General features: G+C 70.5%; 105 protein-coding genes (1 of these 105 cut by a window edge). 61 read left to right on the forward strand and 44 right to left on the reverse strand.

The window, feature by feature from the left end; all coding sequences use genetic code 11:
- The 7 genes from KVS71_RS09345 to KVS71_RS09375 all read left to right on the forward strand — a co-directional run.
- Positions 1-471: UDP binding domain-containing protein (locus tag KVS71_RS09345; RefSeq protein ID WP_302676849.1), on the forward strand; the 471-nt coding region annotated here is incomplete at its 5' end.
- Positions 468-1,625, forward strand: a complete 1,158-nt coding sequence (wecB, locus tag KVS71_RS09350; protein ID WP_217584404.1) for a non-hydrolyzing UDP-N-acetylglucosamine 2-epimerase — start codon at positions 468-470, stop codon at positions 1,623-1,625. The genes KVS71_RS09345 and wecB, both read left to right, overlap by 4 nt.
- 97 nt (positions 1,626-1,722) lie before the next feature.
- Entirely contained in the window at positions 1,723-2,892 is a 1,170-nt protein-coding gene (locus KVS71_RS20435; protein ID WP_217584405.1) for a glycosyltransferase family 4 protein, read from the forward strand.
- On the forward strand, positions 2,892-4,688 hold the full coding sequence (locus tag KVS71_RS09360) for an ABC transporter ATP-binding protein (RefSeq protein ID WP_217584406.1): 1,797 nt from the start codon (positions 2,892-2,894) through the stop codon (positions 4,686-4,688). The genes KVS71_RS20435 and KVS71_RS09360 overlap by 1 nt, the downstream gene beginning before the upstream one ends.
- An 11-nt stretch (positions 4,689-4,699) precedes the next feature.
- Positions 4,700-5,809: a glycosyltransferase gene (locus tag KVS71_RS09365; protein ID WP_217584407.1), complete on the forward strand. Its 1,110-nt coding sequence runs from the start codon at positions 4,700-4,702 to the stop codon at positions 5,807-5,809.
- Complete coding sequence (locus KVS71_RS09370; protein WP_217584408.1) at positions 5,797-6,909, forward strand: glycosyltransferase; 1,113 nt, start codon at positions 5,797-5,799, stop codon at positions 6,907-6,909. The genes KVS71_RS09365 and KVS71_RS09370 overlap by 13 nt, the downstream gene beginning before the upstream one ends.
- 90 nt (positions 6,910-6,999) lie before the next feature.
- Positions 7,000-8,016 carry a glycosyltransferase family 4 protein gene (locus KVS71_RS09375; protein ID WP_254635642.1) on the forward strand — a complete coding sequence of 339 codons (1,017 nt, stop codon included), beginning with the start codon at positions 7,000-7,002 and terminating at the stop codon, positions 8,014-8,016.
- A gap of 46 nt (positions 8,017-8,062) precedes the next feature.
- Here the strand turns inward: KVS71_RS09375 and KVS71_RS09380 are convergent, their stop codons facing one another.
- On the reverse strand, positions 8,063-9,271 hold the full coding sequence (locus tag KVS71_RS09380; RefSeq protein ID WP_217584410.1) for a hypothetical protein: 1,209 nt from the start codon (positions 9,269-9,271) through the stop codon (positions 8,063-8,065).
- A gap of 228 nt (positions 9,272-9,499) precedes the next feature.
- Between KVS71_RS09380 and KVS71_RS09385 the strand changes: the two genes are divergently transcribed.
- The 6 genes from KVS71_RS09385 to KVS71_RS09410 all read left to right on the forward strand — a co-directional run bounded on the left by KVS71_RS09385 (position 9,500) and on the right by KVS71_RS09410 (position 13,967).
- A complete protein-coding gene (locus tag KVS71_RS09385; protein WP_368874653.1) occupies positions 9,500-10,015 on the forward strand; it encodes a DapH/DapD/GlmU-related protein in 516 nt (171 codons plus the stop codon).
- Positions 10,016-10,056: 41 nt separating this feature from the next.
- Positions 10,057-10,746, forward strand: a complete 690-nt coding sequence (locus tag KVS71_RS09390; protein ID WP_217584411.1) for a glycosyltransferase family 2 protein — start codon at positions 10,057-10,059, stop codon at positions 10,744-10,746.
- Positions 10,747-10,752: 6 nt separating this feature from the next.
- On the forward strand, positions 10,753-11,106 hold the full coding sequence (locus tag KVS71_RS09395) for a DUF2304 domain-containing protein (RefSeq protein WP_217584412.1): 354 nt from the start codon (positions 10,753-10,755) through the stop codon (positions 11,104-11,106).
- A gap of 161 nt (positions 11,107-11,267) precedes the next feature.
- Positions 11,268-12,404: a UDP-galactopyranose mutase gene (gene glf / locus KVS71_RS09400; protein WP_060921751.1), complete on the forward strand. Its 1,137-nt coding sequence runs from the start codon at positions 11,268-11,270 to the stop codon at positions 12,402-12,404.
- A gap of 10 nt (positions 12,405-12,414) precedes the next feature.
- Positions 12,415-13,233: an ABC transporter permease gene (locus KVS71_RS09405; RefSeq protein WP_060921738.1), complete on the forward strand. Its 819-nt coding sequence runs from the start codon at positions 12,415-12,417 to the stop codon at positions 13,231-13,233.
- On the forward strand, positions 13,233-13,967 hold the full coding sequence (locus tag KVS71_RS09410; RefSeq protein ID WP_060921737.1) for an ABC transporter ATP-binding protein: 735 nt from the start codon (positions 13,233-13,235) through the stop codon (positions 13,965-13,967). The genes KVS71_RS09405 and KVS71_RS09410 overlap by 1 nt, the downstream gene beginning before the upstream one ends.
- A 25-nt stretch (positions 13,968-13,992) precedes the next feature.
- Here the strand turns inward: KVS71_RS09410 and KVS71_RS09415 are convergent, their stop codons facing one another.
- From KVS71_RS09415 to KVS71_RS09425, 3 genes are read right to left on the reverse strand one after another with little or no spacing between them, the layout of a single operon-like run.
- Positions 13,993-14,550: a hypothetical protein gene (locus KVS71_RS09415; RefSeq protein ID WP_060921736.1), complete on the reverse strand. Its 558-nt coding sequence runs from the start codon at positions 14,548-14,550 to the stop codon at positions 13,993-13,995.
- A 1-nt stretch (position 14,551) separates the two neighbouring features.
- On the reverse strand, positions 14,552-15,514 hold the full coding sequence (locus KVS71_RS09420) for a glycosyltransferase (protein ID WP_217584413.1): 963 nt from the start codon (positions 15,512-15,514) through the stop codon (positions 14,552-14,554).
- Complete coding sequence (locus KVS71_RS09425) at positions 15,511-17,421, reverse strand: glycosyltransferase (protein ID WP_217584414.1); 1,911 nt, start codon at positions 17,419-17,421, stop codon at positions 15,511-15,513. The genes KVS71_RS09420 and KVS71_RS09425 overlap by 4 nt, the downstream gene beginning before the upstream one ends.
- Positions 17,422-17,567: 146 nt before the next feature.
- On the opposite strand from KVS71_RS09425, the gene galE reads away from it, so the two are divergent.
- Positions 17,568-18,557: a UDP-glucose 4-epimerase GalE gene (galE, locus tag KVS71_RS09430; protein ID WP_254635633.1), complete on the forward strand. Its 990-nt coding sequence runs from the start codon at positions 17,568-17,570 to the stop codon at positions 18,555-18,557.
- A gap of 10 nt (positions 18,558-18,567) precedes the next feature.
- Here the strand turns inward: galE and KVS71_RS09435 are convergent, their stop codons facing one another.
- Positions 18,568-19,866 (reverse strand): O-antigen ligase, encoded by a 1,299-nt coding sequence (locus KVS71_RS09435; RefSeq protein WP_231919599.1) that lies wholly within the window; start codon positions 19,864-19,866, stop codon positions 18,568-18,570.
- Positions 19,863-21,278 carry an O-antigen ligase gene (locus KVS71_RS09440; protein ID WP_217584415.1) on the reverse strand — a complete coding sequence of 472 codons (1,416 nt, stop codon included), beginning with the start codon at positions 21,276-21,278 and terminating at the stop codon, positions 19,863-19,865. Before KVS71_RS09440 ends, KVS71_RS09435 begins: the two co-directional genes overlap by 4 nt.
- 68 nt (positions 21,279-21,346) lie before the next feature.
- Between KVS71_RS09440 and manA the strand changes: the two genes are divergently transcribed.
- From manA to KVS71_RS09460, 4 genes are all read left to right on the forward strand, one after another.
- Positions 21,347-22,474 carry a mannose-6-phosphate isomerase, class I gene (gene manA / locus KVS71_RS09445; RefSeq protein ID WP_217584416.1) on the forward strand — a complete coding sequence of 376 codons (1,128 nt, stop codon included), beginning with the start codon at positions 21,347-21,349 and terminating at the stop codon, positions 22,472-22,474.
- A 161-nt stretch (positions 22,475-22,635) separates the two neighbouring features.
- On the forward strand, positions 22,636-22,953 hold the full coding sequence (locus tag KVS71_RS09450) for a WhiB family transcriptional regulator (RefSeq protein ID WP_060921730.1): 318 nt from the start codon (positions 22,636-22,638) through the stop codon (positions 22,951-22,953).
- 82 nt (positions 22,954-23,035) lie between these two features.
- Entirely contained in the window at positions 23,036-26,068 is a 3,033-nt protein-coding gene (locus KVS71_RS09455; protein ID WP_217584417.1) for a glycosyltransferase, read from the forward strand.
- On the forward strand, positions 26,065-27,447 hold the full coding sequence (locus KVS71_RS09460; protein ID WP_060921729.1) for a DUF5719 family protein: 1,383 nt from the start codon (positions 26,065-26,067) through the stop codon (positions 27,445-27,447). The genes KVS71_RS09455 and KVS71_RS09460 overlap by 4 nt, the downstream gene beginning before the upstream one ends.
- A 9-nt stretch (positions 27,448-27,456) precedes the next feature.
- Here the strand turns inward: KVS71_RS09460 and KVS71_RS09465 are convergent, their stop codons facing one another.
- A complete protein-coding gene (locus KVS71_RS09465) occupies positions 27,457-27,882 on the reverse strand; it encodes a hypothetical protein (protein ID WP_234024223.1) in 426 nt (141 codons plus the stop codon).
- Between the two features lie 78 nt (positions 27,883-27,960).
- On the opposite strand from KVS71_RS09465, the gene KVS71_RS09470 reads away from it, so the two are divergent.
- Positions 27,961-28,167, forward strand: a complete 207-nt coding sequence (locus KVS71_RS09470; RefSeq protein WP_025103036.1) for a DUF3499 family protein — start codon at positions 27,961-27,963, stop codon at positions 28,165-28,167.
- Positions 28,168-28,196: 29 nt separating this feature from the next.
- Here the strand turns inward: KVS71_RS09470 and KVS71_RS09475 are convergent, their stop codons facing one another.
- Complete coding sequence (locus KVS71_RS09475) at positions 28,197-29,006, reverse strand: RDD family protein (protein ID WP_144880885.1); 810 nt, start codon at positions 29,004-29,006, stop codon at positions 28,197-28,199.
- 16 nt (positions 29,007-29,022) lie between these two features.
- Between KVS71_RS09475 and KVS71_RS09480 the strand changes: the two genes are divergently transcribed.
- Entirely contained in the window at positions 29,023-30,015 is a 993-nt protein-coding gene (locus tag KVS71_RS09480; RefSeq protein ID WP_144880886.1) for a stage II sporulation protein M, read from the forward strand.
- Positions 30,016-30,031: 16 nt separating this feature from the next.
- Here the strand turns inward: KVS71_RS09480 and KVS71_RS09485 are convergent, their stop codons facing one another.
- The 5 genes from KVS71_RS09485 to KVS71_RS09505 all read right to left on the reverse strand — a co-directional run bounded on the left by KVS71_RS09485 (position 30,032) and on the right by KVS71_RS09505 (position 35,511).
- Entirely contained in the window at positions 30,032-31,339 is a 1,308-nt protein-coding gene (locus KVS71_RS09485) for a DUF58 domain-containing protein (protein WP_217584418.1), read from the reverse strand.
- Positions 31,340-32,263, reverse strand: a complete 924-nt coding sequence (locus KVS71_RS09490; RefSeq protein WP_231919692.1) for a MoxR family ATPase — start codon at positions 32,261-32,263, stop codon at positions 31,340-31,342.
- Between the two features lie 97 nt (positions 32,264-32,360).
- Positions 32,361-33,545, reverse strand: a complete 1,185-nt coding sequence (locus tag KVS71_RS09495) for a DUF4350 domain-containing protein (protein ID WP_368874657.1) — start codon at positions 33,543-33,545, stop codon at positions 32,361-32,363.
- Positions 33,542-34,213, reverse strand: a complete 672-nt coding sequence (locus KVS71_RS09500) for a DUF4129 domain-containing protein (RefSeq protein ID WP_217584420.1) — start codon at positions 34,211-34,213, stop codon at positions 33,542-33,544. Before KVS71_RS09500 ends, KVS71_RS09495 begins: the two co-directional genes overlap by 4 nt.
- Complete coding sequence (locus KVS71_RS09505; protein ID WP_368874658.1) at positions 34,180-35,511, reverse strand: glycerophosphoryl diester phosphodiesterase membrane domain-containing protein; 1,332 nt, start codon at positions 35,509-35,511, stop codon at positions 34,180-34,182. The genes KVS71_RS09500 and KVS71_RS09505 overlap by 34 nt, the downstream gene beginning before the upstream one ends.
- A 95-nt stretch (positions 35,512-35,606) precedes the next feature.
- Here KVS71_RS09505 and mtrA point away from each other — a divergent pair, with 95 nt between their 5' ends.
- The 5 genes from mtrA to raiA all read left to right on the forward strand — a co-directional run bounded on the left by mtrA (position 35,607) and on the right by raiA (position 41,216).
- Positions 35,607-36,287 carry an MtrAB system response regulator MtrA gene (gene mtrA / locus KVS71_RS09510; protein ID WP_025103044.1) on the forward strand — a complete coding sequence of 227 codons (681 nt, stop codon included), beginning with the start codon at positions 35,607-35,609 and terminating at the stop codon, positions 36,285-36,287.
- Positions 36,288-36,294: 7 nt separating this feature from the next.
- Positions 36,295-37,974, forward strand: a complete 1,680-nt coding sequence (gene mtrB, locus KVS71_RS09515) for an MtrAB system histidine kinase MtrB (RefSeq protein WP_217584421.1) — start codon at positions 36,295-36,297, stop codon at positions 37,972-37,974.
- Entirely contained in the window at positions 37,971-39,689 is a 1,719-nt protein-coding gene (locus KVS71_RS09520) for an LpqB family beta-propeller domain-containing protein (RefSeq protein WP_254635635.1), read from the forward strand. Before mtrB ends, KVS71_RS09520 begins: the two co-directional genes overlap by 4 nt.
- Before the next feature lie 91 nt (positions 39,690-39,780).
- Positions 39,781-40,428 (forward strand): ComF family protein, encoded by a 648-nt coding sequence (locus KVS71_RS09525; RefSeq protein WP_217584422.1) that lies wholly within the window; start codon positions 39,781-39,783, stop codon positions 40,426-40,428.
- Positions 40,429-40,559: 131 nt separating this feature from the next.
- On the forward strand, positions 40,560-41,216 hold the full coding sequence (gene raiA, locus KVS71_RS09530; RefSeq protein ID WP_025103048.1) for a ribosome-associated translation inhibitor RaiA: 657 nt from the start codon (positions 40,560-40,562) through the stop codon (positions 41,214-41,216).
- 64 nt (positions 41,217-41,280) lie between these two features.
- Here the strand turns inward: raiA and KVS71_RS09535 are convergent, their stop codons facing one another.
- Together KVS71_RS09535 and KVS71_RS09540 are read right to left on the reverse strand one after the other, a co-directional pair.
- A complete protein-coding gene (locus KVS71_RS09535) occupies positions 41,281-42,609 on the reverse strand; it encodes a hypothetical protein (RefSeq protein WP_105949564.1) in 1,329 nt (442 codons plus the stop codon).
- A gap of 80 nt (positions 42,610-42,689) precedes the next feature.
- Positions 42,690-43,322, reverse strand: a complete 633-nt coding sequence (locus KVS71_RS09540) for a PadR family transcriptional regulator (protein ID WP_144880889.1) — start codon at positions 43,320-43,322, stop codon at positions 42,690-42,692.
- Between the two features lie 188 nt (positions 43,323-43,510).
- Here KVS71_RS09540 and secA point away from each other — a divergent pair, with 188 nt between their 5' ends.
- Together secA and KVS71_RS09550 are read left to right on the forward strand one after the other, a co-directional pair.
- Complete coding sequence (secA, locus tag KVS71_RS09545) at positions 43,511-46,315, forward strand: preprotein translocase subunit SecA (protein ID WP_217584423.1); 2,805 nt, start codon at positions 43,511-43,513, stop codon at positions 46,313-46,315.
- Positions 46,316-46,382: 67 nt separating this feature from the next.
- Entirely contained in the window at positions 46,383-47,609 is a 1,227-nt protein-coding gene (locus tag KVS71_RS09550) for a pyridoxal phosphate-dependent aminotransferase (RefSeq protein WP_217584424.1), read from the forward strand.
- Here the strand turns inward: KVS71_RS09550 and KVS71_RS09555 are convergent.
- Positions 47,500-48,783 carry a P-loop NTPase gene (locus tag KVS71_RS09555; RefSeq protein ID WP_217584425.1) on the reverse strand — a complete coding sequence of 428 codons (1,284 nt, stop codon included), beginning with the start codon at positions 48,781-48,783 and terminating at the stop codon, positions 47,500-47,502. The two genes, KVS71_RS09550 and KVS71_RS09555, sit on opposite strands and share 110 nt — an antisense overlap.
- Positions 48,780-49,400: an SAF domain-containing protein gene (locus KVS71_RS09560; RefSeq protein ID WP_060923182.1), complete on the reverse strand. Its 621-nt coding sequence runs from the start codon at positions 49,398-49,400 to the stop codon at positions 48,780-48,782. Before KVS71_RS09560 ends, KVS71_RS09555 begins: the two co-directional genes overlap by 4 nt.
- A gap of 98 nt (positions 49,401-49,498) precedes the next feature.
- Between KVS71_RS09560 and KVS71_RS09565 the strand changes: the two genes are divergently transcribed.
- Positions 49,499-49,777: a helix-turn-helix domain-containing protein gene (locus KVS71_RS09565; protein WP_060923181.1), complete on the forward strand. Its 279-nt coding sequence runs from the start codon at positions 49,499-49,501 to the stop codon at positions 49,775-49,777.
- A 3-nt stretch (positions 49,778-49,780) separates the two neighbouring features.
- Here the strand turns inward: KVS71_RS09565 and KVS71_RS09570 are convergent, their stop codons facing one another.
- The gene (locus KVS71_RS09570) at positions 49,781-50,392 is read right to left on the reverse strand and encodes a hypothetical protein (RefSeq protein WP_060923180.1); all 612 of its coding nucleotides are present in this window, start codon (positions 50,390-50,392) and stop codon (positions 49,781-49,783) included.
- A gap of 185 nt (positions 50,393-50,577) precedes the next feature.
- On the opposite strand from KVS71_RS09570, the gene KVS71_RS09575 reads away from it, so the two are divergent.
- Positions 50,578-50,964 (forward strand): Rv3235 family protein, encoded by a 387-nt coding sequence (locus tag KVS71_RS09575; protein WP_105949566.1) that lies wholly within the window; start codon positions 50,578-50,580, stop codon positions 50,962-50,964.
- 24 nt (positions 50,965-50,988) lie between these two features.
- Entirely contained in the window at positions 50,989-52,473 is a 1,485-nt protein-coding gene (locus KVS71_RS09580) for a sensor histidine kinase (protein WP_060923178.1), read from the forward strand.
- 60 nt (positions 52,474-52,533) lie between these two features.
- Here KVS71_RS09580 and KVS71_RS09585 read toward each other — a convergent pair whose 3' ends face one another.
- Positions 52,534-52,782: a WhiB family transcriptional regulator gene (locus KVS71_RS09585; RefSeq protein WP_017203224.1), complete on the reverse strand. Its 249-nt coding sequence runs from the start codon at positions 52,780-52,782 to the stop codon at positions 52,534-52,536.
- 230 nt (positions 52,783-53,012) lie between these two features.
- Here KVS71_RS09585 and KVS71_RS09590 point away from each other — a divergent pair, with 230 nt between their 5' ends.
- The gene (locus KVS71_RS09590; protein WP_217584426.1) at positions 53,013-53,399 is read left to right on the forward strand and encodes a hypothetical protein; all 387 of its coding nucleotides are present in this window, start codon (positions 53,013-53,015) and stop codon (positions 53,397-53,399) included.
- Between the two features lie 15 nt (positions 53,400-53,414).
- Here the strand turns inward: KVS71_RS09590 and bcp are convergent, their stop codons facing one another.
- The 3 genes from bcp to aroA are packed head-to-tail and all read right to left on the reverse strand — an operon-like array spanning position 53,415 to position 56,288.
- Entirely contained in the window at positions 53,415-53,888 is a 474-nt protein-coding gene (gene bcp, locus KVS71_RS09595; RefSeq protein WP_105949568.1) for a thioredoxin-dependent thiol peroxidase, read from the reverse strand.
- Between the two features lie 9 nt (positions 53,889-53,897).
- Positions 53,898-54,968 (reverse strand): ribosome small subunit-dependent GTPase A, encoded by a 1,071-nt coding sequence (rsgA, locus tag KVS71_RS09600; RefSeq protein ID WP_217584427.1) that lies wholly within the window; start codon positions 54,966-54,968, stop codon positions 53,898-53,900.
- A gap of 3 nt (positions 54,969-54,971) precedes the next feature.
- Positions 54,972-56,288: a 3-phosphoshikimate 1-carboxyvinyltransferase gene (gene aroA, locus KVS71_RS09605; protein ID WP_217584428.1), complete on the reverse strand. Its 1,317-nt coding sequence runs from the start codon at positions 56,286-56,288 to the stop codon at positions 54,972-54,974.
- 66 nt (positions 56,289-56,354) lie between these two features.
- On the opposite strand from aroA, the gene KVS71_RS09610 reads away from it, so the two are divergent.
- From KVS71_RS09610 to KVS71_RS09620, 3 genes are read left to right on the forward strand one after another with little or no spacing between them, the layout of a single operon-like run.
- Positions 56,355-57,017, forward strand: a complete 663-nt coding sequence (locus KVS71_RS09610) for a sigma-70 family RNA polymerase sigma factor (protein WP_025103063.1) — start codon at positions 56,355-56,357, stop codon at positions 57,015-57,017.
- Positions 57,014-57,259: a zf-HC2 domain-containing protein gene (locus KVS71_RS09615; RefSeq protein ID WP_025103064.1), complete on the forward strand. Its 246-nt coding sequence runs from the start codon at positions 57,014-57,016 to the stop codon at positions 57,257-57,259. Before KVS71_RS09610 ends, KVS71_RS09615 begins: the two co-directional genes overlap by 4 nt.
- A gap of 48 nt (positions 57,260-57,307) precedes the next feature.
- The gene (locus tag KVS71_RS09620) at positions 57,308-58,609 is read left to right on the forward strand and encodes a GNAT family N-acetyltransferase (protein ID WP_217584429.1); all 1,302 of its coding nucleotides are present in this window, start codon (positions 57,308-57,310) and stop codon (positions 58,607-58,609) included.
- 63 nt (positions 58,610-58,672) lie between these two features.
- Here KVS71_RS09620 and KVS71_RS09625 read toward each other — a convergent pair whose 3' ends face one another.
- Entirely contained in the window at positions 58,673-62,350 is a 3,678-nt protein-coding gene (locus KVS71_RS09625; RefSeq protein WP_217584430.1) for a multifunctional oxoglutarate decarboxylase/oxoglutarate dehydrogenase thiamine pyrophosphate-binding subunit/dihydrolipoyllysine-residue succinyltransferase subunit, read from the reverse strand.
- A 161-nt stretch (positions 62,351-62,511) separates the two neighbouring features.
- Between KVS71_RS09625 and KVS71_RS09630 the strand changes: the two genes are divergently transcribed.
- The 3 genes from KVS71_RS09630 (at position 62,512) to KVS71_RS09640 (ending at position 66,457) form a co-directional block, all read left to right on the forward strand.
- The gene (locus tag KVS71_RS09630; RefSeq protein WP_060923228.1) at positions 62,512-63,966 is read left to right on the forward strand and encodes a GuaB1 family IMP dehydrogenase-related protein; all 1,455 of its coding nucleotides are present in this window, start codon (positions 62,512-62,514) and stop codon (positions 63,964-63,966) included.
- Between the two features lie 113 nt (positions 63,967-64,079).
- On the forward strand, positions 64,080-65,399 hold the full coding sequence (locus tag KVS71_RS09635) for a hemolysin family protein (RefSeq protein WP_060923227.1): 1,320 nt from the start codon (positions 64,080-64,082) through the stop codon (positions 65,397-65,399).
- Positions 65,396-66,457: a hemolysin family protein gene (locus tag KVS71_RS09640; protein ID WP_025103069.1), complete on the forward strand. Its 1,062-nt coding sequence runs from the start codon at positions 65,396-65,398 to the stop codon at positions 66,455-66,457. Before KVS71_RS09635 ends, KVS71_RS09640 begins: the two co-directional genes overlap by 4 nt.
- Positions 66,458-66,516: 59 nt before the next feature.
- On the opposite strand, the gene KVS71_RS09645 is transcribed toward KVS71_RS09640, so the two are convergent.
- The gene (locus KVS71_RS09645; protein WP_217584431.1) at positions 66,517-67,584 is read right to left on the reverse strand and encodes an NADH:flavin oxidoreductase/NADH oxidase; all 1,068 of its coding nucleotides are present in this window, start codon (positions 67,582-67,584) and stop codon (positions 66,517-66,519) included.
- A gap of 56 nt (positions 67,585-67,640) precedes the next feature.
- Between KVS71_RS09645 and KVS71_RS09650 the strand changes: the two genes are divergently transcribed.
- Genes KVS71_RS09650 through KVS71_RS09670 form a run of 5 tightly spaced genes read left to right on the forward strand, consistent with a single transcriptional unit; the run spans position 67,641 to position 71,897 of the window.
- Positions 67,641-68,471: an ADP/ATP-dependent (S)-NAD(P)H-hydrate dehydratase gene (locus KVS71_RS09650; RefSeq protein ID WP_217584432.1), complete on the forward strand. Its 831-nt coding sequence runs from the start codon at positions 67,641-67,643 to the stop codon at positions 68,469-68,471.
- Positions 68,468-69,706, forward strand: coding sequence for a DUF2029 domain-containing protein (locus tag KVS71_RS09655; RefSeq protein WP_060923550.1), 1,239 nt, complete (start codon positions 68,468-68,470; stop codon positions 69,704-69,706). Before KVS71_RS09650 ends, KVS71_RS09655 begins: the two co-directional genes overlap by 4 nt.
- A gap of 4 nt (positions 69,707-69,710) precedes the next feature.
- A complete protein-coding gene (locus KVS71_RS09660; RefSeq protein WP_060923549.1) occupies positions 69,711-70,043 on the forward strand; it encodes a thiamine-binding protein in 333 nt (110 codons plus the stop codon).
- A gap of 9 nt (positions 70,044-70,052) precedes the next feature.
- Positions 70,053-71,282: an MFS transporter gene (locus KVS71_RS09665; protein ID WP_025103074.1), complete on the forward strand. Its 1,230-nt coding sequence runs from the start codon at positions 70,053-70,055 to the stop codon at positions 71,280-71,282.
- A gap of 9 nt (positions 71,283-71,291) precedes the next feature.
- A complete protein-coding gene (locus tag KVS71_RS09670; RefSeq protein WP_060923548.1) occupies positions 71,292-71,897 on the forward strand; it encodes an NUDIX domain-containing protein in 606 nt (201 codons plus the stop codon).
- 6 nt (positions 71,898-71,903) lie between these two features.
- Here KVS71_RS09670 and KVS71_RS09675 read toward each other — a convergent pair whose 3' ends face one another.
- Both KVS71_RS09675 and KVS71_RS09680 read right to left on the reverse strand, forming a co-directional pair.
- Positions 71,904-73,109, reverse strand: a complete 1,206-nt coding sequence (locus KVS71_RS09675; RefSeq protein ID WP_217584433.1) for a homoserine O-acetyltransferase — start codon at positions 73,107-73,109, stop codon at positions 71,904-71,906.
- 104 nt (positions 73,110-73,213) lie between these two features.
- Positions 73,214-74,536 carry a bifunctional o-acetylhomoserine/o-acetylserine sulfhydrylase gene (locus KVS71_RS09680; RefSeq protein WP_025103077.1) on the reverse strand — a complete coding sequence of 441 codons (1,323 nt, stop codon included), beginning with the start codon at positions 74,534-74,536 and terminating at the stop codon, positions 73,214-73,216.
- A 160-nt stretch (positions 74,537-74,696) separates the two neighbouring features.
- On the opposite strand from KVS71_RS09680, the gene KVS71_RS09685 reads away from it, so the two are divergent.
- Genes KVS71_RS09685 through KVS71_RS09695 form a run of 3 tightly spaced genes read left to right on the forward strand, consistent with a single transcriptional unit; the run spans position 74,697 to position 76,814 of the window.
- Positions 74,697-75,479 carry an SDR family oxidoreductase gene (locus tag KVS71_RS09685; RefSeq protein ID WP_174521450.1) on the forward strand — a complete coding sequence of 261 codons (783 nt, stop codon included), beginning with the start codon at positions 74,697-74,699 and terminating at the stop codon, positions 75,477-75,479.
- Positions 75,476-76,195, forward strand: a complete 720-nt coding sequence (locus tag KVS71_RS09690) for a uracil-DNA glycosylase (RefSeq protein ID WP_025103079.1) — start codon at positions 75,476-75,478, stop codon at positions 76,193-76,195. The genes KVS71_RS09685 and KVS71_RS09690 overlap by 4 nt, the downstream gene beginning before the upstream one ends.
- Before the next feature lie 4 nt (positions 76,196-76,199).
- Positions 76,200-76,814, forward strand: a complete 615-nt coding sequence (locus KVS71_RS09695; RefSeq protein ID WP_025103080.1) for a GNAT family N-acetyltransferase — start codon at positions 76,200-76,202, stop codon at positions 76,812-76,814.
- A gap of 87 nt (positions 76,815-76,901) precedes the next feature.
- Here KVS71_RS09695 and KVS71_RS09700 read toward each other — a convergent pair whose 3' ends face one another.
- The 6 genes from KVS71_RS09700 to KVS71_RS09725 all read right to left on the reverse strand — a co-directional run bounded on the left by KVS71_RS09700 (position 76,902) and on the right by KVS71_RS09725 (position 82,835).
- On the reverse strand, positions 76,902-77,690 hold the full coding sequence (locus tag KVS71_RS09700) for an ABC transporter ATP-binding protein (protein WP_144880900.1): 789 nt from the start codon (positions 77,688-77,690) through the stop codon (positions 76,902-76,904).
- On the reverse strand, positions 77,687-78,478 hold the full coding sequence (locus KVS71_RS09705) for an ABC transporter ATP-binding protein (RefSeq protein ID WP_144880901.1): 792 nt from the start codon (positions 78,476-78,478) through the stop codon (positions 77,687-77,689). The genes KVS71_RS09700 and KVS71_RS09705 overlap by 4 nt, the downstream gene beginning before the upstream one ends.
- Positions 78,475-79,344 (reverse strand): ABC transporter permease, encoded by an 870-nt coding sequence (locus tag KVS71_RS09710; protein ID WP_126893895.1) that lies wholly within the window; start codon positions 79,342-79,344, stop codon positions 78,475-78,477. The genes KVS71_RS09705 and KVS71_RS09710 overlap by 4 nt, the downstream gene beginning before the upstream one ends.
- Positions 79,341-80,291, reverse strand: coding sequence for an ABC transporter permease (locus KVS71_RS09715; RefSeq protein WP_071328318.1), 951 nt, complete (start codon positions 80,289-80,291; stop codon positions 79,341-79,343). Before KVS71_RS09715 ends, KVS71_RS09710 begins: the two co-directional genes overlap by 4 nt.
- A gap of 16 nt (positions 80,292-80,307) precedes the next feature.
- Entirely contained in the window at positions 80,308-81,825 is a 1,518-nt protein-coding gene (locus KVS71_RS09720) for an ABC transporter substrate-binding protein (RefSeq protein ID WP_060922984.1), read from the reverse strand.
- A gap of 92 nt (positions 81,826-81,917) precedes the next feature.
- Entirely contained in the window at positions 81,918-82,835 is a 918-nt protein-coding gene (locus KVS71_RS09725) for an alpha/beta fold hydrolase (protein ID WP_260981386.1), read from the reverse strand.
- Positions 82,836-83,012: 177 nt separating this feature from the next.
- On the opposite strand from KVS71_RS09725, the gene KVS71_RS09730 reads away from it, so the two are divergent.
- From KVS71_RS09730 to KVS71_RS09740, 3 genes are read left to right on the forward strand one after another with little or no spacing between them, the layout of a single operon-like run.
- Positions 83,013-83,489: a carboxymuconolactone decarboxylase family protein gene (locus KVS71_RS09730; protein ID WP_144880903.1), complete on the forward strand. Its 477-nt coding sequence runs from the start codon at positions 83,013-83,015 to the stop codon at positions 83,487-83,489.
- Positions 83,486-84,220: a tyrosine-protein phosphatase gene (locus KVS71_RS09735; protein WP_217584435.1), complete on the forward strand. Its 735-nt coding sequence runs from the start codon at positions 83,486-83,488 to the stop codon at positions 84,218-84,220. Before KVS71_RS09730 ends, KVS71_RS09735 begins: the two co-directional genes overlap by 4 nt.
- A gap of 33 nt (positions 84,221-84,253) precedes the next feature.
- Complete coding sequence (locus tag KVS71_RS09740; RefSeq protein WP_060922980.1) at positions 84,254-84,724, forward strand: SIP domain-containing protein; 471 nt, start codon at positions 84,254-84,256, stop codon at positions 84,722-84,724.
- A 1-nt stretch (position 84,725) separates the two neighbouring features.
- Here the strand turns inward: KVS71_RS09740 and KVS71_RS09745 are convergent, their stop codons facing one another.
- The 4 genes from KVS71_RS09745 to KVS71_RS09760 form a co-directional block, all read right to left on the reverse strand.
- A complete protein-coding gene (locus tag KVS71_RS09745; protein WP_060922979.1) occupies positions 84,726-85,169 on the reverse strand; it encodes a hypothetical protein in 444 nt (147 codons plus the stop codon).
- Positions 85,166-85,969, reverse strand: a complete 804-nt coding sequence (locus tag KVS71_RS09750) for an arginase family protein (protein WP_217584436.1) — start codon at positions 85,967-85,969, stop codon at positions 85,166-85,168. The genes KVS71_RS09745 and KVS71_RS09750 overlap by 4 nt, the downstream gene beginning before the upstream one ends.
- A gap of 62 nt (positions 85,970-86,031) precedes the next feature.
- On the reverse strand, positions 86,032-86,775 hold the full coding sequence (locus tag KVS71_RS09755; protein WP_025103092.1) for a PspA/IM30 family protein: 744 nt from the start codon (positions 86,773-86,775) through the stop codon (positions 86,032-86,034).
- A 59-nt stretch (positions 86,776-86,834) separates the two neighbouring features.
- A complete protein-coding gene (locus KVS71_RS09760; RefSeq protein WP_217584437.1) occupies positions 86,835-88,865 on the reverse strand; it encodes a TPM domain-containing protein in 2,031 nt (676 codons plus the stop codon).
- 122 nt (positions 88,866-88,987) lie between these two features.
- On the opposite strand from KVS71_RS09760, the gene KVS71_RS09765 reads away from it, so the two are divergent.
- From KVS71_RS09765 to KVS71_RS09780, 4 genes are read left to right on the forward strand one after another with little or no spacing between them, the layout of a single operon-like run.
- Entirely contained in the window at positions 88,988-89,827 is an 840-nt protein-coding gene (locus KVS71_RS09765) for a DUF3097 domain-containing protein (RefSeq protein WP_126893903.1), read from the forward strand.
- Positions 89,828-89,868: 41 nt separating this feature from the next.
- A complete protein-coding gene (gene trmB / locus KVS71_RS09770; protein WP_105949585.1) occupies positions 89,869-90,594 on the forward strand; it encodes a tRNA (guanosine(46)-N7)-methyltransferase TrmB in 726 nt (241 codons plus the stop codon).
- On the forward strand, positions 90,591-91,442 hold the full coding sequence (locus tag KVS71_RS09775) for a CPBP family intramembrane glutamic endopeptidase (RefSeq protein WP_060923042.1): 852 nt from the start codon (positions 90,591-90,593) through the stop codon (positions 91,440-91,442). Before trmB ends, KVS71_RS09775 begins: the two co-directional genes overlap by 4 nt.
- Positions 91,443-91,481: 39 nt before the next feature.
- Positions 91,482-92,558, forward strand: coding sequence for a DNA polymerase IV (locus KVS71_RS09780; protein ID WP_105949587.1), 1,077 nt, complete (start codon positions 91,482-91,484; stop codon positions 92,556-92,558).
- Between the two features lies 1 nt (position 92,559).
- On the opposite strand, the gene KVS71_RS09785 is transcribed toward KVS71_RS09780, so the two are convergent.
- The 3 genes from KVS71_RS09785 to KVS71_RS09795 are packed head-to-tail and all read right to left on the reverse strand — an operon-like array spanning position 92,560 to position 94,264.
- Entirely contained in the window at positions 92,560-92,961 is a 402-nt protein-coding gene (locus KVS71_RS09785) for a RidA family protein (RefSeq protein ID WP_060923047.1), read from the reverse strand.
- Between the two features lie 43 nt (positions 92,962-93,004).
- Complete coding sequence (locus KVS71_RS09790) at positions 93,005-93,838, reverse strand: mechanosensitive ion channel family protein (RefSeq protein ID WP_060923043.1); 834 nt, start codon at positions 93,836-93,838, stop codon at positions 93,005-93,007.
- A gap of 39 nt (positions 93,839-93,877) precedes the next feature.
- Positions 93,878-94,264, reverse strand: a complete 387-nt coding sequence (locus tag KVS71_RS09795) for an SHOCT domain-containing protein (protein ID WP_025103101.1) — start codon at positions 94,262-94,264, stop codon at positions 93,878-93,880.
- A 180-nt stretch (positions 94,265-94,444) separates the two neighbouring features.
- On the opposite strand from KVS71_RS09795, the gene KVS71_RS09800 reads away from it, so the two are divergent.
- The 3 genes from KVS71_RS09800 to KVS71_RS09810 all read left to right on the forward strand — a co-directional run bounded on the left by KVS71_RS09800 (position 94,445) and on the right by KVS71_RS09810 (position 99,876).
- Complete coding sequence (locus KVS71_RS09800; protein ID WP_254635638.1) at positions 94,445-96,094, forward strand: SulP family inorganic anion transporter; 1,650 nt, start codon at positions 94,445-94,447, stop codon at positions 96,092-96,094.
- Between the two features lie 126 nt (positions 96,095-96,220).
- A complete protein-coding gene (locus tag KVS71_RS09805; protein WP_217584438.1) occupies positions 96,221-97,201 on the forward strand; it encodes an FUSC family protein in 981 nt (326 codons plus the stop codon).
- An 89-nt stretch (positions 97,202-97,290) separates the two neighbouring features.
- Entirely contained in the window at positions 97,291-99,876 is a 2,586-nt protein-coding gene (locus KVS71_RS09810) for a LuxR C-terminal-related transcriptional regulator (protein ID WP_217584439.1), read from the forward strand.
- A 22-nt stretch (positions 99,877-99,898) separates the two neighbouring features.
- Here KVS71_RS09810 and KVS71_RS09815 read toward each other — a convergent pair whose 3' ends face one another.
- The 4 genes from KVS71_RS09815 to KVS71_RS09830 all read right to left on the reverse strand — a co-directional run bounded on the left by KVS71_RS09815 (position 99,899) and on the right by KVS71_RS09830 (position 105,962).
- Entirely contained in the window at positions 99,899-102,241 is a 2,343-nt protein-coding gene (locus tag KVS71_RS09815; RefSeq protein WP_217584440.1) for an arylsulfatase, read from the reverse strand.
- Between the two features lie 121 nt (positions 102,242-102,362).
- On the reverse strand, positions 102,363-103,034 hold the full coding sequence (locus KVS71_RS09820; RefSeq protein ID WP_060921628.1) for a GAP family protein: 672 nt from the start codon (positions 103,032-103,034) through the stop codon (positions 102,363-102,365).
- Entirely contained in the window at positions 103,035-104,714 is a 1,680-nt protein-coding gene (locus KVS71_RS09825) for a SulP family inorganic anion transporter (RefSeq protein WP_217584441.1), read from the reverse strand. It lies immediately after the preceding gene.
- A 120-nt stretch (positions 104,715-104,834) separates the two neighbouring features.
- Complete coding sequence (locus KVS71_RS09830) at positions 104,835-105,962, reverse strand: AI-2E family transporter (protein WP_217584442.1); 1,128 nt, start codon at positions 105,960-105,962, stop codon at positions 104,835-104,837.
- 130 nt (positions 105,963-106,092) lie between these two features.
- Between KVS71_RS09830 and KVS71_RS09835 the strand changes: the two genes are divergently transcribed.
- Positions 106,093-106,716, forward strand: a complete 624-nt coding sequence (locus KVS71_RS09835) for a hypothetical protein (protein WP_217584443.1) — start codon at positions 106,093-106,095, stop codon at positions 106,714-106,716.
- 154 nt (positions 106,717-106,870) lie between these two features.
- Positions 106,871-109,342 (forward strand): LuxR C-terminal-related transcriptional regulator, encoded by a 2,472-nt coding sequence (locus tag KVS71_RS20440; protein WP_368874659.1) that lies wholly within the window; start codon positions 106,871-106,873, stop codon positions 109,340-109,342.
- Between the two features lie 13 nt (positions 109,343-109,355).
- Here KVS71_RS20440 and KVS71_RS09845 read toward each other — a convergent pair whose 3' ends face one another.
- Entirely contained in the window at positions 109,356-109,784 is a 429-nt protein-coding gene (locus KVS71_RS09845) for a DUF6325 family protein (RefSeq protein ID WP_144880914.1), read from the reverse strand.
- A 141-nt stretch (positions 109,785-109,925) separates the two neighbouring features.
- Between KVS71_RS09845 and KVS71_RS09850 the strand changes: the two genes are divergently transcribed.
- From KVS71_RS09850 to KVS71_RS09865, 4 genes are all read left to right on the forward strand, one after another.
- Positions 109,926-110,360 carry a DUF6325 family protein gene (locus tag KVS71_RS09850; protein ID WP_105950779.1) on the forward strand — a complete coding sequence of 145 codons (435 nt, stop codon included), beginning with the start codon at positions 109,926-109,928 and terminating at the stop codon, positions 110,358-110,360.
- Position 110,361: 1 nt separating this feature from the next.
- On the forward strand, positions 110,362-110,712 hold the full coding sequence (locus KVS71_RS09855; protein WP_060921624.1) for an SHOCT domain-containing protein: 351 nt from the start codon (positions 110,362-110,364) through the stop codon (positions 110,710-110,712).
- Between the two features lie 28 nt (positions 110,713-110,740).
- Positions 110,741-112,087, forward strand: coding sequence for a hypothetical protein (locus KVS71_RS09860; RefSeq protein WP_217584444.1), 1,347 nt, complete (start codon positions 110,741-110,743; stop codon positions 112,085-112,087).
- An 80-nt stretch (positions 112,088-112,167) separates the two neighbouring features.
- Positions 112,168-113,848, forward strand: the 5' portion of a protein-coding gene (locus tag KVS71_RS09865; protein ID WP_105949595.1) for an arylsulfatase. Its footprint extends 653 nt past the window's final position; the window shows 1,681 of its 2,334 coding nt (coding positions 1-1,681); the start codon lies at positions 112,168-112,170; its stop codon lies beyond the right edge, outside the window.

Genomic DNA, 113,848 nt, shown 5'->3' on the forward strand with positions numbered 1-113,848 from the left:
CACTGCATCGCGGTGGACCCCTGGTTCATCGTCAGCGCTGCCAACGGCGGCGCGGCGCTGATCGAAACCGCACGTCGGGTGAACGATGCCAAGCCGAAGTGGGTGCTCGACCGCATCCACCAGGCGATCGAATCCAGTGACCACCCGAAGGTGCTCATCCTCGGGCTCGCGTTCAAGGCCAACGTCGACGACTTGCGCGAGTCGCCGGCCGTGGAGATCACACGGGCGCTGGCCGAGTCTCGGCCGGAGATCGACTTCTCCGTGTCGGAGCCGCATATCGAAGAGCTGCCGACTTCGCTCGTGCAGTACTCGAATCTCACGCTGGTCGAGGACCTGGAGAAGGAGTTCGACGCTGCCGACGTCGTCGTGCTTCTCGTCGACCATGACGCGTACTCGGCGTTCGCCCCTCGCCTGCATTCGGGTAAGACCGTCATCGACACCCGTGGTCTGAGCAAGGGTGTCGCGCCATGAGTGAAGCCGCGAAGAGGCTCATGGTGATCTACGGCACGCGCCCCGAGGCGATCAAGGTCGCTCCGGTCATCCTCGCCGCTCGCGAGGCGGAGGGGATCCAGCCGCAGGTCGTGGTCACCGGACAACACCGCGAGATGCTCGATCAGGTCAATGCGCTGTTCGGCATCGTCCCGGACATCGATCTCGACATCTTCGAGCATGGCCAGACCCTGGTCGACATCTCCTCACGCACACTGAGCGGGGTGGCAGCCGCCATCGAGGAGATGCGCCCGGACGCGGTGCTCGTCCAGGGGGACACGACCACGTCCGCCTTCGCCGCACTTGCCGCCTTCTACGCCCAGGTGCCGGTGGTCCATCTGGAAGCCGGGCTTCGCACGGGCAATATCTACTCGCCGTTCCCGGAAGAGGTCAACCGCAAGATCATCACGCAGGTGGCCAGCCTCAGCCTGGCGCCGACGGGCACGAGCAGGGACAACCTGCTCCGCGAGGGCGTGGATCCGGCATCGGTTCTCGTCACCGGGAACAGTGTCGTCGACGCCCTCCTGCACGTTTCCGCCTCGGACGTTCCCGTGCAGCACCCGGAGCTGGCCGACCTTCTCGCACGGCTCGCGGACGACGACAAGGTGCTGCTCGTGACGACGCATCGTCGGGAGAATCTCGGCGACGCGATGACCGCCATCGGGCGGGCGATCGCACGCATCGCCCGCGCCCACCCGACACTGATCGTCATCATGCCGTTGCACCGCAACCCGAAGGTGCGCGAGCGGGTCCTCCCCGAGATCGAAGGACTCGACAACGTCCACGTGCTCGATCCGCTGGAGTACGGCGACTTCAGCCGGGTACTCCGCCGCGCGGAGGTCGTCCTCACGGATTCCGGGGGAGTGCAGGAAGAGGCGCCGGCACTGGGCAAACCCGTTCTCGTCCTGCGAGAGAACACGGAGCGTCCTGAAGCGGTCGACGCCGGCACGGTGAAGTTGATCGGAACCGACGAGGAGCGGATCGTCGACGAGGTCTCTCGGTTGCTCACCGACAGCGACTCGTACGCGGCGATGGCGAACGCCGTCAACCCCTATGGTGACGGACAGACCGCGGCGCGGACGATCGACGCGATCCGGAGACTCTTCGGCGAGGACGTCGAGATCGAAGAATTCTAGAACGACGAGGCGTCCCCTGTCCGTCCGCTGTGCTCGGCGGGAGCGGATGCGCGAAGTTTATCAATTCCCGTTCGATAGAGAGGCCCGGTGAGGACGAGTGCGTGTAGCGATCGCCAGCCGCATCTTCGCGCCTGAGCCCGCGGCAGCGTCCCTCCGGCTCGCGGCTCTTGCAGAAGCTCTTGTCGATCAAGGGGCGACAGTCAGCGTCCTGACTGTCGTCTCCCCGCGTCAAGATCCGGACGACGCGACCCGACAGTACCGAATCCGCAGGTTCCCCGTGCTGCGGGACAAGAACGGGTATGTCCGCGGGTACCTGCAGTACTTGAGCTTCGACGTCCCCCTGTTCTTCCGCATACTCTTCGGCCGGCGGCAGTCCGTTTATGTGGTCGAGCCGCCACCGACGACGGGCTTCGCGGTTCGGGTCGCCCTCGCTATCCGACGTGCACCGTACGTGTATTACGCCGCGGATCTGTGGTCCGATGCCGCCGAAGCGACGGATGTCCCCGGGCTCGTGCTCCGGGGCGTGCGCAGCGTCGAAAGGGCCGCGATCGAGGGGGCGGCGCGAGTGCTCACGGTCAACGACCGGATGGCAGAGCGGGCAGCGCAGATCGCACCGCGCGCACGGCTGGTCGTCGTGGGGAACGGTGCGGACACGCGCGCGTTCTCCGCGCACGGCGATGCGGTCGACGAGGGCAGATACCTCATCTACGCCGGGACGGCGTCGGAATGGCAAGGGGCGGGTATCTTCATCGCGGCGTTCGCGCAGATCGCACGCGAGATGCCCGACCTTCGGCTCGTCTTCATCGGTCAGGGGAGCGATTGGGACAGTCTGCGACGGCAGGCCTCGGAGCTCGCGGAACCCGAGCGCGTGCTCTTCCTCGATTCGCTTCCTCCCGCGGAAGCTGCGCGATGGATGCGAGGCGCGGTCGCGAGTGTGGCCTCGCTGCGGCCGGATGCCGGCTACAGCGTCGCCTTTCCCACGAAGATCTACGCATCATGGGCCTGTGGTACGCCCGTCGTGTTCGCGGGAGAAGGCCAGGTGAACGACTTCATACGCGATAACGCCGCGCATGCCGCTCTCGGAGTCGCCTGCAGATATGACGTCGACGAGGTCGCCGAGGCCTTCCGACATGCCGTGTCGCGATCGCGCACAGGAGCAGAACGTCACGGGCTGGGTGCCTGGGCGTCATCGAACGTGAGCCTGCAGTCCGTCGCTCGCAAGGCAGCGGACGCAGTCATCGCGGTGGGAGAGGGCAAGACTGACTGATGAAGAGCATCTGGAAAACACTCGTCGATCTGTTCAAGGTCCTGCCCGACGGCGCGACGAGATTCTACATCGGCTACGCGATCGTCACCGGCGCGCTGGCGCTTCTCGACACGCTGGCGCTGGGATTGATCGTGCTCTCGGTGACTCCGCTGGCCAGTGGCGAGCCCATCAAGCTGCCGGTGATCGGCGAGCTGCCCGCCGCCGCCGCGCCGTGGATCTTCGGCATCGTGTGCATACTGTTCCTCCTCAAGAGCGGGCTGGCGATCCTCCTGCACTGGGTCGCGACCCGGCGGTTCGCTGCCTACGAGCTCACCGTCGGCGACGAGCTGTTCCGTTCCTACACGCGTTCTTCCTGGGAGGCGCGAGCCCGCTACAGCACTGCCGAGGTCACGAGGATCGTGGACGGGTCGATGGCGAGCACGAACACGGGATTCATCCTTCCGCTGTCCCAGGTCCCCGTGAACCTGCTCACCTTCATCTCCGTCCTCGGCGTGCTCGTGGTGGCACAACCGCTGACGGCGGCGGTCGCATTCGTCTATCTCCTCGGTTTCTCTCTGTTCATGCTCTTCGTGATCACCCGGCGCGCGCGCGAAGCAGGGCTGGTGCTTCGCCGCTACGTTTTCCGCGTCGCCACCCTGATCACAGAGATGGTTGAAGCGCTGAAGGAGGTCACTCTCCGGAACAAACTCGATGAGATCGGTGGCGTCGTCACGGACTACCGCCGCAACGCGACTCGGGCGCGCGCGAACGCGTCCTTCTTGTCGATCGTCCCGAAGTACGCATTCGAGGCAGCCTTGATCGGCGGCTTCCTCATCGTGGGCGGGACCGCTTTCCTCGCCGGCGGCGCCGAGAACGCGGTGGTGGCGGTTGCCATGTTCGCTGCCACGGGCTTTCGGATGATCCCCGCGATCACGACGCTCCAGAGCTCATTCACGACGGCCTCCATCAACGAGGTGCACGCACGCGATGTGATCAGCGAACTGACCCGTGAGTCTGGTGCGGACCGGTCCAGAGAGACCGCCTCCATCGACTCGGAGACTCTGAAGGCTGCACCGCGGGTGCTCGAGCTTCGCGACGTCTCCTTCAGCTACCCTGGCACCGGCAAGAACGTGCTGGAGCATCTCAATCTCGCGATCCCCTTCGGATCCACACTGGCGATCGTGGGTCCTTCCGGTGCGGGCAAGTCGACCCTCATCGATGTTTTGCTCGGCCTTAGCCAGCCGTCTTCTGGCGAGCTCCACATCGACGGGCAGCCGCTCTCTCATGTGTTGAACCAGTGGAGGGCACATGTGGGATACGTTCCACAGCGGGTAGCTCTCTTCGACGCCTCGGTGGCGCAGAACGTCGCGCTCACCTGGGGGAACGATTTCGACGAGGAGAAGGTGACCCGCTCGCTGGAGCAGGCTCAGCTCGCAGAGCTGGTGACCAGGGGCGCAGGGATACACGAGCTAATCGGAGAGCGCGGATTCTCGCTCTCGGGGGGGCAGCAGCAGCGTCTCGGAATCGCTCGCGCGCTCTACGCGGATCCGCTGGTGATGGTGATGGACGAGGCCACCAGCTCGCTCGACACGGCAACGGAGCGGCGCATCGTCGAGGCGATGCGCGAGCTGCAGGGCGACGTCACATTCATCAGCGTCGCTCATAGACTCGCGACGGTCCGCGACTACGATCGCATCTGCTATCTCAGCGACGGCGGCATCCGCGGTCTCGGCACCTTCGAGGAAGTGGTGGAGCAGGTTCCTGACTTCGCTCATCAGGCCGCTCTCGCGGGCCTCCTCGAACGGGGCGATCGATGACGCGTCGGGCGATGATCTTCCACGTCCCGTATCCCTTGAACCCTGATGCCACGAGCGCGAGCGGGATCCGGCCGATGCGGATGCGGTGGGCTTTCGAAGCTCTCGGCTATGAAGTACTGGAGGTATCCGGGAAACACCCCCAGAGGCGTCGACGCATCACAGAGCTGAAGCGCCTGATTCAGGACGGGAAGCGGATTGATTTCGTGTACTCGGAGGCTTCCACCCAGCCCACCGGGCTCGGCGAGAAGATCACCCCGGCGACCAGTGTCACCCGGGACATCGGGTTTCTGCGCTTCTGTCGTAGAGCTGGGATCGGGGTGGGGTTGTACTACCGCGACGTCTACTGGCGCTTCCCCCAGTTCGGGAGCAGGATGCCGCGATGGTACAGGTCCCTGCTGCTCACGCGTTATCGTGCGGATCTGCGGGGTTATCGTTCGGCGGTGGATGTGTTGTATCTGCAGTCGGTGAGGATGGCGGATCATCTGCCGGTGGCGAACCGGGGTCAGGTGCGGACGTTGCCTCCGGGGGCGGAGCGGGTGGAGGTCGGTTCGCCCGGTTCCGGTCCGTTGTCGTTGTTGTACGTGGGCGGTATGGGTGATGCCTATTACCGTATGCATGAGGCTTTCCGGGGTGTGGGTCTGGCCTCGGATGCGCGGCTGGTGGTGTGCACGCGCGAGTCGGAGTGGCGGGACGTCGAGGCTGGTTACGCGGCGGTGAAGGGTCCTGAGTCGCAGGTCGTGCATCGGTCGGGGAAGCAGTTGGACGAGTTGTATGCGGATGCGCATCTCGGGGTGCTGTTCATGGAGCCCGTCGCGTATCGCGATTTCGTGTTGCCGTTCAAGCTGTTCGAGTACGTGGGGCGGGGTAAGCCGGTCGTGGCGACCGAGGGGACTTTGGTCGGTGACTTCGTGACGGAGCAGGGGATCGGTTGGGCGGTGCCGTATCGGGCGGAGGCCTTGGCGGAGCTGCTGGATCGTCTGAATGCTGATCCGGAGCAGTTGCGGGCGATGCAGGAGCGGGTGCGGGAGTTGAGGGACTCCCACTCGTGGGAGGCTCGCGCACGCCAGGTCGCCGACGACCTCACTCCCTCCGAGGTGGGGGCGAACGGATGGACCCGCTGATGCCCTCGTCGATGATCTTCCACGTGCCGTACCCCTTGAACCCTGATGCCACGAGCGCGAGCGGCATCCGCCCCGTGCGAATGAAACGGGCCTTCGAAGCCCTCGGGTTCGAGGTGTTGTTGGTCTCGGGGCGCTCGCGTGAGCGTCGCCGCCGGATGTCGGAGGTCAAGCGCAGGATTCGCGCGGGCGAGCGACCGGCGTTCGTGTACAGCGAGTCCTCCACGATGCCGTCTGCGCTGACGGACCCGCATCACCTTCCGATTCGACCATTCATGGACGAGCGCTTTCTGCGGTGGTGTCGCCGGCATGGAATGAAGGTCGGGCTCTATTACCGTGACGTCTACTGGCGCTTCCCCGAATATGTGGAGAACGTCGGACGACTTCTCTCAGCGGCGACGAAGACCCTCTATCGTGCGGATCTGCGGGGTTATCGTTCGGCGGTGGATGTGTTGTATCTGCAGTCGGTGAGGATGGCGGATCATCTGCCGGTGGCGAACCGGGGTCAGGTGCGGACGTTGCCTCCGGGGGCGGAGCGGGTGGAGGTCGGTTCGCCCGGTTCCGGTCCGTTGTCGTTGTTGTACGTGGGCGGTATGGGTGATGCCTATTACCGTATGCATGAGGCTTTCCGGGGTGTGGGTCTGGCCTCGGATGCGCGGCTGGTGGTGTGCACGCGCGAGTCGGAGTGGCGGGACGTCGAGGCTGGTTACGCGGCGGTGAAGGGTCCTGAGTCGCAGGTCGTGCATCGGTCGGGGAAGCAGTTGGACGAGTTGTATGCGGATGCGCATCTCGGGGTGCTGTTCATGGAGCCCGTCGCGTATCGCGATTTCGTGTTGCCGTTCAAGCTGTTCGAGTACGTGGGGCGGGGTAAGCCGGTCGTGGCGACCGAGGGGACTTTGGTCGGTGACTTCGTGACGGAGCAGGGGATCGGTTGGGCGGTGCCGTATCGGGCGGAGGCCTTGGCGGAGCTGCTGGATCGTCTGAATGCTGATCCGGAGCAGTTGCGGGCGATGCAGGAGCGGGTGCGGGAGTTGAGGGACTCCCACTCGTGGGAGGCTCGCGCACGCCAGGTCGCCGACGACCTCACCACGGCTCTCGCTTAGGATCGACACGTGAGAGTGTTGGCCGTCACCCCCTGGTTTCCCAGTGAAGTCCGACCGGGCCTCGGGCTCTTCAACCTTCGCGACGTGGAGATGCTCGCGCTCGACCATGAAGTGACGGTCCTCCACCTCCACGACCCCTCGCTGGGGGGTGAGCCCGGCGAATGGGACGCGGCTCCCGGCATCCATGTCGTGCGTATCCCGTATCACTACACCCGCCCCTGGACGATCCCTCGAGCGCTGCGGACACTGCGGCGGTTGGCAACGGAGGCCGACGTGGTGCACACGATGGCCTTCCCCGCACTGCTTCCGATGCAGCTCGCCTCCCTGCCCACGCCCTGGATCCACACCGAGCACTGGTCAGGTCTGTTGAGCCTGCCAACGTCGCTGCGCGGAAGGCTCGGTCATGCGGTGCTGAGGGGTGGCCTACGACGTCCCGATGAGGTCGTCGCGGTGGGCCAGCGCCTCTCCGAGGTCATCGAAGGCATTCGCAAGGAGCCGGTGCCGGTCATCGAGAACTTCGTTCGGCTGGCTTCGCCCGATCACATCGCTGAGCGCTGGGAAGCGGGTTCGGGTTCGCCGCTGCGTCTGGTGGCGGTGGGCGGCCTGGTTCCGTGGAAGGGCCCGATCGAGGCCGTGGACGCTCTCGCGGATCTTCGTTCCCGCGGCGTCGATGCCCGTTTCGATTGGGCGGGCGTCGGACCATTGCGGGACGCGGTCGCCGCGCGGGCGGAAGAACTGGGGGTCAGCGAGCACATGCGCCTCCTCGGCCACGTCTCGCCGGAAGCTCTGGATGATGTTCTCGCCAATGCACATCTGTTCCTGATGGCGACGGAGTACGAGACCTTCGGCATCGCCTACGCGGAAGCGCTGGGGCACGGTCTCTGCGTCGTGGCGACCGGCACAGGAGGACACGTGACTTTCCTCCCGGACTCGGCGTCGCGGGTCGTCGAGGATCGCTCCGGGCCTTCGCTCGCCGACGCCGTCGTTGAACTGATGCGGAACGACGACCGTTGGGCTCCGGTGCAGATCTTTGAGTACGCCAGGCAGAGATTCTCACCGGCGGAGCGTCGTCGCTCGTACCTCGAGATCTATCGACGACTGGGCTGAGAGTCGCGCGAGCCTCGCGGAAAGAGCCGCGTCCTCGTCGTGACGTTCACGCGGGAGGCAGCCACGAGGCACGCAGCGACACGCCGCCCGGTTCGAGCCAGCCGTCGAGGATGCGGTCGCTCGACGGCTTGCGCTCACCGGACGCAATGGACGCGAGCAGCTCGCGGAGGCGGTTCACGGCAGCGTCGCCATCGACTTCGCACCAGCTGAGCGCGTAATCGCGAAGCTCGAGACGGTCCATTCCCGGTGCGTCGTCGATGAAGCGTCGGACATCCTCCGCATCATCCAGAGGCGGGTACACATGATCGTCCGCGAGGAACGGATAGTGCGACTGTTCCCCGGGAAGCCGCAGCTTCGCGGTCGGAATCCCGAGTGCCGACGCCTCCCATGCCACTCCGCTCGCATGCTGGATCATGAAAGGAGCCCCATCCCTCAGGAGCTCGACTGTCGGCCTGGCGCTGAGGGTCCACCCTGACGGAAGCATCTGCGACAGAGACGTACGCTCTGAGCGGGGATGAGGGGCGACGACGAGGGGCGCGACGCCGGCCTCGGCGACGCGGTCGATGATGCGACGGATCATGGCAGGCGGGTTCGGGGAGAGGGCGAGGATTCCCGGATGATCGCGAGCGAGCGGCGGCAGGCCACGCTCGAGGATCTGAGTGGAGGGGTTCCCGACCACGTCGAGTGCGGACCGGGGGACACCGTACTGGGAGACGTAGTGGTCGGCCTCGGCTGGCCCCCGCAGCGTCGCGAAAGCCGTCGGCAGATCGCTGTACTGAGGATTGTCGCCGGCGGGTGCGTGCGGGACGTAGACGACGGGCACCCCCTGGCTCTGGGCCGCGACGATCAGACTGCGCACTGATGGCTCATGCTGCGTGGCGACGACGAGGGAGTCGAAGCCGGAAAGGTCGGCTGCGAAGTACGAGGCGAGACGATATGACGTCAGTGCGACCTGATTGCGCCACGACCTGATCGCGTCCTCTCGGCCGATCCCTTCCAGGACGCGCACGCCCCACTCGGTGACTGCGCGCGTGGCTCGCCGTGAGCGGAGCGCGCTCGATCCCCAGGCGCGATAGGACTCCAGCCGCACAGCGGTTCCGGGCTGGTCGGCGAACACCGGTGCGAGGGTTCGCGCCTGGTTGTGTGTCGTCGACACGACCAGGTGCCGGCCGTGCCGGGTCAGCTTCAGCCGTTGCCAGGGCCGCGCGACACCTGCCGCCAGCGGCGCACGACGTGATCCGGCGGGCCAGGTCACCGCGAGGTCGAGTTTCGGTAGCAGGCACCAGCGAATGGTTGCCGGGTCCGTCGCGTGCACAATTCTCCCGTCCGCCGCGCCTTACACGAACGACTTTAGCCGCGATGAGTGCCATGCCTCGTTCTTGCCGAGGCGATGGACGATAGGCTCTCACTCAAGCATTGTGCGAGTCGCAGGCTCCATCGAGTCCCCTCGTGGCCGCGCTGAGAGCAGGGAGCAGGGATTCGCGTGGGAGAGCTGGTACGCCGCTGGCGGCGATTGCAACGGCTGGTGCGCACACGGTACTGGACATGGAAGGCGACGCGCTGGATCGCCGACCCTGGGACGAACGTGCGAGTGAACGCCCGGAGCAGTTTCTCACCGCACACGCACCTCGGCGACAACGTGCACTTCAACGGGATGTCCGTTCGCGGCAGCGGCCGCGTGGAGATCGGAGACAACTTCCACTCCGGACCTGAGTGCATCATCATGAGCGACATGCACAATTACGAGGGCGACGCATTGCCGTACGACGCGACGGTGGTGCAGCGGCCGGTGAAGATCGGCCGGAACGTCTGGTTTGGCGCACGGGTCATCGTTCTGGGCGGCGTCACGATCGGAGACGGTGCGATCATCCAGGCGGGAAGCGTCGTCGTGTCCGACATTCCGGAGTTGGCGATCGCGGGCGGCCATCCGGCCCGAGTCTTCAGCCATCGAGACGCCGAGCACTACAGGTCCCTCGACGCGAAGCGACGGTACTCCTGACGGGGCCGTCCGGCGACGAGACGGTAGGATCGGGGACCGAGATGAGTACTCAAACCCCCCAATCCCTCGACGACACCTGGCTCGTGGTCGCGCTGTACAACGAAGCCGAGGTGATCGAAGACGTCGTCCGTTCTGCGCGCGAGAGTTTCCCGAACATCGTATGCGTCGACGACGGCAGCACGGACGGCTCTGCGACCCGCGCGCTCGCTGGCGGCGCCGTCGTCGTCCGACACCCGATAAATCTGGGACAGGGCGCGGCTCTGCAGACGGGACTGCAGTTCGCTATGTCGCAGCCCGGTGCGGAGTACTTCGTCACGTTCGACGCCGACGGCCAGCATAGAGTCGATGATGCGATCCGGATGGTAGAGAGGCTGCGGTCCGAGCCGCTCGACATCATCATCGGCTCGCGCTTCCTGGACACGCGGACGGAGATGGCGTGGCTCAAGCGGGTCGTTCTGCGCACAGCCGTCTTCTTCGAACGGCTTTCGACGGGGGTGAAGCTCACCGACGCGCACAACGGACTCCGTGCGCTTAGCCGTACTGCGGCGTCCCGCATCACCATCACGCAAAACCGGATGGCTCATGCGAGCGAGATCATCGCACAGGTCGGTCGAACAGGTTTGCGGTACGACGAGCAACCTGTGCAGATCGTCTACACCGACTATTCGCGGGCGAAGGGCCAGTCGCTGTGGAACTCCGTCAACATCCTCAGTGAGCTGTTCATCAAGTAGGGACCCATGGACCAGTTCGTGATCAAAGCGCTTCTCATCGGAGCCTTCCTTATCTTCGCCTTCGTCCTCCTCCGGCCCAGTGGGTCGGCCAGGGGGCAGGCCCTGAGAACCCTCGCCCTGTTGCTGCTCCTCGTCGCGGCCGTCGTGACCATCGCCTTCCCGCAGATTCTCAGCGTGCTGGCAGCCAGCGTGGGGGTCGGCAGGGGGACGGACCTCGTGCTGTACGGCCTCCTGGTCGTCTTCGTCGGCAACTCGCTCGCTGCAGCTCGTCGGCGGCGCGAGCACGACGTGCAGATCACCGAGTTGGCCCGTCAGATCGCGCTCCAGGACCCGTTGTATCCCACCGAACATCAACGCTGAGGTCAGTCCACGCACCCGAGGCCCTGTCTGAGGGAGCTTTGGCGCGGTAGCGAGCGGATTTCGACACCTGCCCCTCCAAGACCGTCGGCGGAAGTCGGTGTCACCGGAGGAGAACCGCGTCTGGCCGAGGCTCACAGCCAGACGCCGATACGATGGGGAACATGGATCTTCTCGTCGTCGGGTCGGGTTTCTTCGGCCTCACCATCGCCGAGCGCGCCGCGGAAGCGGGCCGCAAGGTGACCGTCATCGACCGCCGCTCGCACATCGGCGGCAACGCCTACAGCGAGGCGGAACCCGAGACCGGGATCGAGGTGCATCGCTACGGCGCGCACCTGTTCCACACGTCGAACGCGACGGTGTGGGAGTACGTCAACCGCTTCACCTCATTCACGAACTACGTGCACCGTGTGTACACGACCCACAAGGGCGTCGTGTTCCCGATGCCGGTGAACCTCGGGACGATCAACCAGTTCTTCCAGGCCGCGTACACGCCGGATCAGGCCCGTGCGCTCGTCAAGGAGCAGGCGGGCGAGTTCGATGCGAAGTCCGCGACGAACTTCGAGGAGAAGGGCATCGCGCTTGTCGGGCGCCCGCTGTTCGAGGCGTTCTTCCGCGACTACACCGCGAAGCAGTGGCAGACCGACCCGCAGAAGCTCTCCGGCGACATCATCAGCCGGCTCCCGGTGCGCTACACGTACGACAACCGCTACTTCAACGACACGTGGGAGGGGCTGCCCACCGACGGCTACACCGCGTGGCTCGAGCGCATGGCCGACCACCCCAACATCGAGGTGAAGCTGGACGTCGACTACTTCGACGAGTCCCAGGCGCTGAACAAGAGGGCCACCGTCGGGCAGGTCCCGGTGGTCTACACCGGCCCCGTCGACCGCTACTTCGACTATGCCGAGGGCGCGCTGAGCTGGCGTACGCTCGACTTCGAGCAGGAGGTGCTCGACGTCCGCGACTTCCAGGGCACGAGCGTCATGAACTACCCGGACATGGACGTGCCGTACACGCGCATCCACGAGTTCAAGCACTTCCACCCGGAGCGCAAGGACGTCTACGAGTCCGACAAGACCGTCATCATGCGGGAGTTCTCCCGCTTCGCCGAGCGCACCGACGAGCCCTACTACCCGGTGAACACCCCGGCCGACCGCGAGGGCCTGTTGGCCTACCGCGAGCTCGCGAAGGGGGAGAAGGACGTCCACTTCGGCGGTCGCCTAGGCACGTACCAGTACCTCGACATGCACATGGCCATCGGGTCGGCGCTGTCGCTCTGGAACAACACTCTCTCCTAGACTCGGAATCGTGAGTCACGCTGCTGTCGGGGCGCCCGGGACGCCCCGGCGCTATCTGCATTCGCTGTGGCTGCTGTCGGCCCGTGACCTCAAGGTCCGGTACGCGACGAGCTTCCTCGGCTACGTGTGGTCTGTTCTCGACCCGCTGGTGATGAGCGCGATCTACTGGTTCGTGTTCACCCAGGTGTTCCGTCGCGACGTGGGGGAGCAGCCGTACATCATCTTCCTCATCAGCGCGCTGCTGCCGTGGGTGTGGTTCAACAGCTCCGTGTCGGACTTCACGCGGGCGTTCAAGAAGGACGCCCGTCTCGTCCGCTCGACATCCATCCCGCGCTCCATCTGGGTGAACCGCATCGTGCTCAGCAAGGGCATGGAGTTCCTGTTCTCACTGCCGGTGCTGGTGCTGTTCATCGTGGTCAACCTCCTGTTCGAGAGCCATCCCGACCAGGTGGTGCAGATCGGCTGGGGCGTGCTCTGGGTGCCGGTGGCGATCCTCATGCAGACGGTGCTGCTCGTCGGCCTCGGCCTGCTGGTCGCGCCGCTGTGCGTGCTCTACACGGACCTCGAGCGCACCACGGCGCTCATCCTCCGGGCGATGTTCTACGCCACCCCGATCATCTACAACGTCACGGACCTGCCCGGTGTCTTCCAGACGCTCGGCGCCTTCAATCCGCTCGCCGGGATCTTCATGCTGTATCGCATGCCGTTCTTCCCGGACCAGTGGAACCCGTTCACGCTCACGGTCAGCGCCGTGATGTGCCTGCTCATCCTCGCGCTCGGCGTCTGGGCGTTCCGGCGTCTCGAGCGCCCCGTGTTGAAGGAGCTGTGATGGACGCCGCGATCGACGTGCAGGGCCTCGGTGTGCGCTTCCGCCGCAACCGTCGCGGACAGCGCAGCTTCAAGGACCTGTTCGCCGGAGCGTCCCGTCGCTCGCGTCCCGGAGAGTTCTGGGCGCTCCGCGACGTCTCGTTCACCGTGCAACCGGGCGAATCGATCGGCGTGGTCGGGCGGAACGGTCAGGGCAAGTCGACGCTGCTCCGCCTTGTGGCTGGCGTGCTGCTGCCCGATGAGGGCTCTGTCAGCGTCAACGGCGGGGTCGCCCCGCTCATCGAGATCACCGGTGGTTTCGTCGGCGATCTGACGGTCAGGGAGAACGTCCGGCTGACGGCAGGACTGCACGGCATGTCGAAGGACGAGGTCGCCCGCCGATACGACGACATCATCGCGTTCGCCGAGCTCGCCGGGTTCGAGGAGACGCCGTACAAGCACCTCTCCAACGGAATGAAGGTGCGTCTGGCGTTCTCCGTCGTCTCCCAGCTCGACGAGCCCATCCTGCTCGTCGACGAGGTCCTCGCGGTCGGCGACAAGGCCTTCAGGGAGAAGTGCTACAAGCGCATCGACGAACTGCTCTCGGACGGCCGCACGCTGTTCTTCGTCAGTCACAACGAGCGCGACCTGCGCCGGTTCTGCACAAGAGGGCTTTATCTGGACCGGGGCACGCTCGCTCTGGACGCCCCGATCACGGATGTCCTGGACCGCTACAACGCGGACTACTCCGTCTGAGACGACGCGCCGACCCGGCGGGGTGTCAGAGGCCGACGAGATCGCGCAGGTCTGCCGCGGCAGCGCGCGCGCTGTCGATGGCCGCTGACACACCGGAGCCGTCCTCGACCGCCGAGCGCAGCGCCGTGAGCTGCTGCGCGTAGGTCTCCACGCCGGAGCGCCAGGAGTCCTGGATGGACGACGGCGGCAGGGCGTCGCCCAGGCGCTGTGCGTCGTCGATCAGCGAGTCGACGACCGGGATGGCGTCCTCGGTGCTCGCACCCGTGACGATGTCGAGGCCGGGCTCGACGGCGCTCAACCAACCGGACACCTTGTCCCGGAAGACCTCGAGCGTCGGGTCATCGACCGGCGGTGCGGACGTCATCGGCGTCGCCCCGTCCGGGGGAGTCTCCGATGAGCCGACAGGCGGTGTCCCGGACCCCTCTGGGCCCGGCATCCCACCGCGGAAGACGGCGAAGAACAGGACCAGCGCGACGACGGCCAGCGCGGCGACGCTCAGCCCGACGATCAGCCACACCCGACCGGTGCGCTGGGGCGCCGGGGGAAGCGGGGCCCACCGCACCTCGGGCTGGGGCTCGTCCATGTCAGGCCTCCAGAGCGCTCATCGGCTCCCAGGTGCGATCGCGACCGATGCGGCCACCGTCCCTGAGCCCGCGGAACAGGTTGCTCGTGCCGCGGACGGTGCGCTCGACGAAGACCAGCCGGATCAGCTCCTTGAAGAACGTCGCGGTCGTCCCGAGGCCGAACAGCACGGGGTTGTAGACGCCGTGCACGCGGTAGTACTGCTTGATGAAGGCACGGTTGCGCATGATGTAGTAGCGGTAGGCATTGCTCGAGGCGTTCATGTGGCGGATGCCCATGTCCCACTGCCGGATCTCGCGCGTGCGGCGGAGCACGAACTCATCGACGATGACCGCCGTGGTCAGGCGAGAGGCCAGCCACCCGTACATCTGGTCGTCCCAGTAGATGAAGAAGCGCGGGTCGGGGAGGCCGATCTGCTGCACGATCGAGCGGTGGATGAACATCCCCTCGAAGCAGCCGCTGTTCATCTCCTTGTAGCCGGAGGAGTCGAAGCCTGCCGGGGCGAACGGGATCGGGATGCCCATGCGCTCCGCGATGCGGTACTGCCAGTAGAACTCGCTGCCGTCGTAGTCGTAGCGCCGTCCCTGGATGCTCTTGAATCGCGGCGCCCAGGCGCCCATCCGGGCGAGACCGTCCGGGAGCACCTCGACGTCGTCGTCCATCATCCAGATCCACTGGGCGCCGAGATCGTACGCCGTGCGCATGCCCTCGCTGAAACCGCCGGAGCCGCCGGTGTTGACGTCGAGACGGCGATAGACGAGGTCGGTGCCGATGTCGTCGCGGAAGGACTCGACGACGTCGGTCGTATCGTCCGAGGAGGCGTTGTCGATCACGATCACGTGGCCCGGCTTCGGGTCCATCGCGGTGATGCTGGTGAGCAGGCCGGTCAGCAGATGCGAGCGGTTGTACGTGACGATGACGATCGCGGCGGAGGAGGGATCGAAGGCAGGGGCGTCGGTGGTCATGCCTTCTCCTCGAAGACCTGCTGCCAGGATTCGGCGGAGACCAGGTCCGGCAGAGCGGCGCGGTACTGGCGCTGGAGCTCCGGCCACCGTCGTCGCAGCTCGGCGTGCAGACGCACGGACTCGCGCAGCATGCGGCGGTACTTGGCGCGGTCGCGCGTGTAGATGTTCTTCCCTGAGCCGTCGGCGGCGCTCACGAGAGCGCTGTCATACAGCGGGAGGCGCCACCAGTGCGCGTCGCCCTTCCCGAACTCCACCTCCGGCTGAGCGACGTTCGCCGGGTCGGGCCGGTGCACCCAGTGCGAGAGCAGTGTCTTCAGCGTGAAGATCCGCAGTCGCAAGCCGGTCGGGCTGTCGAACTCGTTCTTCGGCAGCCGCTTGTAGACCTGGCGGCCGTGGCGGGAATGCAGCACCCGGGCAGGGTCGCGATGGATCACCGTCTCCGGGTACTCGGCGGCAAGGGCGCGCGCGGCCGGCATCGCCGTGGCCAGGTTGCGGCGCATGTGGCCGGGTCCGGAGAGCACGTCGCGCAGAGCCCGGTTGCGCAGCGCCACCGGGTAGTACTGCATCATCATGAGGTGCTTCAGGTCCACGCGGCGGCTGTGCACGATGAGGCGGCCGCCTCGCGGTGCTCCGGAATGCAGGAGCCCGGCGACGATCCGGTTGCGGGCGTGGAAGTAGGCCTGCCAGTCGATCGAGTCGTCCTTGTTCACCCAGGAGACGTGCCAGAGCGCCACACCGGGCATCGATACGGTCGGGAAGCCCGCCTCGCCGGCGCGGAGGCAGAACTCCGCGTCGTCCCACTTGATGAACGCAGGGAGGGAGAGTCCCACCTTGCGGACCGCGTCGAGGGGGATGAGGCACATCCACCACCCGTTGTAGTCGGCGTCCATCCGCATGTGCAGCAGCGGCGACTGGCGCAGGTTGGCGACACCGAAGTCGTGCGGCATCTTCTCCTGGTAGAGGTTGCGCCACATGAAGGGGCCCTCGTCGACGACCTCCGCCCAGCCGTGCAGCTTGGGGCGGTCGAGGAGGTCGAACATGTGTCCGCCGACGAGCACGGGCGTGGTGGCGAACTGACCGAAGACGATGGAGCGCCGCAGCGACTCCGGCTCGATGCGGACGTCGTCGTCCAGCAGCTGCACGAAGTCGCTCTCGGGGCGCTGCAGGGACTCGTGCATCGCACGGGCGAAGCCGCCCGATCCGCCGAGGTTGCCCTGGCGGATGACCTGCAGGGTCTCGCCCAGACGCTCGGCGACCTCGGCGTAACCGTCCTGGTCAGCGACGAGCTGCGTGCCCTGGTCGACGAGGAAGATGCGGTCGACGAACTCCAGCGCATCAGGAGAGGAGGCGAGTGCCCTCAGGGTCTCGACGCAGTAGTCGGGCTTGTTGTATGTCGTGATGCCGAGAGAGGCCTTCCCGGTGCGGGTGGGAGCCTGCTCGGTGGTCCACTCCGCGCCCTCGAGCACGGCGGGCTTCTCGTCGGCCACGATGTCGAACCAGATCCACCCGCCGTCGCTGTACTGGGTGAGGTCGAGGTCGAACGACGTCGTGGCCTCGCCGGTCACCTCACGGGTGGCCACGCGCTGGCGCACACCGCCGCCGTTGGAGCGGTAGACGAGGATGGTCGCCGGCCCCGTGGTCCGTACGGTGAGCTGCACCTCGCGGACGCTCGTCCAGTGCTGCCAGTACGACGCGGGGAACGCGTTGAAGTAGGTGCCGAGGGAGACGCGCCGACCGGCGACGATCCGGGCGCGGTGCCGTCCCAGGATGTTGCCGAGATGCGCGCGGCTGGAGACCCGGACCGGTTCCTCCTCGATCACCGACCACGTTTCCGGATCCGCGTACAGCGGGAGCAGATCGGGGTCGCGATCGAGCGGGAAGACGACGTTCTGAAGGACGTGGGCCACAGGGAGGTTCTCCGTTGTTGATGCCGCGGCCGCTGCCGGAGGGCAGCGCGGGACTCGACGAGCAGTGAGTAGCCTACCGGTGGTCGCCTTCGGATCTGCGGAGAGCCGATCCCCTGCGCTCGGCGTGGCTGGCTAGACTGACCGCGATGAAGGTACTGATCACCGGCGGGGCCGGCTACATCGGATCGACCGTGGCGACGGCGTGCATCGAGGCCGGGATCCAGGTCGTGGTGCTCGACGATCTGTCCACCGGGCTGGCGGCTTTCGGCGAGGGACGCAACCTCTACGTCGGCGACATCGCCGACGCCGCCGTCCTCGACCGGCTGCTGACGGACCACCCCGACATCGATGCCGTCGTGCACTGCGCCGCCCGGATCGTCGTGCCCGAGTCCGTCGCCGATCCGCTCGGCTACTACGACAGCAACGTCGGCAAGACGATCACGCTCCTCCGCCGCCTCCGGGACGCCGGGATCGGGCGCATCGTGTTCAGCTCCTCCGCCTCGATCTACGCGGGGGAGACGGGGGACGGGGTCGACGAGAGCGGGCGGCTCGCCCCCTCGAGCCCCTATGCGACCACCAAGGCGATGGTCGAGCAGATCCTCGCCGACGCCGCAGCGGCCGGCGACTTCCGCGCCATCGCGCTCCGCTACTTCAACCCGATCGGCGCCGACCCGCAGCTGCGGACCGGGCTGCAGAACCCGACTCCGTCGCACGCGCTCGGCAAGATCATGCAGGCGCGGGCGGCGGGGGAGCCGTTCACGATCACCGGCACCGACTGGGCGACCCGCGACGGATCGGGCCTGCGGGACTACATCCACGTCTGGGACCTCGCGCTCGCGCACGTCGCGGCGGTGACCCGGTTCGACGATGTCGCGACGCCGGAGCAGCCGTATCAGGTGATCAACCTGGGCACCGGCGACGGTGTCACGGTCCGCGAGCTGGTACGGGCCTTCGAGAGGGTGACCGGGGACCCGCTGCCCGTCGTCGAGACCGATCGCCGGCCCGGGGACCAGGCCGGCGCCTTCGCGATCGTGGAGCGGGCGCGCGAGGTGCTGGGGTGGCGTGCGGAGCGCTCCGTCGAGGACGGCGTCCGCGACGCCCTCGCCTGGGCGCAGAAGCTCCCCACCGTCCGCTGACGGCACGCCGTCACTCCTGCGGGCGCAGTGTGGGGATGGCGCCGGTATGCGCGGCGTCGATGTTCTCGCGCCACGAGCGGGACTGCCCGGCGCGCAGGGCGCACAGGGCGAGCATGAACCACCCGGCGCCGACGAGGGTGAAGCTCTCGAACATCGAGTCCACCGCGAGCGTCACGAGCGTGATCGGCGTCCAGGCGTAGACGACGGAGCGGCGGACGCTCGCGACCAGCCAGGAGCGGATCAGCGCGATGCCGCCGAGCAGGAGGAACAGCACCAACCCTGCCGCGCCGAGCTGCAGCAGCACGTCGAAGAAGGCGTTCAGTGCGCTCTGATGCCGGTCGTCGAGCTGGAAGTTGATGAACGTGAACGGATACTCTCCTCGGGCCCAGTCGCCGAACCACCCCCATCCGGTGATGGGCTTGACGGCCACGAAGTCGAGGATCATGTTCCACAGCTCGGCCCGCATGGAGAAGTCGGATCCGGCGTCGAGCAGCGCGATGATCTGGTGACGCAGGGCGAACGCGACGGTGAGTGCGAGGGCGACCAGGACGCCCAACGTCCATTGCACGAGGTTCCGACGGGCCGGGGCGGTATGGCGGACGATGGTGAGCGCGACCGTGACGATTCCGACGGCGACGGCCAGCACGAGCACCGTCGGCGAGGACGACAGGAAGGCCAGCCCGCCGGCGAGGGCGACGGAGACCACCGCGAGAGGCGGATCCACGGATTGGGTGCGCCACTCGATCACGAAGGTGATCAGGGCGAGCACGGCGATGAAGCCGAGCATGTTCCGGCTGCCGAACAGCCCCTGGACCGGGCCGCCGGAGGCGAGATTGCCCTGGATGTCCAGGAAGGCGAACGGGAGGTCGAGGAGCACGCCCGAGAGGATCTCCACGCCGAGGGAGATGCCGAGCAGGACGCGGAGGGTGTCGCCCAGCGCGCGGACGGTCTGCAGCGTGTCGCGGATGTGTCCGATGGTGATCGCGAGGAATGCGTAGCCGAAGAGCGAGAGCCAGCCCAGGATCGTGTCGGAGCGGTCGGTCGTCCACACCAGGCTCACGAGCGCCCAGGCGAGGAAGGCCAGCAGCGAGGACGGCGCGATGCGCAGCGGGGACAGCTCCTCTCTCCGCACCCAGAGGATCGCGGCGCCGAGCAGGCACAGGGCCGTGATGATGGTGGCGAGGGTGACGGCCGACGTCATCCGTCCGATCGCGAACGAGCCGAACACGGCGGTCAGTGCCGCCAGCGTGAACGCCCGCGCCATCTCCGCCGAGCCGAGGAGCCGGGCGAACGGGTGCGCCGCCGTCACGGCACCCGCCGCGGCGTCGCGCCGCGTTCGAAGACGAGATCCCGCTCGCCGACGCCCACCAGCGGCACCGACTTGAGCTTGAACGACAGCATCACCAGGAGCAGCCACCCCCACAGCATGATGGGGGTCGACTCGGTGAGCCCCTGCACCAGCAGCACGATGGTGAACAGGCTGGGCAGCAGCGTGAGCGGGGAGTAGGGGCGCCGCGCGTCGAGGTCCCACCGGGGGCGGTCGACGGCGAAGAACCAGGAGCGCCACAGGAGGCTGGCGTAGGCCACGGCCATCAGCACGAGGCCGACGATGCCGAGCTGCAGCAGCACGTCCAGCCACATGTTGTGGGCGTGGAACACGGTGATCCCATGGTCGACGATCCAGCCGTCGAAAGCCGGGTCCGTGGGCACCCACGGGCTGGAGAAGCCGTTGCCGATGACGGGGTGCTCGCCGACCCGTTCGAGCACCGCCGCCCAGATCTTGTCGGAGCGGCCGGTGAGGTCGGCGCTGCGGCCGAGGAGGCCGAGCAGGGGCTCGCGCAGCAGCCACACGGCGAGACCGCCGAGGACCGTGGAGCCGATCGCGACGACGTAGATCCGGGTGCGTGCGGTCGGCGAGCCCGCTCGACGCATCAGCAGGGCGACGACGAGGACCACGGCGGCCGCGGCGGCGCACACGAGCGCGGTCGCCGACGCGGTGCGGACGAGGAAGTATGCCGCGAGGAGCATCCACAGCGCGAGCGTGGTCCGCCAGCGGGCTCGAGCGGCGAAGAGCACGCCGAAGGTGATCAGCGCGAACAGCGACACGATGCCGAGCAGGTTCGCGTTGCCCAGGATGCCCTGGATGCGTCCGCCGTCGAAGAGGTTGTCGCGGACCCAGTACCACTGGGGGTCGATCTTCCCGTCGGGGATGTCCGCGAAGTTCGGCAGCAGGGGACCATGGAGAACCAGCGACACCCACAGCTCGAGGGCGAGGGAGAGGCCGAGGATCCATTTGAAGGCCGACGACAGGGCGCGCACGATCTCGTGCCAGGTCAGCACGTGTGCGATGAACAGACCGTTCACCGTGACGGCCGCCAGGAGCACACCCGTGGCGACGGTGGGGACGCGCCACTGCGACCAGGCGACCGAGAGGAGGGCGAGTGCCGTGTAGCCGATGGCCGCCCACGGCAGCCGACGCCAGCGGAACGACTGCGGGCGCTTCCTGGCGAGCATCGGGACGCCGATCGCGAGGGTGGCTGCGCTGAAGAGGGCGAGCACGATCGCCGCCCCGATCTCGCCGACGAGGTTGTACACCGCCGAATGCGCGAAGGCCACAAACAGGACGGCGATGACGTATCCGCGCAGCAGGAGATGCCCCGTGGACTCGCGCTCTGGCGCGGTGGGCGGGGCTGCCACCGGGTGCTTGGTGTACTGGGCCATCGCGACTCAGGCTACCTCGACGGGCCCGGATCCGACCTGTCCGTGGCGCCGGGCTCTACGCTGGGGGCATGCTGCGCAGCCTCACCAACGTGCCCCGCGACTACGCCTGGGGATCGTCCTCCCTCCTCGCCGAGCTCGAAGGCCGCACCCCGACGGGCGCGCCGGAGGCCGAGGTGTGGTTCGGCGATCACCCCGGCGATCCCGCCGACCTCGCGGACGGCGGAACGCTGGACGAGGTGACCGGGGGCTCGCTGCCGTACCTGCTGAAGCTCCTCGCCGCTGCGCGGCCCTTGTCGATCCAGGTGCACCCGACCAGGGAGCAGGCGGAGGAGGGCTGGGCGCGGGAGAGCGCCCTGCCGCTGGACGACCCGCGGCGGAACTACCGCGACGCCAACCACAAGCCGGAGCTCATCGTCGCCCTGAGCGACCGCTTCGAGTCGCTCAGCGGCCTGCGTCCGGTCGCGGACACCCTGCGAATTCTCGGCTCCCTCGACGACGCCCCAGGCGTGCGGGCCCTGCGGGAGCGGCTCTCGGGCGAGGGCGACCCGCTCGGGGACGCGATCGGCTGGCTGCTCGGAGGGCAGGCGCAGGGCCACGTCGACGAGATCATCTCCGCCGTCGTCGGCGCCGCCGCCGGGGAGGCGGGGGAGGAGGAGCCGGCTCTGCGGGCCGTGGCCGCGATCGCCGAGACCTCGCCGGGCGACCCGGGGGCGGTCGTCGCCCTGCTCATGAACCACGTGGTGCTGCGCCGCGGCGAAGGCGTCTTCCTGCGGGCCGGACTGCTGCACGCATACCTCTCCGGCCTCGGCGTGGAGATTATGGCGGCGAGCGACAACGTGCTCCGCGGTGGTCTGACCCCCAAGCGCATCGATGTCCCCGAGCTGCTCGCCGTGCTGGACACCACCCCCGGCGAGGTCCCGGTGCTGCGGCAGACGGGCGACGAAGCCGTGACGACGTACCCGGTTCCCGTGCCCGACTTCGCCCTCCGACGGGTCCGGATCGATGGCGCGGCGGTCACCCTGGACGTCTCCGGCCCGACCATGGTGCTGGCCACGGCCGGCTCCGTCCACGTGACCGCGGAGTCCGGCGCGGAGACCGCCGTCCCGGTCGGCACGGCGGCGTTCGCCGACGCCGACGAGCGCTCCCTCACGCTCTCCGGTGCGGGTGAGGTCTTCGTCGCGACCCCCGGCCGCTGAGCCGTCGTCCCCGGGGCCGCGACACGCCGAGGAACGTCCAAGAACCTTCAAGAATCGCTTGAGGGTTTACGATCCGCGACTTGACCCGAGCGAATGACACGGGTGTAATTAGGTGAGCACGGCCCGCCAGGGGGGCGGTTTCTGAAGGGTTGGAGGTCGAGATGACGGGTTACCGTTCCGATGTGCCGGAGAACTGGTTCGTCGATCCAGTCAACCTCGGTGTCCCCGGGGTCCGTCGGTCCGACCAGGACGACGACAACGCCCTCGCCTGGCAGAGCGATGCGCTCTGCTCGCAGACCGACCCCGAGGCGTTCTTCCCGGAGAAGGGCGGCTCGACGCGGGACGCCAAGCGCATCTGCACGGCGTGCGACGTCCGTGGCGAGTGCCTCGAGTACGCGCTGGCCAACGACGAGCGCTTCGGCATCTGGGGCGGTCTCTCCGAGCGCGAGCGGCGCAAGCTCAAGCGTCGCGCCAGCTGACCCGACTTCGCGGCGCGGCTTCCCGGGCGCGCCGGGAGCGGTGCGCATCCCGGCGTGACGCCCCGCATAGGCTGACCACGTCATGCCAGCCCGAGTTCATGCCCTCATCGTCGCGCGCCCCGGCCCCTCCGCCCGCGCCCAGCTCCTCCGCACGCTCGACGCCGTGCGCTCCCAGACGCTCCCGCCCGCGGCCGTCACACTGATCATCTGCGGCGACGCCACCACCGCACGGGAGAGCGAAGCCGTCGCCGCCACCGTCGAGGGCATCATCGAGGCGCGCGCGTCGACCTCGTTCGCCGAGGCCCTCGATCTGGCGCGCCCGCGCGTCCTCGACGGATCGGCGATCTGGATCCTCGCGCAGGACACCGCCCCGCACCCGCGTGCGCTGGAGCGTCTCACCGGCATGCTGGAGCGGTCGCCGTCCGCCGCGATCATCGCGCCGAAACTCGTCGCCACCGACAATGAGCGCGAGATCGTCTCCTTGGGCGTGAGCATGACCACGTTCGGCCGCTCGGTCGAGCTGGCGGCGGGGGAGTTGGACCAGGGCCAGCACGACCGGATGGACGACGCCCTCGGCGCCGACATCCGGGGCCTGCTCATCCGCGGAGAGGTGCGCGAGGCGCTTCGCCCCGATCCTGCCCTCGGGGGTGCGGACGAAGGCCTCGACCTCGGCGTGCGGGCGCGACTCGGAGGCGGCCGTGTCGTCCTCGCTCCGGCTGCGAGGGTCTCCGCCGCTCCGGACGGCCCTGCGGCGCTCCCGGCGGGACGGGCGCGCCGTGCCTTCGTCACCCGCCTCGCCCAGCTGCATCGCCGCCTCGCCTATGCGCCTGCCGCCGCCGTGCCGCTGCACTGGCTGACGTTCCTGCCGCTCGCGCTGTGGCGTTCCCTCACCCATCTCATCGGCAAGCGGCCGGAGGCCGTGTTCCCGGAGTGGGGGGCTGCTCTCCTCGCGATGGTCCGTTTCGGCGCCGTCGCCCGATCGCGCGCCCGGATCCGTTCGTTCCGATCCTCCACCTGGGCGAGCATCGCCCCGCTGCGCGTCACCCCCGCACAACTGCGTCGCCGGCTCGACGACGGGCACGGCAGCGAGCATGGTGCCGTGAGCGAGCTCCGCTTCTTCTCCGGGGGCGGAGCCTGGGCGGTGCTGGCCGCGCTGGTGGTGAGCATCGCCTCCTTCACGAGTCTCCTGGCCTGGCCGGCGCTGGGAGGCGGTGGCCTCCTTCCCTTGCGTGAGACCGTCGGCGCGTTGTGGCAGGACGCGGCATGGGGTCTGCGCGGGATCGGCGTCGATCTCGTCGGACCGGCGGACCCGTTCGCTGCGATCATCGCCGTCCTGGGGTCGCTGTGGCCGGGCGCGCCGTCCTTCGCGATGGTGCTGCTGTGGATCCTCGCGCTGCCGCTCGCCGTCCTCGGCGGATGGTTCGCCGCGACCCGGGTCACCGATCGGGCCGGACTGCGCATCTTCGCCGGCATCGCGTGGGCGCTCGCGCCGACTTTCCTCACCGCGCTCGTGGACGGGCGGCCTTCTGCCGTGCTCGTCCACCTGCTGCTCCCGTGGCTGTTCCACTCGGCGGTGGTCGCCCACCGATCCTGGGGCGCGGCCGGCAGCGCGTCCCTGCTCCTGGCGGCGGTCGTCGCCTGTGCACCGGTCCTAGCTCCGGCCCTCGCGCTGCTGTGGGTCGTGGCTCTGGGGATCGTGCTCGGCACGGCGCAGTTCCGAGGTGCGGGCCGCCTGCTCTGGCTTCCCCTGCCCACCGCGGTGCTGTTCGCTCCCCTGATCTTCTGGCAGCTCGCCCACGGCAGCGCGCTCGGTCTGCTCGCCGATCCCGGCCTGACGTGGCTGGGGCCGCAGGCGTCGGCCGACGCCGCCGGACGCCTGGCGATCGCCGGGGGCTTCCCGACGAACGATCTGGCGGGCTGGGCGAGCGTCGTCCCCGGAGCCTGGGCGGCGCTGCTCTGCGCACCGCTCGCGCTGCTCGCGCTGGGGTCCGCCGTCTCCCCTCGATGGCGGGCGGGCATCACCCTGCTGGTCGTCGCGCTCAGCGGACTGGCAACCGCCTTTCTCGCCGTCGGGATCAGCGTCGCCGCCGCGGGGGGCACCCCGGTGCCGATCTGGCCCGGCACCGGTCTGAGCCTCGCCTGGATCGGCGTCGTGGGTGCCGCGACGATCACGCTCGACACGGCGATCACGCTGCCGCGCCTGCGCGTCGCCGCCACAGGGGTGGCCGCCCTCGCCCTCGTGGCGTGCGCTGTCCCTGCTCTCACCGCCTTCCACACCGACCGCTCCGCACTGACGAACGGCCCCGAGTCCACCCTTCCCGCCTATGTGCGAGCCCAGGCGGCAGGGGACCGGCCGATCTCCACTCTCATCCTCACGCCCCAGAACGACGGCGGTCTCGCTGTCGTCGTGGTGCGCGGTCCCAGCGAGACCCTCGGCTCGCAGACCACGATGCTCTCGACGGCGGTCGAACCGCAGGGGACCGACATCGCGACTCTCGCCGTCGACCTCATCTCCGCCCGCGACTTCGACGCGCCGGCGGAACTGCTCGCGCAGGGGATCAGCTACGTCCTCCTCGCGGAGGCGCCGGGCGAGGGGGATCGCGCACGCACACTGCGCACGGCGTCCGTAGCCGCGATCGACCAACGGGCCGGCCTCGTGCAGGCCGGGTCGACGGATCGAGGAGTCCTCTGGCGCCTCGAGGGCGAGCCGGCGGCGTCGGCATCGCTGAGCGCGACCCAGGAGGGCACCGCCCGGCTCGTCGTGACGGTGCAGCTCCTGGTCCTGCTCGCCGCGCTGCTCCTGTCCATCCCGACGCGCGCGTCGCGTCGGGCGGCGAGGGCGCAATCGCGGATCGTCGGCAGGGCGCCGGAGGAGCCGCTGGTGCTCCCGCGGCATGCGGAGGACACCGTGCCAGACGCGGCCGACGTGCCGCCGGTCGGCGCCGTCGAGGATCCGCAGGACGAGCCCGCGCTGGCCGACGAGGCGCTCGCCCCGATCGCCGACGCGCACCCGACCGACGAAGACCATGACGACGTGCCGGACGGCGCTCCGACCGAGGACCGTGCGTCCGCCGAGAGCCGAGGAAGCACCGGCACCGAGGAGGACCACCGATGACCGGCAACCGTGCGTTCCGCGTCGCCGCGACCAGTGCGCGCGTCGTCACCGGAGTCGTGGTCGCCGCGGCCTGTGTGCTGGGCGTCGCGACCGCCGTGCACGCCCCCTGGCCGACAGTGACGCACGAGCCGGCACAGCAGCAGGTGACTCCGCTCCCGGGGGACAGCGTCCTGGTGTGCGCGGGCGATTTCCGCGCTCTCGGTCGCAACACGGCCGCCCCGTCGGAGATGCGCCGGGCGGCGACTCCTGAACTCACGGCAGGGGGCACGAGCGGTGTCCCGTCGCAGGCGGGGCTCGCCGTCCCGGATCTGGTGGACGGACAGGAGGTGCCCGTGCTCACCGGCGCCGTGGAGGGACGCACGGCGCCGCTCATCGCGGGAGCCGAGTCGTCCACCCTCGCCGCGGACGACCTCGCCGGCTTCGCAGCATCGCCCTGCGGGATCCCGCGGCTGGAGTCGTGGCTCGTCGGAGGGTCGGTGGGCACCGGAGCAGAGGATGTAGTTCTCCTCGCCAACGCGTCCGACGTCCCCGCGACCGTGACCCTCGCGGTCTACGGATCGGCGCGTGGCGGTCGTACGGTCATCGTCCCTCCGCGTACGCAGACGGCGCTGCCGCTGACCTCCATCGCCGCAGGCAACGACATCCCCGTCGTCAAGGTGAGCGCGGTCGGGGCCCCGGTCCGCGCCGTCCTGCAGTCCGCGCTGATGCAGGTGCTCGACCCGGTGGGGGCCGACCAGCAGGAAGCGGTGCCCGGGCCCCAGCAGCGCGTCGTGCTCCCGGGCGTGCAGGCGTTCGCCGCGACGGGGGACCAGGGGGACATGACGGTGCTGCGACTGCTTGCTCCCGGCGCGGACGCGGTCGCCCAGGTCCGCGTGACCGCCGAGGGCGGCGGTGCCGGTCTGGACGAGTTCACGGTGCCGCTGACCGCGGACGAGCCGGCCCAGGTCTCGCTCAGCGGCCTCGAGCCCGGGACGTACACCGTGGAGATCGAGGCCGACGCCCCGGTCATCGCGGGAGTCCGTCAGCAGGACGGCTTCGGAGCGGATTCCGACTTCGCGTGGGTCACCCCCGCCCCCGAGATCGATGCGGAGGTCGCGTTCGCGGTGCCGTCCGGTCCGTCTCCGCGACTCCAGCTGGCCAACACGTCCGACGAGGACACCACCGTCGCGCTCTCGTCCGTCGACGGGGGGTCGCCGCAGGAGATCGTCATCCCGGCGGGGGAGACCCGAGGGCTCGATGTCGCGGCGGAGACGACCTACCTGCTCCGGCCTTCGGGTGAGGTGCATGCCGCCGTCGCGATGACCGCGCCGGGCGCTGTTGCCGTGCTCCCGGTCCCGCCGTCCCCTGGCGTCGAGACGTCGATCACCGTCTACCCCTGACGAGCCGGATCAGTGGTCGTGGCCGAGATCCCACGGCTCCCGGCCCACGTACTCGGCCGCCGCGCGGAAGACTGCGCTCTCGATCGCCATCCGTCGATGCGCGGCGTCGTCGTGACCGGGCGGAAGAAGGCGTTCGATGGGGATGCGGAAGAGGACGATCCTCCGCTGCTCACGGTCGAGATGCCAGCGCGGCACCTCGCCGTCGGCGTCGTACGACGGCAGCGCACCGATCTCGAACCGGACGTCCTGGAGCTCCGGCCACGTCCCGCGGAGGAACTCGACCGCGGTGCCGACGGTGAGATCGAAGCGATCGATGCGCCCATCCAAAGGGGCGAGCGGAGGCTTGACGACCTCGCTGCGCCCGAGGCGGCCGTGTCGGCCGTGCCTGGCACCGCGGCGAGCGGCGGAGGCGGGGACGGAACGGCGACGGGGCATGTGGAAAAGTCTAGGCGCAGCGGCCGCTTCCGGCGCGGCACCGCCGCCGCGGTCGGATGGAGTCGTACGCTGACGGGGATGGACGGACGACTGTGCTCGAAGGTGGGCTGCGCGCGCGAGGCCGTGGCCACCCTCACGTATGACTACGGCGACCAGATGGCCGCACTCGGCCCGCTCGGCGCGGCGAACGATCCGCAGGCGCACGACCTCTGCGCGCCGCACGCCGACCGGCTCTCGGTCCCCGCGGGATGGCTCGTCGTCCGCCACGAGGCGCTGCGCGCATGAGCGCCGACCGCCCCTGACCGGCGAGGCCGTCAGACGCTGAGACGGCGACCGGTCAGGCGCTCCGCGCGCCGGTCCGCGTTGGCGAGCGCGCGGCGTTCGCGCTCGCGCCGGAGAACGGTGACACCGACCAGGACGAGCTCGGGTGGCGCAGCCGGTAGGGGGGAGATGAAGGGCGCGGCCTCGGTGAGCAGATCGCGGGCTACCCGCTCCCGCGCAGCCGGGAGCATGCGGGGAGCGCTCACGAGGAACTGCGAGATGCGCCGGGCGAGTCGGTCCGGAAGGCGCGCCACATCGGCCACCTGTGCCCACGCCGTCAGCTGCGGAGGCAGCACCGGTGCGAGCGTGACCAGCTTCGGAGTGCGCACCCGCTGGCTGTACGTGCCGGCGACGAGGTCGCCCAGCCGCTGGGATCGAGCCGTGAAGGCGCCGACGAGCACGGCGAGGCCGCCGAAGGTGAGGTAGATCTCGAGGACGCCGAGCAGCGCGCGGATGAACGCGTGGCGGAATCCGGCGGCTCCGCCGTCCATCCGCACGATCCTGCCGCCGACGGCGAGTTTTCCGAGGCTCCGTCCCTTCAGCGCCACCTCCATCGTGATCGGCAGGATCACGAAGCTGATGACGAGGGAAGCCACGAGGGCGATGCGGTCGGTCGCCGGGTCGAGCACGCCGATGTCGAGGAGCCAGATGCGCAGGAGGATCGACCCGACGAAGACGGCATAGCCGAGCAACATGTCGATGACGGCCCCGGCCGCCCGAAGGAGGAACCCCACGGGCTGGACGTCGATCGCGACCGCCTCCCCGGAGAGCACCTCATCGGAGACGTCGATCTGCGCGGACATGAGTACAGTAAATCAGGTGGATGCCGATGCCCTCACCGATGCGCGCCGGTCCGAATGGGAACGGTTGGACACCCTCAGTCGCGCCCGTCTGGACGGCGCCGGTGTCGATGAGCTCATCGTGCGGTACCGCGCCGCCTCGGCCGATCTCGCGGAGCTCAAGACGTCGGTCGGGGAGTCGCCGCAAGGCGCCTACCTCTCCACGATCCTCGTGCGCGCGCGGCTCCGGCTCACGGGTGCTGCCGACAGCATCCTCACGCAGACGTCGCGGTTCTTCCGTCTCCAACTGCCCGCAGCCCTCTACCGGCTGCGGTGGACGACCCTCGTCATCGCTCTCGCCTTCGTGGCCGTCGCCGTCGGCACCGCGGCCTGGATCGCGAGCGACCCCGCCCTCGTCGCCACTCTCGGGCCGCCCGACGCCCTTCAGCAGTACGCCGACGAGAGCTTCACGGGGTACTACACCGAGAACCCGGCAGCAGTGTTCATGGGCATGGTCTGGACGAACAACGCCTGGATCGCGATGCAGTGCGTGCTGTTCGGGGTGACCGGCATCTGGCCCGTCTACATGCTCGTGCAGAACGCCATGGGGCTGGGCACGTCCGGTGCGGTCATGGCGGTCCACGACAAGGCCGACCTCATGATCCTGTACATCCTTCCGCACGGCATGCTCGAGATGACGTGCATCTTCGTCGCTGCGGCCGCCGGTCTGCACATGTTCTGGGCCTGGGTCGCCCCGGGCCACCGCACGCGCGGCGAGGCGCTCGCGGAGGAGGGCAGGGCGCTGGCCACCGTCGCCCTCGGTCTCGTGTTCGCGCTCTTCCTCTCCGGACTCGTCGAGGGTTTCGTCACCGGATGGGCCCTGCCCTGGCCGGTCAAGATCGGCATCGGTGCCGCGGCCCTCGCGGTCTTCCTCATCTACATGCTCGTGATCGGCCGACGCGCTTCTCGTCGCGGCGAGACCGGTGATCTCGTGGAGTACGAGTCCGGCACGCCGCGGCTCGTCGCCGGGTGAGGGTCGGCGTCCGCGGTCAGAGCCGCCCCGCCGCCTTGAGCTCGAGGTAGCGGTCGGCGATCCGCGGCGGGAGGTCTTCGGGGTCCGCGGCGATGGCCTCGCCGCCGGCCCGACGGATCGCGTCCGCGACGTTCTCGGCGTCCCGGAGCGTGCGCTCGGCGGCGGCGGCGAGATAGACGTCCTCGCGTGATCCTCGGGCGCGGGCCAGCGCGGCGATGCCGTCATCGGTCACCGACCCGACGAGCACCGTCGTCGCGCGCGAGGCGTCCGGGAAGGCCCCGAGGAAGCCCCGGGCGGACTCGGCCGCGTCCTGAGCGGTGAGCACGACGACGAGGGACGGCCGCGTCGTCAGCGTGCGCACCGCCGCGAAGGCCGCATGCCAGTCCGTGTCGACGAGGCGGGCGTGCACCGGAGCCATCGCATCGGTGAGCGCGGGCAGGAGCGCGGCGCCGTCCACTCCGGTCACCCGTGCCCGGGTGACCCTGTCGTGCATGAGGAGGTGGACGTGATCCCCCGCCCGTGCGGCGAGCGCCGACAGCAGGAGCGCCGCCTCCAACGCCGCATCGAGCCGCGTGCCGTCACCGACCCTGGCGGCAGCCGTGCGCCCGGTGTCGACGATGAGGACCACATGCCGGTCCCGCTCGGGACGCCACGTGCGGAGCATCGTCGTGCCCGCCCGCGCCGTCGCCCGCCAGTCGATGGAGCGCACGTCGTCGCCGCGGACGTACTCGCGCAGCGAGTCGAACTCGGTGCCCTGGCCGCGGACCTGGATGCTCGTGTTGCCGTCGAGCTCGCGCAGGCGCGCCAACCGGGAGGGCAGATGCTTGCGCGAGGTGAAGGCGGGGAGCACGCGGATCGCGCCGCGGACGGGGTGCTGCGCCTGTCGGCCGGCGAGCCGCAGGGGCCCTCGGGAACGGAGCGCGACGAAGGCACTGACGAGCTCGCCCCGGCGCCGCGGACGCAGGGGGATGTCCACCCGCCGTCGTTCGCCGGGCGGGACGCGCAGGTGCTGCCGCTCGGATGGCGCTCCCGCGGTGGGCTGCCAGGCGTCGCGGAGGAGGACGTCGAGCATCCGCGTCCCCCGGTTCTGCACCGCCACGCTGACCGGGATCAACTCGCCGAGGCGCGCGCGCGACGGGACACGACGGGTGACGGTCGCCGAGCGCGGGTCGCCTGCGAAGACGAGATCGACGGCGACGAGGAGGACGCAGAGACCGATCCACCCGCCCAGGGCGGCGTAGGGTGGGAAGCCCGCCAGTCCGGCGAGGACCAGCGGCACGATGCCGACGGCGAGGGCGACGGCGAGACGGCCCGTGACGAACACCTAGATCGGCACCCGGGTCTGCTGGACCACCGACGTCAGCACGGCGTCCGCGGACACGCCCTCCATCTGGGCGTCGGGGCGGAGCTGCAGGCGATGCCGCCACACCGGGACGAGCATCGTCTGAACGTGGTCGGGTGTCACAGCGGTGGAGGCGTTCAGCCACGCCCAGGCCTTCGCCGCGGCGAGGAGGCCTGTCGAGGCGCGCGGGCTGGCGCCGAGCTCCACGGATGGCGACTGCCGGGTCGCCCGGGCCAGATCGACCACATAGCCGAGGACGTCGTCGGTCACGTCCACCCGGGCTGCGGCGCGCTGGGCGGCGCGGATCTCGTCGGCGCCGATCACCGCCTCCACTCCCGTGAGTTCGCGCGGGGAGAAGCCTTGCGCATGGCGCCGGAGCACGGCCACCTCGGCATCGCGTTCCGGCATGCCGACCACGAGCTTCATCAGGAAGCGGTCGAGCTGGGCCTCCGGCAGCGAATACGTCCCCTCGTGCTCGATCGGGTTCTGCGTCGCGGCGACGAGGAAGGGATCGGGCAGCGCGCGGCTCACGCCGTCCGCCGAGACCTGGCGTTCCTCCATCGCCTCCAGGAGCGCCGCCTGGGTCTTCGGCGGAGTGCGGTTGATCTCGTCCGCCAGCAGGATGTGGGTGAAGACCGGTCCCGCGCGGAAGTCGAACTCCCCGGTCCGGGCGTCATAGACGAGAGACCCCGTGACGTCACCCGGCATCAGGTCGGGCGTGAACTGCACCCGCTTGGTGTCGAGGCCCAATGCGCGTGCGAACGAGCGCACGACGAGGGTCTTCGCCACCCCCGGCACCCCTTCCAGCAGCACGTGGCCGCGGGCCAGGAGCGACACCAGCAGGCCGGTGACCGTGCCGGCCTGGCCCACCACCGCTTTGTCGACCTCGGTGCGGACGCGGTGCATGGCCTGCCGCAGCGCGGCGTCGTCGGCGGGACTGTTCTCGTCGGTCACGGGGTCTCCTCGGCTTCGGTCGTGAAAGGGATGCGGGGTGGACGGATGCTCATGAGCGGCTTCCCGGGGACTGTGTGCTCGTCTCCACGGCTGTCTCCAGCTCGTCCAGGCGTCGGGCGAGGGCGACGAGCGCGGCGTCATCGCCGGGCGGCGGCCCCGCCAGAAGACTCTGCAGTGTGCCGCGGGGGATCCGGAGGCGATCGGCGGCGGCGTCGGCGATCTCGTCGGCGTCCGCATGCACGGCCAGCCCGAGACGTCGCGCGAGTCGTCTTCGGGTGCCTTCTCGGAGCGCTTCGGCGGCGTGCGGGGCGTCGGCGGCCCTGGCGGTGAGGCGGGCGCGTCCGTGCATGGTCTCCGACGCACGCACGGTGACGGGGAGCGTCTCGGCGACGAGCGGACCGAATCGCCGGCCTCGGGCGACTGCGACGGCGAGGCCGGCGGTGAGCAGCAGCAGGATCGCCGGCGTGACCCATTCGGGGGTGAGCGTGCCGAGGGTGTCGGGGGAGGAGGTCTCGATATCGGTGTCTTCGAAGGAAGGCACGTACCAGACGACCCGGTCGGTCTGCCCGAGCAGGGCGAGGGCGAGCGCGGCGTTGCCGTCTTCGGCGAGAGCCGCGTTGCTGAACAGCTTCACTCCCTCGACGACCGCGCGGTATCCGTTCCTCTCGTCGACGAGGACGGCCGCGGCGCCGTCTTCGCCGAAGCAGCCGGTGACGCCGTCGGCGGGGGTGAAGAGCCGATCGGGGCGGATGTCGCCGACCTCGGCGAAGGCGGGCATGGCGCACCCGGCTGATCGCGGCGACGCCGGGCCGGAGGCGTTCTCACCGATGGCGAGCTCGCTCAGCAGGTGCGTCCCGGTGGAGAGGAAGACGACACGGTCGGCCGGGGCGAGGAGATCGGCCAGCGCGTCGTCCGAGAGGGTGTAGGGGTTGGTCAGGACGAGGGTGCTGTCCGCGTCGAGAGCGGCGACGGCTGCGGCCCGGGAGCGGACGACCTCCACCTCGACCCCCTGATCCCGCAGGATCTCGGCCAGCGCGAGAGCGCCGGTTCCCGAGCGGCTCTCCGGATCGAGGGTGCCGCGCGCGCCGGGTCCGCTCGCCGCGAGCTGGGAGGCCGCGAGGGCGACCGCGATCACGAGTGCCGCGACGAGGAGCCATCCGAGGACGGAGGCGGTGCGACGTCGCGGACGCTCGGCGGTGCCGCCAGCGGCGAGGTCGGGTGCGGTCGTCGTCACGCGGGCACCTCCTCGGGGCGGCGGGCACGGAGGCGCTCGTCGGTCGCCGCGAGGTGCCGGTAGTCGTCCTCGGTGGCCGGGTGCCGGAGATAGCGCACATCGTCGAAGCATGCGGCGGCGTGCCGGAGGGCGTCCGCCTCATCGGCGAACACCGCGCTCGCGGAGCGGGCGAGCGATTGTGCGGTCGCGCCGGGCGCCGGATCGATGAGGTCGCGCTCGAGCAGGTTGCGGGCGATCGCGCGATACCGGAGCACGACGGCGGTGTCCCATTCCTGCTGGCGTGCGCTGCGCTCGGCATCGGCGCGGAGCTGAGCGGCGCTGCGATCGTCGGCGGCGCCGAGCAGGTCTCCCTGGGGGCGGCGGACCGCTCGCGACCGTCGGGGTCGTCCCCAGACGATCAGCGCGGTGACCAGGGCCGCGGCGATGAGGACCGTGACGACGATGAGTGCGGTCGGGCCGACGTTCGCCCCGTTGTCCCCGCTGAAGAGGTCGGTGAGGAATCGCATCACATCGCGGGCGAGCAGATCGAACCAGGTCGGCTTGGCGTCCGCGTACCGCGGGTTGGACAGCTCCTCCTCGGCCCAGCGTCGTGCCTCGTCCCCGTCCGGGACGAAGACGTCGTCGAAGCGCCGCATCATGGCTGCGGGGGGCTGCCCGGAGCCGTCCATCCACCTCCCGCCTCGGCGGGGGGTGAGGCCGGAGGCGCCGGTGCGGGCGGGGGCGGCGGAGCGAAAGCGGGGGGAGCGGCCGGCGCCGTCTGCGCGCCGGGCGCGGGCGGCGGCGCGTACCCGGGGGGACCGTAAGCCGCGGGACCGTACCCGGGGGTGCCGTATCCGGGGGCACCGTACGCCTGCGTCATCATGACGTGCTCCGGCACCTGGCGCGGCGGGGGAGCACTGGTGACTGCTCGCGAGGGATCGACCGCGAACGGATCGCCGAGCTGCTCCTCGGGGACGCCGAGGTCGCGGCGCTCGACATGGGAGATGAGGGCCTGGTCCAGACCCTCGTAGCGCATCCGGCAGTCGAGGTAGACGAGCACGCCGCCGGTGCTCTGCACGACGATGGCGATCGCCTGCAGGATCAGCAGGAGAACCTGCGGGGCGAGGAGGGCGAAGACGTACCCGACCACCGCGCTCGGCTCACTGGCGCCGGTCGGCGCGATGACGGTGCCGAGGAACGAGGAGAGCATGGCGGTCGGGAAGCTGACCACCTGCATCGCCAGGCCCATGATCAGGCTGATGAGGAACGTCACGCCGAATGCGACCCAGAAGCGGCCGCGGGTCAGGCGCCAGGAACGCACGAACGCCTCGCGGAAGCGGGCGCGCTCCAGCACGAGGATCGAGGGGACGAGCAGCAGCTTGGTCGACAGCCACACGGTGAGCGGGATCGCGGCCAGGCCCAGGAGGACCACGACGAGCACGACGATGCCGATCATCTCCGGGGTGCCGCCGAGGCCGCCGGCGATGAGCGCGCCGATGACACCCGCGACGATCGCGAGGCCGCCGAAGAGGGCGACCACCGAGAGGGACGCGAAACCCGCGAGCCGCCAGAACGCCGGGGCCATCCGGCGCCACAGCATGCGCAGCGTGGCCTTGACGCCGACCGTGGCGTAGCCGATCTCGGCGGCCACGACGCCCTGCATGATCGCGGTGAAAGCGATGGACGCGAGCCCGACGAGGAGTCCGGCGAGGAGGTTGATGGCGATCGTGCCGGCGAACACGGCCTCGAAGTCGGGGGAGGAGGGGGAGACCGTCTCCAACCGGGAGAACGTCGTGAACAGGACGACGCCCATCACCCCGGCCGTGGCGATGACCACGATGAGCTGGATGACGACGGCGAACCCGAACAGGACCTTCGGGTTGTGCCGCAGCGCCGCGAAGGCCTTGCCCAGCAGCATGCCGAAGGTCAGCGGGTGAAGGGGGATGATGCCCTTCCGGGGAGCTGGGGTCCACGTCTGGCCGCTCACGGGCCTCCCTCCGTCGTGCGCTCCCATCGTGTCATATCCTCGCGCTGAGGCGCAGACCTGCGGAGGGCGGGACTCGGTGCCATAAGGTAACAGTTATGACCTCACGCATCCTTGTGGTCGACGACGACACCGCGCTCGCCGAGATGATCGGCATCGTGCTGCGCACGGAGGGATTCGAGCCGGTGTTCTGCGCGGACGGCGCGCGCGCCGTCGACGAGTGGCGCGCGCAGCGTCCCGACCTGGTGCTCCTCGACCTGATGCTCCCCGGTATGGACGGCATCGAGATCTGCACGCGGATCCGCGCCGAGTCGGGGGTGCCGATCATCATGCTGACGGCACGCAGCGACACGGCAGACGTGGTGCGCGGTCTCGAGGTCGGGGCCGACGACTACATGGTCAAGCCGTTCAATCCCAAGGAGCTCGTGGCGCGCATCCGCACCCGGCTGCGGCCGACGCCGCAGGCCTCCAGCGAGCAGCTGCGGATCGGCGACCTCACCGTCGACGTGGACGCGCACGAGGTGCGCCGCGGGACGACGCCGATCGCCCTCACACCGCTGGAGTTCCAGCTCCTCGTGGCCCTCGCCTCCAAGCCGCAGCAGGTGTTCTCCCGGGAGATGCTCCTCGAGCAGGTCTGGGGCTACCACTACAAGGCCGACACCCGGCTCGTGAACGTGCACGTGCAGCGCCTGCGGGCGAAGGTGGAACTCGACCCGGACAACCCCAAGATCGTCATGACGGTCCGCGGCGTCGGCTACCGCGCCGGCAGCGTCACCTAGGGACCCCATGGCCGCGACGACAGCGACCACGGCCGTCGCCGTCCTCCGCGACTGGCGCGGTTGGCCGGACGTGCTGGCGGCGCTGTGGCGACGGTCGCTCCGGTTCCGCACCCTCGCGATCACCCTGGTCGCCACGTCGTTGGCGATCTTCATCACGTGCGTCACGATGGCGCTCGTCATCCAGAACGACCTCTTCGTGTCCCGGAAGAACGTCGCGCTGGAGGACGCACGGCGAGCGGTGGACCAGGCGCAGTCGCTCCTGGACGTGGCGGAGGTGGGCGACGATCCCGCCGCTCTGACCGATCTGTGGAACGGCATCCCCGACACCCTCTCCCGGACGTCGAGTGCCGACCTGCTCGCCGGCTTCAAGATCCAGGACGGCTCGGGGGCGGTCCGGCTCAACGGCTTCACCGCCGGGCTCACGCCGGATCTGCTGAGCCCCGAGCTGCAGGCCAGGGTTCGCGAGTTCGACGACCGGCAGGCCTGGCAGTCCGTCGCCCTGCCCACGGAGGACGGCGGCGTGGTGCCGGGCATCGTCGTGGGGCAGCAGCTCCAGGTGCCGCAGGCCGGATCCTTCGAGATCTACTTCGCCTACGACCTCGCCGACGCCGACCAGACCCTCGTCTTCGTGCAGCGCACCCTGTGGATCGCCGGGATCGGGCTGGTGGCCATCGTCGCGGCCATCTCCTGGATCGTGCTGCGGACGGTGTCCACTCCGATCGTCCAGGCAGCGGAGACGAGCGCACGGCTCGCGGCGGGCGATCTCGGGGTGCGGCTGGAGGTGCATGGCGAGGACGAGCTCGCGACCCTCGGCCGCTCCTTCAATGCGATGGCCGACAGCATCGAGGCGCAGATCAAGGAGCTCGGCGAGCTGTCCATGGTCCAGCAGCGCTTCGTGTCCGACGTGTCGCACGAGCTGAGGACCCCGCTGACGACGATCCGCCTCGCCGCAGACATGCTCAACGACCAGCGCGACGAGTTCGACCCCACGACCGCACGCACCGCCGAGCTCCTGCACGCGCAGGTGCAGCGGTTCGACACGCTGCTGGCCGACCTGCTGGAGATCAGCCGCTACGACGCGGGGTCCGTGCAGCTCGAGCTGGAGGCGACGAGTCTCGCGCAGCTCGCCGAGGACGTCATCGAGCAGATGCGGCCGCTCGCGGAAGGACACGGCACGGAGGTCCGTCTGGTGGCGCCGGGGGGTTACTCGCCGGTGGACATGGACCCGCGCCGCGTGCGGCGGGTGCTGCGCAATCTCATCGGCAACGCGATCGAGCACGGAGAGGGACGCCCGGTCGTCGTCACGGTGGACAGCAACCAGCACGCGGTGGCGGCGGGTGTCCGCGACTTCGGGCTCGGCATGGACCCCGGGGACGCGGAACGGGTGTTCGATCGTTTCTGGCGGGCCGATCCGTCGCGTCAGCGCACCATCGGCGGCACGGGGCTCGGTCTGTCGATCGCCCTCGGCGACGCCACACTGCACGGCGGGACCCTGGCGGTCTGGTCGGAGCTCGGCGTCGGCTCGCACTTCGTGCTCACCATCCCGCGCCACGGCGGAGTGCTGGACGGTCCGAGCCCGATCCCGGTGGAGCCGCAGGAACCGCTCGCCGAACTCGGCGATGCCACGCAGCCGATCTCCATCGCCGAGGCGTACTCCGATCTGCTCGACGGGAAGGATCAGTCATGAGCACGCGCATGAGGAGTCGATTCGTCCGTGGCGCCGCACTGGCGTTGGTCGCGCTCCTGCTTCCCGCGTGCGCCGGGCTGCCGACGAGCGGAGACGTCGCCGTCGGACTGGAGCTGGGGGAGTCGCCTGACGACGTCGATGTGCTCCCGGTGGCCTCCGGTCCCGTGGCGGGGGCGGGGCCGGAAGAGATCGTGGAGGGGTTCCTCGAAGCCGGCATCACCACCTCAGACAACTGGGCGACGGCCCGCGAGTTCCTGGCCCCGCCGCTGCAGCGCAGCTGGCGGCCTTCGGCGGGGGTTTCCATCGACGCCGGGCCGGAAGCCCGCACGTTCACCTCCGACCTCGCCGACGACCAGGTCGAAGACGCCGAGGAGGCCGAGGTCCAGGTCCTGCTCGAGCTGGTCGCGAGCGTCGACGACTCCGGGGCGTACAGCGGCGCCCCCGGCGATTCGAGCGTGCCGTTCGCTCTCGCCCGTGGCGAGGACGGCGAGTGGCGGATCACCGAGGCACCGGACGGCGTGGTGATCGACCAGAGCAGGTTCCCGAACGTGTTCGAGGGATACTCGCTGCAATGGTTCGATGCGCGCTGGTCGCGGCTGGTCCCGGACATGCGATGGTTCCCGCGGCGCCAGAGTCCGGCGACGACCGTCACGCAGGCACTCGTCAGCGGCACGCCGGCGGAGTGGCTCGATCCGGCTGTGCAGACGGCTTTCCCCGCAGACGTCCAGCTGGCCCAGGACGCGGTGCTGATCACGGGGCAGGCGGCGGAGGTGGCGTTGACGCGCCCCGCGGCGAGCCTGGACGACACCACCCTGGCCCGGATGCGCACACAGCTGCAAGCCACTCTGAAGGCCGCGGGGGTGAACGTCACCCAGGTGCGTTTCAGCGTCGACGGCCGAGCGCTCGATGCGGGGGTCGTCGACGTCGTGGGCACCACGCCGGAGCCGGGGACGCTCGTGCTGAAGGCCGGCAGGTTCGGTCGCATCGTCGGCGACGAGATCGCGTCGATCCCCGGGATCAGTGCGCAGATCCAGGCCGTTCCGCAGCCGATCTCGGCGATCGACGTGGCCGCGGACGATGCGACCGCCGCGTTGCAGCTGAACGACGGCCACGTGTACCTGGCGACCGAGGATGCCCGCAACGAGCTGGACGCGCGCCCGGGTCTCGTGCAGCCGTCCCTCGATCCCTATGGCTACGTGTGGTCGGTGCCCGCGGGAGCGCCGCAGGCACTGCTCGCGGTCGGCCCGGACGTCGTCGGGCACGAGGTCGCCGGCGCGTGGCCGAACGCGTCGGCCATCTCCGACATCCGGGTCGCCGCGGACGGCGCCAGGGTCGCGGCGGTGGTGCGCGTCGGCGGCCAGCTCTGGGTCGTCGTCGCGGCGATCGTCCGGGACGGCGCCGGGGTGCCCACAGAGCTCGGTGAGGTACGACAGCTCATCCAGCTCACCGAGCCGTCGACCGGGCTCGTCTGGCTGGGACCCGATCGGCTTGCCGTGCTCACGGACTCCACGACGCCCCGGTTGATCGTGCAGCCGGTCGGCGGACCGGCATCGGCGGAGAGCGCGCCCAGCGATGCCGCGTCCATCGCCGGTGCCAGGACTCCTGCGGGCGTGCGCATCCTGGACACCACGGGGCAGTTGTTCGCGCACGCCGGTTCGGCGTGGCGGGAGATCGCCGAAGAGGTATCCGTCCTCGCCACACGCGCCGGCGAATGACCCTTCCTGCACGGAACGGGATCCCTCTCGATCGATCTCACCGCTGCCACGGGATGACACGCGAGCACGTTTCCGGCGGCAGGATCTCCGCATGGGGATCACGACACGGATCGGCGCGCTCGCCGCGGAGACCGGGGCGTTGCTGCTCGCGGCGAGCTGCGCGGGGTGCGAGCATCCCGGTACCGTGCTGTGCGACTCCTGCCTGGGCGCGCTCGCTCCCGTGCCGCGGGAGGTGCGTACCACGGACGGGCTGCGGGTCCGAGCCGCCCTCGTCTTGGACGGCCCGGCCGCTTCCTGCATCCGGCGGCTGAAGGGAGCGGGGCAGACCGTGCTGGCCCGGCCGCTGGGCGCCGCACTCGCCGCTGTGCTCCTGCCCGCCCTCGTGCCGGGGGCGTGGGTGATCCCCGTCCCCACTTCGCGGGCCGCGTTCCGCCGGCGCGGCTACCGCGTGCCCGAGCTCCTGGTGCGGCGCGCGGGCGTGGAGCCGCAACGCGTCCTCGCCGTCACCCGTCGCGTGCGGGATCAGCGGGAGCTGCCTGCTGCGGCGAGGTCCGACAACGTCCGCGGGGCGATGCGCGCGCGCCGACAGGGGCACGGTGCGCCTGCGGTCCTGGTGGACGACGTGGTGACGACGGGGGCCACGCTCGACGAGTCCACGCGAGCGCTCACCGCCGTCGGATTCGTCGTCGTCGGGGCCGTCGCGCTCGCCGCCACGCCGTCGCCGACCGAATCCGGATGAGGTTCATCGGAGACTCACCGGAGACACAGGGTCTCAGGCCGTGACATCCGGCGCGGGTCGGACTACGGTGGGGTGTCACAAGGCGACCACGGTCCGCCCTTGGCCGGGTGGACCGGGACAAGGAGGCAGCAATGGAAACGAGCATCGTGGGCGTCGGAGTGGGCATCACCGATCGCTTCCGCACCGTCGTCGAAGAGAAGATCGCCAAGATCCAGACACTCGCCGCCAAGGCGCAACGACTGGACGTGAAGGTCACGCACCGGGTCTACCGCAACGGGCGCATCCCGGACGAGACGGTCGAGCTGACGCTGGTCGGCAAGGGCCCCGTGGTCCGTGCCGAGGCCGTCGACGGCGACAAGTTCGTGGCGCTCGACCTCGCGATCGACAAGATGACGGAGCAGCTGCGCCGCGCGAAGGAGAAGCGCGTCGACGGACGACAGCATCCGCGCGGCCCGCACTTCGAGAAGGGCAGCGGTTCGCTCGAGGGCATCGACGTGCAGCCCGCCTCCGCTGAGGTGCTGCACGCGGTCGCGACCGGCAGCATCCCGGTGCAGAGCGAGGAGGAGGAGGACTACTCGCCTGTCGTCATCCGCACGAAGAGCTTCGAGGCGGAGTGGATGACGGTGGAGGAGGCCGTCGACCGGATGGAGCTCGTCGGGCACGACTTCTTCCTCTTCGTCGATGCGCGCACCGACCACCCGAGCGTGGTCTACCGCCGCAAGGGCTGGGACTACGGAGTCATCGCTCTGAGCACGCAGGCTCCGCCCGCCGAGGCGCTCGCCTCCTGATACGACCGAGAACGGCCCGACCCCCGCGGGGGTCGGGCCGTTCTCGTGCGGGGACCGGACGGCGTCAGTCGAAGATGCCGTCGAGGATGCTGCCGATGACGAGCCCGCCGAGGATGCCGGAGGCGAGATCGCCGCCGCCCATCCCGCCGCCGCGGCGCGGACCGCCGCCCCAGCCGCCGCCGCCCCAGTCCTGATCCTGCGGGCGGGACGAGTCGATGTCCCGCTGCGCGAGCTGGAGGGCCTCCGCGGCGAGGTGCGCGACCCGGCGGGCCTGGGCGAGCGCCGCCTCGCGGGTCTCTTCGGCAGGAAGCAGGGCCGGGAGATCGACGCGGAGTCGTTCCGCCTCGGCGAGACGGGTACGCGCATCGGCGCCGATCCATCCGCGATGCCCGGCGATGAGCCCGCGGGCGACGCCCAGCTGGCGGTCGGCGTCGTCGATCGCGTGCTGGACCTGCGCGATGCTCGGCAGCGGATTCTCGGCGCGATGCCGGGCCGTCGCGATCGCCTCGTCGAGACCGGCGTTGGCCTCGCGCAGACGCGAGAGCTCGGCGAACGGGTCGTTGGGCTGGCCCGAGGGGGTGAGCGCGGCCAGGGCCGCCTGCAGTCGGGCGACGGCCTCCGCCACGGCGGGCGTGGAGGGAGCGGTCCGGGCGGCGATGAGGTCGTTGCGGGAGTCGGCGATGACCTCGGCCAGGGTCGACTCGGCGCGCAGGGCCTCGATCTCGAAGTCCTCCACCGCGTCGAGCAGGGCAGCGGCGCGACGCGTCGCCTCGGTGGCCGTCTCCAGCGCGAGGTTCGCCTCCTCGTTCTGCTTCGCGGCGCGGCGACGCTCCGAGATGTCGGCGCTGTGGGTGGCGAAACGGATCAGCTGCTCCGCCTCGGCCGCACTGGCGGTGATCTGATGCATGGCGGAGTCGGAGTAGCGCGCGGACAGCCGGGACACCGTCTCGTCCGTCTGCGGGATGCGGGCGCTCAGCGCCTCGGCGTCCGCGCGGACCTGGGCGATGATCTCGGGCGCGCGCCGCACCTTCGCGACGGACTCCGCGAGCACGGTGGTCTTCTCGTCGAGGAGGTCCTGGGCCCAGTCGCAGAGCTGCAGGATGCGCGCGTTCCGCGTGCGCAGCTCCTCGTCGGTGTCCGGGATCTCGTCGTGGTTAAGCTGGTGGAGCTGGAAGGCCTCGCGCAGGTGCGTGCGCACCGACAGCAGCGCGGCCTTGAGGTCGGCGGTCAGGGACTCCCCGAGCTCGGCCTCCGCGAAGACGAGCTCGTCGGAGGTGGTACGGATGCGCTCGTCGGCGGCGACGAGTGCCTGTTCCGCACGCCGGGCGAGGTCCGCGTCCTGTGCGGCGAGTTCTTCCTGTTCGCGTTTGCGTCTGCCCCAAAATCCAGCCATGTGCCGATCCTAGTTTCCCGGGCGCGTGCGCGGGCTGAGCATCCGCTCCAGGCGAACGGCCGGCACCGCGGGCTGGTGCTTCAGGCGGGGAGGGCGACGGGATCGCCGCCGGCGACGGGCGAGGGCGCCGCCTTCGCGGGGCGTCCTCGCTTGGGGCGTTCGGTGGTCAGCTCCAGGGCCATCTCGGGATGGGGGTGTTGCGCGACTCGGGCCTCCGCCTGGTCGAGCCACCGGAGTTCGGCCTCCGCGGCGCAGACGAGCGAGTCGAGGACGAGCGACCACGCGAGATCCTCGGGGCTGCCCGCCGCGAGCCCGGGGGAGGGCGTGCGGCGCAGCTCCTCCAGCCGCTGCTGCGAGGCGTCCCGCTGGCGGCGGAGGATGGTCGCGGCGTCCACTCCGGGCAACGTCGCGGCGACCGCGAGCTTCACGGCGAGCTCCTCGCGCGTCGCCGGAGCGCGGAGCACCGGAGCGGCGAGCCAGCGCGCCGCTTCGGCCGAGCCCGCTGCGGTGATGCGCCAGTAGACGTGGCCGTGCTCGTCGGCCTCCCCGCGCTGGACCAGCCCGTCGCGCTCGAGCCGCTCCAGGGTGTTGTAGATCTGGCCGACGTTGAGCGGCCAGGTCGATCCGGTCCGGCGGTCGAACTCGTGGCGCAGCTGGTAGCCGTAGCAGGGGCCCTGATCGAGGATGGCGAGCAGGCTCTGGCGTACGGACATGACCGGTCTCCTGAAAGCTGGCGGATGGAAAGCAGTGCCGAGTATATGCATACCGGGCAACTTCCCGGACGCGGCGCGGCGGCCCATGCAGGCGACGTGGAGGTCACAGGCCGGTAACATGGCAAAGTATGCCTGGCGCTCGCCTCACGGCGGCCGGCGAATGACCCAATGACAGGGAGATGACATCCGTGGCGAATCCTCTTGAGAAGCTGCTGCGCGCAGGTGAGGGGCGGATCATCCGCCGTCTGAACCAGGTGGTGAAGGCGGTGAACGCCCTCGAGGAGGACATCTCCCAGCTCACGGACGACGAGCTGCGCAACGAGACCGCCGAGCTGCGTGCCCGCTACGAAAAGGGCGAGACGCTCGACCAGCTCATGCCAGAGGCCTTCGCCGCGGTGCGCGAGGCCGCCAAGCGGACGCTCGGCATGCGCGCGTACGACGTGCAGATCATGGGTGGCGCGGCCCTGCACCTCGGGAACATCGCCGAGATGAAGACCGGTGAGGGCAAGACCCTCGTCGCCACCTTCCCCGCGTACCTGAACGCGATCGCCGGCGAGGGCGTGCACGTCATCACCGTGAACGACTTCCTCGCGAGCTACCAGGCAGAGCTCATGGGCCGCGTCTACCGCGCCCTCGGCATGACGACGGGCATCATCGTGTCCGGTCAGACGCCCGCCGTGCGCCGCGAGCAGTACGCGGCCGACATCACCTACGGCACGAACAACGAGTTCGGCTTCGACTACCTCCGCGACAACATGGCCTGGCGCAAGGAGGACCTCGTCCAGCGCGAGCACTTCTTCGCGATCGTCGACGAGGTGGACTCCATCCTCATCGACGAGGCGCGCACGCCGCTCATCATCTCCGGGCCGTCCTCCGGCGAGGCGAACCGCTGGTTCGCGGAGTTCGCCAAGATCGCTCGCACGCTCGTCGCCGGCGAGGACTACGAGGTCGACGAGAAGAAGCGCACCGTCGGCGTCCTGGAGCCGGGCATCGAGAAGGTCGAGGACTACCTCGGCATCGACAACCTCTACGAGTCCGCCAACACGCCGCTCATCTCGTTCCTGAACAACTCGATCAAGGCGCTCGCGCTGTTCAAGAAGGACACCGACTACGTCGTGATGAACGACGAGGTCATGATCGTCGACGAGCACACCGGGCGCATCCTCGTGGGGCGCCGCTACAACGAGGGCATCCACCAGGCGATCGAGGCGAAGGAGGGGGTGCCGGTCAAGGCCGAGAACCAGACCCTCGCCACCGTCACGCTGCAGAACTACTTCCGCCTCTACGACAAGCTCGCCGGTATGACCGGTACCGCCGAGACCGAGGCCGCCGAGTTCATGTCGACGTACAAGCTCGGCGTCATCCCGATCCCGACCAACAAGCCGATGATCCGCAAGGACCAGCCGGACCTGGTGTACAAGAACGAAGCCGCGAAGTTCGCGCAGGTCGTCGAGGACATCGCGGAGCGCCACGCGAGCGGGCAGCCGGTGCTCGTCGGCACCACCAGCGTCGAGAAGAGCGAGTACCTGTCGCGCCTGCTCGCCAAGAAGGGCGTCAAGCACGAGGTCCTGAACGCGAAGAACCACGCCCGTGAGGCGGAGATCGTCGCCCGCGCCGGCCGCCTCGGCGCCGTGACGGTCGCGACGAACATGGCCGGCCGAGGCACCGACATCATGCTCGGCGGAAACGCCGAGTTCCTCGCGGTGCAGGAGCTGAAGGCGAAGGGACTCGACCCGGTGGAGACGCCGGAGGAGTACGAGGTCGCGTGGGACGAGACCTACGAGACCATGAAGAAGGTGGTCGAGGAGGAGGCCGAGAAGGTCATCGAAGCCGGTGGCCTCTACGTGCTCGGCACCGAGCGCCACGAGTCGCGCCGCATCGACAACCAGCTGCGCGGTCGGTCCGGTCGCCAGGGCGACCCCGGCGAGAGCCGCTTCTACCTGAGCCTCACCGACGACCTCATGCGGCTGTTCCAGTCCGGCGCCGCCGAGGCGATCCTCGCCCGCACGAACTTCCCCGACGACGTGCCGATCGAGTCGGGTCTCGTGTCCCGGGCGATCCGCAGCGCGCAGTCGCAGGTCGAGGCCCGCAACGCCGAGATGCGCAAGAACGTCCTCAAGTACGACGACGTCCTCAACCGTCAGCGCGAGGCGATCTATGCCGACCGCCGCCACATCCTCCAGGGCGACGACATCGCCGATCGGGTGCAGCACTTCATCGAGGACGCGATCAGCGGCGTCGTGAAGGACCACACCGGCGAGGGCCACAACGAGAGCTGGGACTTCGACGCCCTCTGGACCGAGCTGAAGACCCTGTACCCGGTGAGCGTCACGATCGACGAGGTCGTGTCGGAGGCCGCAGGACGCAAGGGCGGCATCACCGCCGAGGGCCTGACGCGCGAGCTGCTCTCGGATGCGAAGATCGCCTACGAGAAGCGCGAGGAGTCGCTGGGCGAGGCCGCGACCCGCGAGCTCGAGCGTCGCGTCGTCCTGCAGGTGCTCGACCGCCGCTGGCGCGACCACCTGTACGAGATGGACTACCTCAAGGACGGCATCGGCCTCCGGGCGATGGCGCAGCGCGATCCGCTCATCGAGTACCAGCGCGAGGGCTACGCGATGTTCCAGTCGATGATGGGCCAGATCAAGGAGGAGTCGGTCGGCTACCTCTACAACCTCGAGGTCGAGGTCCGTCGCGCCGGCGACGCCGAGACGGCGGAGGTCGAGGCCAAGGGGCTCGCCACCGACGGGGGAGAGCAGCGCCTGGAGTACTCGGCGGCGAACGACGCCGGCGAGGTCGAGGTCCGCAACGACCGCGGGCAGGTGCAGCAGGCCGCGACCGACCGGATGCGCCAGGCTGCGGCTCGGGCGCAGGCTCCGCAGCAGGCCGAGCCGGAGGAGGCCCCGCGCGGCGCCTTTGGGCAGCGCACGGAGGCGGCCGCCCCGGCGGCGGGCAACCGCGAGCAGCGGCGCGCGCAGAGCAAGAAGAAGAAGTAGGCCTTCGGGTGACGAGGAGGGCCAGTCCGTGGGATTGGCCCTCCTGTCGTCCCTGTAGGCTTGATCGATGACACCATCGCGCACCTTCGACCAGTCGTCGAAGCTCAAGAACGTCCTGTACGAGATCCGCGGAAACGCCCTCGTCGAGGCGGCGCGATTGGAAGCAGAGGGCCACCGGATCCTCAAGCTCAACACCGGCAATCCCGCGATCTTCGGCTTCGACGCCCCGCATCAGATCGTGCACGACATGCTCGCCGCGCTCCCCACGGCCCACGGGTACAGCGACAGCAAGGGCATCATCTCCGCCCGGCGTGCCGTGGTGAGCAGGTACGAGGAGATCGAAGGGTTCCCCCGTTTCGATCCCGATGACGTGTACCTCGGCAACGGGGTCTCCGAGCTCATCACCATGACCATGCAGGCGCTGCTGGACGAGGGGGACGAGGTCCTCATCCCCGCGCCCGACTACCCGCTGTGGACGGCCATGACCAGCCTCGCGGGTGGCACGCCCGTCCATTACCTCTGCGACGAGGACGCGGGCTGGCAGCCCGACCTCGAGGACCTCCGGTCGAAGATCACGCCGCGGACCAAGGCGCTCGTGATCATCAACCCGAACAACCCCACCGGCGTGGTCTACTCCCGGCAGGTGCTGGAGGGCCTCGTGCAGATCGCGCGCGAGCACCAGCTCCTCATCCTCTCCGACGAGATCTACGACCGCATCCTGTTCGACGACGCGGTGCACATCCCGACGGCGACCCTGGCCCCCGACCTGCTCTGCCTCACGTTCAACGGGCTCTCCAAGACCTACCGCGTGGCCGGCTACCGGTCCGGTTGGATGGTCGTCACGGGTCCGCAGGACCACGCCAAGGGCTTCATCGAGGGCATCACGCTGCTGGCCTCGACCCGGCTCTGCCCGAACGTCCCGGCGCAGCACGCCGTCCAGGCGGCGCTGTCCGGCGTGCAGTCGATCGACGCCCTGATCGCCCCGACCGGGCGGCTGCACGAGCAGCGCGACATCGCCTGGGAGGGGCTGGAGGCCATCCCCGGTGTGTCCTGCGTGAAGCCTCAGGGCGCCCTCTACGCGTTCCCCCGACTGGACCCGAACGTGCACGAGATCCGCGACGACGCCAAGCTCGTCTACGATCTGCTGGTGTCCGAGCACATCCTGCTCGTGCAGGGGACGGGCTTCAACTGGCCGACGCCGGATCACCTGCGCCTCGTGACCCTGCCAGAGCCGCGAGTGCTGAGCGAAGCCGTCGAGCGCCTCGGGAACTTCCTGTCGAGCTACCGGCAGTAGTCTCCCCGGAGACGGAGCGGTCGAGGTCGGCCGCGAGCCGGCGCACGGCGGCGACCAGCGCCGACCGCGGCGCGACATCGGAGATCGGCCGGGCATGCAGGAGAGCCGCATCGACGGCACGGCGGTCCAGCGGGAGGAAGGCGATATCGGTGAGCCCGGCGAACCGCTCCAGGGTGCGTCGGATCTGACTTCGGGCGTCGAGGCCGAGCGGCCCGGGACGGACCTGGTTCACGACGACCGTCACCGGCGTCTGGCCGACCAGACGCCGCAGCTCTGCATGGTCCCGCAGGAAGCGGCTGACCCCCAGCGGGTCCGCCAGGGCCACGGCCACGACCCGGTCCGCCTCGCTCAACGTCGCGACGGTCGCGGCGTGTCGCCGCGGGCCGACCACGTCGTACATCGCCTCCTCGTCCGTGTCGACGGCGGCTGAGACGTCCACCACGGTCTCTTCCGCCCACCTCCGGCAGACCGACAGCGTCGCCCGCATCCGCGCGTCGGAGAGCTCGGGCCAGCGGCTCGGACGGTTGAGGCCCGCCAGCACGTCGACCTCGGCGCCGCCTGCGGCGAGCCGGGCGGACAGGCGGGTCAGTTCGGCCGGATCGAGCGCACCGGCCTCGGCACGACGGCAGGCTGCCGCGAGCCCTGGGGCGTCGTCGTCCATCCCGAGGAGCAGAGCCAGAGAGGGCGCCACGGTGTCGGCGTCGATCAGCGCCGTCCGGCGCCCGCGCCGCGCGAGTTCCACGGCGAGCTGAACGGCGATCGTGGAGCGTCCTGGCGCTCCGTGCGAGCCCCAGATGGCCGTGAGGCGGGACGCCGCCCTCGGCGGGCCCGTGACAGGGTGCCGCACGTCGGTGGAGAGCGCTGCAGCGATCTCCCATCCCGGAGCATCCGTGCGCAGGGGCGGGGCCAGGCCCATCCGCATGACCGCCCGGCTGTCCGTGCCTCCGAGGGTGACGATGCGGACGCCGGCGCGATCGCACGCCGAAAGGAGTTCGGGGGTCAGCACAGCCCTGGTCGCGGGGGCGACGACAGCCTCCACGTCCGGTTGCAGACGGGCGATGATCGCGGAAGCGGACGCGGATGGGAGGCTGAGGGCGGAGACGCCCTCCCATTCGAGTTCGGCGACCAGCTCGTCGGCTCGAGGCTGGGTCACGGCGAGGAGGACGACGCTCACGACCCGGCTCCGACCGGGACGACGGAGAGCGCGGCGCCACCGGTGACCGCGGCGAGGACCGCAGCGACGTCGCTCCGATCGATCACGATCTCCAGCTCCGCCGCATTCTCCGCCAGCAGTCCCTCCGGCTCGAGGACAGCGCGGACGACGACGTCCCCCACGAGGATGCGGGGTTCATCGTACGAGCGTCCGTCCTCGCGCAGCGGTGCCTGCCAGATCTCCACCTCGGTTCCCGCCGCGACGTCCTCCGGGAGACCCACGCTGCTCTCGACGACGACCGTCGTGGTGCGACTGTCCGAGGCCGCGGTCATCGCCGTCCTTGGCACCAGCTCGCCCTCCGTCAGCGTTCGGACGGCGACCTGTCCCGCAGGGAGCTGATCCGGCCGGAGGTACTCGTCGGACACCGCGCCGAGCGCCACATCGACCGTCTCGAAATCGGCGGCACGGAGGACCTCCCCGCGAGCGATCGTGCGTCGTGCCTGGAGCACCGGGACCGCCTGGTCGGACGAGGTGAGGACGAACCAGACGCCGGCGATCGATGCGAGGACGAGCACGATACCCACCGCGAAGCGGGCATCACCGCGGAAGCGACGAGGGGAGCGGGAGAGCGGGGCCATGGCGATATGGTCACAGACGCAGGGTTCTGGGCCGTCGAGTTATCCACAGGCTCGCGCCTGCCCGTACGGCGCGCGCCGTGGGCACCCAGAATGAGGGCATGACACCCCCGCACCCGCACACCCCCCGGTTCCTCGCGCCAGCGCAGGTGGCAGAGCTGCTGAGCATCGACGTGGACGAGGTCATCGCGCTCGTCCACGCCGGTCATCTTCGCGGTGCCCCCCTGGGCGCTCCCGCGCGCTGGCGCATCGAGGAGCCGAGCATCGAGGAGTACCTGGCCGCGCAGACGGAGGAGGCGCGCCGGATGGCCCTGTGGCGGCAGTCGCAGGCCGCGAGCTTCCCCGAGCTGTGGGGCTCCTCCGCGGCGCGGCACCGCTGAGCGTCAGAGCGTCGCCGTCCCCTGCACCCGGATCGCCGCCAGCGCCGCGTACGGCACCATCCTGAATCCTCGGACGGCGTCGGCCCGACGAGCTGCGCCGCTGTCGTGCTCGGCGAGGTCGAGGTGATCGGCGGCGGCGCGATCGATGGTCCCGTGGAGGTCGTCCCCGACGAGGAGACGGAGGTGCACCGGGAGGCGACGACGCGCGAGGTCGCGGAGAGCGAAACCCAGCGACATCCGCTCGCGGAGCGTCGGCGCTCCCTGGCTCTCGTCGACGAGGCTGCTCAGCATCGAGCCATGGTCGACGGTGAGCCCGAGGACCGACGTCATCGGGATCAGCAGCATGGAGCTCGGCACGCGCGCGCCCTGGGGCACTCGGGAGACGGCGGCGAGCCAGTCCACTCCCAAGGACCGCAGCCCGACGGGGACACGCGCGCCGTCGGCGAGGTGGAGCGTCGTGTCGGTGCGCTCGTCGCACAGATGACGCAATCGTGCGCGCAGATCGAGCCGGGCGATGCGGAGCCGCTCGGATTCGGCGTCGCGGGCGGCGCGTTCCGCCTCCCACTCCGCGGCGAGCTGTCCTTCCAAGTCGTCGAAGAGGGATTCCCAGTGCACCCGACCGAGCGTAGGGGCGGGCGTCGCCTCCTCCGAGTTATCCACATCCCTGCCGAGACCGCACTCCTTCCGGCCCGTGCTGCGGTCGTCTACGGGTTGTCCACAGACCTGGGCCGGTGGCGCCCGTGCCGCACCGGGAACGTGTTCTACTGACGGCTCGCCGACCCCTTCGAAGGGAGATCGAGATGATGCTGGCCGAGTACTTCGGACCGCAGCCCACCCCGGCCGATGAGCTTCCGGACCCCGCACTTCTCGTGCGGAGCCTCACCCAGGGCGCGCTCGAGGCTCTGGCGGGGGTGCGGGAGGTGGACCAGCTCGCCCGGTGGTTCAGCGAGGAGGCCTACCGCAGCGTGGTCGTCCGGGCCAACCTCGCCGCCCGTGCGCGCAGCGCTCGTGGTGTCGCGCCGACGCGGCCCACCTTCGTCATCCGCACTGTGCGGGTGACCCACCCGCGGGACGGCATCGTGGAGGCTGTCGTGGTGGTGGCGGGACCGGGGCGCACGCGCGCGGTGGCCCTCCGGCTGGAAGGGCTCGACCACCGGTGGCGCGCGACGTCGCTCGCCATCCTCTGAGGCGGGGGAGCCTAGGCTGGTGAGGTGTCAACCCTCAGTGATCTCGCCCAGGCCCAGGGCCTTCTGACCGACGACGACGTGGAGTGGCTGCACCGGCTCGCCGGTGACGGACAGCTCCTCGCGGACCTCGCCTCCGCCGACATCGTCCTGTGGATCCAGACGGACGACGGATCGTTCGTCGCCGTCGCGCACGCACGACCGAGCGGCGCGGCGACGCTCTTCTACCGCGACATCGTCGGGGAGCGCGTGCGTCCGCAGTGGCGCACGCAGGTGCAGGGTGCCTTCGAGTCGGCGGAGATCGTGGACTCCTCCTCACCCGACTGGTTCGAGGAGACACCGACCAGGGTCCGCGCCGTCCCGATCGTCATCGAGCGTCGGGGTGAGGACAAGGCTCCTCGCGTGATCGGCGTGGTCACACGGCACACCAACCTCGGGGAGGTGCGCACGCCGTCGCGTCAGCAGATCACCTTCGACGAGTGTGCCAACGACCTGTTCCGTATGATCGCGGACGGCAGCTTCCCGGACCCGGCAGCCCCCACGTCACCGCGCCGTGGCGCTCCCCGGGCGTCCGACGGGCTGATCCGGATCGACGTGGACGGCATCACGACCTTCGCCAGCCCCAACGCCCTGTCCGCGTTCAATCGGATGGGCTTCGACGACGAGTTGGAGGGGGAGTCCCTTGCCGAGGTGACCACCCGGCTCGTGCCGCCCTCCCGGCAGGTCGACGAGTCGCTGCCCGTGGTGGTGACCGGTCGGGCACCTTGGCGGACGGACATCGAGGCGCGTGGCGTGACGGTCTCGCTCCGCGCCATCCCCCTGAAGGATCACGGCACACGCATCGGGGCCATCGTGCTCTGCCGCGACGTCTCGGAGCTGCGCCACCAGGAGCAGGAACTCATCACCAAGGACGCGACGATCCGGGAGATCCACCACCGCGTCAAGAACAACCTGCAGACCGTGGCCTCCCTGCTCCGGATCCAGGCCCGACGCACGCACTCCGACGAGGCGCGGGATGCTCTCACGCAGGCCATGCGCCGTGTGGACGCGATCGCGGTCGTGCACGATACCCTCGCCCAGGGGCTGACGCAGAAAGTCGACTTCGACGAGGTCTTCCATCGCGTGCTCAAGCTCGTCGCCGAAGTGGCGTCGGCTCCCAACACGCGCGCCCGCACCCAGTCGACGGGACACTTCGGCGTGCTCCCGAGCGAGTACGCCACTCCGTTGGCCCTGGCCCTGACGGAGGTCGTGACCAATGCGGTGGAGCACGGCCTCGCCGGGCAGGAGGGTGTCGTGACCATCGACGCCAAGCGCACCGAGGACAACCTCCGCGTGACGGTCCGCGACACGGGCCACGGGCTCCCGGAGGGCCGGATCGGTCAGGGCCTGGGCACCCAGATCATCCGCACCCTGATCCAGGGCGAGCTCGGCGGCACGATCGACTGGCGGGGGAGTGAGGGCGAGGGGACCGAGGTGGTCATCGACATCCCGCTGCGCTGGCTCGAGCGCTGACGCTCTGCCCGGAACATGCAGAAGCGGCCTGAGACGATGTCTCAGGCCGCTTCGCGAATCTCAGGAGGCGCGACGGGCGCGTGCGGCGCGACGCTTGAGCGCGCGGCGCTCGTCTTCGGACAGGCCGCCCCAGACGCCCGAGTCCTGGCTGGTCTCCAGGGCGTACTGCAGGCAGATCTCGGTGACCGTGCACGTCGCGCAGACGGTCTTGGCCTTCTCGATCTGATCGACGGCCGGGCCGGTGTTCCCGACGGGGAAGAACAGTTCGGGGTCGACGGTCAGGCAGGCGGCCTTGTCACGCCAGTCCATGGGGGCTCCTCGGTGTGGATTTCATGAGATGTCGCGATGCGACCTCTCGATTCGGGCGACGGTTCGGGTTCCGCTACCCTGTTGAGATACGGGCGGATGCCCGCTGATTGTGATGCGAACGCGAACGTTCGCCCCACGCCGCTGTGGGAGCACATGACTTTCTCTATTCTGTTACATGAATACCCTGAAATCAAGGGTTTTCTCGTCATTCGATCCCCGGGAGGACACCCGTGCGCGCACCGGGAATCGCCCGCGCCGCCGCCGCCGTGCTGGCGGTGGAAGCCGTCGCCCTGCTCGTCTTCGCCGTGATCGAGATGGCCGGACTCGGGGCCGGGGACGCCGCGTCGCTGCCGACGGCCATCGCTCTCATCGTCCTGACGCTGATCGGCGCCGCCGCGCTCGCGGCCTTCGCGTTCGGCACTCGCGCCGGACGCTCCTGGGCGCGATCGGGCGGGGTGGTGTTCCAGGTCCTCGCGATCGCCCTGGCGCTCGGCGCCCTCACGCTGCCGCCCATCCCGTGGGCCTTCGTGCTCGGACTCGGCATCCCGGCTGTCGCGGGCTTCGCGCTCCTCATCGCGAGCGCGCGCCGGGAGGGGGCCCGACGCGAAGCGGAGTGAGTCCGCGCCGCCCTGTCAGGCGTCGATGCCGAGCTGCTTGCGCAGCCGCGCGACGTGGCCCGTGGCCTTCACGTTGTACTGCGCGCTCGTGATGACGCCGTCCTCGTCGAGGACGAACGTCGAGCGGATCACGCCTTCGACGACCTTGCCGTAGTTCATCTTCTCGCCCCAGGCGCCGTACGCCTCGTGCACCGCGTGGTCGGGGTCGCTGAGCAGCGGGAACGTGAGGCCGTCGCGGTCGCGGAAGGCGGCGAGCTTCGCCGGCTCGTCCCGCGAGACGCCGACGACCTGATACCCGGCGCCCTGCAGCGACGAGATGCTGTCGCGGAAGTCGCAGGCCTCCGTCGTGCACCCCGGCGTCATGGCGGCCGGGTAGAAGTACAGCACCGTCTTCGTGCCGCGCAGATCGGCCAGGCGGACGGTGTTCCCGTCCTGGTCGAGCAGGGAGAAGTCGGGGGCGGCGGTTCCGGTTTCCAGGCGTTCGGTCACGGCCCCAGCTTATCGTCCGGGGGGCTGCTCCGCCTTGTCGGCGAAGGTCTGCAGGAGGCGCTGCAGGGAGTCGAGGCGAGCGCGTCCGGTCTCGCTCAGCTCGCCGCGGTCCGCCGCCTCGATGAGGGCGCAGTCGGGAGCGTCGGGGAGGTGGGTGCAGCCGCGCGGGCAGTCCTCCGCGATGACGGCGAGCTCGGTGAAGGCGGCGAGGATGTTCGCGGGGTCGACGTGCCCGAGACCGAAGGAGCGGACACCGGGGGTGTCGATGACCCAGCCGGAGCCGTCGGCGCTCTCGTAGCGCAGCGAGACGGTGGAGGAGGAGGTGTGACGCCCGCGGCCGGTGACCTGGTTCACGTGTCCGGTGGCGCGGCCCGCGGTGGGCACCAGGGCGTTCACCAGCGTCGACTTGCCGACACCGGAGTGTCCGACGAACACCGTCGAGTGGCCGATGAGTGCGGCGCCGATCTCGTCGACCGGCATCCCGTCCTGTGCGCTCGTGAACACACGGAGGTCGAGGCCCTCGAAGTGCGCGAGGAAGGGGGCGGGGTCGGCGAGATCGGTCTTCGTCACGACGAGGAGCGGGCGGATACCGGCGTCCAGGGCCGCGACGAGATAGCGGTCGACGAGCCGGGCACGCGGCTCCGGGTCGGCGGCGGCCACGACGACGAGCATCTGGTCCGCGTTCGCGACGATCACCCGCTCGACCTCGTCGGTGTCGTCGGCGCTGCGGCGGAGGAGCGAGGTGCGCTCGACGATTCCCACGATCCGGCCGAGCGTGCCCTCGTCGCCCGAGGTGTCGCCGACGACGCGGGCCCGGTCGCCCGTGACGATCGGCGTGCGCCGCAGCTCTCGCGCGCGGGCGGCGGTGATCGTACGCTCCTGCGCGGTGTCCTCGTCGAGGAGCACGGAGTACCGGCCACGGTCGACGCCCAGGACGCGGCCGATCTGCGCGTCCTCGTGCGCGGGGCGTCGCTTGGTGCGGGGACGGTTGGCCTTCGGGTTCGGCCGGGTGCGGATGCTGCTCTCGTCGTAGTCCTCGAAGTCGTCTTCGAGGTCGTCGGCGTCGTTCAGCCAGCTCACCCGTCAGCCTCGCAGCATCCGCTCCCAGAGCATGGTGAACTCCGGGAGGGTCTTGGCGGTGGTGCCGATGTCATCGATGATCACGTCGGGGACGCGGAGGCCGATCAGCGCGCCGGTCGTCGCCATCCGGTGGTCGTGGTGCGCGGCCCAGGAGCCACCGCGGAGCGGGCCCGGCACGATGCGGATGCCGTCGGGGAGCTCCTCGGCGGTCCCGCCGAGCGCGCGCAGGTTCCCGACGAGCGCCGCGATCCGGTCGGTCTCGTGGAGGCGGATGTGGCCGATGCCGCGGATGGTCGTGGGGCCGTCGGCGAAGGCCGCGAGACCGACGAGGGTCGGCGTCAGCTCGCTGGCGGCGGAGAGATCGAGATCCAGTCCGCGGATTCCGGACCCTGCCCGCACGGTGAGCACCCCGCCGTGACGGCTGACGTGCGCACCCGCCGCCTGCAGGATCTCGGGGAGCAGCGCTCCGGGCTGCGTCGAGTGCGCCGGCCAGCCGGTGATCGCGACGGAGCCTCCGGCGACGAGGGCCGCCGCGAGGAACGGGGCGGCGTTGGAGAGATCCGGCTCGATCGGGATCTCCTTGGCGCGGGGGACTCCGGCCTCCACCAGCCATTCGCCGACCGCGGGGCGCTCGATGCGGATGCCGCGGCGGCTCAGCGCCTCGATGGTCATGTCGATGTGCGGCAGGCTCGGCAGGCGCTCGCCGGTGTGCACGAGGTGCAGGCCGACGTCGAAACGCGGGGCCGCGAGCAGCAGCCCGGACACGAACTGGCTGGAGGCCGACGCGTCGATCTCCACGCGACCGCCGCGGATGTGGCCGTGGCCGCGGATGGTGAACGGGAGGGCCCAGGTGCCCTCGTCGTCGATGTCGACGCCGAGGTCGCGCAGGGCGCTGATGAGCCCGCCCATGGGCCGGTGCAGGGCCGTCTCGTGCGCGGTGAGGTGGACGTCCTGCTCCGCGAGGCCGGCCAGCGGCGCGATGAAGCGCATGACGGTCCCGGCCTGGCCGCAGTCGATCGTCGTGCCGCCGCGGAGCTTGCCGGGCGTGATCACGAGATCGGGACCGAACTCATGACCGGCGTCGACCTCCTCGATGCCGACGCCGAGTGCGCGGAGGGCCTCCACCATGCGCTGCGAATCGTCGGAGTGCAGCGGCGCGATCAGGCGGCCGGGGCCGTCCGCGATCGCCGCGATGAGGAGCTCGCGGTTCGTGAGGGACTTGGAGCCGGGGATCGTGAGCTCGGCGTGCACCGGGCCGTCGATCGTGGGCGCGGGGTAGGCGCCCTGCACACGGGTGGGGGAATACCTTTTGGCGCTCATCGGTTCTCACCTTAGTAAACGCAACGCCGTCCTCGTGAGAGGCGGCACCCGTGCGAAGGGAAGAGGATGCCTGCGACGCTGGAACGCGAGGTGATCGACCTCAGCCGCCTAGACTGGCCGGTGATGGACGACACCGCAACCGCAGCCACCGTCGGCGACCCTCGGCGCGAGTTCGAGGAGCAGGCGCTCCCCTTCATGGACCAGCTCTACGCCGCCGCGATGCGCATGACGCGCAATCCCGCTGACGCCGCCGATCTCGTGCAGGAGACCTTCGTCAAGGCCTACGGCTCGTGGTCGACCTTCGCGCAGGGCACGAACCTCAAGGCGTGGCTGTACCGCATTCTCACCAACACGTACATCAACATCTACCGCAAACGGCAGCGCGAGCCGTTCCAGGGCACCATCGACGAGCTCGAGGACTGGCAGCTCGGCGGCGCGGAGTCGACGACGGCGTCGCACAGCCGGTCGGCGGAGGCGGAGGCCATCGACCGCATGCCGGCGTCGGTCGTGAAGGACGCGCTGCAGGCGGTTCCGGAGGACTTCCGGCTCGCGGTGTACCTCGCCGACGTCGAGGGCTTCGCGTACCAGGAGATCGCCGACATCATGAAGACCCCCATCGGCACCGTGATGAGCCGTCTGCACCGTGGCAGGCGGATGCTGCGGGAGCTGCTGGCCGACTACGCCGCGGAGCGGGGAATCGCCGCGGCTGACCCGAGGAGCAAGAAATGAGCGACTGCGGCTGCGACAAGGCCCGTCAGGATCTGGAGGAGTACCTCCGCAACGAGGTGTGCAAGACCGAGCACGCCGAGATCCGCGAGCACCTGGAGAACTGCCCGGCATGCCGGGACGAGGCTCTGGTGGCGACGACCCTCACCGAGGTCATCGCCCGCGCCTGCAAGGAGACCGCTCCGGAGGAGCTGCGGGACCAGGTGTTCGCCCGGCTCCGCGAGGTCCAAGCCGCGCAGCACTGAGCGTCCCGCCGGGCGCGGAGCGTCGGAGACCGCCCGTAGGCTGTGTGCATGGCCCTCATCGATGCACGCGGGATCCCCGCTGACCAGACGTCCGTCGACCGCCTCGCGGAGGACGGCCTCGACTATCGGGTCTTGGATACGACGGACGCCACGCGCGTGGCCGCCTTCCAGCGCGCGATGGCCCGCGGGTTCCTCGGTGCCGACCCCTCGGAGGCGGCTCGCGAGGAAGGTGTCGGCACCCTGAAGAGCCGGCGAAACATCGGCGTCTACGAGCCCGACGCCCCGGCCGACCGCTTCCCGGTGGCGACCATCGACTCCTGGGTGACGCCGCTGACGATCCCCGGCAGCGAGATCGGGATGTGGGCGATCAGCGGGGTCACCGTGGCCGGCACGCATCGCCGCCGTGGCATCGCGCGCGCCCTGCTGGAGGGTGAGCTGCGCGCCGCCGTCGATGCCGGCCTCCCCGTCGCGGGCCTCACGGTTTCCGAGGCGACCATCTACGGGCGGTACGGCTTCGGCTCCGCCGTCCCCGTGGCGCGGTTCACCGTGGACGTGCGCCGCGCCGGCTGGGCGGGCCCCGTCCCGGCCGGCCGCGTGGAGTACCTCGAGCGCGAGGAGCTCGCCGAGGCCCTGGCGGAGGCGCACGAGCGCGCCCGTACCGCGCGGTCCGGCCAGGTGCCGGGGTGGGCGGCCCGCTGGGCGGGCATCAGCGGGCTCGCGAGCACCGACACCGACCGGGACCGGGTGCGCGGCATCCGCTATCGCGACGAGTCCGGTCAGGTGCGCGGCGTGATGGCCTTCCACCTCACCGAGCGCGGTGGCACGTTCCGGTTCGCGTTGCACGTGCGCCTGCTCGTCGCCGAGACGGCGGAGGCGACGGCTGCGCTGTGGCGGTTCGCGCTGCAGCACGACCTCGTCGACGAGGTGACCGCCGATCTCCGACCGCTCGACGACGCCCTGCCGTGGCTGGTCGCGGACCCGCGCGGCGTCACCCAGGAGGTGCACGACCACGGCTGGCTTCGCGTCCTGGACGTCCGCGCCGCGCTCACGGCCCGGACCTACGCCGCGCCCCTGGACACCGTGCTCCGCATCGAGGACGCCCTGGGATTCGCCGCGGGCACCTGGCGGCTCCGCGTCGACGCGGAGGGGCAGGCGGACATCGAGGAGGCTCCGGGCGCCGAGGCGGACCTCGTCCTCGACGTCTCCGCGCTCTCGTCGATCTACGCAGGCAGCATCCGCGTCGCCGCGCTGCACGGAGCAGGCCGGATCACGGGCCCGGTCGACGCCGTCGAGGCACTGGACCGTGCGTTCGTCGCCTTCCCGGCGCCGTCCCTCGACATCTGGTACTGACCCGCGGAACGGAGAAGGGCGCCCCGGCCGAAGCCGGGGCGCCCTTCGTCGTCAGAGAGGCGGTCAGCCCAGGGTGACCGCCGCGCGGATGAGCGCGGCCTGCTCGGTCGCGTGCACCTTGGACGAGCCCGTCGCCGGCGAGGCCGACGCCGGACGCGAGACCGGGCGGAAGGAGCGGTCGCCGGGGACGTCGGCGAAGGCCAGAGCGAGGAACGGCCAGGCGCCCTGGTTCTCCGGCTCCTCCTGCACCCACACGAGCTCGGCGTTCGGGTACGAGTCGGTGATCATCTTCAGCGCGTCGATGGGCGTCGGGTAGAGCTGCTCCAGACGCACCAGGGCGATCTCCGGGTTCGGGTTCTTCTCCAGCTCGGCGCGGAGGTCCCAATGCACCTTGCCGCTGTGCACGAGCACGCGCTTCACGGCGGAACGGTCGAGACCCCGGTCGTCGTCGAGGACCGGCTCGAAGCGGCCCCCGGTGAACGCCTCCACCGGGCTCGTCGCGCCGCGCAGGCGCAGCATCGCCTTCGGCGTGAACACGATCAGCGGCTTGCGCGGACGGGCGTAGGCCTGCCGGCGCAGCAGGTGGAAGTGCGACGCCGGGGTCGACGGGCGCGCCACGATCATGTTGTCCTGCGCGCACAGCTGCAGGAACCGCTCGATGCGTGCGGAGGAGTGGTCCGGTCCCTGGCCCTCGTAGCCGTGGGGGAGCAGGAGCGTGACGCTGGACTGCTGACCCCACTTCTGCTCCGCGGCGGAGATGTACTCGTCGATGACCGACTGGGCGCCGTTGACGAAGTCGCCGAACTGCGCCTCCCACAGCACCAGGGCCTCGGGAGCCTCCACGGAGTAGCCGTACTCGAAGCCGAGCGCGGCGTACTCGCTGAGCAGGGAGTCGTAGACGAAGAAGCGGCCCTGCGCGTCGGACAGGTTCGACAGCGGCAGCCACTCCTGGCCGTTCGCACGGTCGTGGAGCGCGGCGTGCCGCTGCACGAAGGTCCCGCGTCGCGAGTCCTGGCCGGCGAGGCGCACCGGGGTGCCCTCGACCAGGAGCGAGCCGAAGGCGAGCAGCTCGCCGAAGCCCCAGTCGATGTTCCCGTTGCGGCTCATGTCGAGGCGCTTCTCCAGCAGCTGCTGGATCTTCGGGTGCACCGTGAAGCCCTCGGGCTTGTTCACGAACGCGTCGCCGATGAGGCGGATGACCTCGGCCGGCACACCGGTGACCTCGGGGGCTCCGACCTGGTCCTCGACCTGCGGGGCCTCCTCCGGGGCGATCGGGGTCGTGCCGGTCTCGGCGGCGTGCGTCTCGGCGAAGGCGATCTCCAGACGGTTCTGGAAGTCGGCCTTGGCCTCGTCGTACTCCTCCTCGGTGATGTCGCCGCGACCGACGAGGGACTCCGTGTACAGGCGGCGGACGGAGCGCTTCGCCTGGATGAGGTCGGTCATCAGCGGCTGCGTCATCGAGGGGTCATCGCCCTCGTTGTGGCCGCGACGGCGGTAGCAGACGAGGTCGATCACGACGTCGCGGTGGAAGCGCTCGCGGTACTCGAACGCGAGCTGCGCGACGTGGATGACGGCCTCGGGGTCGTCGCCGTTCACGTGGAAGACCGGCGCCTGGATCGTCTTGGCGACGTCGGTGGCGTAGACCGAGGTGCGGGCGTCGCTCGGCGTCGTGGTGAAGCCGACCTGGTTGTTGACGACCACGTGGATCGTGCCGCCCGTGCGGTAGCCGCGCAGCTGCGACATCTGCAGGGTCTCGACGACGACGCCCTGGCCGGCGAAGGCCGCGTCGCCGTGGACGAGGATGGGCAGCCAGGCGAAGGTGCCGATGGGCTTGCGGTCCTGCTTGGCGCGGACGATGCCCTCCAGCACGCCGTCGACCGTCTCCAGGTGGGAGGGGTTGGCGGCGAGGTACACGGGCAGCGCGGAGCCGTCGTCGGCGACGAACGTGCCCTCGGTACCCAGGTGGTACTTCACGTCGCCCGAGCCGCGCTGGTTGCCGGGGGTCTGCGTGCCTTCGAACTCGCGGAAGACCTGGCCGTACGTCTTGCCGGCGATGTTGGTGAGCACGTTCAGGCGGCCGCGGTGGGCCATGCCGATCGCGGCGCCCTCCAGCCCGGCCGTGGCCGCGCCCTGGAGGATCTCGTCGAGGAGCGGGATCAGCGACTCGCCGCCCTCGAGCGAGAAGCGCTTCTGGCCGACGAACTTCGTCTGCAGGAAGGTCTCGAAGGCCTCGGCCTCGTTGAGCTTGCGCAGCACGCGCAGCTGCTCGTCGTGGCCGGGCTTCTGGTACTTGACCTCGACCTTCTCCTGGAACCAGCGGCGCTGCTCCGGATCCTGGATGTGCATGTACTCGATGCCGAGAGTGCGGCAGTACGAGTCGCGCAGCACCCCGAGGATGTCGCGGAGCTTGGCGACGCGGCGCCCGCCGAACCCGCCGGTGACGAACTCGCGGTCGAGGTCCCAGAACGTCAGGCCGTGGCTCTCGATCTCCAGGTCCGGGTGCGAACGCTGACGGTACTCGAGCGGGTCGATGTCGGCCATGAGGTGGCCGCGCACACGGAAGGAGTTGATGAGCTCCTGCACCCGGGACTGCTTGTCCACGCGCTCGGCGAGGTCGACCGCGATGTCCGGGTTCCAGCGGATCGGCGCGTACGGGATGCGCAGCGCCGCGAAGATGTCGTCGTAGAAGCCGCGCTGGCCGATCAGCAGCTCGTGCACCTTCTTCAGGAACTCGCCGGATCCGGCGCCCTGGATGACGCGGTGGTCGTACGTGCTCGTGAGGGTGATGGTCTTGCCGATCGCCAGCTCGTTGAGCGTCTTGTCGCTCGCGCCCTGGAACTCGGCGGGGTACTCGAGAGCACCGGCGCCGATGATGCAGCCCTGGCCCTTCATGAGACGCGGGACCGAGTGCACCGTGCCGATGCCGCCCGGGTTGGTGAGCGAGACCGTCGTGCCCTGGAAGTCGGCGGCGGTGAGCTTGTTGGCGCGCGCGCGGGTGACGAGATCCTCATAGGCGGCGAGGTACTCGGTGAAGGTCATGGTGTCGGCACGCTTGATGCTCGGGACCATGAGAGCGCGGGTGCCGTCCGGCTTGGGCAGGTCGATCGCGATGCCGAGGTTGACGTGCGCCGGGGCCACGACGGAGGGCTTGCCATCGATCTCGGTGTAGAAGACGTTCTGGCTGCGGAACTCGTCGAGGGTGCGGATGAGGGCCCAGCCGATGAGGTGGGTGAAGCTGACCTTGCCGCCGCGGGTGCGGGCCATGTGGTTGTTGATGACGATGCGGTTGTCGATCATCAGCTTGGCCGGGACCGTGCGGACGCTCGTCGCGGTGGGGACGGTGAGCGATTCGTCCATGTTCGCGGCGAGGGTCTTCGGCAGACCGCGCAGCGGGGTGACCTTGTCCTCCTCGGAGGGCGGCTGCGTCTCCTTGGACTCCTGCTTCGGCTTCGGCGCCTGGGCGGGGATCGGCGCGGCGGCCGCCGGCTTCGCCGTGGTGCGGGCGACGGGCTGTGCACCGATCACGGGGATGGGAGCGGTCACGGGGTGCGCCGGGGCCGTGGTCGCGGCGGGAGCGCCTCCGGCTGCGGTGGTCTCGGAGTGGTACTTCTCCAGAATGGGCCACCACTCCTTGTCGACCGAGTCGCGGTTCTCCTTGAACTGCTCGTAGAGCTCTTCGACGAGCCAGGAATTGGCTCCGAACCCCCCGTCGCCACCGACGCCGGTCACCTGGTTCGACACGCTCTATCGCCCTCTTTCATCGCTGAAGATCTCCGATGCGGACGCACGACGCAGGATGCGCTCGGGCCCGCACACTCTCGACCACCAAGCCTAACCTGTTTCGACCGCAGAGACGTCGAAGAGACCGACCCGTGCCGCGCCGATCTGGGTACCGTGGAGACATGGAGTTCTCAGGTGCGCAGCCGACCGTCGATCTGACCTACTCGGACGTCTTCCTGGTGCCGCGCCGTTCGGCCGTCACCAGTCGCCTCCAGGTCGATCTCGCTCCGCACGACGGCACCCCGGCGACGCTGCCGCTCGTCGCCGCGAACATGAACTCGGTGACCGGGCCGCGGATCGCCGCCGTGCTCGCGCGCCGCGGGGCGCTGGGCGTGCTGCCGCAGGACCTCCCGCTCCAGGAACTCGACGCCGCGATCCGCGACGTGAAGGGGCAGCCGGTGCTCTGGGACACGCCGCTCGTGCTGCCCCCGGAGGCGACCGTCGCCGACGCCCTCCGCCTGCTCCCCGCCGCCCCCGGCCACGGGATCGTCGTCGCCTCCGGTGCGGCACCGATCCCCGTCGACCGCATCGTCGGCGTGCTCCCGGCCACCCGTCTCGCGACCGCGCTGCCCGACGCGCAGCTCGGCGACCTCGTGCACCGGGGGACGCCGTCGATCGACGCGGACGACATCGGCTCCGAACGGCACGCTTTCGACGTCATCACCGAGGCGGACGTCGAAGTGGTCACGGTCATCCACCACGGCCACCTCGTCGGGACGCTGAGCGCCCGCAGCGCCCTCCGCGCCACGCTGTACCGGCCGGCCGTGGACGCCGACGGGCGCCTCGCCGTCGCCGCGGCGGTCGGCATCAACGGCGACGTCGGGGCGAAAGCGAAGGCGCTCGCGGCGGCCGGGGTGGACGTGCTCGTCGTCGACACCGCGCACGGCCACCAGGAGGGCATGCTCCGGGCGCTGCAGGAGGTCGCGTCCCTCGGGCTCGGGCTCCCCATCGTCGCGGGGAACATCGTCACCGCGGACGGCGTGCGGGATCTCGTCGACGCGGGCGCCTCGATCCTCAAGGTCGGCGTCGGGCCGGGGGCGATGTGCACGACGCGGATGATGACGGCGGTCGGTCGTCCCCAGTTCTCCGCGGTGCTGGAGACCGCGCAGGCCGCCGCGGAGGCCGGAGCCCATGTCTGGGCCGACGGCGGGGTGCGCTACCCCCGCGACGTCGCCCTCGCGCTCGCGGCCGGTGCCGCCTCCGTCATGGTCGGCTCCTGGTTCGCCGGGACGATCGAGGCCCCGGGCGAGCTCCAGCGCGACACGGACGGTCGTCTGTTCAAGGAGTCATGGGGGATGGCCTCGACCAAGGCCGTGCAGGCGCGGTTCGGTCGGCTCGACGCCTACGAGCGGGCGCGCAAGGAGCTGTTCGCCGAGGGCATCTCCTCCTCCAAGATCTACCTCGACCCGCTGCGCCCGGGAGTCGAGGACCTGCTCGACATGATCACATCGGGCGTGCGGTCGTCCTTCACCTACGCCGGGGCCGCGACCGTGCCCGAGTTCCACGAGCGCGCCGTCGTCGGATTGCAGTCGGCGGCCGGCTACGAGGAGGGCAAGGCGCTGCCGGTCAGCTGGTGACCACCTGCCGCGACCACAGTCCGCTTCTGTAGAATCGAGCGCACTATGGACGACCCTCCCAGTTGCCGAACATCGCCCCACCGTCCCGTTCTCTCCCCGGAGAGGAAGATCTGATGGACTACATCATGTTGGGCGTGGGGCTTCTGCTCACGGTCGGCACCGGCCTCTTCGTCGCGAGCGAGTTCGCCCTCGTGAACCTCGACCGCGCGGATCTGGAAGCGCGGCAGGCGCGAGGCGAGTCCCGCCTCTCCCTGACGATCAGCGCCCTGCGGCACACCTCGACGCATCTCTCCTCCGCGCAGCTCGGCATCACGCTGACCACGCTGCTGACCGGATACACGATGGAGCCGGCGCTGTCGAACCTCCTGCGTCCCACGCTGGTCGCCTGGAACATCCCGGAAGCCGCCGTCGCTCCCATCGCGACCGTGGTGGCGATGTTCGTCGCGACGGTGCTCTCGATGATCCTCGGCGAGCTCGTCCCGAAGAACTTCGCGCTGGCGCTGCCCCTGGCCACGGCGAAGCTCGTCGTGCCCTTCCAGATCGCCTTCACGACGGTGTTCAAGCCGGCGGTGGTCGTGCTGAACGGCAGCGCCAACGGGGTGCTGCGGAGCATGGGCATCGAGCCCAAGGAGGAGCTCTCCGGCGCGCGCAGCGCGGAGGAGCTGTCGTCGCTCGTGCGACGGTCGGCGAGCGCCGGAGTTCTGGAGGCCGACACCGCCACGCTGCTGGACCGCACGCTCACGTTCTCGCGGCTCACCGCGGCCGACGTCATGACGGCGCGCCCGAGCATGCATGCGATCGCCGCCGGCGACTCGGTGGACGACGTGATCCAGCTGGCGCGGCGCACCGGCCACAGCCGCTTTCCGGTCTTCGACGAAGATCTCGACGACATCACGGGCGTCGTGCACCTCAAGGCCGCCATCTCGGTGCCGAGGGAACGCCGGGCGGAGGTGCCCGTCGGGGCCCTCGCGACCGACCCGCTCCGCGTGCCGGAGACCGCCCATGTCGACGCGCTCATCTCGGACCTCCGCGGTCGCGGCTACCAGCTCGCGGTCGTCGTCGACGAGTACGGCGGGACGGCGGGCATCGTGACGCTGGAGGACCTCGTGGAGGAGCTCGTCGGCGAGGTGTCCGACGAGCACGACCGGACGAGGGCCGGCATCATCCGCAACCGCGACGGGGTGACCTTCCCCGGCGAGCTGCGCCCGGACGAGCTGCGCAGCCGTGCGGGCGTCGAGGTGCCGGAGGGTGATGTCTACGACACGGTCGGCGGCTACGTCATGAGCGTCCTCGAGCGGGTGCCGGTCGTCGGGGACGAGGTGCCCCTGGAGAGCGGCACGCTGCAGGTCGTCCGCATGGACGGCCGCCGGGTGGATCGGGTGCGCTACGTCCCGAGACCGGATGCCGTCATCATCGAGGGGGTGTCCCTGTGAGCGATTGGGGAGGCCTCGCCTGGCTCGTCGTCCTGCTGGCGGCGAACGCGTTCTTCGTCGGCGCCGAGTTCGCGGTGATCTCCGCGCGGCGCTCGCAGATCGAGCCGAAGGCCGAGCGTGGCTCGCGCCCGGCCAAGACGGCGCTGTACGCCATGGAGCACGCGACGCTCATGCTCGCGACCTCGCAGCTCGGCATCACGATCTGCTCGCTGCTCATCCTGAACGTCTCCGAGCCCGCCATCCACCACCTGCTCGCCGTGCCGCTGCACGCGCTGGGCTGGTCGGACGGCGCGGTGGACGTCGTGTCGTTCACGATCGCACTGCTCATCGTGTCGTTCCTGCACGTCGTGTTCGGCGAGATGGTGCCGAAGAACCTCGCGTTCTCGATTCCGGACCGGGCCGTGCTGCTGCTGGCGACGCCGCTGGTGTGGGTGTCGAAGGTGTTCATGCCGGTGATCTGGCTGCTGAACGCGGCGGCGAACGGCGTGCTGCGCCTCTTCCGGGTGGAGCCGAAGAACGAGGCGGCGTCGACGTTCACACTCGACGAGGTGGCGACCATCGTCAACCAGTCGCGCCGTGAGGGCGTGCTCATGGACACCGCGGGTACGGTGACGGCCGCGGTGGAGTTCACCGACAAGAAGGCGCGCGACGTGGCCGTTCCGCTGAGCGACCTCGTCACGCTGCCGCAGACGACCACGCCGGACGACATCGAGAAGGCGGTGGCCCGCTACGGGTTCTCGCGCTACGTGATCGTCGACGACGAGGACGTCCCGATCGGCTACGTCCACCTCAAGGACATCCTGCGGGCCTCGGAGGGCCCGGATGCCGAGGCCAAGGTGCTCGAGCCGATCCCCGGCAAGCGCATCCACCACATGGTGCCCGTGCAGGAGGACACCGATCTGGAGGACGCCCTCGCCGTCATGCGCCGGGCGGGTCGCCACCTCGCCAAGGTCCGCGACGCCCGGGGGGAGACCACCGCCGTGCTGTTCCTGGAGGACATCCTCGAGGAGCTCGTCGGCGAGGTGCAGGACGCGACCCGTCGCGTCCGCGGCCACTGACATCCGGAGACGCGAAGGCCGCCGGCTCCCTCGGGAACCGGCGGCCTTCGTCGTGGGCGTCAGCGCCAGTGCGCGCGTTCGTACTGCGGCGGCCAGGCGACCGTGTCGCCCAGCTCGTGCGCGGCCCGGAGCGCGAAGTGCGGGTCGCGCAGCCACTCCCGTCCGGCGAAGATCGCGTCGGCCGCCCCGTCGGCGAGCACCTGCTCGGCCTGGGCGGCGGCGGTGATGAGGCCCACGGCCGACACCGGGATCCGCCCGCCCTGGCGGACCGTCTCGGCCAGCGGGACCTGGTAGCCGGGGGAGACGCTGATGCGCTGGTGCGCGACGAGGCCGCCGCTGGAGACGTCGATGAGGTCGGCGCCGCGCGCGGTCGCCCAGCCGCCGACCGTCGCGGCCTCCTCGGGCGTGAACCCGCCCTCTGCGTGATCCGTCGCCGAGATGCGGACGAACAGCGGCACGTCGTCGCCGGCCGCCTCGCGCACCGCGTCCACGACGCGCAGCAGCAGCCGGGCCCGGTTCTCCAGCGAGCCGCCGTACTCGTCCTCGCGGAGGTTCGACAGCGGCGACAGGAACTGGTGCAGGAGGTAGCCATGGGCTCCGTGGATCTCGATGACGTCGAAGCCCGCCTCGAGCGCCCGACGGGTCGCCGCGGCGAACCCGTCGACCACGCGGTCGATGCCGTCCGCGTCCAGCGCGACCGGCGCGGCGAACCCCTCGTAGGCGACCGCGGACGGGGCGGTTGACGTCCATCCGCCCGCGGCGGTGGGGACCGAGCCGCGCTCGTCGGCCCAGGGCCACCAGGTCGAGGCCTTCCGCCCGGCGTGCGCGAGCTGGATGCCCGCGGCGGCCCCGCGGTCGTGGATCGCGCGGACGATCGGGGCGAGGGCGTCGCGCTGCGCGTCGTCCCACAGCCCGAGATCGCGAGGGGAGATGCGCCCCTCCGGCACGACGGCCGTGGCCTCGGCCACGATGAGCCCGGCGCCGCCCGAGGCGAACTGCGCGAGGTGGGTGTGGTGCCACTCCTGCGCCACGCCGTCGACGGCGCTGTACATGCACATGGGGGAGACCCAGAGGCGGTTGCGGAACGTGGTCGACCGGATGGTCAGCGGGGAGAAGAGAAGACTCACCGTTCGACGGTACCGCCGACGCGGACGGGACAGGGCCGTCGGGCTAACGTGGAGTCATGAGCGACGTGCGCGAGTGGTCCCGCAGCGACGCGGCGCGGTTCTTCCGCGCGCCGACCGCCGAGGATGACAAGTACTCGCGGGGCGTCGTGGGCATCCGCACCGGATCGGCCGCCTACCCCGGCGCCGCGGTGCTGGGCGTCGAGGCCGCCTGGCGCACCGGTGCCGGATTCGTCCGCTACGTCGGCGCGCCGTCGGCGGTGGCGGCGGTGCTCGCCCGACGCCCGGAGACCGTCGGCGGGCCGGATGCCGGACGCACGCGGATCGGCGCCTGGGTGATCGGCTCCGGGACCGATCCGGACGACCGGAGCGTGGCGGAGGCGCAGGCGCTGCGGGATATCGTCGGCGGCGACGTCCCCGTGGTCATCGACGCCGGAGCGCTCGATCTGGCGCCGAGCGCCCGCGCCCCGTTCGTCGCCACTCCGCACGGCCGGGAGTTCGCGCGGCTGCGCGAGCGCGTCGGCATCGACGGGGCCGGGGACGATCTCGGCGACGTCCGCGACGTGTCCGCCGCGATCGACGGCGTGGTGCTGCGCAAGGGCGCACGCACCCTGCTCGCCGCACCTGACGGCACGCTCATCGCCGTCGAAGCGGGGACCGGCTGGCTCGCGACGGCCGGGACGGGGGACGTGCTGGCGGGGATCGTCGCCGCCGTGATCGCCGCGAATCCGGACAGCCCGCTCGTCGAGTCCGCCGCGGCGGCCGTCTGGCTGCACGGGCACGCCGCCCGCCTCGCCGCTGCGGCGACCGCGGGCGAGAGCGGTCATCCGATCGTGGCGCTCGACGTCGCGGAGGCGCTGCCCCGCGCGGTCGCGGACCTCCTGTCGTGAGGACCACGGTCCGGGGGAGCCTGGTCGCGCTGTGGATCGCCTTCCTCCTCGTCCACCTCCTGACCGCAGGGCTGGGCTGGGTCTACCCGAGCCAGCCCATGGGGGACGTCGTGCTGGTCTACGAGCCCTGGGCGACGGCGGCGTGGAGCGGCGGGGAGATCGTGGGCGTCACGGAGTCCTGGGTGTATCCGCAGCTCGCGCTCCTGCCGATGATGCTCGCGGCCGTGCTCGCCGCCCCGTTCCTCCCGCTGCTCGGCGTCTCGGGCGCCTACCTCATCGGGTGGGCGCTGCTGGTCACGGTGCTCGACGCCGTCGCCTTCGCCGTGCTCGTCGGGCGCGGACACGTGCGGGCGCGGCGCACCGCCGCATGGTTCTGGTGCGCGGCGCTGCTGCTCCTCGGACCCATCGCGCTGTACCGCATCGATGCCGTCACCGTGCCGATCGCCGTCGTGGCCGGCCTCTGGCTGGTGACCCGCCCGACCATCGCCGCGGCGCTGCTGACCATCGGCGCCTGGATCAAGATCTGGCCCGGTGCGCTGCTCCTCGCGGCGGTCGTGGCCGCGAGGGCGCGGCTGCGGATGCTCCTGGCCGCCGCGGGCGTCACGGCCGGTGTGGTGGTGGTGCTCCTGCTGCTCGGCGCTGACACCGAGATCCTCGGCTTCCTCACCGCGCAGACCGGCCGGGGACTCCAGATCGAGGCGGTCGCCGCGACCCCGTTCCTCTGGATGGCCGTGACAGGGGCCGCCCGCATCGAGTACAGCTACGACATCCTCACCTTCCAGATCGTCGCGCCGGGCGCGGAGGCCCTCGCGACGATCCTCACCCCGCTCCTGGTGCTCGCCGCCGCCGTCGTCACCGTCGTCGGTGGGGTCAAGGCCGCCCGCGGCGCGTCGTTCGCGCGACTCTTCCCGCCGCTGGCCCTGCTCCTGGTGACGGTGCTCATCGCCCTGAACAAGGTCGGCTCGCCGCAGTTCCAGACCTGGTTGCTCGCACCGGTGATCCTGTGGCTCGTGCTCGACCGCCGCCGGGCGCGCACCGCCGCCGCCCTCGTGCTCGCGCTGTGCCTCCTCACGTGTCTCGTGTATCCGCTGAGCTATGACGGGCTGCTGCGTGCCGAAGCCGCCCCGGTCCTGCTGCTCACGATGCGCAACGCCCTGCTCGTCGTCCTCGCCGCCGTGAGCGCCGTCGCGCTCGCGCGGGTCCCCGCCGTCCGTCGTCCCCGAACCCAGGAGTGAACCCATGCTGATCGCCTTCTCCGTCGCCCCCAGCGGCACGCCCGCCGACGGCGCCGAGCGCCCCGATGCGTCCGTGCACGACGCCGTGGCCGCCGCGGTGCGCGTCGTCCGCGCGTCGGGGCTTCCGCACCGCACGACGAGCATGTTCACCGAGATCGAGGGGCCCGACTGGGACACCGTGATGGACGTGGTCAAGCGGGCGACCGAGGCGGTCCTGCCGTACGGATCGCGGGTGTCCCTCGTCCTCAAGGCGGACATCCGCCCCGGGTACACGGGAGAGCTCGACGCCAAGGTCGAGCGTCTGGAGGCGGCGATCGAGGAGTCCGACGACCGGTAAGCTGAACCGGTGAATCCCTCGACACCTTCGAGGGGTGCGGCGAAGTGGGCGCTCCTCTCCCTCGCCATCGGCAGTTTCGGCATCGGCATGACCGAGTTCGTCGTCATGGGGCTGCTGCCGAACATCGCCGCCGACCTCCTCCCGTCCGTCTGGGCGTCGAGCCAGGAGGAGGCGCTGAGCCAGGCCGGCTGGTTGATCTCGCTGTACGCACTCGGCGTGGTCATCGGCGCCCCGACCATCGCCGGCTTCGTCGCCCGCTATCCGCGGCATCGGGTGATGATCGTGCTCGCCCTCGCGCTGACCGTCTTCAACGCGCTCACCGTGGTGCTGCCGACGTTCGAGCTCGTCGGGGTCTCGCGCTTCCTCGCCGGGCTCCCGCACGGCGCCTACTTCGGCATCGGCGCGCTGGTCGCCGCCGATGTGATGGGGCCGGGCAACCGTGCCAAGGGCGTCGCGTTCATCCTCACCGGGCTCACGGTCGCCAATGTCGTCGGCGTGCCGCTGGGCACCTTCCTCGGCCAGGAGTGGGGCTGGCGCGCGGCCTTCGCGGTCGTCGCGCTCGTCTTCGCGCTCGCCACCGTCTTCATCGCGCTGTTCGTGCCCGCGCACCCGGGGAACCCCGGACGCACGATGCGGGCGGAGCTCGGGGTGTTCCGCATCGGTCAGGTCTGGTTCACGCTCGGCGTCGGGGCGATCGGCTTCGGCGGGTTCTTCGCCGTCTACAGCTACATCGCCCCGCTCGTTACGGAGGTGGCCGGATCGCCGGACTGGGTCGTGCCGATCGTGCTCGTGCTGATGGGGCTCGGCATGACGGGCGGGAACCTCGTCGGCGGTCATCTCGCGGACATCGACCTCCGCCGGACGCTGCTGCTGGGCCTCGCCGCGATGGCCGTCGTGTTCGCTCTCCTCGCGGTGCTCTCGTTCTGGATCGTGAGCCTGAGCCTCGTCGTCGTCCTCGTCGGTTTCGTCTCCTCCGTGCTCAGCCCGACGATCCAGACGCGGTTGATGGACGTGGCCGGCGACAACCAGTCCATCGCGGCGGCCATGAACCACTCCGCTCTGAACATCGGCAACAGCCTCGGTGCCTTCCTCGGGGGCATCGTGATCGCGATCGGCTGGGGCTTCACGGCACCGGCGTGGACCGGGGCGGTGCTCGCGGTGGCCGGACTCCTCATCGCTCTGGTGTCGTACCGCGTGGAGGCACGGCGGGTCGCGCAGACGCCGGTCCTCGCGTCGTAGAGTGACGGGGTGACCGCTCCCGACGACGACCTCCCGCTCGCCGGAACCGTCGTGCTGCTGCGCCCGAGCCCCGGTGGCTTCGAGGTGCTGCTGCTGCGCCGTCCGTCGCGGGGCTCCTTCGCGGACGCCTGGGTGTTCCCCGGGGGGAAGGTCGAGCCGGAGGATCGGCGGGCGGGCGCGGCGGAGATCGACGACGCACGCCGGGCCGCCGCCCGGGAGACCGCGGAGGAGGTCGGACTCGTCGTCGACGACCTGGTGCCTCTGTCGGAGTGGCACCCGCCCGCGGAGGCACCCGTGCGGATCCGCACCTGGTTCTTCCTCGCCCTCGCCCCGGATGCCGAGCCGTCACCGGCGGCCGACGAGGTCGTCGAGCTCGCCTGGGTGTCACCGGACACGGCCTTCGAGCGGCACGCGACGGGGGAATGGCGGCTCTTCCCGCCCACCTGGGTCACGCTGCACCGGCTCTCCGCCTTCACCGACGTCGAGGCCGCGCTGGCGTCCGGCGGAGCGGTCGAGCTGTTCCAGACGGAGGTGCGCGACGGGGGCGGGGCGTTCGGCTGGGCGCAGGGGACTCTTCACGCCCACACCCTGCCGTGGCGGTTCGACCCGGCCTGACGCGGTTCAGGCGTCGAGCAGGCGCCGCAGGTGCGTGCCGACGGCCTCGGTCTCGATGAGAAACCCGTCGTGGCCGAAGTCGCTCGTGAGCACCACAGCCTCGCCGTCGAGCACGTTCCGGATGCTCCGGGCGATCCGCTGCTGACCGTCGACGGGGAAGAGGCGGTCGCTGTCGATGCCGAGGACGAGGGTCGTCGCGGTCACCGCCTTCAGGGCCTCCTCCACGCCGCCGCGGCCGCGGCCGACGTCGTGCGAGTTCATGGCCTCGACGAGGGTGATGTAGCTGTTGGCGTCGAAGCGGCGCGTGAACTTATTCCCGTGGAAGTCGAGGTAGGACTCGACGGCGAAGCGTCCGCCGTGACCGAGCGGCGACACGTCCGACTGCCAGGAGCGCTGGAACCGCTGGTTGAGCTCGATCGGGCTGCGGTAGTTCAGCAGCGCCATGCGGCGGGCGAGGGCCAGGCCGCGGTGCGGGCCGTCGCCGTCCGCGAGGTCGTAGTACTCGCCGCCCTGGAACCGCGGGTCCATGCGGATGGTCTCGAGCTGCACGGTGTTGAGCGCGATCTGGTCGGCCGTGGTGACCGGGGGCGAGGAGAGCACGGCGAGGCGCCGCACCCGGTCGGGCTGCGAAACCGCCCATTCCAGGGCATGCATGCCACCCATCGAGCCGCCGATCACCGCTGCCCAGGTGTCGATGCCGAGCGCGTCGGCCAGGCGCACCTGCGCGGCGACCTGGTCGCGGATGGTGAGGTAGGGAAAGCGCGACGCCCACTCGTAGCCGTCCGGGGCGATGCTCGCGGGGCCGGTCGATCCCTGGCAGCCGCCGAGCATGTTCGGCGCGATCACGAACCACTCGTCGGTGTCGAGCGGCGCACCGGGGCCGACGACGTCCTCCCACCAGCCGGCGGTCGGGTGGCCGGCACCGGCGTCTCCGCGCACGTGGCTGTCCCCGGTGAGGGCATGCAGGACGAGCACGGCGTTGTCGCGTGCGGCGTTGAGCTCCCCCCAGCTCTCGTACGCGAGGCGGATGCCGGGGAGCTGGGCTCCGCTCTCCGTGTCGAAGGCGCCGAACGCGGCGAACCGGCGGCCGCCGACGGGGTCGCCGTCGCGCCAGGCGCCGGTGGCCGGTGGCCGGGCACGGAGCAGCCGGACGTCGGCCTCCGTCACCGGTGCCGACGGCACCGTGTCCTCGGAGGTCGTCTGCCAGTCCATGTCTCCATTCTCGCCTGGCCGGTCGGTCCCGGCCCGCAGGTTACGACACCGGGAACGACGAAGGCCCCGGACCGTGCGGTCCGGGGCCTTCGCGGAGAGGGTGCTCAGGCGCGCGCGGCCTCGGAGACGGCGCGGGCGGCGGCGAGCGCCTGGTCGAGATCGGCCTTGAGGTCCTCGATGTTCTCGAGTCCCACGGACAGGCGGACGAGGCCGGGGGTCACACCCGCGGTGAGCTGCTGCTCGGGCGTGAGCTGGGCGTGCGTCGTGGAAGCCGGGTGGATGACGAGCGAGCGCACGTCGCCGATGTTGGCGAGGTGGCTGAACAGGGAGAGGCTGTTGACGAACTCGCGTCCGGCCTCGACACCGCCCTTGAGCTCGAACGACAGCACGGCGCCGACACCCTTCGGGGCGTACTCGTTCGCCTTGGCGTACCAGGGCGAGGACGGCAGGCCGGAGTAGTTGACCGCGGCCACGTCGTCGCGGCTGTCCAGCCACTCGGCGATCTCCTGGGCGTTCTGCACGTGGCGCTCGATGCGCAGCGACAGCGTCTCGACACCCTGGATGAGGTTCCACGCGCTCTGCGGGGCGATGGCCGAGCCGAGGTCGCGGAGCAGCTGCACCCGGGCCTTGATGATGTAGGCGAGCGGGTCGCCGACCGCGGCCGTGTAGCTGGCGCCGTGGTACGACGGGTCCGGCTCGGTGAGTCCGGGGAACTTCTCGACGTTCTCCGACCACGCGAACGAACCGCCGTCGATCACGACGCCGCCGATCGTGGTGCCGTGGCCGCCGAGGAACTTCGTGATCGAGTGGACGACGATGTCGGCGCCGTGCTCGAACGGACGGATGAGGTACGGGGTCGCGATCGTGTTGTCGACGATCAGCGGGACGCCGTTCTCGTGCGCGATGTCGGCGACCGTGCGGATGTCGAGAACGTTGATCTGCGGGTTGCCGATGGTCTCCGCGAAGAACAGCTTCGTGTTCGGGCGGACGGCGCGACGCCACTCCTCCGGGTCGTCCTGGTTCTCGACGAAGGTGACCTCGATGCCGAGCTTGGCGAGGGTGTACTTGAAGAGGTTGTACGTGCCGCCGTAGATCGAGCTCGACGCGACGAAGTGGTCGCCGGCCTGCGCGATGTTGAGGATCGCGAAGGTGGAGGCGGCCTGACCGCTGGAGAGGACGAGGGCGCCGGTGCCCCCTTCGAGCGCGGCGAGGCGCTGCTCCAGGACGTCCTGGGTCGGGTTCTGGATGCGGGTGTAGATGTTGCCGAACTCGGCGAGCGCGAAGAGGTTCGCGGCGTGGTCGGCGCTGTCGAACACGTAGGACGTGGTCTGGTAGATCGGCGTCGCCCTGGCCTTGGTGACCGGGTCGGGGGCGGCGCCCGAGTGGATCTGCTTGGTCTCGAAACGCCAGGTCTCGGGTGCGGACATGTGTTCCCCCTGGAACGGTCGGAAGGTCGGATGGGCTGGTGCCCTTGCAGCGAGAGTACGGAATATCGCGCCGTGTCAACAACGACCGGGAAATGTGACGTAACACGGCGAGGGGGCTGCGAACGGGCGGAACCCGCGCGGACATCGTACGGTGGAGGACATGGCCAACAGACGTGCAGTGGTGACAGGTGCGAGTTCCGGGATCGGTCAGGCGACGGTGCGGGTGCTGCGGTCTCGGGGGTGGGACGTCGTCGGCGTCGCCCGCCGTGCGGACCGGCTCGCCGCCCTGTCCGCCGAGACCGGGGCGTCGACGATCGCCTGTGACCTGACCGACGACGCGGCGGTGGCGGCGCTCCTCGGGGAGCTCGAGCGCACCGGACCCGTGCACGCCCTCGTCCAGGTCGCCGGTGGCGCGCGGGGGACCGACCGCGTCGAGGACGCCGCGCTCGCCGACTGGCAGTGGATGTACGACGCGAACGTCCTCGCGACCCAGCGCCTCGTCGCCGGACTGCTGCCGCTGCTCCGTCGCACCGCGGACGTGGACGGGCACGCCGACCTCCTGTTCGTGACCTCGACGGCCGCGCAGACCGCCTACCCGGGCGGCGCAGGCTACAACGCGGCGAAGGCGGCCGAGGCGATGCTCGTCCGGGCGCTGCGTCAGGAGCTGAACGGCGAGCCGCTCCGGGTGGCCGAGGTCGCTCCGGGGATGGTGCACACGGAGGAGTTCACGCTGAACCGGCTCGGGGGCGACGCCGTCGCCGCGGAGGCCGTGTACTCCGGGGTCGAGGCGCCCCTTCGCGCCGAGGACGTGGCGGACGTGATCGCCTATGCTCTGGACGCTCCCGCCCACGTGAACCTCGACCTCGTCACGATGCGGCCCGTCGCCCAGTCGGCGCAGCACCTGCTCGCGCGAGGCCCGCTGCGGGTCCGGCCCGTCGAGTGAGCGGAGGACGCACCCTCGCGGAGCTCGCCGACGAGGGACTGATCGACGCGGGATGGGCGGAGGCGCTGGCCCCGGTGCAGGACACCATCACGGCGCTCGGGGAGCGGCTGCGCGCCGAGCAGGCGGCCGGTCACGGATATCTCCCCGCGGGGCCGAACGTGCTGCGCGCCTTCCAGCGTCCACTCGCCGACGTGCGTGTGCTCATCACGGGCCAGGACCCCTATCCGACCCCCGGGCACCCGATCGGGCTGTCGTTCGCCGTGGACCGCGATGTGCGGCCCCTGCCGCGGAGCCTGACGAACATCTACAAGGAGCGGGAGGCCGACCTCGGCCTCCCGCCCGCACCGCACGGAGACCTCACCGCGTGGAGCGATCAGGGCGTGCTGCTGCTCAACCGCGTCCTGACGGTGCGCCCCGGAGCGGCCGCCTCCCACCGCGGCTGGGGATGGGAGCAGGTGACGGAGCTCGCGATCCGCACCCTCGTGGCCCGGGAGCAGCCGCTCGTCGCGATCCTCTGGGGGCGTGACGCGGCGAACCTCCAGCCCCTTCTCGGCGACACCCCCGTGATCGCCTCGGCGCATCCGTCCCCTCTCTCCGCGAGCCGTGGCTTCTTCGGCTCCCGGCCCTTCTCCCGCGCGAACGCGCTCCTGGAGGGACTCGGCAGTGCTCCGGTGGATTGGAGGGTGGAGGGCGAGGCGTCCGGCTCTCTAAGCTGAGCGCATGCAGTTCGAGCCGGGGGACCGCCGCCGCGTTCTCCCGCGTCATCTGCGACCGGCGACCGCGCCGGACACGTTCTCCTACGTCATCAGACCGGCACGCGCGGCCGATCTGCCGCACGTGCGGGAGATCTACAACCACTTCGTCAGCAATTCGGCCGTCACCCTGGACGAGCGCCGCAGCAGCATCCCGTATTGGCGGGACAAGTTCACCCTGCTGGAGCGGCTCGGGCTGCCCTTCCTCGTGGCGGTGTCGCCCTCCGGCGCCATCCTCGGGTATGCGCTCGCGCAGCCGTGGGCGGGCAAGAACGCCTACCGGTACACGGTCGAGGACTCGATCTACCTCGGTCCCGGCGCGGCCGGCAAGGGCCTCGGGTCGGCCCTTCTGCAGGCGCTGATCGCGGCGTGCGAGCAGCGGGGGCTCCGGGAGATGGTCGCCGTCATCAGCGACCAGGGTGCGGAGGCCTCGATCCGGCTGCACGAGAAGCTGGGCTTCGTGGAGGCCGGTCGTATGGGGCGCGTCGGCCACAAGTTCGGCCGCGACCTCGGCACCGTCTACCTGCGCCGCGTGCTGCGCCCGTCCCGCCCTCGCCGTCGCCTCTCGCTCTTCCCGCGCTGACCCCTCGACCCACCCCTTTGTGTGCCTCCCAACCCGTTGCGAGCGCACGCAAAGGGCCGGGGCGGCCGCAAAGGGGTGGGTCGGCGATCAGGCGTCGGGGATGACGGGGATCGCGGAGAGCAGGGTGCGGGTGTAGTCCGCGGTCGGGTGCAGGAGCACGTCGCGCGTCGGACCGCGCTCGACGATGCGGCCGTCCTTCATGACGACGACCGTGTCGCAGAGGTTCTGCACCACGCCGATGTCGTGCGACACGAGCAGCAGCGTGAGCTCGTCCGCGACTCGGAGTTCCGCGAGCAGCTCGAGGATCTGTGCGCGCACCGTGACGTCCAGCGCCGACAGCGGCTCGTCGCCCACGAGGATCCGCGGACGATGGACGAGCGCACGGGCGAGAGCGATCCGCTGCCGCTGCCCCCCGGAGAACTCGTGCGGATAGCGGTCGCCCATCTCGGGGTCCAGGCCGACCCGGGCCATGACCTCGCGCACCCGTGCCCGATGGTCGCCGTCGATGCCGAGGGCCCACAACGGCTCCCGCACGATCTGCCCCGCGGTCATCCGGGGGTCGAGGGAGGCGTAGGGATCCTGGAAGACGAGACCCGTCTGCCGACGCAACCAGTGCAGGGATCGCGCGGAGGCCCCGGCGTCGACGATCCGGCCGTCGACCGACACGGTGCCCGCGGTCGGTCGGTCCAGGCCCAGCAGGAGTCGCACGAGTGTCGACTTCCCCGAGCCGGACTCGCCGATGATCCCCAGGGAGGCGCCCTCGGGCACGTCGAGGTCGGTCGGCTGGAGCGCCGTCTGCCGCCGCGTCCGCTCGAACGCCGTCCGCTTCGGCACGACGAAGTCCCGTCGCAGCCCGCGCGCTTCGATCAGGCTCATGCCGTTCCTCCCTCGGGCCGCCAGAGGGTCGCGGTCGCGTCCCGCAGCAGCCCCTGCGTGACAGGAGAGGTCGGCGCGGTCAGCAGCCGCGACACCGGTGCGCTCTCGACGACGCGACCGTGCTCCAGCACGACGCCCTCGGTCGCCACCTGGGACAGCACCGCGAGGTCGTGCGTGATGAACAGGAGCGACATGCCCTCGTCGGCGACGAGCCCGAGCAGCAGTGACAGGATCTCGGCCTGGATCGTCACGTCGAGGGCGGTCGTGGGCTCGTCCGCGATCAGCAGCCGCGGGCGGCAGGCGAGGGCCATGGCGATCGCGACGCGCTGCCGCTGGCCGCCGGAGAGCTGGTGCGGATACCGGTCGACGATGGTCTCCGGGTCGGGGAGTCGCACGCGGGCGGCTTCCGCGATCGCCCGCTCACGGGCCTCGCGCCGGCCCAGGCCTTCGTGGATGCGGATGGACTCCGCGATCTGGCGGCCGACCGTCCGGATCGGGTTGAGCGCCGTCCGGGGCTCCTGGAACACGATGCCGATGTCGTCACCGCGCAGCCGGGCGAGCTCACGGTCCGGCATCCCGATCAGCTCAGTGCCGTCCCACCGGATGCTCCCGTGCGCCGTCGCGCCCTCCGGCAGCAGCCCGAGCACGGCGAGCGCCGTGAGGGACTTGCCGGAGCCGGACTCGCCGATCACCCCGAGCCGGGTGCCGTCGGGGACCTGGAGCGAGACGCCGTCGACCACCCGGCGTCCGTCGATCTCGATGACGAGATCCTCGACCGTCAGACTCATGCGACCACCGCCGGTGTGTGCGTCTCGGCGGCACGGTGCCGCAGGGTGGGGTCCGTGGCTTCGCGGAGCCCGTCGCCGAGCAGGTTGAGGGCGAGCACGGTCAAAGTGATCGTGAGCCCGGGCCAGATCACGGTGAGAGGGTGCACGCCGATGTAGCGCTGGAGATCCGCGAGCAGCAGCCCCCAGCTCGGTTCCACGACCGAGGCCCCGAAGCCGAGGTACGACAGGCCGGCCTCCGCGAGGACGGCGACGGCCATCGACCACGAGAGCTGCACGATGAACACCGGAGCCACGTTCGGGAGGAGGTGACGGACGAGGCTCTGCGCGGGGGTGAGGCCGGACGCGCGCGCGGCGAGCACGAAGTCGCTCTGCTGCACGCGACGCAGCTCCGGCCGCGTGACCCGCGCGATGTTCACGCCGAACCCGATCCCCACCGCCCAGATCACGACCCAGAGCGATCCGCCCCACACCGACGAGATCATCATCGCGATCAGCAGCACGGGGAAGGCGATGAGGATGTCGACGAACACGGCGACCGTCTCCCGCACGAGCCGGGTGGTCAGGGCACCGAGGGCGGCGAGGGCGATGCCGACGACGGTGGCCACGAGTCCCGCGCCGACACTGACGAACACGGTCGTCCGCGCCCCCGCCATGAGCAGGCTCAGGATGTCGCGTCCGGTGTCGTCCGTCCCGAGCAGGTGCGGCCAGCCCGGCGGCAGCCAGCGGTCGCCGATGTTCGAGGCCCGCGGGTCGAACGGCGTCCAGAAGAGGGACACGACGGCCGCCAGGGCGACGATGGCGATGACGATCAGTCCGAAGCGGCCGGTCGAGGTCCGCCAGAGCCGAGGGAACCACCGAGCGCTCATGCGGCCTCCCGCTGTCGAGGGTCGATCGCCCGGTGCAGCAGATCCACGAGGAAACCGACCACCAGCACGAAGCCGGTCAGCACGAGCAGCTCGCTCTGCACCTTGACGAGGTCGCGGGTGCCGACGTCTGTCACGAGCATGCGGCCGATGCCCGGAAGCGTGAACAGCTGCTCGATCACGACCGAGCCGACGATGATCCCGGCGACCTGGAGGCCGAGCACCGTGATGATGGAGAGCCCGACCGCGGGGATGCCGTGCTGGATGAGGGCGCGGGTCTTCGTCAGACCCTTGGCGGCCGCGGTGCGGACGAAGTCCTGTCCGGCCGCCTGCAGGGTCGCGCTGCGCACGAAGCGCATGAGCATGGCGCCCTCGACGATGCCGATCGTGAGGGCGGGCAGCAGCAGCGCCTCGATCGCTCTGCCCGGTGTCGACCACCCGGTGCGGGGGAAGCCCTGGGGCGGCAGCCAGCCGAGCCACACGGAGAACACGACGATCAGCATCATGCCCGCCCAGACGACGGGGACGGCCGCGAGAGCCTGCGCGCCCACGCTGAGCGCCGTGCCGTCGCGGTGGCCGCGACGCAGGGCGGCGAGGATCCCGAACGGCACGGCGATGAGCACGGCGATCACCAGCGACATGATCCCGAGCGGAACCGTGACCTGTGCCTTCAGCAGCAGCTCCTCGCCGACGGAGGCGCCGGACAGCAGCGACGTGCCCAGGTCGCCGCGGAGGATGCCGCCGATCCAGTCGGCGTACTGCGCGAGCAGAGGCTGGTTCAGCCCCAGCGACTCCCGCAGCGCCTCGACCTCGGCGGGGGAGGCCTGGGTGCCGGCGATGAGCTGGGCCACGTCGCCGGGGAAGACGCGCAGGGTGAGGAAGATGAGCGCGCTCGACACGAGGAGCCCTGCGATCAGCAGGGCTCCTCGGACGAGCGCGTAACGCAGCACGGAGCGTCGACCGTCGTCAGCTCGCGGCGGAGACGGTCACACCCGCGAGGTTGATGCGCGAGTTGATCGAGTCCTCCGGGAAGCCGCTGACGACCGGATTCACGGCGGTGATGGTCTGACCGTTGTAGAGCCAGTCCGCCGCGTGGTCCTCGGACACGATCCGGGCCGCCTCGGCGAGGAGCTTCGCGGAGGCCTCGGGATCGACCTCGGCCAGCGCCTGCGTGTAGAGGTCCTGCACCTCGGCGTTGTCGTAGCCGAAGTAGTAGTCCGGGTTGGCGAAGTTGCCGAAGTCCCGCGGCTCGACGTGCAGGACGAAGCTGAGGTCGTAGTCCTTGTTGGTGTACACGTCCTCGAGCCAGGTCGGGAACTCCACGGAATCGACCTCGAGGTTCACGCCCACCTTGTCGAAGTCCGAGATGAGCACCTTCGGGACGGTGGTGCCGTAGAACGACGGGATCGTCAGCGTGAGGTCGAGGTCCTCCTGGCCGGCCTCGGCGAGCAGCTCCTTGGCCCGCTCGGGGTCGTAGGAGATGACGTCGGAGAGGTCCTCGTAGCCGGGGTCGAGCTCGGGGATGGGGCCGTACAACGGCGTGCCGGCGCCGACGGCCTCGATGAGCGCCTCGTGGTCGATCGCCAGGCGCAGGGCCTCGCGCACCCGGACGTCGTCCAGCGGCGCCTTCTTGTTGTTGAAGGCGAGCGTGGCCTTGTCGGTCGTGCGGCCCGTCGTGAGGCTGAAGTCACCCGAGTCCTCGAGCTGCGGAGCCAGGTTCGGGTCGACGGCGGTGAGGACGTCCACGTCGCCGGCGAGCGCCGCGTTCACGCCAGCCGTGAAGTCGGGGATGTACTGGAACTCGACCTCGGCGACGCCGGCCGGCTCGCCCCAGTAGTCGTCGTTGCGGGCGAAGGTGATCGTGCTGCCCTTGTTCCAGCGGGTGAGGGTGAACGGTCCCGTGCCGTTCTCCGCGGTCTTCAGATCGGTGGTGTCGCCCTTCTTGAAGACGAGGCCGGCCGGACCGGTGAGGGCGAAGAGGAAGTTCTGGTTCGGCTCCGACAGCACGATCTCGACGGTCGTGTCGTCCGGAGCGGAGATCGAGGAGACGGACGCGAACTCCGCGTTGCCCTGCACGGTCTCGTCGGTGCGGACGGTCTCGTAGGAGGAGACGACGTCGGCCGCCGTCAGGGGCGAGCCGTCGTGGAAGGTGATCCCGTCGTTGAGGGTGAAGGTGTAGGTGAGGCCATCGTCCGACACCTCGTAGTCCGAGGCGAGCCGCTCCACGACCTCGTTGTCCTGCGTGCGGCTGACCAGTCCCTCGTAGATGTTGTCGATGAGGATCTGCTCCAGCGCGGCACCGCTGGTGTGGCGGATGTCGAGGTTGGTGGGCTCGAGCACGAGACCGACGTGCAGGGTGGCGTCGGGGTCGGGTTCGCCGCCCGCCGACGGTGCAGGATCGGCGGAGCCGGAGCAGGCGCTGAGGATCACGGCGGTGGCCGCGAGGGCGGAGATCAGCGCGAGGCGTCGATGACGTCGGAACATGGGTGTTTCCTCTCGGTGCGGCAGGTGCTGTGTGCCGGTGGGACGAGCCTAGGGTCGGGCGGGATGCGGCGCGGCGGCCGTGGAACGGAACGTCATATTCCGGCGGCGGCCGCGGAGCCGACGAGAGCGGCGAGGTCTCGGGGTGCGGTCTCCTGCACGTTGTGCGTGGCGTCCATCGCGACGACCCGCGCCTCCGGGAGGCGGCGCTGGAATTCCTCTGCGTCGGCAGCGCTCACGAAGCCGCGCTCGGCGCGGACGAGCGTGACGGGCGCAGTGACCGCCGCCAGGTCGTCCCAGCCGGTCTCATGCAGGACCGACGGCGCCGTCGCCGTGCCGGGGTCGTGGGCGGCCAGAGCGGTGGCGGCGAGGTGGGCGAAGTGGTGCTTCCACTCGACGCGGCCGTCCGCGCGGACACGGGTGTTGAGGAAGACGCCGCGCTCGGTCTCGGGGCGAGTGCCGCCGAACCCCAGGGCCATCGCCTTGTCGACGAGCTCGTCGCGGGTCGCGAAGTCCGTGGGCCCGGCGTAGAACTCCCGGAGCGCCGCGGGGCCGGCGGACACGTCGATCCCGGGAGTGATGTCGACGACGATCAGAGCGGCCACGAGGTCGGGCCGCGCCGCGGCGACGGCGGCGCCGGTGAGACCGCCGAGCGACTGTCCCACCAGGATCTGCGGCGCGGAGCCCCACGCGTCCAGAGCGGCGACGACGTCGGCGGCGAGGGTGCGGGGGGAGTAGTCCGCGTCGTCGCGCCAGGAGGAGTCGCCGTGGCCGGCGAGGTCGATCGCCAGGAGCGGCTGCCCCAGCGCCAGCGCCGTCGTGTCCCAGGTGTGAGCGTTCAGACCGGCGCCGTGCAGCAGAGTGATGCGCGGCGGCTCGGACCCGAAGTGCAGCCCGCTCACGACGCGACCCTCGGGGAGGGGGAGCGTCAGGCGCTCCACGGTCGGAAGCGGCACGCCGAGCGCGTCGGCCTGCGCGGGAAGATAGGAGAACTCGCTGGTGTCGATCGCCACGCGGCTATTCTGCGCCCCGATTCGACCTCGCAGGAAATGTCGGAGCAAAGTGACAAGATGAACGATGATACGGCAGCGCGATATGCAGAGAAATTGCGCTCGAAAGTTCGCAGTCTGCATTTCGGCGAGGGCGGTCGCGCACCGTCTCCCGCGCCCGGCGCCGAATATCATGGAGGTATGACCGAACAGCGCGTGCACCTGTCCAAGACGGAGCCTGCGGCCTACCAGGCCCTCGACGCCTTCTCGAAGACGGTCGGCGCGATCTGCGCCGAGAACGGGATCGACGATCGCCTGAAGGAGATCGTCATGATCCACTGCTCGCAGCTGAACGGCTGCAGCTATTGCACGCGGGTGCACGTGGACCGGGCGGTCGCCGCAGGGCTGGACGTCGACACGATCAGCCAGATCTCGGTGTGGCGCGAGAGCGGTGTGTTCAGCGATCGGGAGCGTGCCGCGCTCGAACTGGCGGAAGCCTTCACGTTCATCGCGGAGGACGGCATCTCCGACGAGGTCTACGACCTGGTGGGGAGCGTGTTCACCGAGAAGGAGTACGCCGCGTTGAGCTGGGCATGCGTGTCGATCAACGCCTTCAACCGCATCGTCATCGCCGGGCGCTATCCGGTGCCCCCGCGCGGCTCCCAGGCGGGGGCGTGACGATCCTCGACGTCGAGGGCGTCGCGAACGTCCGGGACGTCGGCGGGATCCCCGCGGAGGGTGGGCGCATCCGCCCCGGCGTCCTGCTGCGCTCCGGTCAGCTCTCCACCGCGACGACGAACGGCGCCGCGCTCCTGAGGTCTGCGGTGCGCCACATCGTCGACCTCCGCGACGGGGAGGAGGTCGCCGCGGAGCCGAGCGAGATCGAGGGCCCGGAGACGACTCACCTGCCTTTGTTCCTCGGGTCCGTGCGCTCCTTCTTCGAATCCGACACGAGCCTCGACGACCTGTACCTGCATCTCCTGGAGGAGAGTGGGGAGCGCCTGGTCGCCGCTGTCCGGGTGATCGCCGCGGGGGAGCCGACCCTGGTGCACTGCACGGTGGGTAAGGACCGCACGGGTGTGACGGTCGCGTTGGCGCTCTCGGCGGTCGGCGCCGATCGGGATGCCGTCATCGCCGACTACGCCCTCACCGAGTCGCAGTTGCCGGCCGAACGCTCGCGGCGCATCGCCGCGTATCTGCGGTCGCAGCACCCCGAGGCGGTGCACGCGGTGGATCTCGCGACCCGCTCTCCCGCCGAGGTGATGCGTCGCCTGCTGGCCCAGGTGGACGAGCGCTGGGGGTCGGCGGCCGGCTACCTGCGGGCGAACGGCATGACCGAGAGGGAGCTCACCGCGCTGCGCGAGGCCCTCGTCGAGCCGGTGACGGAAGAAGGCGTCGTCGAAGGTTAGGCAAGCCTTCGCTTGGTGTACGATGGGATCACCATGGACACCACGCTCGACACCCGAGGCACGCGTGCGGCTCGCCGCGCGGCGCGCCGTCGCGCACACCACCTGGTGACCGCCGACGAGCACTCGCTGCTCGACCTCGAGGCGTTCCTCGCGACCCTCCCGCTGTGCGCGTCCGGTCGCATCTTCATCGAGGTTCCCGACGCCTCCGACATCGGCGTCATCCACGCGCCCGGTCGCATGACGGTCACCTGGCTCGCCCGCTCCGCGCGCTCCGGAGCCCCGGGAAGCGGTCGCGGCTGCGCGCCCGGACAGGCCCTGGCCCGAGCCACCTGCGCATGGGCCGACGAGATGCTCGTGGACGACGAGGTCGAGACGCACGTCACGCTGCTCGGGGGTTACCTCGGCACCGCCGACATCGTCGAGCACCTCACCGACCGCCTCGGCGTGGCCGTGAACCGGATCCGCGTGCCGGAGCGCTTCGGACTGCTTCCCGTCGAGGGCTGAGTCAGCGGGAGCGGCGCACGTAATTGCCGTCTTCCAGTCCCGCTTCGATCTCGAAGCGGTTCCGCAGCGGGTTGCGTCCCGCGAACAGATAGAGCACCGGCATCAGGAAGCCGTAGCGCAGCCACTGCTGCTTGTGCACGGCCTCGTGGCGCAGCACCGCGTCGGTGGGCCGCGCGTCGCCGGTGAGGAAGCACCCGCCCACGCAGACGCCACCGCGGTGGAAGGTCCATCGGGGCATGCCCCGGAACACCCAGAGTCCGCCGCGCCGTTCGATCGGACCGGTGCTCCACAGCGCGCCCCAGATCCAGCCGACGGCCGTTCCCCAGAGGTAGCCCAGGCGGCTGATCGGGGAGCGCAGCAGGAAGGAGGGGATGCGGCGGTCCGCCCGGCGTCCGCGGGCGAGGCGCTCCGCCGCGACCGCCTCCCAGTCGGGTGCCGGGCTCACGCGACGGCTCCGACGAGGCGCAGGATCGCGCCGAGGTCGTCGACGGCGTCGGCCGGCGTGCGAGGGGCGAAGCCCGCGATGGTTGCCCCGGCGAGGGGGACGCGGCTCCGGAGCTCGCGGATCGCCGTGCTCAGGGACGCGGGGGTCACGCCGAAGGGCACGGCGGCGGAGACTCCGGTGAACGACGCCGGGTCGAGGACGTCGACGTCGATGTGCACCCACACCCGCTGCGCCCCGGTGGCCTGCACGGCGTCGGCCAGCGCCCCGGGGTCGTCCAGATCGGCCACCCCGAGATTCCGGAGGCGGTCCCATTCGTCGGTCTCGGACTCGTCGAGGTTCCGGACACCCACGGTGACGACGCGATCGCGGGGGATGCCGGGGGACAGAGCGAGCTGCGGTTCTCCCTCACCGAGGACCGCACGCAGCGCCATGCCGGAGAAGGCCCCGGACGGCGAGGTGTCCGGCGTGTGCAGATCGCCGTGCGCATCGCACCAGACCACGGCGAGGTCGTCGGTTCCGCCGGGGAGCGTGTCGAGTGCGGCGACAGTGATGCTGCAGTCGCCGCCGATCAGCACGGTTACGGCTTCGAGATGTCCGGCGACGAGATCCCGCGTACGTGTGAGGGCGCTGAGCCGCCGGACGCCCGTGCCCAGCGCCTCGCCGGCTTCGACCGGAACGTCGAGGACCGTCGTCGCCGCACGCGGGAGATCGCCTGCGATCGCCGACGCGCCGTCGACGAGGAGCATCGCGCGCGCGGCGGGCGAACCCTGCCACTGCGGCACGACCAGGAAACGCACCATGGGGACCTCCCGGAGACGGAACCGCGGATGCCCGGGCGTGCGCCCGGGCATCCGCGTCGGTGTCAGTTGCCTTCGAGCGCCTGGCGCGGCGCGGTGCCGCCGGCCTTCAGCTCGGCGAGGCGCGCCTCGACCTCGGTCAGCTCGCCGAGATCCTCGAGGCTCTCGAACTGGGCGTCGAGGCTCGACGCGGCCAGCTCCGCCTTGCCCTGGGCGAGAGCCTCCTGGCGGCGGACCTTGTCCTCGAACCGGCCGAGCTCGCTGGTGGGGTCGAGCACGTTGATGGAGCTGACCGCGTCCTGCACCTTGGTCTGCGCCTCGGCGACCTTGGCACGGGCGAGGAGCTCGCTGCGCTTGTTCTTCAGCTCGTTGAGCTTGTCCTTCATGCCGTTCAGGCCGCTCTTGAGCTTGTCGACGATCTCCGTCTGGGCCGCGATCTGCGGTTCGGCGCTCGTCGCCTCCCGCTCGGCGCTGATCTGGCGCTGCAGGGCGATCTTCGCGAGGTTGTCGAACTTGTCGGCGTCGGCGGTGTTGCCCGCGCCGCGCATCTCGTCGGCCTTGCGGCTGGCGGCGAGGGCCTTGTTGCCCCATTCGTTGGCCGCCTGCACGTCTTCCTCGTGGTCGCGCTCCAGCAGCCGCAGGTTGCCGATGGTCTCCGCGATGGCGGACTCGGCGTCGGCGATGCTGTTGGTGTAGTCGCGGACGAGCTGGTCGAGCATCTTCTGCGGGTCCTCCGCAGAGTCCAGGAGGGCATTGATGTTCGCGCGGACGAGGGTGGAGATCCGTCCGAAGATGGACTGCTTGGTCATGCGTGGTTCCTTTCAGAGGGGCGTCTTCGAGAGCTTGGCGTATGTGTCTGTGCGGGGGATCAGAAGCGTCGACCTCCGGAGCGTCCGCGTCCGCCGCCGCGGGACCCGCCTCCGCCGAAGCCGGAGCTGCGGAAGCCGCCCGAGGAGCGCCAGCCGCTGCTGCGCCGTGACGAGCCGCCGCCCCCGCCGCCGGCGAGGAGTCCGCCGATGATCCCGCCGAGGATGTCCCCGCCGATGCCGGAGCCGCCGGAACGGGACCCGGAGCCGCCGAAGACTCCGCCCCAGCCGTCGTCCGCGTAGGCGCCGGGGGAGTACGCGCGCAGATCGGCCTGTGCGGCGGATGCGGCCTCGCGCGCGAGACCGAGCGCCCGCTGGGCCTCGGCCAGGGCGTTCTCGACATCCGACGTGCGCAGGGTGAGGGCCTGGGTCAACGCGGCGTCGGCGGCCGCCAGGCGCGTGCGGGCGGTGGAGCCCACGGTGCCGCGGCGTGTCTCGATGAACTCCCGGGCAGCCCGGATCTCGGAGGTCGCCTGGGCGAGGGTCTGCTCCAGGAGCTGCTGGGCCCTTCGGGCGCGCTCCACGGCTTCGTGTCCGTGCGCGATCGCCTCGTCGATCTGCGCGTTCGCCGCCGTGAGGGCGTCGAGGGCCCGCTGCGGGTTGCGTGGCGTGGCGACGAGGTCGGCCTGCGCCCTCTGCAGCTGCGCGGTCACCGCCTGGGACGCACTCGCCAGGGCACCGGTCGGGTCGGGCAGTTGCGCCGCCGCAGCCACATCGCCCTGGAGCTCGGTGACGAGCGCCTGCGCCTGCGCCTCGATGCCGGACAGCTCGGTGCCGAGCGCCGTGATCGCCTGGATCAGCTGCGCCGCCTGCGCCACCGCCTGCTCGGCCGTGCGGATCGCGAACGCCGCCTCACCGGAGCGTCCGCTCGTCAGTGCCTGTGCCGCGGCATCGATCGCTCGATCGGCCAAGGACGCGCGCTCCTGCGCCTGTGCCGGATTGTCCGCAATGGTGCTCAGGGCGGCCCGGTCGTAGGTCGCGGCGAGAGCGGCGAGGGCGGGAGCGGCCGAGGCGAGGAGCGGCGTCAGATCGGCGCGCTCTCGTCGTACCCGCTCCAGCTCCTGCGGTGCGTTCTGCTCGAGCTGGCGCAGCTCGTCGAAGGCCTCGGTGTTGTCGTCGAGGATCTCGTCGATCTCGTCGGCCAGCCGGATGATACGGATGTGCCAGGCGCGCCGGTCGTGGACGGAGTCCTCGATCTCATCGTCGAGCTTCTGCCGGAGATCGAACGCCTCGGCGATCTTCGCCTTCGCCTCGTCGACGGCGCGGGAGAACTCCGCGGTCGCGCCCTCGCCGTACTGCGCCACGGCGAATCCCAGCTCCTCCCGACTCGAGGTGATCGCGTCGTCGGCGCGGACGAGTGCGACGCCGGCCTGCTGCTCGACCTGGGCATCGGTGAGCGTGGAGAACGGGTCGGCGGGATCCGGGGTCTCCGGCATGGCGCCCCGCTCGCGGATGGCTGCGTTGCGGCGTGCGCGTCGGACCAGAGCGACGATGAGCCAGATGAGCAGGGCGGCCGCGACCACCCCGACGACGATCAGCGTGACGCGGAGCGCTCCGGCACCGCCGTCCCCCTGGATCTCGTCGGCGGCCAGCGTGATCGCGCCGACCCAGTCGCCGTCGCCGGCGAGCGGGGCGATGGCGTCTTCGATGGCGGCGAGCTGCGCGTCGCTCAACGGCCCGGAGGAGTCCGCGGAGATGTAGAGGCTGCGCCCCTCGACGGCGATCGCGAGGAGGTACTGATCAGGGCCGAGCCGGTTGTCGTTCGCGACCTGGTCGGCCCAGGCGACGCTGTCGCTCGGGTCGGTGAAGTCGTCGACGAGGACGACGAAGAGATCGGCGGAGGAGTTGTCGGTGAGCTCCTGCAGGCGCGACTCGACCTGTTCCTCCTCGGCGGGGGAGAGGACGTCGGCCTGGTCGGTGACATACCCGGAGTCGAGCGTGAGCGGATCGGTCGCGGACGCCGCCGAGGCGGACAGCGCGCCCGTCGCGACCGCGAGGGCGAGAGCGCCCAGCGCCAGCCACCGTTTCGTCATCGTGTTCCCTCCGACCGGCAGCCGAGCCCCATGTGTCGAGTCTATGCACTGGGTCCGACACGCGACAGCACTCGCGCGCGTCTCGGCGTTCGCCCTCAGCGGAGACACATACGCTGGAAGGCATGGACGACAGGTACGGATCGGACGTGCTGGCGGCGGGCTGGCGCGAGCGCGGCGTGAAGCCGGTGCCGCAGGTGCCCGCGGAGGTCGATCTCGTGGTCGAGGTCGCGGCGGACGGATTCTGCGGTGCGGTGACCAAGGTGCAGGGCGGTGCGGTGGAGCTCGAGGACCGCGTCGGGCGACGGCGGCTGTTCCCCCTCGGCGGCGGCTTCCTCATCGACGGGGCACCCGTCCGCCTCACGGTGCCGGCGGCATCCGCGCAGGGACCCCGCCGCACCGCCTCCGGCTCCTTCGCGGTGGCGGATCAGCGGGCGCGGACGGCGCTGCCCAGCCGGATCCTCGTCGAAGGACGGCACGACGCCGAGCTCGTCGAGAAGGTGTGGGGTGCCGACCTGCGCGTCGAGGGCGTCGTCGTCGAGTACCTCCAGGGCGTGGACCTGCTGGACGACCTCCTCGCGGCGGAGCCGCCGAGCGCACGCCGGCGGTACGGCGTCCTCGTCGACCACCTCGTCCCCGGGTCGAAGGAGTCCCGTATCGCCGAGGCGGTGGCCCGCGGACCGCACGGCCGGCACGTCCGCATCGTCGGCCACCCGTTCGTCGACGTCTGGCAGTGCGTGACCCCTCGCGCCCTCGGCATCGCGGCGTGGCCCGAGATCCCGCGCGGCGTCGACTGGAAGACGGGCATCTGCCGCGCCTTCGGCTGGCCGCACGAGACGCAGGCCGACACCGCCAGGGCCTGGCAGCACATCCTGTCGAAGGTCACGACCTACCGCGACCTGGAGCCCGCGCTCCTGGGCCGGGTGGAAGAGCTGATCGACTTCGTCACCGAGCCCGCGGGCTGACCGCGTCCGGCGGTGGCGGCGCCGGCGACTACCCTGGATCCATGCCCGAACCGCGTACCTTCCGCGACGAGCCGGTGTCCTTCGTGCGTCGGAGCGGCCGGATGTCCGAGGCGCAGGAGCGCGCCTTCACCGATCTCGCCCCGCGCTATCTGCTGGATGTCCCGCGCGCGGTGGCGTGGACCTCCGTGCACCCCGAGGCGCGGTTCGACGTCGTCGCCGAGTACGGCCGGGAGGCGGACCTCTTCGTCGAGATCGGCTCAGGCCAGGGGCATGCCATCGTCGCCGCCGCGTCGAACCGGCCGCGCGACGACTTCCTCGCCGTCGAGGTCTTCCGCGCGGGCCTCGCCCGGACCATGCTCGACGCCGACCGTGCGGGTGTACAGAACCTCCGCGTCGTGGAGGCCAACGCGCCGGAGGTGCTCTCCTCGTACCTGCCGGAGGCCGCGGCGGCCGAGGTGTGGATCTTCTTCCCCGATCCGTGGCACAAGAAGCGCCACACGAAACGTCGTCTGGTGCGGCCCGGATTCGGTGACACGGCGGCCAGGGCGCTGCGCGACGGCGGCCTCCTGCGGCTCGCGACCGACTGGGAGGACTACGCGCTCCAGATGCGGGAGGTGCTGGACGCCGAGCCCCTGTTCGAGCGGGCCTTCGAGGGCGACTGGGCCGAGCGGTTCGACGGTCGGGTCATGACCGCGTTCGAGCGGAAGGGTCTCGCGAAGGGGCGCGACATCCGCGATCTCGTGTACCGCCGACGGGATCGTGCATGACGCAGGCCCCTCCGAGCGCGCCCGTGGGGGTGCGCCTCGTCCCGGCGGCGCTGGTGTGCGCGGCCGCCCCGGCCTTCTTCGTCGTGGCGCTGCCCTGGCTCGGCTGGCTGCTGCTGGCGCTGGGCGTCGGTGCCGCCCTGCTCGTGGAGCGCCGCGGCGAGCCGCTCCCCGGGCCCGACGGATCCCGGCGGCCATCGCTCACGCGGGACCTCTCGCTGATCGCGCTCGGCATGCTCATCGTGAGTGTCATCCCGCTCGCGGCGGAGCTCGACAACCTGGCCATGCTGCGCTTCACCCTCGCGCTCGGCGGTGCGGTGCTCGTGCCGTATCTGATCTCGCGGTTCGCCTTCCGCGACCGGGCGATCCGGTTCCCCTGGCGGACGGGGCAGCGCTGGGGAGTGCTGCACTGGGGCTGGCTCGTCGCGGTGCTGGTGCTCGGCTGGCTGATCCTGCCCTTCTACTTCATCACCAGCGGCGTCTATCAGAACTGGCCCGTGGTGGATACGCCCGATCTCATCGCGCGGCTGTTCGTCGGCGTCGGCGCGGTCGGCATCTGGGATGAGCTGTTCTTCATCTGCACCGTCTTCGCGCTGCTGCGGCGCCATTTCCCCGATGCGCTCGCGAACGCGCTGCAGGCCGTCGTTTTCGTCTCCTTCCTGTGGGAACTCGGGTACCGCGAATGGGGGCCGCTGCTGACCATCCCGTTCGCGCTCCTGCAGGGCTTCATCTTCCTCCGGACGCACTCGCTGGCCTACGTCGTCACAGTGCACCTCCTCTTCGACGCGGTCGTCTTCGCCGTCCTCGTCCACGCCCACAACCCGGGGCTGCTGCCGATCTTCCTCGTCTGACGGGGTGACTTCCCCGGCGTCAGCGGCCACACTCGATGCATGGCCGAGTGGGTGCTGCATGTCGACATGGATCAGTTCATCGCCGCGGTCGAGGTGCGGCGCCGCCCGGAGCTGGCCGGACGGCCGGTCATCGTCGGGGGCCGCGGCGACCCGACCGAGCGGGCCGTCGTCTCGACGGCGTCGTACGAGGCGCGCGCCTTCGGCATCGGGTCGGGGATGCCGTTGAAGATCGCGGCGCGCAAGGCGCCGGAGGACGCGGTGTTCCTGCCGGTGGATCACGCGGAGTACGAGCGGGCGTCGGACGAGGTGATGGCGGCGCTGCGGACGCTGCCCGACGTGGTGCTCGAGGTGATCGGGTGGGACGAGTGCTTCCTCGGCGTCGTGACCGACGACCCGGAGGGCGTCGCGCGGGCCGCGCAGCGCGCGGTGGAGGAGGCGACGGGTCTGCACTGCTCGGTGGGTATCGGAGACAACAAGGTGCGGGCGAAGATCGCGACGGAGTTCGGCAAGCCGCGAGGCGTGTTCCGGCTGACGGCCGACAACTGGTTCGCCGTGATGGGCGACCGGCCCACCCGTGACCTCTGGGGCGTGGGGCCGAAGGTGCAGAAGCGGCTCGCGGCACACGGCATCGCCACGGTGCGCGAACTCGCGGCGGCGGACGAGGAGACCCTCGTCGCGGAGTTCGGTCCCAAGATGGGGCGGTGGTATCTCGGGCTGGGCTCCGGGCTGGGGCCGCGGATCGTCGACGACACTCCGTGGGTGGCACGGAGCCACAGCCGGGAGACCACGTATCAGCAGAACCTCACGACACCTGAGGCGGTGGAGGACGCGCTGCGGGAGCTCGCGGGACACGCGTTCGACGACTGCGCGGCCGAGGGGCGCCCGGTCATGCGGGTGCATCTCAAGGTGCGGTACGCCCCGTTCGAGACGAGGACATTCGGCCGGAAGCTCCCGGCTCCCACGGCTGATCGAGAGGACGTGGTCGCGATGGCGCTCGCCCTCGGCGAGACCCTCGACCCCGCCCGGGAAGTGCGTCTGCTCGGCGTCCGTGCCGAGATGACGATGCCCGACGAACCGGACGGCGTCGAACGCACCCCCGTGCGCGGTCGCATCTGACTCAGTCGCGGACCGTCGCGGCGATCGCGCTCACCTCGATGAGGGTTCCGGGCACGCCGAGGCCCGCCACCCGCGCGGCGGTCACCAGCGGCGGGGCGCCGTCCCTGGCGAGGGTGGCGGCCACGGCACCGTACGCCGCGCGCAGGTCGGCATCCTGGTGGATGAGGATGGTCCAGCTCACGACGTCGTCGAGCGTCACCCCCGCCGACTCCAGCGCGACCCGGGCGTTGTCGAGAGCTCGAAGCGCCTGCGCCCCCACGTCGGGGGAGACGACGGCGCCGGAGGCGTCGACACCGTTCTGCCCTCCGATGTAGACGGTGGTCGCCCCCGGGGGGATGACGGCGGCGTGACTGAATGCGGGGCTGCGGACGAGGCCGTCCGGCTGCAGGAAGGTGATGTCCATGCGCAGATCATGCCCGAGGGCACCGACATCGCGCACCCGGGTCTCACACGGCATCGGACGGCACGAGCGGTGGCGGGGCCGGGACGCTGGTGACGGTGCCGGTCGTGCCGAGGCCGCCGAGGGCGTCGAAGACCGCGACCACGACGGCGGCACTCACGAGGGCGCCGTGCAGCGGGTGGTGCCAGAACTGCAGTCGCGCGATGAGCCGGTCCCCGCTCACGCTGACCACGAGCGCCCGCACGCCTTCGTGCCGATGCACGCCCTCCGCCGTCCTCGCCGCATCGACGAGCGGCCCGAGCACGCCATCGATCCCGGTCGTCCCGTCCCGTCGCACCCTGACCTCCACCTCGCTGCGTCGGGCTCCGCGGGTGGAGTCGTTGACGACGGGATCGGAGAGCAGACGTGCGTTGGGGATGTGGAGGGTGCGGCCGTCGACGGTGTGCAGGATCACCGCGCGGGCGTTGAGTTCCGTCACCGTCCCGGCGATCACGGAGTCCAGCGCCTCCACGACGATCTCGTCCCCGATGCGGACCGTCTGCCGCGCCTGCAGCAGCACACCGGCCGCGAAGTTGTCGGCCACGCCGCGGAGGACCAGGATCGCGACGATGCCGAGGATGACGACGATCGCGAGCAAGGGCTGCACGTTCGCGCCCAGCAGGGCGAGCGCGATGCCGAAGCCCAGCAGGAGGATCGCGTAGCCGACGAATTGCGCGGTCGCCGTCCCCACAGCGGTGGAGATGCCGGGAGCACGCCGGAGCAGGGCTGTCGTGCCCCGGCGTGCGAACCGCGAGATGATCCAGGTCGCGAGGGCGACGAGCAGGGCCAGCAGCAGCTGCCACCAGTCGATGTCGGTGGGCAGGAGATCCTGCAGGTCCATGCCGTGGGCTCCTCACGCCGGCGGGGGCCGGTGCGCGGCCTACTGCAGCGCCTTCGCCTTGATGAGGGAGTACTCGTCCGGGGTGATGGTCCCGGCGTCCAGAAGCGCCTTGGCCTTCGCGATCTCCTCGCTCGGACTGCTGCCGGCCACCTGCTGGATGTACGCGTTCGCGGCCTCCTGTGCTCGACGGGCTTCCGCGCTGCTGCGCTCGGCCATGCCGTTGCCCCGGGCGATGAGGTACACGAGCGCCGTGAGGAACGGCACGAAGATCAGGAAGAAGATCCACACGGCCTTCCACCAGCCGCTCAGCTTGTGGTCGCGGAACAGGTCCCCGATGATCGCGAACAGGGCGAAGAGATACGCGGTGAAGGCGAAGATCCACAGGAACCACCAGATGATGTCCCAGAACGATGCCCAAAATCCCATGACTGCTCCTTTCTCGGTGCCGCCGTCTCCGGGGCACGCTCGGAACATACCGGCGGGCGCAGCGCCGGCGCACCGGTTCCGTCCGGAGTTCACCCGGGTGACTCGCCGCGGTGAGACGCCTCCGGCCGGTCGCGCCCGGAGCGTCGGCAGTACGCTTCCCTCGACGGCGGAGGGAGTCCCATGAGCACAGTGCACAGACCACCGTGGCTGCTGAGCACTCTGGACGGCTACCAGCGCCGCTGGATCGTACGCGATGTGCTCGCCGGCCTCTCCGCGGGTGCGGTCGTGGTTCCGCAGGCCATGGCGTACGCGACGATCGCGAATCTCCCGGTGCAGGTCGGCCTCTACACGTGCATCGTCCCCATGCTCGTCTACGCCCTCCTCGGTGGCAGCCGGGCGATGAGCGTCTCGACGACATCGACCATCGCGACCCTCACCGCAACGACGCTGGTCTCGGCAGGCGTGGCCGCGGGCGCAGACGACGCGATCGGCGCGCTCATGATGCTGACCCTCCTGGTGGGAGCGGTTCTGCTGTTGGCACGGGCGTGCCGGCTGGGATCTCTCGTCGAGAACATCAGCGGCGCGACCGTGCTCGGGCTGAAGATCGGGGTGGGGGCGACGGTCGCCGTCGGGCAACTCCCGAAGCTCCTGGGGGAGTCCTTCGACTTCTCCGGCCACGGCTTCATCCGCTCCCTGGTCGCCGTGGGCGAGGCGCTCGACAGCGTCAACATCCCGACGCTCCTCCTCTCGGCGGGGTCCATCGCCACACTCCTGCTCCTCAAACGCTTCGCTCCGCGGGTCCCGGGCACTCTCGTCGTCGTGGCCGCCGGCATGCTGCTCGTGGGGGTCGGAGGGATCGATGATCTCGGTGTCGACCTCATCGCCCCGGTGGCCGGCGGTCTTCCCGCTCCGGGGATCCCGGACCTGTCCGAGGCCGCGGCGCTCGTGCCGGGAGCGCTGGCGATCGCCGTCATGGCCTTCCTCGAGTCCGCCGCGGTCGCACGCAGCCTGCGCCAGGCGACGGAGCCGCAGATCGACAGCGACCAGGAACTCTTCGCGACCGGCGCGGCGAACACGGTCGGTGCCTTCTTCGCGGCCATGCCCGCGGCGGGAGGGTTCTCGCAGAGCGCCGTCAACCAGGGTGCCGGAGCGCGTTCCCAGCTGGCGACGCTGACCACTGTCGGGCTCGCCGTCCTCGTCGCGTTGTTCCTCGCTCCGGTGCTCAGCCTGCTGCCCGAGGCGACGCTCGCGGCGATGGTCTTCACGGCGGTGGCCGGACTCGTCAACATCCCCGAGCTCGTGCGCTGGGCGCGCATCAGTCGGATGGACTTCTGGGTCGCGACCTCCGTGGCGGCCATCGGTCTCACCGCGGGGCTCCTCCCCGCGGTGGCTGTCGGCGTCGTCGTGACGCTGGTGCTCGTGCTGCGAGAGCTCAACATCCCCCGTGTCCGCGTGGTGGGGAGGCGGGGGAGCGCTCTCGGGCTGGAGCCCGAGCGGGGACTCTACACGGCGAATGCGCTCGCCAATCAGCGGCTCATCGTGCAGACCGTCGCCGCGCAGGCCGAGCCGGTGCGGACGCTCGTGCTCGGACTGCCGCAGCAGGTGGTGATGTCCATCACGGTGCTCGACGCCCTCGAAGCCCTCGATCGGGAGCTGGCGCAGCTCGGCGTGGAGCTCCACCTCGCGGCGGTGCCGGAGGCGGCGGCGGCCGTCGCGGCTCGGACGTCGTGGTACTCCGCCCTGACGGCGGCCGGACGCGTGCACCCCGCGGTCGATGCCGGGCTCCGGGCCGCGGCGGACCGCGAGGAGCGGCCGCGTTCACCCGGGTGAACGCGGCCGATGAGCGGTGACGTGCGGCCACCGCCTGCCTAGGCTGACGGCACGGAAGACCGACGGGGCGATCGAGACAGCGGAAACGAGGCCCGACCGCAGCCGGAACCGGAGAGCGAGGCGGGCATGGCGGCACGCGCCGGAGTGACGTGGCGATGGTCGCGGTTCGGTCTCGGCGTGCTCTACGCGGTGCCCGCGATCGCGGTCGCACCGTTCGATCCTGCTGTCGCGCTGGCTCTGAGCATCGGGGTCCTGCCGGCGGCCGTCGTCGGGCTTCCTGCACGGCGACGAGCGCGCTCGGCGATCCCCGTGCTCGGGACGCTGGTCGCGCTGGGGCTCCTGCTCGGTGCCACGCTCGCGCTCGTACCGGTCCTCGCCGTGCTCGCCGTGGCTGTGCTGGCGGTCCTCGCCAGCATGCTCGCCGCGCGGGAGCGCGCCGGTCAGCTCGCGCTGACCCTGGTCCTGCCCATGGTCGGGATCGGTCTGAGCTTCCCGCTGTCGACGACGACAGTCCTCCTGGCCGGCGCGATCGTCGCCGGCTCGGTGTACGCGTGGCTCATCGCCCTCCTCTGGCCGGAACACGAGGCGGGCGTGCGGGCCGCGGCATCGCTGCCGAAGGGGCGAGCCTTGCTGATGTACGGGGCGCTGCTGGGTCTCGCCGCCGCGACGGCGGCCGCCATCGGTTTCGCGACCGGGGTCGAGCACGTCGGCTGGGCGACCGGCGCCGTGCTGCTGGTGATGCGTCCGGTGCGCGGCCAGCTCGTCCTGCGCAGCGTCGGTCGGGCGGCGTCGGTGCTCGTCGGAGCGCTGGTCGCGGCGGGGTTCGCCCTGCTGTCTCCGAGCGGGGTGGCGATCGGGCTCGCAATCGGTGTCGTGGTGGGCTGTCTCGGTGCAGTCCAGGAGAGCCGGTGGTACGTCGCGCCGGCGTTCACGACCTTCCTCGTGCTCACGTTGCTGCTGTCGACGTCGTCCGAGCCGCCGACCGCGCGCTTCCTGGAGAGGACGCTCGAGACGCTTCTGGGCGTGGCCCTGGCGCTGTTCTTCGGCGCGCTGATCCCGGCGCTGCTGGCGATCCGGCGGCCGACGCGCGCGAACGTCTCGGAATGAGCGCGACGGGCGCTCCCCTTGCGGGACCGCTCCCACCTTGCAATAGACTGCCCGCGAGGGGGAGCAAGATCGAAATCGGGGGGTTTCGAGTGCTGAACAGTGCGTGGACGGCGGGAACGGGCGAGAGCGCGGCACCCGCTGCAGTGAAGGGTGAGGTTCGTCGGGAGCGCCTGCTCTCACGACTGACAGCCGCGATGGACGGGCCGTGGACGCTCACTCTCGTGAGCGCCCCGGCAGGGTCGGGGAAGACCAGGCTGCTGTCGCAATGGGCTGAGGATCTCCGCGCTCACGCAGACATCGAGCTCGTATGGGTGGCGCTGGAGCGCGGGGAGGCGGATCTGCCGCTCGTCCGCGCGGCCCTGGGCAGGGTCGATGATCGCGGCTTGCAGGAGGCGCTGGCACAGGTGCCGTCCGTGCGGTCGGCGGCCGCCGCGCGGGCGCTCGCCAGAGCCCTCGCCGAAGCGAGGAGGCGCATCGTCATCGTCGTCGACGACGTGCACCGCGTGCAGGACGAGGAGACGGCGCAACTGATCTCGACGTTCGTGCAGAACGCGCCGGGCAACGTGCACGTGGTGCTCTCCGGCCGAGGGACCAGGGCCATTCCGCTGGCGCGACGACGCATCGCAGGGGTGGCCCTCGAGATCGACGCCCGAGCGCTCGCGTTCGACCCGGCCGAGGTCAGGGCGTTCTTCCGCATCCGCGGCATCCGGCTCTCGCAGGGAGAGGTCAGCTCCGTGCTCTCCCGCACCGAGGGGTGGGCGACGGGGCTGCAGCTCATGATGCTCGATGCCGCCGGGGCGCAGACGGTCCTCGCCCATCCGCTGCGGGGGGATGCGCCTGAGGTCGCGGACTACTTCGTGGAGGAGGTGCTCGGAGACCTCGACGGCGAGCTGCGGTCATTCCTGGAGGCGACCGCGGTCGCGGAGGTATTCACCGCCGAGCTCGCCGCGGAGCTCTCGGGGGCCGGCGCGGTCACGGCCATGATCGACCGGCTGCTCCGTCTCACCGTGCTCGCCGGCCCTGACACCGCGGAACCGCCCCGCTACCACTATCCGCCGCTGCTGCGGGAGTTCCTCCTCGGCCGGCTTCGGCAGGGCGGAGCGGACCGCGAGGAGCAGCTCCATCGCCGGGCGGCGGACTGGTTCGCGACGCACGATGAGCCGCTGCTCGCGTTGCGGCATGCCGTGCGCGGCGGGGAGACGGCGTGCACGGCGGGAGTCCTGCGGCGCTGCGGCATGCAGCTCGTGCTGGACGGCCGGCCGGACGAGGTGCGGGAGGTGATGGCCGAGCTTCCGACCACCCTGCGGGTGGTGCCGACGGTGCGGATGCTCATCGCAGCGGCGGAGCTGTCGTGCGGAGACCCCTCGGCTGCGGTGATCGTCCCGTCCGTCGGTCGGGGGGAGCCCGACGCCGACCGCCGCTGGCGGCAGGGGATCGAGCTGCACACCGCGCTCCGGCGGGGCGGGATCGCCGAGGCACTGGACGGCGTCGGTGCCGACCTCCGCGATCTCAGCGGCGAAGAGCAGGTCGATGCCTACGTGCTCCTGGAGGCTGCGACGGCGGAACTCTACAGCGGACGGCTCGACCGGGCAGAGGCGACGGCGCGCCTCGCCGGGGATCTCGCCAGGGCGATCGGAGCGCGTGCGGCGGAGCTCCAGGCGGAGGCGGTTCTCGCCACCAGCGTGCTGTTCCGGGGGAGGCTCCGGGACGCAACCGAGGCGGGAGCCGCTCTGGAGCGCCGCTGGCACGAGCTCGACCAACCGGACAACCCCTTCTTCGAAGTGACGCGCGTCTGGCGTTTCTGGGCCCCCTACGAGGGCATGCAGAGCCTGGAGGAGGTGCAGACGTTGCAGACGGCCGCACGGGTGATCGACGACGGCGGGGAGACCGCGATCGCCAGGGGCCTGCAGGGGATGCGCGCACTTTTGGCGGCCGAGCAGGTCGCCGATCCCCGCGACGCGGCCGTGGGGCTTCTCGACACCTTGACGCCGCGGAGTGACCTCCCGCTTCCCCCGCACTGGTACGCCATGATGGGGCCCTTCGCGGTGCACGCCTTCGACCGCTTGGGGGAGCCGACGCTCCGCGACCGGTTCATCGCCGACATGGAGGATGCGCTGGGGGACACGGGAGACGTGCTCGTGCTCCGCGCCATCGCCGCCGTGCACGACCGCCGTGACGGTATCGCCCGTGGCGCGCTGGCGCCGGTGCTGGAGGGCGCCATCCCCTGTATGCTCCCGGCGTCGATGATCGACGCGTGGCTGGTCGAGGCCGAGCTCGACGTGCACGACGGGGAGCCGGATCGGGCGCAGCTCGCGCTCGCCACCGCGCTCGCCCTCGCGGAGCCGGAGGACCACGTGCGCCGCGTCGCCGAGGCGGGTCCGATCGTGTCGCGGCTGCTCGCGGCCCGGGCGACGGCCGGAGCCCGCACGCACTTCGCGGATCGGGTGCGGGAGCGGCTCGCCGCCGCCGGTGTGCTCGTGGAGGAGGAGCTGACGCAGCGTGAGCGCATCGTGCTGAGCGCCTTGAGCCGCAATGCCACGCTCCGCCAGATCGCCCAGCAGGAGTACATCTCCCCGAACACGGTGAAGACGCATGTGCGCAACATCTACCGCAAGCTCGGGGTCTCGGATCGCGATGGCGTGACAGCGGCCGCCCAGGCCCTCGGATTGCTCTGAGGGCCTGGGCGGCCGCCGGTCGTCAGTCGCGGGCCATGGCCGCCGCCAGGTGCGCCTCCAGGTCGAGGTAGGCGTCGTCGGCGATGTCGAACACGACCTGGGCGATCTCCCCGCCGCGGAAGTCGAACCCGTAGCCGTACAAGGACGACACCGGGTCGGCGCTGTCCCGCCCGATCGTCAGGCCCTCTCCGCAGAGCGAGAAGTGACCGAGGACCGTGCGTATCTGCTTCTCGTCGACCTTCTCCTCGTCGATGTAGAGTCGTGCGGGTCCGACCCCCTCCCGGTACTCGCCCATGCCCTCCTTGACGAACTCGACCCCGATGATGTGCTTCCCGGAGGTCGGGGCGGGTCCCGAGATGCGGTCCTCCGGCGGGATCCCGAGGAAGTTGTAGATGTAGTGCACCTGGCCGTCCTTGACCACCAGGGCGTGTCCGCCGAACCGGGAGCCGTGCGCGAAGATGACGCCCTCGGTCTCCGGAGTGAACTCGACCTCCGCGGCGATCTTGAAGGAGACGCCGTGGGTGTTCGCCGCCGACCGCTCCGGCACCTCGCTGGTGCCCGGGTAGTAGACGAACCGGCCGGACGGCGGCGCGGGCTGATGGAACTCCATCGCGACGAACGTCTCGAAGTCCTTCGGATTGCCGATGACCTGGAGATCGTTCAGCGGGAGCACCGCGTTCGCCTTCGCCTCCTCCATCCAGAGGGCCTTGAGCTCCTCCAGCTTGTCCGGATGCTCGGCGGCGAGGTTGACGGCCTCGGCGCGATCCACATCCGTGTGGTACAGCTCCCACTCGTCCTCGTCGAAGTGGCCCTTGCCGCTGACCGGACCGTGCACCGTGACCGCCTTCCAGCCGTCGTGCCAGATGCCGCGCTGTCCGAACATCTCGTAGTACTGCGTCTCCTTCGCCGTCGGCGCCTCCGGCGCCGCATCGAACGAGTAGGCCATCGAGACGCCGGAGAGCGGCGTCTGCTCGATGCCGTTGTAGACCTCCGGGAACTCGACGCCGCAGGCCTCGAGGATCGTCGGCACGATGTCGGTGGAGTGGTGGTACTGATGACGCACCTCGCCGCGGGCCTTGATGCCGGCGGGCCAGTGGATCACCAGCGGGTCGCACACGCCGCCCTGGTACGTGTAGCGCTTGAACATCTTGTAGGGCGTCGAGAAGGCCGCCGCCCATCCGGTCGGGTAGTGGTTGTAGGTGTCGGGGGAGCCGAGCTTGTCGACGAGGCGGAGGTTCTCGGCCTCGTCGTCCGGGTACCCGCCGAAGATCTTGCCCTCGTTGACGGAGCCGTTCGGGCTGCCCTCGCCGGACGCACCGTTGTCGGCGCAGTAGATGATGAGGGTGTTGTCGAGCTGCCCCGACTCCTCCAGGTAGTCCACGATGCGGCCGACCTGGGCGTCCGTGTACTCGCTGAAGCCGGCGTAGACCTCCGCCATGCGCGAGAACATCGCCTTCTCCTCGTCGTTCAGCGAGTCCCAGGGACGTACCTCATCGGTCTGGGAGAAGGTCCCCTCCGGCATCGGGTTGAGCGCGGTGAGCTCGGTGCCCTCCGGGACGATGCCCTTCTCGATCATCCGGGCGAGGACCCACTCGCGGTAGGCCTCGTAGCCGTCGTCGAACACGCCCTTGTACTTGTCGATGTACTCCTGCGGCGCGTGGTGCGGCGCGTGGTTCGCGCCGGGGCAGAACCACAGGTACCAGGGCTTGTCCGGCTCGGTCTGCTTCACGTCGCGGATCATCGACAGCGCCTGGTCGGCGAGGTCCTTCGACAGGTGGTAGCCGTCCTCGGGGAGGTAGGGCTGGTCGATGTAGTGGTTGTCCTCGGCGAGGGAGGGATACCAGTTGTTGGTCTCCCCGCCGATGAAGCCGTAGAAGCGGTCGTACCCCTGCGCCAGCGGCCAGTGCTTCTTGGACGCGCCGGCCGTCCACTCGTCGATCGGGACGTTGTGGTTCTTGCCCACCCAGAACGTCGACCAGCCGGCGTCACGGAGGACGTGTGCCATCGTGGTGTTCGAGTCGGGGATGTGGGAGTTGTAGCCGGGGAAGCCGGTCGACGACTCCGAGATCGTCGCGAAGCCGTTGAGGTGGTGGTTGCGTCCGGTGAGGAACGTCGAGCGGGTGGGGGAGCACAGCGCCGTCGTGTGCCACTGCGAGTACGTCAGACCGTTCTGCGCCAGGCGGTCCATGGTCGGCATGTTGATGCGTCCGCCGTACGGGGACCAGGCCGCCATGCCGGTGTCGTCATAGAGGACGACCAGCACGTTGGGTGCTCCCTCGCGGGGCTTCGCCGGGAGGAACGCCTCCCAGTCGGCCTCCGAATCGCGGACGTCGAGTTCGATTCTGCCCTGGAAGTCACGGGCCATGTCCATCTCCTTCATCTCTGCCGAACCGCCTTCCCCGCACAGTACTGCCGGGTCAGGGCCGGGGTCACGGGTCCCGCGATGCGTTCATCCGGGTGATCTCCGTGGCGCGGCAGCGGCGCACTCAGAAGCTGCCGATGCCCTTGCCGATCATGGCTACGCCGATCACGAGCAGCAGCACGGCCATGATGACCGCGTTCTCGGCGGCGAGCCATCCGCGCAGGGCGTCGAGCGGGGCGCGCAGCCGTGCGGCGGCGACGAGGTAGCCGACGACGGGCACGAGCACGGTCGACGCCCCGATCAGGGTGAAGACGGCGATCACGAGGATCGTGGATCCGCCGTCGAGCGCTGCGCCGCCGATGTCGACCCCGGCTCCGGCGGCCAGGAGGAGGTTCTTCGGATTCACCGCCGACAGCAGGAACCCCAGTCCGAGCGCCGTGCCGAACGACATCGTGTCGATCGCCTTCATCCACGACGGCAGGGCCGCCGGTTGCCCCGCTTTCGGGCGCTTGCGCCACTGACCCACCGCCAGCACCAGCAGCAGGAGTCCGAGGACGAGCTGGATGACGCCGCGGATCGGGCGGGAGGCGTCCGGATCCTCCTCGGGGAGCACCGCCGACAGGAGGGTGAAGAGGCCGACCGCCACGACGATGCCGGCGATCCAGCCGAGCAGGAATCCGACGCTCGTGACCCGTGCCTTCGGGGACAGGAGCATGAGGATCGCGGCGATGATCGGCACGGGGCTGATCGCGACGCCCACGGCGAGGGGGAGGATCTCCCCGATGACGGTACCCATTCAGCTGCCCTTCCTCTTCGGAGCCGGCGAAGCGGCATCGGTCGGCGCGAGGTCGGTGATCGCGGCGCGGTTGGTCGCGTACACGGGCTCCCGGTCGAGCAGGTCCAGCGCCCGCAGGCGGCGGAGCGTGTTCGGACGGACGCGGCTGAAGGCGAGGGAGATCGACTGCGTGTCCAGCCACTCCCGCAGCGCCTGGAAGGCCTCAGCGCCCGTGACGTCGACGTCTGTGACGGCTTCCATGTCGATGACGACGTGCTGGACGGCGGCCGGGCCGGCGGCGCGGACGGCCTCCTTGACGGCAGCGGAGAACACGGCGCCGTTCGCGAAGAACAGCGGGGCCGCGAGCCGGACGACGATGACCCCCGGTGCCGTGGTCGTGCCCGTAGGAGCGTCCTCCAGGAGGGACTCGCCGGGGTCGCCCGAGGTCTCCAGCACGTCGATGGCGGGGTGGGAGGCACGTTGGGCGAGGTTGATGAGGGCCAGCACGAAGGCTACGACGATCCCCGCGATCGAGCCGACGAACAAGGTCACGAGGAAGCAGACCGCGCCGATGACGAACTCGAACCGGTCCAAGCGCCACAACCGCACGAAGTCGCGGATGCCGAGGAGCGGGATGATCGCGACGCCGACGATGGCCCCGATCGCCGGCGAGGGGATGTCGGCGAGCAGCGCGGTGCCGAAGAGCAGCAGCAGGAGCGTCCCGACGGCGAGCACGAGGGCGGGGAGCTGTGTGCGCGAGCCCGCCTGATCCATCGCCGCGGTGCGCGAGGTCGAGGACCCGACGGCGAAGCTGCCCTGCGCGCCTGCGGCGACGTTCGCGACGCCGAACGCCAGCAGATCCCGGTTGGCGTGGAACGGGTAGCGATGCTTCTCGGCGTAGGAGCGCGACACGAGCAGACCCTCCGCCGTGGTCACGAGGGTCAGGGCGATCGCGGAGGGGACGAGAGCGAGCCACAGCGACCAGTCGATGATCGGCCAGGTGAGCGCGGGAGGGCCGGCGGGGACCTCGCCGAGCACATCCACTCCCCGCCCGTCGAGGCCGGTGAGGACGACCGTGAGGGTCGTGGCGACGAGCACGACCAGCGCCCAGGGAACGGCACGGAGGTAGCGCTGCCCGAGGAGCAGCACCGCGACGGAGCAGGCGGCGAGGAGCACGGACCAGCCGTTGAGCGAGGGGAGGCCGGTCACCAGCGCGACGACCTTGTCCACGAACTCGGCTCCGGAGTCGATCTTCACCCCGAGCATCTTCGCGATCTGGCTCACCATGATGTCCAGCGCCAGTCCGCCGACGAATCCGACGAGGATCGGCTTGGAGAGGAAGTTCGCCAGGAAGCCGAGCTTGAAGACGGCGAGCAGCAGGAACATCCCGCCGCAGAGGATCGCCTGGGCGAGGGCGAGGGTGGCGTAGTCGGCGCTGCCGGCGACGGCCAGACCGCCGATGGAGGAGGCCACGAGGGCCGCGGCGGCGGCATCGGGGGAGGCGACCAGCTGGCGCGACGACACCACGAGCGCGTAGACGACGGTCGGGACGATCAGTGCGTACAGCCCGGCGGTCGCGGGGAGCCCGGCGATCTGCGCGTATCCGATGTTGAGCGGGATGGCGATCGCCAGGAGGGTGACCCCCGCGGTGAGCTCGGTCGCGAGGGTGCGTCGGGTCAGACCTGCGAGCGGACGCGGCATGCGCTCTCCCTTCGTCACCGGTGGTGTCCGGCTTCACGATGGCATCGTCGGACGGCGACGACCAGAGCGGCGGGCAACCTCGCCCTGGTGATTTCGCGGTGCGGTGCCGGCGAAGCGGCGTCAGCGTCGGCGGAACCGACGCCGGGTCGGCGCCGCGGACGACTCCGGCGTCGGCTCGGGGACGGCCGTGCGGTCGCCGCTGACCCACCGCGCCCAGGTCGCTCCCGGGTCGCCCTCCAGCACGACGGCGCGCACGAGCAGGGTCAGCGGGATCGACAGGATGGCGCCGAGCGGCCCGATCACGAAGGTCCAGAAGATGACGGAGAAGAAGCTCAGCGTGAGGCTCAGGTCGACGGCGTCGCTGACGAACTTGGGTTGGACGAGCACCTGGAGCACGACGTTGACCACGCAGTACACGGCGATGACGCCGAGCAGCAGAGGCCAGCCGCCCACGACGAAGGCGAGGATCGCGGGCGGGATGAGACCGAGCACGAACCCGATGTTCGGGATGAAGTTCGTCACGAAGGCGAGGATCGCCCAGACGACCGGGGCGGGGACGCCCATCCACCACAGCGCGAGGCCGTCGACGACCGCCACGACGGCACCGAACGCGGCGTTCACGACGTAGTAGCGACGGACCCCCGTCTGCAGCCGGGCGATGCGCTGCAGGGCGGGGCCGTGCGTGGCGCCGAAGAGGGCAGGAGCCGTGCGATACCGGGCAGCGTCCGCGGCGAGGAAGATGATGTACGCGCAGACGAAGAACAGGGCGGTGGCGACGCCGAGCACCGCGCTGCCCAGACTCCCCGCCACACCGAGCAGGGTCTCGGGGTCGAGGATCGAGGCGGCCGCATCCGCCGCCTCCTGATCCAATCCGAGGGACTGCAGCCAGGCGACGACCTGATCGGCGGCGCGCACGAGGCCGTCCTGGGACGCGAGGTCGCCGACGAGTCGGGCGAACTGGGTGCCGGCGAGCCACAGCAGCGCCGCCATCGCCAGCAGGATCACGTAGGCGAGGACGATCACGGCGGTCGTCCCGATCCAGGCGGGGCGACCGGGGCGCTGGAAGGGACGGCGGATCGGTTCGCAGATCACCACGATGACGATCGCGAGGGCCAGGGGGCCGAAGACCTCGCGCGCCAGCGAGACCCCCGCGAGGACGATCGCGCTCGCCGCCAGGATCAGCAGGGTCCGCAGGGCCGGAGACGGTGTGGGACCGGCGGGGCCGGGAGCAGACGGGAGCGAGGTCACGCCGCCAGCGTAACCGCCGAACGCACGCGTGTTCCGCGGCACGCCCGGTCCCGCTGTCGATGAGTGGACGGCTCACCCGACCCGGGTGAGCGCGTGACCGCCCGCTCCCTCGGGGCCGGACAATGAGCGGATGGACGCGCAGAGCGAGGCCCACAGGCCCCATCGGTTCCTCGAGATCGCCACGGTGTCACTGTTGGCGGTGACGGCCGTGCTCACCGCCTGGTGCGGGTTCGAGGCGTCGAAATGGGGTGGCGAGATGTCCATCGCCTTCAGCCAGGCGTCCTCCGCGCGGGTGCAGGCGGCATCGGCGCAGGCGACCGCACAGGCCGCACGTCAGTACGACCTCACCCTCTTCACCGAGTGGGTGCTCGCCGAGGCGGACGGGCGAGACGACCTCGTCGAGTTCGTGGAACAGCGGTTCACCGACGAGTTCGCCGTCGCCTTCGACGCCTGGGTGGCGGACGGCAGGAGCGAACGGGGGCCGTTCGTGATGGACGAGTACGTCCCGCCCGGAGCACGGGAGGCGGAGGAGCTCTCCGCCGAGGCCGACGCGCGCTTCGCCGACGCCCTGCGCAACAACCAGCGGGGCGACGACTACTCCCTCCTGACGGTCCTCTTCGCGCTCGTGCTGTTCTTCGCCGCGCTCTCGCAGAATCAACACGCCCTGTGGCGGCGCACGGTGTTCTTCTCACTCAGCGGCGTCATCGCGGTGACCGGCGTCGTCCTGCTCGCCACCTTCCCGATCAAGATCTGACCCCGTGAGAGCACTTTCATCCGGGTGATTGCGCGCCGGTGCTCTGGAAGGGCGCGCGGACGCGTGGTTTCGTGTTGCCATGTCGCCTCCCGTACGTTCCACGAGGCCGGGACCGGCGATGCGTTTCCGGCCGCCTGCCACGCCCATCGGCGTCGTGCCGCGGGAACGTGTGACCGCGGCGATCGCGGCTGCCATCGATGCCGACGGGGTGACGGTCCTCAGCGCGCCCAGCGGCTATGGGAAGACCACCGCCGTCGCTGCCTGGGCGTCATCGCGCGACGACGTCGCCTGGCTCGCGCTGAGCGCGTCCGACGACGACCCCGCACTGCTGACCGCCGGCGTCCTGAACGCGCTGGCGCTCGCGGCGGAGCGTGCGGGGCGCGTGTTCGCCGCGCCGCGGGACATCGAGGATCCGATGCGCGCCTACCGGCAGATATGCGCGGCGTTCCAGGACGCCGAGCACCCGGTGTACCTCGTCGTCGACGATGCCCACCGTGCCGGGGAGGCCTGGGGCGATGGTCTCCTCGGGATGCTGGCCGACCAGCCTCCGGACGGGCTGCGGCTCCTCCTGGTGGGGACGACCCTGATCGAGGTCACCCTGTCCCGCCATCGCCTGATGCATCCGGGAGCCTTCGTCGGTGTGGACACCCTCCGGTTCTCGGAGGACGAGATCCGGAGTCTGACGCGATCGGCGCCCGGCGCGCTCGATGCGGCCGCGGTGCGCGACGAGACCGGAGGCTGGCCCATCGCGGTGCGGCTGGTCCTCGTCGGCGGCTCCCTGCCGTCGAGCCCGGCGTCGACGGCCTCGTCCTTCCTCGGCGCGTACATCCGTGAGCATGTCCTGGACGCGCTGCCGCCCGCGCTCGCGGACTTCGTCCTCGAGGGGACGGCCTGCGCGGAGCTCACTCCCGACACCGCCGCACAGGTGACGGCGAGGGACGACGCCGCCGACCTCCTGGAGACCTGCGTCCGGCTCGGACTGTTCCTCGACCGGTTCGACGGCCCGGAGGGCCCGACCTACCGCTGGCACCCCGCGTTCGCGCGTCGGTGCGCCGACCTCGCGCGGACGGATGCGGCGCGTTTCGCCACGGTGCACCGCCGTGCCGCTCGTGCTCTGGAGCACACGGATCCGATCGCCGCCGTGACGCATGCGCGGCGCGCCGGGGATCCGGCGGGCGCCAGGGCCATCCTCCTCCGGCACTGGCTGGGCCTCGTGGTCGGCTCCTCGGCCGTCGACGTGGAGCGGACGGCGACGACGCTCCTCCGCGACAACCCGGACGATCCGCACCTGCTGCTCGTACGGGCCGGAGCCAGCGACGTCCTCGGGGACCATCGCGTCGCCCGGGAGCTGTGTCGACGGGCCGAGGCCCTCCTCGATCGCACGCCGGGGCAGGCCGACCCCGCCGTCCTGCTCATCGTCCGCCTGCTGCTCGCCGAGTCGTCCGTCGAGGTGGCGGTGTCCGGTGCGGAGATCCGCGCGCTGCTGGATGCCGAGGACGACAGGATGTACGGCGGCCGGGTGGCGCTCAACCATCTGCTGGGGTGGACCGCGCTGCGCAATCGCGAATCGCCGGACCTCGCGATCGAGTACTTCTCGGCGGCGGCGCGCGAGGCGAGGCAGGCCGGTGATCGGGAGCTCACGTCCCGCGCCGTCGGACATCTCGCCTACGGCCTCGCCACGTCCGGCCGACTCACGGAGGCCGCGGCCGTGCTCGCCGAGGCCGAGAGCACCCGTGAGGCTCTTCCTCCGCGGAACACCTTCGCGCGAGGAAGCGCCGTGGCCGCCGCGGGGTGGGTCGCGTACTGGTCGGGCGAGGCGGAGGAGGCGGTCCGGATCTTCGACGCGGCACGCGAGGAAGCCGCGTCCGGCCGCGATCTGGCCGGGCATGCACGCATGATGGGCGCCTATGCGGCCGCGCTCACGGGAGACCCCGGGATCTGCCGCCGAACGGCCATCAGCGTGCAGGAGCTCCCCATCGACGTCGTGCAGGGGGTGGCGTGGCCGGCGTTCCGGGAGTCGTCGGTGGCCCTGCTCGAAGAGGCGGTGGGGCGGAGGGAGCGGGCGCTGCGGATCGCGATGAAGTATGCGGGCGGCACCGACCTGCCGCTCGTGGGCGTCGCCCTGTCCGGGATCCTGCGTCGCGCCGAGGAGCACGCTGCGGCGCTGGAGATGCTGCGATCGCTGCGGGGTGCGTCCGAGCTGTCGTACGTCAAAGCCGCCACGCTGATCACCGCGGCCGCGCTCCGGAGGGCGACGGGGCACCAGGAGGACGCGCATGACCTGTGCGAGGCCGCCCTCGCGGTCGCGTCAGCGGAGAACCTCGTCGTGCTCTTCGGTCCGCGTGAGGTCGCGGTGCGCCGGCTGCTGCAGGCGCACGTGCACCACGGCACGCAGTTCGAGGGGTTCATCGAGAGGTGCCTCGCGGTCGACGCGGTCGGCTCTGTGACCGATCGGCTGTCGGAGCGGGAACGCGACGTCTTCCACCAGATGCAGACCGCACGCACACTGCCGGAGATCGCCCAGGAACTGCGCGTCTCGGTGAACACCGTGAAGACGCATCAACGCGCGATCTACCGCAAGCTCGGGGTCTCGTCCCGGCGGGAGGCCGTCCACGCGACCGTGTGAGCAGGCGCGGGCGTCAGGGGCTCCCACCGAGGGTGGCGACGAGGGCGGCGTTCGCGACCGCGGAGGGGATCGCCTGCGTCGCCAGGATCCGGTCCCCGGCGTCCTCGACCTCGCGGATGAAGCGGACGTCCCAGCGCTGTTCGACGAGGATGACGGCGGCGACGGCGCCGGGAGGCACCCACGGGAGGAAATGCCGGACATCGTCGAGGGAGATCAGGCCCGGTGCGTACAGGGGCAGGCCGGCGAGCGAGAAGTCGTCGCCGTCGACCTCCGTGATGCGGTGCCCCTCGACGGCATCGCGGCGCACGACGAGGAAGTCGAGCACGCGCAGTGTGCCGTCCTCGACCTGACGCAGCAGCGGTTCCAGGACGGGCGGTCCCGGGTGTGCGCTGCGCAGCTCGACCACGATGAACGCCACGTCTCCCAGCACCCGGCTCCTCATGGCCACCCTCGATTCGTCGCGTCCTCCGATCGTGACAGCCGCACGGAGATGGAGGCCCGAATCCTCACCCGAAGCGGGTGAGGACCGGCGCGCGGGCGACGACGGCGGTGCCATTCTGGACCGCGGATGAAGGGTGGCGACATGAAGGAGTTCCGATTCGGGCCCGTCGAGTTCTATCTCGTGGGCTTCGACGGTGATCGGCCGGATCCGTCCACGTTCGGCGCACTGACGGACCTGGTGTCGAAGGGCGTGGTGCGCGTGCTGGACCTCGTGCTGGTGACACGGACGGCGGACGGGGATCTCGACATCCTCGAGGTGGAGGAGGACGACGGGGCTGCCGTCCTCGACGGCCTCGAGCCGATCGTCGCCGGGCTCGCGAGCGAGGACGACGTGCGCGCCCTGGCGGAGGTCGTGCCGCCGGGACGGTCGGCGGCGGTCGTGGTCCTGGAGCTCCTGTTCGCGCGGACCCTCGCCCAGGATGTGGCCGCCGCGGGAGGCCAGGTGCTGCGCAGCGAGCGCGTTCCGGCACCCGTCGTGAACGCGGTGATGGACATCCTCGAACAGGAAGGTGAATGACATGCCCTTGCGGAGATTCGGCCGGCCGGGGCTCATCGGTCTCGCCGCGCGGACCGCGGTGGTCGCCGGGACGGCGACCGCGGTGCAGGGAGCCGCCATGCGGCACCAGGAGCGCCGCGCACAGAGCGAGTACGAGCAGCAGCAGTACGAGGCGGCCCAGCAACAGGCCCAGATGGACGATGCGGCCCGCACCGCGGCGGCGCAGTATGCGCCGCCGACGAGCCCGCCGGCCGCGCCGCCCGCAGCGGCCGACGACCTGATCGCCAAGCTGCAGGAGCTCGGATCGCTGAAGGCCTCCGGGGTGCTGACGGACGAGGAGTTCGCCGCCGCGAAGCAGAAGCTGCTGAGCTGAGCGTCGCGACGATCGAGACGAGGCCGCGATGAGCGAGATCGATGACCTGCGGGCACGGCTGCGTGCGCTGGAGCAGGAGAACGAGGCGCTCCGACGCCCCCGACGCCGGATCTCGGCCCGCAGCATCATCGCCGGGATCGCGCTCGTGGTCGCCGTGCTCCTCGCGCCGATCGCGGCGATGGGGACGTGGGCGCGGCTGCAGCTCGTCGACGCGGACCGGTTCGTCGCGACCTTCGCCCCGCTGGCCGAGGATCCGGACGTACAGGACTTCGTCGCCGATCAGGTGACGGCCGCCATCGACGAGCAGGTCGACCTGGATGCGGTGGTCGGCGAGCTCTTCGATGGCCTGCGTGCCCTCGACCTCCCGCCGCGCGCCACCGCCGCCCTCGGGCTGTTGGAAGCGCCGGCCGCCTCCGGCCTGTCGTCCCTGATCGACGGCGTCGTGCACGAGGTCGTGTCCTCGCGGCAGTTCGCCGACATCTGGGCGGAGACGCTGCGCTTCACCCATGAGCGCGCCGTCGCCATCCTGCAGGACGAGCCAGGCACCGCGCTGGACCTCAGCGACGACGGGGTGCTCTCGGTGGACGTGGGGGCGGTCGTCGAACGCGTCAAGGAGGCTCTGGCCGAACGCGGGGCCGGGGTCGCCGACCTCATCCCGGTGGTCGATCGCACCATCCCGGTGGTGCAGACCGACGCGCTGGTGCTGGTCCGCACGGTCTATCAGATCGCGGTGACGGCGGGCTTCTGGCTGCCGTGGGTCGTGCTCGGCCTCGTCGTCCTCGGAGTGCTGCTCGCAGTGAACCGGCCGCGGGCGCTGTTCTGGACGAGCGCCGGGTTCGCCGTCGTCTTCCTCCTCCTCGCCGCCGGGATGGGGATCGGACGCGGGTTCTTCGTCAGCGCCGTCAGTCCGTCGATCATGACGGCCGCGGCGGCCGAGTCCCTCTTCGATCAGCTCACCGCGCTCCTCGGCTCCACCATCGTCGCGCTCGCTCTGGTCGGGGTCCTCATCGCACTCTGGGCGTGGCTCGCCGGATCGAGCCGCAGTGCCCGGACGGTGCGCGGCGTCACGGAGAGCGGGTTCGGGGCGCTTCGCGAGGCAGCCGAGGCACGGGGGATCTCCTCCGGGCGGTTCGGGCGGGCGGTCGACCGCTATCGCGGTGCGATCCTCATCGCCGGGATGGCGATCGGGGTGCTCATCCTCCTGGCGACGCGTCCCGTGACCTTCGGTGCCGTCCTCGGTGTGACGATCGGCGTGCTCGTGCTCACGATCCTCGTGGAGCTGCTGCGACGGCCAGGCCCCGCCACGGCGCCGGAGGAGCAGGACGCCGCCGTCGTCGAGGACGCGCACGGCGCGGAGATCACCCTGCGCGGGTGAGGGCCGCTGTCGGCATGCGCGTGGGGTCGGAAGACTCAGGCCGAAGAGAGCGCGGACGCGCCCTGAACGAAGGAGAGACGATGTCGGAATTCAACGCAGACTTCTCGGGCGAGATCACGCTGGACGTCCGCGACTCCCGTCCCGACTGGTCGCCGTACGAGCTGCGGAAGGCACCGGACGGAGCGCCGAACGTCCTCGTGGTGCTGTACGACGACACCGGGCTCGCCTCCTGGTCGCCGTACGGCGGCCGCATCGCGATGCCGACGATGGATCGTCTGGCCGCCGGGGGTCTCACCTACACGCAGTGGCACACCACGGCGCTGTGCTCCCCGACGCGGTCCACCATGCTCACGGGGCGCAACCACCACGTCAACCGCGCCGGCGTCATCATGGAGGGCACGAACGGCTTCCCCGGCTTCGCGGGGCGGCTCCCCGCGGAGTGCGCCACGATCGGGCAGGTGCTGCAGGAGAACGGGTACAGCACGTTCTGGCTCGGCAAAGACCACAACGTCCCGGAGGAGGACATCGCGCCGGGGGGCAGCCGCTCGATGTGGCCGCTGCAGCTCGGGTTCGACCGCTTCTACGGTTTCCTCGGGGGCGAGACCAACAACTGGTACCCCGACCTCGTGGAGGACAACCACTTCATCGAGCAGCCGTACAGCCCGGAGGAGGGATACCACCTGTCGAAGGACCTCGCCGACCAGGCACTTGCGATGATCCGGAACCAGCAGGCCTCGAACCCCTCGAAGCCGTGGTACATGTGGTTCTGCCCGGGCGCGAACCACGCCCCGCACCACGCGCCGCAGGAGTACATCGACAAGTACAAGGGGGCGTTCGACGACGGCTACGACGCGTATCGCGAGTGGGTGCTCGCCCGCATGATCGAGAAGGGCGTGCTGCCGGAGGGCACGCAGATGACGCCGTTCAACCCGTTGCCGGACGAGGCGGCGAACCCGGCCGACTACGTGCGCCCGTGGGCGGAGCTGAACGACGACGAACGGAGGCTGTTCGCGCGGATGGCCGAGGTCTTCGCCGGCTTCTCCGAGTACACGGATGCCCAGGTCGGTCGGATCGTGGACTATCTGGAGGAGACAGGCCAGCTGGACAACACGATCATCTTCTACTGCGCCGACAACGGCGCTTCGGGGGAGGGATCGCCGGACGGCTCCGTGAACGAGAACAAGTTCTTCAACGGGTACCCCGACGATCTTGCCGAGAACCTCGCGATGATCGACACGCTCGGCTCGGCCGACACCTACAACCACTATCCGACCGGGTGGGCGGCCGCGTTCTCCACGCCGTTCCAGATGTTCAAGCGCTACTCCCAGTACTCCGGGGGCACCTGCGACCCGATGGTCGTCCACTGGCCGAAGGGGATCGCGGCGAAGGGTGAGCTGCGCCACCAGTACCACCACTCGGTGGACGTCGTGGCGACGGTGCTCGACGTGATCGGCATCGCGATGCCGGAGACGTACCGCGGGGTGCCGCAGCGACCGCTCGACGGCGTCTCGATGAAGTCGTCCTTCGACGCGGCGCCGGACGGACCGACGCAGAAGAGCGTGCAGTACTACTCGATGCTCGGCACCAGGGGCATCTGGAAGGATGGCTGGAAGGCCGCGGCCGTGCACGCGCCGCTGAGCGGCAAGGGCCACTTCGACGACGACGTGTGGGAGCTGTACCACGTGGACGAGGACCGCTCCGAGTCGAACGACCTCGCCGGGACGCACCCGGAGAAGCTGCAGGAGCTCATCGCTGCGTGGT

This window comes from Microbacterium sp. GbtcB4, assembly GCF_019091465.1.
In the GTDB taxonomy this organism is placed as follows: domain Bacteria; phylum Actinomycetota; class Actinomycetes; order Actinomycetales; family Microbacteriaceae; genus Microbacterium; species Microbacterium paraoxydans.

Coding starts and splice junctions, on each gene's coding strand:
- KVS71_RS09375 (WP_254635642.1), top strand. CDS start 7,000: ATGCTCGCGCTCGACCATGAAGTGACGGTCCTCCACCTCCACGACCCC.
- KVS71_RS09820 (WP_060921628.1), bottom strand. CDS start 103,034: ATGGGTACCGTCATCGGGGAGATCCTCCCCCTCGCCGTGGGCGTCGCG.
- KVS71_RS09615 (WP_025103064.1), top strand. CDS start 57,014: ATGAGCGACTGCGGCTGCGACAAGGCCCGTCAGGATCTGGAGGAGTAC.
- KVS71_RS09800 (WP_254635638.1), top strand. CDS start 94,445: ATGAGCACAGTGCACAGACCACCGTGGCTGCTGAGCACTCTGGACGGC.
- KVS71_RS09370 (WP_217584408.1), top strand. CDS start 5,797: ATGGACCCGCTGATGCCCTCGTCGATGATCTTCCACGTGCCGTACCCC.
- KVS71_RS09540 (WP_144880889.1), bottom strand. CDS start 43,322: ATGTCCGTACGCCAGAGCCTGCTCGCCATCCTCGATCAGGGCCCCTGC.
- KVS71_RS09630 (WP_060923228.1), top strand. CDS start 62,512: ATGGAGTTCTCAGGTGCGCAGCCGACCGTCGATCTGACCTACTCGGAC.
- KVS71_RS09815 (WP_217584440.1), bottom strand. CDS start 102,241: ATGGCCCGTGACTTCCAGGGCAGAATCGAACTCGACGTCCGCGATTCG.
- KVS71_RS09650 (WP_217584432.1), top strand. CDS start 67,641: ATGAGCGACGTGCGCGAGTGGTCCCGCAGCGACGCGGCGCGGTTCTTC.
- KVS71_RS09675 (WP_217584433.1), bottom strand. CDS start 73,109: ATGGACTGGCAGACGACCTCCGAGGACACGGTGCCGTCGGCACCGGTG.
- KVS71_RS09790 (WP_060923043.1), bottom strand. CDS start 93,838: ATGGACCTGCAGGATCTCCTGCCCACCGACATCGACTGGTGGCAGCTG.
- KVS71_RS09575 (WP_105949566.1), top strand. CDS start 50,578: ATGATGCTGGCCGAGTACTTCGGACCGCAGCCCACCCCGGCCGATGAG.
- KVS71_RS09470 (WP_025103036.1), top strand. CDS start 27,961: ATGGACGGACGACTGTGCTCGAAGGTGGGCTGCGCGCGCGAGGCCGTG.
- KVS71_RS09390 (WP_217584411.1), top strand. CDS start 10,057: ATGAGTACTCAAACCCCCCAATCCCTCGACGACACCTGGCTCGTGGTC.
- KVS71_RS09440 (WP_217584415.1), bottom strand. CDS start 21,278: ATGGCCCAGTACACCAAGCACCCGGTGGCAGCCCCGCCCACCGCGCCA.
- KVS71_RS09455 (WP_217584417.1), top strand. CDS start 23,036: ATGCCAGCCCGAGTTCATGCCCTCATCGTCGCGCGCCCCGGCCCCTCC.
- wecB (WP_217584404.1), top strand. CDS start 468: ATGAGTGAAGCCGCGAAGAGGCTCATGGTGATCTACGGCACGCGCCCC.
- manA (WP_217584416.1), top strand. CDS start 21,347: ATGCTGCGCAGCCTCACCAACGTGCCCCGCGACTACGCCTGGGGATCG.
- KVS71_RS09475 (WP_144880885.1), bottom strand. CDS start 29,006: ATGTCCGCGCAGATCGACGTCTCCGATGAGGTGCTCTCCGGGGAGGCG.
- KVS71_RS09450 (WP_060921730.1), top strand. CDS start 22,636: ATGACGGGTTACCGTTCCGATGTGCCGGAGAACTGGTTCGTCGATCCA.
- KVS71_RS09550 (WP_217584424.1), top strand. CDS start 46,383: ATGACACCATCGCGCACCTTCGACCAGTCGTCGAAGCTCAAGAACGTC.
- KVS71_RS09765 (WP_126893903.1), top strand. CDS start 88,988: ATGGACGACAGGTACGGATCGGACGTGCTGGCGGCGGGCTGGCGCGAG.
- KVS71_RS09565 (WP_060923181.1), top strand. CDS start 49,499: ATGACACCCCCGCACCCGCACACCCCCCGGTTCCTCGCGCCAGCGCAG.
- glf (WP_060921751.1), top strand. CDS start 11,268: ATGGATCTTCTCGTCGTCGGGTCGGGTTTCTTCGGCCTCACCATCGCC.
- KVS71_RS09805 (WP_217584438.1), top strand. CDS start 96,221: ATGGCGGCACGCGCCGGAGTGACGTGGCGATGGTCGCGGTTCGGTCTC.
- KVS71_RS09760 (WP_217584437.1), bottom strand. CDS start 88,865: ATGACGAAACGGTGGCTGGCGCTGGGCGCTCTCGCCCTCGCGGTCGCG.
- galE (WP_254635633.1), top strand. CDS start 17,568: ATGAAGGTACTGATCACCGGCGGGGCCGGCTACATCGGATCGACCGTG.
- KVS71_RS09845 (WP_144880914.1), bottom strand. CDS start 109,784: ATGAGGAGCCGGGTGCTGGGAGACGTGGCGTTCATCGTGGTCGAGCTG.
- KVS71_RS09780 (WP_105949587.1), top strand. CDS start 91,482: ATGGCCGAGTGGGTGCTGCATGTCGACATGGATCAGTTCATCGCCGCG.
- KVS71_RS09620 (WP_217584429.1), top strand. CDS start 57,308: ATGGCCCTCATCGATGCACGCGGGATCCCCGCTGACCAGACGTCCGTC.
- KVS71_RS09835 (WP_217584443.1), top strand. CDS start 106,093: ATGGACGCGCAGAGCGAGGCCCACAGGCCCCATCGGTTCCTCGAGATC.
- KVS71_RS09360 (WP_217584406.1), top strand. CDS start 2,892: ATGAAGAGCATCTGGAAAACACTCGTCGATCTGTTCAAGGTCCTGCCC.
- KVS71_RS09465 (WP_234024223.1), bottom strand. CDS start 27,882: ATGCCCCGTCGCCGTTCCGTCCCCGCCTCCGCCGCTCGCCGCGGTGCC.
- trmB (WP_105949585.1), top strand. CDS start 89,869: ATGCCCGAACCGCGTACCTTCCGCGACGAGCCGGTGTCCTTCGTGCGT.
- KVS71_RS09720 (WP_060922984.1), bottom strand. CDS start 81,825: ATGTTCCGACGTCATCGACGCCTCGCGCTGATCTCCGCCCTCGCGGCC.
- KVS71_RS09705 (WP_144880901.1), bottom strand. CDS start 78,478: ATGAGTCTGACGGTCGAGGATCTCGTCATCGAGATCGACGGACGCCGG.
- KVS71_RS09660 (WP_060923549.1), top strand. CDS start 69,711: ATGCTGATCGCCTTCTCCGTCGCCCCCAGCGGCACGCCCGCCGACGGC.
- mtrB (WP_217584421.1), top strand. CDS start 36,295: ATGGCCGCGACGACAGCGACCACGGCCGTCGCCGTCCTCCGCGACTGG.
- KVS71_RS09535 (WP_105949564.1), bottom strand. CDS start 42,609: ATGGCTGGATTTTGGGGCAGACGCAAACGCGAACAGGAAGAACTCGCC.
- KVS71_RS09825 (WP_217584441.1), bottom strand. CDS start 104,714: ATGCCGCGTCCGCTCGCAGGTCTGACCCGACGCACCCTCGCGACCGAG.
- KVS71_RS09610 (WP_025103063.1), top strand. CDS start 56,355: ATGCCTGCGACGCTGGAACGCGAGGTGATCGACCTCAGCCGCCTAGAC.
- KVS71_RS09460 (WP_060921729.1), top strand. CDS start 26,065: ATGACCGGCAACCGTGCGTTCCGCGTCGCCGCGACCAGTGCGCGCGTC.
- KVS71_RS09365 (WP_217584407.1), top strand. CDS start 4,700: ATGATCTTCCACGTCCCGTATCCCTTGAACCCTGATGCCACGAGCGCG.
- KVS71_RS09410 (WP_060921737.1), top strand. CDS start 13,233: ATGGACGCCGCGATCGACGTGCAGGGCCTCGGTGTGCGCTTCCGCCGC.
- KVS71_RS09520 (WP_254635635.1), top strand. CDS start 37,971: ATGAGCACGCGCATGAGGAGTCGATTCGTCCGTGGCGCCGCACTGGCG.
- KVS71_RS09700 (WP_144880900.1), bottom strand. CDS start 77,690: ATGAGCCTGATCGAAGCGCGCGGGCTGCGACGGGACTTCGTCGTGCCG.
- KVS71_RS09525 (WP_217584422.1), top strand. CDS start 39,781: ATGGGGATCACGACACGGATCGGCGCGCTCGCCGCGGAGACCGGGGCG.
- KVS71_RS09710 (WP_126893895.1), bottom strand. CDS start 79,344: ATGAGCGCTCGGTGGTTCCCTCGGCTCTGGCGGACCTCGACCGGCCGC.
- KVS71_RS09490 (WP_231919692.1), bottom strand. CDS start 32,263: ATGCACCGCGTCCGCACCGAGGTCGACAAAGCGGTGGTGGGCCAGGCC.
- KVS71_RS09850 (WP_105950779.1), top strand. CDS start 109,926: ATGAAGGAGTTCCGATTCGGGCCCGTCGAGTTCTATCTCGTGGGCTTC.
- KVS71_RS09420 (WP_217584413.1), bottom strand. CDS start 15,514: ATGACCACCGACGCCCCTGCCTTCGATCCCTCCTCCGCCGCGATCGTC.
- KVS71_RS09560 (WP_060923182.1), bottom strand. CDS start 49,400: ATGGCCCCGCTCTCCCGCTCCCCTCGTCGCTTCCGCGGTGATGCCCGC.
- KVS71_RS09750 (WP_217584436.1), bottom strand. CDS start 85,969: ATGGTGCGTTTCCTGGTCGTGCCGCAGTGGCAGGGTTCGCCCGCCGCG.
- KVS71_RS09695 (WP_025103080.1), top strand. CDS start 76,200: ATGCAGTTCGAGCCGGGGGACCGCCGCCGCGTTCTCCCGCGTCATCTG.
- aroA (WP_217584428.1), bottom strand. CDS start 56,288: ATGAGCGCCAAAAGGTATTCCCCCACCCGTGTGCAGGGCGCCTACCCC.
- KVS71_RS09740 (WP_060922980.1), top strand. CDS start 84,254: ATGGACACCACGCTCGACACCCGAGGCACGCGTGCGGCTCGCCGCGCG.
- KVS71_RS09395 (WP_217584412.1), top strand. CDS start 10,753: ATGGACCAGTTCGTGATCAAAGCGCTTCTCATCGGAGCCTTCCTTATC.
- KVS71_RS09855 (WP_060921624.1), top strand. CDS start 110,362: ATGCCCTTGCGGAGATTCGGCCGGCCGGGGCTCATCGGTCTCGCCGCG.
- KVS71_RS09730 (WP_144880903.1), top strand. CDS start 83,013: ATGACCGAACAGCGCGTGCACCTGTCCAAGACGGAGCCTGCGGCCTAC.
- mtrA (WP_025103044.1), top strand. CDS start 35,607: ATGACCTCACGCATCCTTGTGGTCGACGACGACACCGCGCTCGCCGAG.
- KVS71_RS09785 (WP_060923047.1), bottom strand. CDS start 92,961: ATGGACATCACCTTCCTGCAGCCGGACGGCCTCGTCCGCAGCCCCGCA.
- KVS71_RS09755 (WP_025103092.1), bottom strand. CDS start 86,775: ATGACCAAGCAGTCCATCTTCGGACGGATCTCCACCCTCGTCCGCGCG.
- KVS71_RS09795 (WP_025103101.1), bottom strand. CDS start 94,264: ATGGGATTTTGGGCATCGTTCTGGGACATCATCTGGTGGTTCCTGTGG.
- KVS71_RS09415 (WP_060921736.1), bottom strand. CDS start 14,550: ATGGACGAGCCCCAGCCCGAGGTGCGGTGGGCCCCGCTTCCCCCGGCG.
- KVS71_RS09860 (WP_217584444.1), top strand. CDS start 110,741: ATGAGCGAGATCGATGACCTGCGGGCACGGCTGCGTGCGCTGGAGCAG.
- KVS71_RS09635 (WP_060923227.1), top strand. CDS start 64,080: ATGGACTACATCATGTTGGGCGTGGGGCTTCTGCTCACGGTCGGCACC.
- KVS71_RS09585 (WP_017203224.1), bottom strand. CDS start 52,782: ATGGACTGGCGTGACAAGGCCGCCTGCCTGACCGTCGACCCCGAACTG.
- KVS71_RS09685 (WP_174521450.1), top strand. CDS start 74,697: ATGGCCAACAGACGTGCAGTGGTGACAGGTGCGAGTTCCGGGATCGGT.
- KVS71_RS09500 (WP_217584420.1), bottom strand. CDS start 34,213: ATGGACGGCTCCGGGCAGCCCCCCGCAGCCATGATGCGGCGCTTCGAC.
- KVS71_RS09775 (WP_060923042.1), top strand. CDS start 90,591: ATGACGCAGGCCCCTCCGAGCGCGCCCGTGGGGGTGCGCCTCGTCCCG.
- KVS71_RS09680 (WP_025103077.1), bottom strand. CDS start 74,536: ATGTCCGCACCCGAGACCTGGCGTTTCGAGACCAAGCAGATCCACTCG.
- raiA (WP_025103048.1), top strand. CDS start 40,560: ATGGAAACGAGCATCGTGGGCGTCGGAGTGGGCATCACCGATCGCTTC.